105 protein-coding genes, 1 tRNA gene, 2 pseudogenes and 2 riboswitches (1 of these 110 running past the window's edge) are annotated in these 112796 nt (G+C 63.2%); of the genes and pseudogenes, 64 read left to right on the top strand and 44 right to left on the bottom strand.

What is annotated here, in order from left to right; genetic code table 11:
- From cobG to C8D77_RS22390, 5 genes are all read right to left on the bottom strand, one after another.
- A protein-coding gene (gene cobG, locus C8D77_RS22410) for a precorrin-3B synthase (protein WP_109667995.1) crosses the window boundary here: on the bottom strand, positions 1-504 show its beginning. 864 nt of this gene lie to the left of the window's left edge; 504 of the gene's 1368 nt are visible here — the first part of the coding sequence; the start codon lies at positions 502-504; its stop codon lies off the left edge, out of view.
- The gene (cobN, locus tag C8D77_RS22405; protein ID WP_109667993.1) at positions 501-3989 is read right to left on the bottom strand and encodes a cobaltochelatase subunit CobN; all 3489 of its coding nucleotides are present in this window, start codon (positions 3987-3989) and stop codon (positions 501-503) included. Before cobN ends, cobG begins: the two co-directional genes overlap by 4 nt.
- 18 nt (positions 3990-4007) lie before the next feature.
- The gene (cobW, locus tag C8D77_RS22400; protein WP_109667991.1) at positions 4008-5060 is read right to left on the bottom strand and encodes a cobalamin biosynthesis protein CobW; all 1053 of its coding nucleotides are present in this window, start codon (positions 5058-5060) and stop codon (positions 4008-4010) included.
- 2 nt (positions 5061-5062) lie between these two features.
- Positions 5063-5491 (bottom strand): DUF1636 family protein, encoded by a 429-nt coding sequence (locus tag C8D77_RS22395; protein ID WP_109667989.1) that lies wholly within the window; start codon positions 5489-5491, stop codon positions 5063-5065.
- Between the two features lie 39 nt (positions 5492-5530).
- A riboswitch (cobalamin riboswitch) is annotated at positions 5531-5734 on the bottom strand.
- A 30-nt stretch (positions 5735-5764) separates the two neighbouring features.
- Positions 5765-6964: a winged helix-turn-helix domain-containing protein gene (locus C8D77_RS22390; RefSeq protein ID WP_109667987.1), complete on the bottom strand. Its 1200-nt coding sequence runs from the start codon at positions 6962-6964 to the stop codon at positions 5765-5767.
- A 331-nt stretch (positions 6965-7295) separates the two neighbouring features.
- On the opposite strand from C8D77_RS22390, the gene C8D77_RS22385 reads away from it, so the two are divergent.
- From C8D77_RS22385 to C8D77_RS22305, 17 genes are all read left to right on the top strand, one after another.
- Entirely contained in the window at positions 7296-7661 is a 366-nt protein-coding gene (locus C8D77_RS22385) for an NADH-quinone oxidoreductase subunit A (protein WP_010910112.1), read from the top strand.
- Entirely contained in the window at positions 7652-8233 is a 582-nt protein-coding gene (locus C8D77_RS22380; protein WP_013531090.1) for a NuoB/complex I 20 kDa subunit family protein, read from the top strand. The genes C8D77_RS22385 and C8D77_RS22380 overlap by 10 nt, the downstream gene beginning before the upstream one ends.
- A 4-nt stretch (positions 8234-8237) precedes the next feature.
- Positions 8238-8843 (top strand): NADH-quinone oxidoreductase subunit C, encoded by a 606-nt coding sequence (locus C8D77_RS22375; protein ID WP_109667985.1) that lies wholly within the window; start codon positions 8238-8240, stop codon positions 8841-8843.
- Between the two features lie 9 nt (positions 8844-8852).
- Positions 8853-10043, top strand: a complete 1191-nt coding sequence (locus C8D77_RS22370; protein ID WP_109667984.1) for an NADH-quinone oxidoreductase subunit D — start codon at positions 8853-8855, stop codon at positions 10041-10043.
- Positions 10044-11324, top strand: coding sequence for an NADH-quinone oxidoreductase subunit E (locus tag C8D77_RS22365; protein ID WP_109667982.1), 1281 nt, complete (start codon positions 10044-10046; stop codon positions 11322-11324).
- A 10-nt stretch (positions 11325-11334) separates the two neighbouring features.
- The gene (gene nuoF / locus C8D77_RS22360; RefSeq protein ID WP_109667979.1) at positions 11335-12639 is read left to right on the top strand and encodes an NADH-quinone oxidoreductase subunit NuoF; all 1305 of its coding nucleotides are present in this window, start codon (positions 11335-11337) and stop codon (positions 12637-12639) included.
- A gap of 126 nt (positions 12640-12765) precedes the next feature.
- Positions 12766-13461, top strand: coding sequence for an NADH-quinone oxidoreductase subunit E (locus C8D77_RS22355; RefSeq protein WP_109667977.1), 696 nt, complete (start codon positions 12766-12768; stop codon positions 13459-13461).
- A 73-nt stretch (positions 13462-13534) separates the two neighbouring features.
- A complete protein-coding gene (gene nuoG / locus C8D77_RS22350; RefSeq protein WP_109667975.1) occupies positions 13535-15616 on the top strand; it encodes an NADH-quinone oxidoreductase subunit NuoG in 2082 nt (693 codons plus the stop codon).
- A gap of 2 nt (positions 15617-15618) precedes the next feature.
- Positions 15619-16662, top strand: a complete 1044-nt coding sequence (gene nuoH / locus C8D77_RS22345) for an NADH-quinone oxidoreductase subunit NuoH (RefSeq protein ID WP_109667973.1) — start codon at positions 15619-15621, stop codon at positions 16660-16662.
- Entirely contained in the window at positions 16662-17153 is a 492-nt protein-coding gene (nuoI, locus tag C8D77_RS22340; RefSeq protein WP_023812382.1) for an NADH-quinone oxidoreductase subunit NuoI, read from the top strand. Before nuoH ends, nuoI begins: the two co-directional genes overlap by 1 nt.
- A gap of 124 nt (positions 17154-17277) precedes the next feature.
- Complete coding sequence (locus C8D77_RS22335; RefSeq protein WP_109667971.1) at positions 17278-17898, top strand: NADH-quinone oxidoreductase subunit J; 621 nt, start codon at positions 17278-17280, stop codon at positions 17896-17898.
- Between the two features lies 1 nt (position 17899).
- Positions 17900-18208, top strand: a complete 309-nt coding sequence (gene nuoK, locus C8D77_RS22330) for an NADH-quinone oxidoreductase subunit NuoK (RefSeq protein ID WP_019858930.1) — start codon at positions 17900-17902, stop codon at positions 18206-18208.
- A gap of 10 nt (positions 18209-18218) precedes the next feature.
- Complete coding sequence (gene nuoL, locus C8D77_RS22325) at positions 18219-20192, top strand: NADH-quinone oxidoreductase subunit L (RefSeq protein ID WP_109667968.1); 1974 nt, start codon at positions 18219-18221, stop codon at positions 20190-20192.
- A complete protein-coding gene (locus C8D77_RS22320; RefSeq protein WP_109667966.1) occupies positions 20192-21697 on the top strand; it encodes an NADH-quinone oxidoreductase subunit M in 1506 nt (501 codons plus the stop codon). Before nuoL ends, C8D77_RS22320 begins: the two co-directional genes overlap by 1 nt.
- 19 nt (positions 21698-21716) lie before the next feature.
- The gene (gene nuoN, locus C8D77_RS22315) at positions 21717-23153 is read left to right on the top strand and encodes an NADH-quinone oxidoreductase subunit NuoN (RefSeq protein WP_109667963.1); all 1437 of its coding nucleotides are present in this window, start codon (positions 21717-21719) and stop codon (positions 23151-23153) included.
- A gap of 5 nt (positions 23154-23158) precedes the next feature.
- A complete protein-coding gene (locus C8D77_RS22310) occupies positions 23159-23980 on the top strand; it encodes a biotin--[acetyl-CoA-carboxylase] ligase (RefSeq protein ID WP_109667961.1) in 822 nt (273 codons plus the stop codon).
- Between the two features lie 118 nt (positions 23981-24098).
- The gene (locus C8D77_RS22305; protein ID WP_109667959.1) at positions 24099-25769 is read left to right on the top strand and encodes a ribonuclease J; all 1671 of its coding nucleotides are present in this window, start codon (positions 24099-24101) and stop codon (positions 25767-25769) included.
- Between the two features lie 9 nt (positions 25770-25778).
- Here the strand turns inward: C8D77_RS22305 and C8D77_RS22300 are convergent, their stop codons facing one another.
- On the bottom strand, positions 25779-26105 hold the full coding sequence (locus C8D77_RS22300) for an MBL fold metallo-hydrolase (RefSeq protein ID WP_245951853.1): 327 nt from the start codon (positions 26103-26105) through the stop codon (positions 25779-25781).
- Between C8D77_RS22300 and C8D77_RS22295 the strand changes: the two are divergent.
- The 10 genes and pseudogenes from C8D77_RS22295 to C8D77_RS22250 all read left to right on the top strand — a co-directional run.
- Positions 26044-26309 (top strand): annotated as a pseudogene (locus tag C8D77_RS22295) (transposase domain-containing protein); the annotation flags it as partial. The gene C8D77_RS22300 and the pseudogene C8D77_RS22295 sit on opposite strands and share 62 nt — an antisense overlap.
- 52 nt (positions 26310-26361) lie before the next feature.
- Positions 26362-26679, top strand: coding sequence for a MafI2 family immunity protein (locus C8D77_RS22290; protein ID WP_109667957.1), 318 nt, complete (start codon positions 26362-26364; stop codon positions 26677-26679).
- Between the two features lie 96 nt (positions 26680-26775).
- Positions 26776-27225 (top strand): hypothetical protein, encoded by a 450-nt coding sequence (locus C8D77_RS22285; protein ID WP_146211797.1) that lies wholly within the window; start codon positions 26776-26778, stop codon positions 27223-27225.
- A 161-nt stretch (positions 27226-27386) separates the two neighbouring features.
- Positions 27387-27920 carry a hypothetical protein gene (locus C8D77_RS37290; protein WP_146211796.1) on the top strand — a complete coding sequence of 178 codons (534 nt, stop codon included), beginning with the start codon at positions 27387-27389 and terminating at the stop codon, positions 27918-27920.
- Between the two features lie 276 nt (positions 27921-28196).
- A complete protein-coding gene (gene mce, locus C8D77_RS22275; protein ID WP_109667952.1) occupies positions 28197-28601 on the top strand; it encodes a methylmalonyl-CoA epimerase in 405 nt (134 codons plus the stop codon).
- Positions 28598-28882 (top strand): DUF1467 family protein, encoded by a 285-nt coding sequence (locus C8D77_RS22270; protein ID WP_109667950.1) that lies wholly within the window; start codon positions 28598-28600, stop codon positions 28880-28882. Before mce ends, C8D77_RS22270 begins: the two co-directional genes overlap by 4 nt.
- Before the next feature lie 550 nt (positions 28883-29432).
- Positions 29433-30761: a proline--tRNA ligase gene (proS, locus tag C8D77_RS22265; protein ID WP_109667948.1), complete on the top strand. Its 1329-nt coding sequence runs from the start codon at positions 29433-29435 to the stop codon at positions 30759-30761.
- Positions 30758-32044, top strand: a complete 1287-nt coding sequence (locus C8D77_RS22260; RefSeq protein ID WP_109667946.1) for a lipoprotein-releasing ABC transporter permease subunit — start codon at positions 30758-30760, stop codon at positions 32042-32044. The genes proS and C8D77_RS22260 overlap by 4 nt, the downstream gene beginning before the upstream one ends.
- On the top strand, positions 32044-32733 hold the full coding sequence (locus tag C8D77_RS22255; protein ID WP_109667944.1) for an ABC transporter ATP-binding protein: 690 nt from the start codon (positions 32044-32046) through the stop codon (positions 32731-32733). The genes C8D77_RS22260 and C8D77_RS22255 overlap by 1 nt, the downstream gene beginning before the upstream one ends.
- Positions 32734-33143: 410 nt before the next feature.
- A complete protein-coding gene (locus C8D77_RS22250) occupies positions 33144-34394 on the top strand; it encodes a site-2 protease family protein (protein ID WP_109667942.1) in 1251 nt (416 codons plus the stop codon).
- Between the two features lie 190 nt (positions 34395-34584).
- On the opposite strand, the gene lipB is transcribed toward C8D77_RS22250, so the two are convergent.
- A complete protein-coding gene (gene lipB / locus C8D77_RS22245) occupies positions 34585-35328 on the bottom strand; it encodes a lipoyl(octanoyl) transferase LipB (RefSeq protein ID WP_109667940.1) in 744 nt (247 codons plus the stop codon).
- Between the two features lie 236 nt (positions 35329-35564).
- Between lipB and C8D77_RS22240 the strand changes: the two genes are divergently transcribed.
- Positions 35565-35649: transfer RNA gene (locus C8D77_RS22240), tRNA-Leu, on the top strand.
- 155 nt (positions 35650-35804) lie between these two features.
- Here C8D77_RS22240 and C8D77_RS22235 read toward each other — a convergent pair.
- From C8D77_RS22235 to C8D77_RS22205, 7 genes are all read right to left on the bottom strand, one after another.
- Positions 35805-38489: a phosphoenolpyruvate carboxylase gene (locus C8D77_RS22235; protein WP_109667938.1), complete on the bottom strand. Its 2685-nt coding sequence runs from the start codon at positions 38487-38489 to the stop codon at positions 35805-35807.
- A 66-nt stretch (positions 38490-38555) separates the two neighbouring features.
- Positions 38556-39524, bottom strand: coding sequence for a 2-hydroxyacid dehydrogenase (locus tag C8D77_RS22230; protein WP_109667936.1), 969 nt, complete (start codon positions 39522-39524; stop codon positions 38556-38558).
- A 90-nt stretch (positions 39525-39614) separates the two neighbouring features.
- Positions 39615-40514, bottom strand: coding sequence for a succinate--CoA ligase subunit alpha (sucD, locus tag C8D77_RS22225; RefSeq protein ID WP_109667934.1), 900 nt, complete (start codon positions 40512-40514; stop codon positions 39615-39617).
- Positions 40515-40528: 14 nt separating this feature from the next.
- Complete coding sequence (locus tag C8D77_RS22220) at positions 40529-41713, bottom strand: malate--CoA ligase subunit beta (RefSeq protein WP_109667931.1); 1185 nt, start codon at positions 41711-41713, stop codon at positions 40529-40531.
- Between the two features lie 19 nt (positions 41714-41732).
- Complete coding sequence (locus C8D77_RS22215) at positions 41733-42689, bottom strand: HpcH/HpaI aldolase/citrate lyase family protein (protein WP_109667929.1); 957 nt, start codon at positions 42687-42689, stop codon at positions 41733-41735.
- Positions 42690-42703: 14 nt separating this feature from the next.
- Positions 42704-43894 (bottom strand): aminotransferase class V-fold PLP-dependent enzyme, encoded by a 1191-nt coding sequence (locus tag C8D77_RS22210; RefSeq protein WP_109667927.1) that lies wholly within the window; start codon positions 43892-43894, stop codon positions 42704-42706.
- Positions 43895-44054: 160 nt separating this feature from the next.
- Complete coding sequence (locus tag C8D77_RS22205) at positions 44055-44729, bottom strand: LuxR C-terminal-related transcriptional regulator (protein ID WP_245951852.1); 675 nt, start codon at positions 44727-44729, stop codon at positions 44055-44057.
- Between the two features lie 395 nt (positions 44730-45124).
- On the opposite strand from C8D77_RS22205, the gene mgtE reads away from it, so the two are divergent.
- Together mgtE and C8D77_RS22195 are read left to right on the top strand one after the other, a co-directional pair.
- Positions 45125-46543, top strand: a complete 1419-nt coding sequence (gene mgtE / locus C8D77_RS22200; protein WP_109667923.1) for a magnesium transporter — start codon at positions 45125-45127, stop codon at positions 46541-46543.
- A gap of 152 nt (positions 46544-46695) precedes the next feature.
- Positions 46696-47082 carry a MerR family transcriptional regulator gene (locus C8D77_RS22195; RefSeq protein WP_056596491.1) on the top strand — a complete coding sequence of 129 codons (387 nt, stop codon included), beginning with the start codon at positions 46696-46698 and terminating at the stop codon, positions 47080-47082.
- 6 nt (positions 47083-47088) lie between these two features.
- Here the strand turns inward: C8D77_RS22195 and C8D77_RS22190 are convergent, their stop codons facing one another.
- A complete protein-coding gene (locus C8D77_RS22190; RefSeq protein WP_109667921.1) occupies positions 47089-47565 on the bottom strand; it encodes a methyltransferase family protein in 477 nt (158 codons plus the stop codon).
- A complete protein-coding gene (locus C8D77_RS22185) occupies positions 47562-48560 on the bottom strand; it encodes a heparan-alpha-glucosaminide N-acetyltransferase (protein ID WP_109667919.1) in 999 nt (332 codons plus the stop codon). Before C8D77_RS22185 ends, C8D77_RS22190 begins: the two co-directional genes overlap by 4 nt.
- Positions 48561-48781: 221 nt before the next feature.
- Here C8D77_RS22185 and C8D77_RS22180 point away from each other — a divergent pair, with 221 nt between their 5' ends.
- Positions 48782-49981 carry an MFS transporter gene (locus C8D77_RS22180; RefSeq protein WP_109667917.1) on the top strand — a complete coding sequence of 400 codons (1200 nt, stop codon included), beginning with the start codon at positions 48782-48784 and terminating at the stop codon, positions 49979-49981.
- 7 nt (positions 49982-49988) lie between these two features.
- Here C8D77_RS22180 and C8D77_RS22175 read toward each other — a convergent pair whose 3' ends face one another.
- Complete coding sequence (locus C8D77_RS22175; protein ID WP_109667914.1) at positions 49989-51164, bottom strand: aromatic ring-hydroxylating oxygenase subunit alpha; 1176 nt, start codon at positions 51162-51164, stop codon at positions 49989-49991.
- Between the two features lie 139 nt (positions 51165-51303).
- Positions 51304-51500: riboswitch (cobalamin riboswitch) on the top strand.
- 36 nt (positions 51501-51536) lie between these two features.
- Here C8D77_RS22175 and C8D77_RS22170 point away from each other — a divergent pair.
- From C8D77_RS22170 to cobO, 4 genes are read left to right on the top strand one after another with little or no spacing between them, the layout of a single operon-like run.
- A complete protein-coding gene (locus C8D77_RS22170; protein WP_109667912.1) occupies positions 51537-51716 on the top strand; it encodes a CbtB domain-containing protein in 180 nt (59 codons plus the stop codon).
- A 15-nt stretch (positions 51717-51731) separates the two neighbouring features.
- The gene (locus C8D77_RS22165; protein WP_109667910.1) at positions 51732-52547 is read left to right on the top strand and encodes a CbtA family protein; all 816 of its coding nucleotides are present in this window, start codon (positions 51732-51734) and stop codon (positions 52545-52547) included.
- A complete protein-coding gene (gene cobU, locus C8D77_RS22160) occupies positions 52540-53055 on the top strand; it encodes a bifunctional adenosylcobinamide kinase/adenosylcobinamide-phosphate guanylyltransferase (RefSeq protein WP_109667908.1) in 516 nt (171 codons plus the stop codon). Before C8D77_RS22165 ends, cobU begins: the two co-directional genes overlap by 8 nt.
- Before the next feature lies 1 nt (position 53056).
- Positions 53057-53671: a cob(I)yrinic acid a,c-diamide adenosyltransferase gene (gene cobO / locus C8D77_RS22155; protein WP_109667906.1), complete on the top strand. Its 615-nt coding sequence runs from the start codon at positions 53057-53059 to the stop codon at positions 53669-53671.
- Positions 53672-53705: 34 nt separating this feature from the next.
- Here cobO and cbiB read toward each other — a convergent pair whose 3' ends face one another.
- Positions 53706-54674, bottom strand: coding sequence for an adenosylcobinamide-phosphate synthase CbiB (cbiB, locus tag C8D77_RS22150; protein ID WP_109667904.1), 969 nt, complete (start codon positions 54672-54674; stop codon positions 53706-53708).
- On the opposite strand from cbiB, the gene cobD reads away from it, so the two are divergent.
- The gene (cobD, locus tag C8D77_RS22145; RefSeq protein WP_109667902.1) at positions 54673-55722 is read left to right on the top strand and encodes a threonine-phosphate decarboxylase CobD; all 1050 of its coding nucleotides are present in this window, start codon (positions 54673-54675) and stop codon (positions 55720-55722) included. The two genes, cbiB and cobD, sit on opposite strands and share 2 nt — an antisense overlap.
- Positions 55719-56228: a tyrosine phosphatase family protein gene (locus tag C8D77_RS22140; protein WP_109667900.1), complete on the top strand. Its 510-nt coding sequence runs from the start codon at positions 55719-55721 to the stop codon at positions 56226-56228. Before cobD ends, C8D77_RS22140 begins: the two co-directional genes overlap by 4 nt.
- Here C8D77_RS22140 and C8D77_RS22135 read toward each other — a convergent pair whose 3' ends face one another.
- Positions 56229-57032, bottom strand: a complete 804-nt coding sequence (locus C8D77_RS22135) for a creatininase family protein (RefSeq protein ID WP_109667897.1) — start codon at positions 57030-57032, stop codon at positions 56229-56231. It abuts the gene before it with no gap.
- Between the two features lie 54 nt (positions 57033-57086).
- On the bottom strand, positions 57087-57470 hold the full coding sequence (locus C8D77_RS22130) for a RidA family protein (RefSeq protein ID WP_109667895.1): 384 nt from the start codon (positions 57468-57470) through the stop codon (positions 57087-57089).
- A 265-nt stretch (positions 57471-57735) separates the two neighbouring features.
- Between C8D77_RS22130 and C8D77_RS22125 the strand changes: the two genes are divergently transcribed.
- Genes C8D77_RS22125 through C8D77_RS22095 form a run of 7 tightly spaced genes read left to right on the top strand, consistent with a single transcriptional unit; the run spans position 57736 to position 64292 of the window.
- Entirely contained in the window at positions 57736-58740 is a 1005-nt protein-coding gene (locus C8D77_RS22125) for an ABC transporter substrate-binding protein (protein ID WP_109667892.1), read from the top strand.
- A 12-nt stretch (positions 58741-58752) separates the two neighbouring features.
- A complete protein-coding gene (locus tag C8D77_RS22120; protein ID WP_109667890.1) occupies positions 58753-59577 on the top strand; it encodes an ABC transporter ATP-binding protein in 825 nt (274 codons plus the stop codon).
- Positions 59564-60415, top strand: a complete 852-nt coding sequence (locus C8D77_RS22115) for an ABC transporter permease (protein ID WP_109667888.1) — start codon at positions 59564-59566, stop codon at positions 60413-60415. Before C8D77_RS22120 ends, C8D77_RS22115 begins: the two co-directional genes overlap by 14 nt.
- A gap of 4 nt (positions 60416-60419) precedes the next feature.
- A complete protein-coding gene (locus tag C8D77_RS22110) occupies positions 60420-61721 on the top strand; it encodes a cytosine deaminase (RefSeq protein ID WP_109667886.1) in 1302 nt (433 codons plus the stop codon).
- Entirely contained in the window at positions 61721-63124 is a 1404-nt protein-coding gene (locus C8D77_RS22105) for an FAD-binding oxidoreductase (protein WP_109667884.1), read from the top strand. The genes C8D77_RS22110 and C8D77_RS22105 overlap by 1 nt, the downstream gene beginning before the upstream one ends.
- Positions 63124-63705: an NAD(P)H-dependent oxidoreductase gene (locus tag C8D77_RS22100; RefSeq protein WP_170136797.1), complete on the top strand. Its 582-nt coding sequence runs from the start codon at positions 63124-63126 to the stop codon at positions 63703-63705. Before C8D77_RS22105 ends, C8D77_RS22100 begins: the two co-directional genes overlap by 1 nt.
- Entirely contained in the window at positions 63705-64292 is a 588-nt protein-coding gene (locus C8D77_RS22095) for an NAD(P)H-dependent oxidoreductase (RefSeq protein WP_109667880.1), read from the top strand. The genes C8D77_RS22100 and C8D77_RS22095 overlap by 1 nt, the downstream gene beginning before the upstream one ends.
- 148 nt (positions 64293-64440) lie before the next feature.
- Here the strand turns inward: C8D77_RS22095 and C8D77_RS22090 are convergent, their stop codons facing one another.
- From C8D77_RS22090 to C8D77_RS22070, 5 genes are read right to left on the bottom strand one after another with little or no spacing between them, the layout of a single operon-like run.
- Entirely contained in the window at positions 64441-66906 is a 2466-nt protein-coding gene (locus tag C8D77_RS22090; protein WP_170136796.1) for a GcvT family protein, read from the bottom strand.
- On the bottom strand, positions 66903-68084 hold the full coding sequence (locus C8D77_RS22085) for a pyridoxal phosphate-dependent aminotransferase (protein WP_109667878.1): 1182 nt from the start codon (positions 68082-68084) through the stop codon (positions 66903-66905). Before C8D77_RS22085 ends, C8D77_RS22090 begins: the two co-directional genes overlap by 4 nt.
- Positions 68077-68982, bottom strand: coding sequence for a homocysteine S-methyltransferase family protein (locus C8D77_RS22080; protein WP_109667875.1), 906 nt, complete (start codon positions 68980-68982; stop codon positions 68077-68079). Before C8D77_RS22080 ends, C8D77_RS22085 begins: the two co-directional genes overlap by 8 nt.
- Positions 68979-71432 carry a GcvT family protein gene (locus tag C8D77_RS22075; RefSeq protein WP_109668447.1) on the bottom strand — a complete coding sequence of 818 codons (2454 nt, stop codon included), beginning with the start codon at positions 71430-71432 and terminating at the stop codon, positions 68979-68981. The genes C8D77_RS22080 and C8D77_RS22075 overlap by 4 nt, the downstream gene beginning before the upstream one ends.
- A gap of 20 nt (positions 71433-71452) precedes the next feature.
- On the bottom strand, positions 71453-71995 hold the full coding sequence (locus C8D77_RS22070; RefSeq protein WP_164757615.1) for a helix-turn-helix domain-containing protein: 543 nt from the start codon (positions 71993-71995) through the stop codon (positions 71453-71455).
- Positions 71996-72220: 225 nt separating this feature from the next.
- Between C8D77_RS22070 and C8D77_RS22065 the strand changes: the two genes are divergently transcribed.
- Positions 72221-72925 carry a nitroreductase gene (locus C8D77_RS22065; RefSeq protein ID WP_170136795.1) on the top strand — a complete coding sequence of 235 codons (705 nt, stop codon included), beginning with the start codon at positions 72221-72223 and terminating at the stop codon, positions 72923-72925.
- A gap of 39 nt (positions 72926-72964) precedes the next feature.
- Here C8D77_RS22065 and C8D77_RS22060 read toward each other — a convergent pair whose 3' ends face one another.
- The 5 genes from C8D77_RS22060 to C8D77_RS22040 form a co-directional block, all read right to left on the bottom strand.
- Complete coding sequence (locus C8D77_RS22060; RefSeq protein WP_109667868.1) at positions 72965-74407, bottom strand: MFS transporter; 1443 nt, start codon at positions 74405-74407, stop codon at positions 72965-72967.
- A 173-nt stretch (positions 74408-74580) separates the two neighbouring features.
- Complete coding sequence (locus C8D77_RS22055) at positions 74581-75168, bottom strand: sarcosine oxidase subunit gamma (protein WP_109667865.1); 588 nt, start codon at positions 75166-75168, stop codon at positions 74581-74583.
- Complete coding sequence (locus C8D77_RS22050; RefSeq protein WP_109667863.1) at positions 75161-78154, bottom strand: sarcosine oxidase subunit alpha; 2994 nt, start codon at positions 78152-78154, stop codon at positions 75161-75163. The genes C8D77_RS22055 and C8D77_RS22050 overlap by 8 nt, the downstream gene beginning before the upstream one ends.
- Positions 78151-78462 (bottom strand): sarcosine oxidase subunit delta, encoded by a 312-nt coding sequence (locus C8D77_RS22045; RefSeq protein WP_109667861.1) that lies wholly within the window; start codon positions 78460-78462, stop codon positions 78151-78153. The genes C8D77_RS22050 and C8D77_RS22045 overlap by 4 nt, the downstream gene beginning before the upstream one ends.
- A 69-nt stretch (positions 78463-78531) precedes the next feature.
- Positions 78532-79791 (bottom strand): sarcosine oxidase subunit beta, encoded by a 1260-nt coding sequence (locus C8D77_RS22040; RefSeq protein WP_109667858.1) that lies wholly within the window; start codon positions 79789-79791, stop codon positions 78532-78534.
- Between the two features lie 245 nt (positions 79792-80036).
- Here C8D77_RS22040 and C8D77_RS22035 point away from each other — a divergent pair, with 245 nt between their 5' ends.
- From C8D77_RS22035 to C8D77_RS21960, 15 genes are all read left to right on the top strand, one after another.
- Positions 80037-82523, top strand: coding sequence for a mechanosensitive ion channel family protein (locus C8D77_RS22035; RefSeq protein ID WP_109667856.1), 2487 nt, complete (start codon positions 80037-80039; stop codon positions 82521-82523).
- Positions 82524-82680: 157 nt separating this feature from the next.
- Positions 82681-82944 carry a hypothetical protein gene (locus C8D77_RS22030; protein ID WP_170136794.1) on the top strand — a complete coding sequence of 88 codons (264 nt, stop codon included), beginning with the start codon at positions 82681-82683 and terminating at the stop codon, positions 82942-82944.
- 227 nt (positions 82945-83171) lie between these two features.
- Positions 83172-84605, top strand: coding sequence for a UbiA family prenyltransferase (locus tag C8D77_RS22025; RefSeq protein WP_109667850.1), 1434 nt, complete (start codon positions 83172-83174; stop codon positions 84603-84605).
- A gap of 2 nt (positions 84606-84607) precedes the next feature.
- Complete coding sequence (locus C8D77_RS22020) at positions 84608-85960, top strand: FAD-binding oxidoreductase (protein WP_109667847.1); 1353 nt, start codon at positions 84608-84610, stop codon at positions 85958-85960.
- Positions 85961-86084: 124 nt separating this feature from the next.
- Positions 86085-86519 (top strand): EamA family transporter, encoded by a 435-nt coding sequence (locus C8D77_RS22015; RefSeq protein WP_109667844.1) that lies wholly within the window; start codon positions 86085-86087, stop codon positions 86517-86519.
- Positions 86516-87523, top strand: a complete 1008-nt coding sequence (locus tag C8D77_RS22010) for an NAD-dependent epimerase/dehydratase family protein (RefSeq protein ID WP_109667841.1) — start codon at positions 86516-86518, stop codon at positions 87521-87523. The genes C8D77_RS22015 and C8D77_RS22010 overlap by 4 nt, the downstream gene beginning before the upstream one ends.
- Before the next feature lie 104 nt (positions 87524-87627).
- Positions 87628-89058 carry an aspartate aminotransferase family protein gene (locus C8D77_RS22005; RefSeq protein ID WP_245951860.1) on the top strand — a complete coding sequence of 477 codons (1431 nt, stop codon included), beginning with the start codon at positions 87628-87630 and terminating at the stop codon, positions 89056-89058.
- Positions 89059-89079: 21 nt separating this feature from the next.
- Complete coding sequence (locus C8D77_RS22000) at positions 89080-90312, top strand: glycosyltransferase 87 family protein (protein ID WP_109667837.1); 1233 nt, start codon at positions 89080-89082, stop codon at positions 90310-90312.
- On the top strand, positions 90309-91067 hold the full coding sequence (locus C8D77_RS21995; protein ID WP_109667835.1) for an FkbM family methyltransferase: 759 nt from the start codon (positions 90309-90311) through the stop codon (positions 91065-91067). Before C8D77_RS22000 ends, C8D77_RS21995 begins: the two co-directional genes overlap by 4 nt.
- 155 nt (positions 91068-91222) lie before the next feature.
- The gene (locus C8D77_RS21990) at positions 91223-93784 is read left to right on the top strand and encodes a GcvT family protein (protein ID WP_109667832.1); all 2562 of its coding nucleotides are present in this window, start codon (positions 91223-91225) and stop codon (positions 93782-93784) included.
- A 92-nt stretch (positions 93785-93876) separates the two neighbouring features.
- A complete protein-coding gene (locus C8D77_RS21985; protein ID WP_170136793.1) occupies positions 93877-94725 on the top strand; it encodes a DUF1194 domain-containing protein in 849 nt (282 codons plus the stop codon).
- Between the two features lie 182 nt (positions 94726-94907).
- On the top strand, positions 94908-95252 hold the full coding sequence (locus C8D77_RS21975; protein ID WP_056596364.1) for a peptidase inhibitor family I36 protein: 345 nt from the start codon (positions 94908-94910) through the stop codon (positions 95250-95252).
- 165 nt (positions 95253-95417) lie between these two features.
- Positions 95418-96368, top strand: a complete 951-nt coding sequence (locus tag C8D77_RS21970) for an ABC transporter substrate-binding protein (protein WP_109667828.1) — start codon at positions 95418-95420, stop codon at positions 96366-96368.
- A 91-nt stretch (positions 96369-96459) separates the two neighbouring features.
- Complete coding sequence (locus tag C8D77_RS21965; protein ID WP_109667826.1) at positions 96460-97233, top strand: ABC transporter permease; 774 nt, start codon at positions 96460-96462, stop codon at positions 97231-97233.
- Positions 97230-98015: an ABC transporter ATP-binding protein gene (locus C8D77_RS21960; RefSeq protein WP_109668442.1), complete on the top strand. Its 786-nt coding sequence runs from the start codon at positions 97230-97232 to the stop codon at positions 98013-98015. Before C8D77_RS21965 ends, C8D77_RS21960 begins: the two co-directional genes overlap by 4 nt.
- Positions 98016-98033: 18 nt before the next feature.
- On the opposite strand, the gene C8D77_RS21955 is transcribed toward C8D77_RS21960, so the two are convergent.
- The 3 genes from C8D77_RS21955 to C8D77_RS21940 all read right to left on the bottom strand — a co-directional run bounded on the left by C8D77_RS21955 (position 98034) and on the right by C8D77_RS21940 (position 99975).
- Entirely contained in the window at positions 98034-98972 is a 939-nt protein-coding gene (locus tag C8D77_RS21955; RefSeq protein WP_425453750.1) for a GlxA family transcriptional regulator, read from the bottom strand.
- A 345-nt stretch (positions 98973-99317) separates the two neighbouring features.
- Positions 99318-99452, bottom strand: coding sequence for a hypothetical protein (locus tag C8D77_RS38830; protein ID WP_013531161.1), 135 nt, complete (start codon positions 99450-99452; stop codon positions 99318-99320).
- A gap of 337 nt (positions 99453-99789) precedes the next feature.
- Entirely contained in the window at positions 99790-99975 is a 186-nt protein-coding gene (locus C8D77_RS21940) for a hypothetical protein (protein WP_109667819.1), read from the bottom strand.
- Positions 99976-100196: 221 nt separating this feature from the next.
- Here C8D77_RS21940 and C8D77_RS21935 point away from each other — a divergent pair, with 221 nt between their 5' ends.
- Positions 100197-101096 (top strand): LysR substrate-binding domain-containing protein, encoded by a 900-nt coding sequence (locus C8D77_RS21935; protein WP_013531163.1) that lies wholly within the window; start codon positions 100197-100199, stop codon positions 101094-101096.
- A 34-nt stretch (positions 101097-101130) separates the two neighbouring features.
- Here the strand turns inward: C8D77_RS21935 and C8D77_RS21930 are convergent, their stop codons facing one another.
- Complete coding sequence (locus C8D77_RS21930) at positions 101131-102084, bottom strand: alpha/beta hydrolase (protein WP_109667817.1); 954 nt, start codon at positions 102082-102084, stop codon at positions 101131-101133.
- 232 nt (positions 102085-102316) lie between these two features.
- The gene (locus tag C8D77_RS21925) at positions 102317-102502 is read right to left on the bottom strand and encodes a hypothetical protein (protein WP_109667815.1); all 186 of its coding nucleotides are present in this window, start codon (positions 102500-102502) and stop codon (positions 102317-102319) included.
- A gap of 290 nt (positions 102503-102792) precedes the next feature.
- Here C8D77_RS21925 and C8D77_RS21920 point away from each other — a divergent pair, with 290 nt between their 5' ends.
- Positions 102793-103824 (top strand): acyltransferase family protein, encoded by a 1032-nt coding sequence (locus C8D77_RS21920; protein ID WP_245951851.1) that lies wholly within the window; start codon positions 102793-102795, stop codon positions 103822-103824.
- Positions 103825-103860: 36 nt separating this feature from the next.
- Here C8D77_RS21920 and C8D77_RS21915 read toward each other — a convergent pair whose 3' ends face one another.
- The 7 genes from C8D77_RS21915 to C8D77_RS21885 all read right to left on the bottom strand — a co-directional run bounded on the left by C8D77_RS21915 (position 103861) and on the right by C8D77_RS21885 (position 110680).
- Positions 103861-106011: an ASKHA domain-containing protein gene (locus tag C8D77_RS21915; protein WP_109667813.1), complete on the bottom strand. Its 2151-nt coding sequence runs from the start codon at positions 106009-106011 to the stop codon at positions 103861-103863.
- A complete protein-coding gene (locus C8D77_RS21910; protein ID WP_057142966.1) occupies positions 105962-106936 on the bottom strand; it encodes a methyltetrahydrofolate cobalamin methyltransferase in 975 nt (324 codons plus the stop codon). The genes C8D77_RS21915 and C8D77_RS21910 overlap by 50 nt, the downstream gene beginning before the upstream one ends.
- Positions 106937-107017: 81 nt before the next feature.
- Complete coding sequence (locus C8D77_RS21905; RefSeq protein ID WP_109667811.1) at positions 107018-108109, bottom strand: methylenetetrahydrofolate reductase; 1092 nt, start codon at positions 108107-108109, stop codon at positions 107018-107020.
- Positions 108106-108729, bottom strand: a complete 624-nt coding sequence (locus tag C8D77_RS21900; RefSeq protein ID WP_109667809.1) for a methylenetetrahydrofolate reductase C-terminal domain-containing protein — start codon at positions 108727-108729, stop codon at positions 108106-108108. Before C8D77_RS21900 ends, C8D77_RS21905 begins: the two co-directional genes overlap by 4 nt.
- Complete coding sequence (locus C8D77_RS21895; protein WP_109667807.1) at positions 108722-109024, bottom strand: virulence factor; 303 nt, start codon at positions 109022-109024, stop codon at positions 108722-108724. Before C8D77_RS21895 ends, C8D77_RS21900 begins: the two co-directional genes overlap by 8 nt.
- Before the next feature lie 203 nt (positions 109025-109227).
- Entirely contained in the window at positions 109228-110010 is a 783-nt protein-coding gene (locus C8D77_RS21890) for a formyl transferase (RefSeq protein WP_109667805.1), read from the bottom strand.
- A gap of 94 nt (positions 110011-110104) precedes the next feature.
- Positions 110105-110680, bottom strand: coding sequence for a DUF4893 domain-containing protein (locus tag C8D77_RS21885; protein WP_109667803.1), 576 nt, complete (start codon positions 110678-110680; stop codon positions 110105-110107).
- Positions 110681-110794: 114 nt separating this feature from the next.
- Here C8D77_RS21885 and C8D77_RS21880 point away from each other — a divergent pair, with 114 nt between their 5' ends.
- Positions 110795-111718 (top strand): NAD-dependent epimerase/dehydratase family protein, encoded by a 924-nt coding sequence (locus tag C8D77_RS21880; protein ID WP_109667800.1) that lies wholly within the window; start codon positions 110795-110797, stop codon positions 111716-111718.
- On the opposite strand, the gene C8D77_RS21875 is transcribed toward C8D77_RS21880, so the two are convergent.
- Positions 111715-112347, bottom strand: coding sequence for a DUF1638 domain-containing protein (locus C8D77_RS21875; protein ID WP_109667798.1), 633 nt, complete (start codon positions 112345-112347; stop codon positions 111715-111717). The two genes, C8D77_RS21880 and C8D77_RS21875, sit on opposite strands and share 4 nt — an antisense overlap.
- A 64-nt stretch (positions 112348-112411) precedes the next feature.
- Here C8D77_RS21875 and C8D77_RS21870 point away from each other — a divergent pair, with 64 nt between their 5' ends.
- On the top strand, positions 112412-112549 hold the full coding sequence (locus C8D77_RS21870; protein ID WP_109668437.1) for an entericidin A/B family lipoprotein: 138 nt from the start codon (positions 112412-112414) through the stop codon (positions 112547-112549).
- Between the two features lie 85 nt (positions 112550-112634).
- Here C8D77_RS21870 and C8D77_RS21865 read toward each other — a convergent pair.
- Positions 112635-112796, bottom strand: a pseudogene (locus tag C8D77_RS21865) (cobalamin-binding protein); the annotation flags it as partial.

The following is a 112796-nucleotide window of genomic DNA, read 5'->3' as shown; positions in this document are numbered from 1 at the left end:
GGTGTGCGTTGCAGCAAGCCGCACATCGGCAGTCACTGCATCCAGTCCAAGTTGCCCGCCGCCGTCCACAACGATCGAAACCTTCGGTCCTAGGCGCTGCACAAGCCCAGCCTCTTCGAGCGCCGCCCTGATCTGTTCAGCCAGTGGCCGGGGATCGGCGATCTCTTGCGGATCGATGCCGGCCAGCGGCCCGGTCTCGACCGGCACGCCTGTGCGCACCGCGATATCAAGCGCATCGACCTCCGTCGCCAACAGAGGCGCGCTTTGAGGGGTCAACCCGCGTATCTGCAGGCTGCCGCGCGCTGTCACTTCCATGATGCCATTGCCATGCCGCAAAGCGGATTCGGCTATCCCGATCAAAAGCTTCGGCGACAATCCTCCAGAAGATGGGCCTCCAGAAGATGGGCCTCCCGCGACCGGGTTGAGCCGCACCAGCAGGCCGTCGCCGGTCTGCATCGGCGCCGACAGGGCCGGACAGGCGCCACGACGCGAGAAGGCGTTCATGCCGCCACCCCAAGCGCTTCCGCCTCGGCAATCAGGGCTGTGAGATCGTCGTCGATGGAATTGCGCAGGGGATGCCAGAGACCACGCCGGCGCGCCGACAGGAAGCGCTCGGCGATGACTTTGGCAGCGGCAGGGTTCTCGCGCAGGATGAAAGCGCGGACCATGGGATCGCCGAGATAGGCATCATGCACCGCCTCGATCAGCGTTCCCGATATTGCATGGGTGGTTTCGGCAAAGCCGACCAGCCGGTCAACGGTTTCGGCGAATTCGGAGGCACCGCGCGGGCCGTGGCGCATCTGGCCTGATATGAAGCGTGGATTGACGGCGCGGGCACGCACGACGCGCGATACGGCCTCGCCGACCGAGCGCGGCTTCGGCTTTTGCGGGTCCGTGGTGTCGAGCACGATGACGTCGGCATTCCTGCCGAGCGTTGCCAAAGCGGCCGAAAAGCCGCCGATGAAAGCGACGTCGGCGGAGCCTTCGAGGATGTCGCGGCCGGGGTCGTCGCCGGTGTGGACGAGAAGATCGGCCTCGGCGATGCGGCCCTCGAAGGCGCCGGGCGCGGAGATGCCTTCGCCCTCGGCGCCGCCATAGGCATGCGATGTGGCGTCGAGATAGGCGCGGCCGATCTCTTCGCGCGCGCCCCAGTTGCCCGAGGACAAAAGATCCTCGACGCCGGCGCCATAGGTGCCGGGCGAGGTACCGAAGATACGCGGGCTGATCTTGCCGTCAGCGCGGGTTTTGGCCGCGAGGGGGTTTTCAGAATCCTCCTCGTCGCGGGCGGCAACCGCGTTGGCGGCGGCATCGATCAGCGCGATCTGGGTAGGGAACATGTCGCGGAACAGGCCTGAAATGCGCCAGGTGACGTCGACGCGCGGCCGGCCGAGTGCGGCGGGAGGCAGCACTTCGATGCCGGTGATGCGGCCGGTCGCCGAATCCCATTGCGGGCGGCAGCCCATCAGCGCCAGGCCTTGCGCGATCTCCTCGCCGCCGGTGCGCAGCGAGGCCGAGCCCCAGAGATCGATGACCAGCGAGCGCGGCCAGTCGCCATGCGACTGCATGTAGCCGCGCAGGACTTCCTCTGCCGCTGCCTTGCCCAGATCATAGGCGGTCGGCGTCGGCATGGTGCGCGGGTCCGAGGTGAACAGATTGCGGCCGGTGGGCAAGACGTCGGAACGGCCGCGCGCGGGCGCGCCGGCCGGACCGGCCTTGACGTGGCGGCCATCGAGCGCGGCGAGCAGCGCCGCCTTCTCGGACGCCGCACTTTGGCGGCGCATGGCGTCGGGCTCGTCCTCCGGAGCGCGGCCATAGATATGCAGCCCGTCCTTGATGGCGAAGTCCTTGAGGTCACAGAGCCAGGCGTCGATGCGGCGCAGCGCTTCATCGGGCGCGTCGGTCCTGGCAACGCCAGCCTCGGAGGCGAGGCCGGTCTTTTGCGCGGTGTCGACGATCAGCTTGGCCAGGCGGTCGCGGCGGCGACGGTCGAGCCCGTCGGCCTGGGCATATTCGTCGACCAGCCGCTCGAGCTTGTGCTGATCCTCATCCAATCCGGCGCCGGTCAGGGGCGGCGGCAAATGACCGAGGGTAACGGCGGCAATGCGGCGCTTGGCCTGCGCTGCCTCGCCTGGGTTGGAGACGATGAAGGGATAGATGACGGGCAGGGGACCGGTGACGATCTCGGGAAAGCAGTTTTCCGAGAGCGCGACGGTTTTGCCGGGCAGCCATTCCAGCGTGCCATGCGCGCCGACATGGACAAGCGCGTGGACGCCGAGCGATTTGCGCAGCCATAGGCCGAAGGCCATCAGCGCATGACGTGGGGGAAGCGTTGGGTCGTGGTAGTCGGCGCGGCGGTCGGCGGAGCGGCCACGGTCTGGGGCGAGTGCTACGGTGACGTTGCCGAAGGTCGTGGCGCGGAAGGGGAAGTGGGCGGCGGTCGGTCGCGAAGGTTGGCGCGAGGCGCACAGACCCGTCTCATCTTCCGCTTTGCCCCAAGCAGCTTCGACCGCAGCGATTGCCGCAGTCGGCAACTCTGTCGAGAAGGCAATGTAGTTATCCAAGGTCAATCCAGTATCGCTGGCTTCCAGCAAATCCAGCAACCCACGCGGCGTCTCCGGAATCCCTTCAACGCCATAGCCCTGTTCCCTCAGGTCGTGCAGCATGGCCAGCACGCTGGACGGCACGTCGAGGCCGACCGCATAGCCGGTGCGGCCAGGAGCGCTCGGATAATCCGGAATCAGGATGGCCAGCTTGCGCTCGGCGCGGGGCGTCTCCTGCAGACGGATGAAGGCCGCGACACGGTCCGCGACCTGCGCCACGCGATCCGGCTCCGGCCGGTTGGCGAAGGCGCGGTGGCCAAGCGCTGGATCGGTCTCACTCTCGCCCTTGAAGGAAATGGCGCCGGCGAGGATGCGGCCGTCGAGCTCGGGCAGCACGACATGCATGGCGAGGTCGGCGGGCGCCAGGCCGCGCTGGTTGTTCTCCCAGATGTCGCGGCGGGTTGTGGCGACGATGACCTGGAAGACGGGCACGCCGGCGCGGTCGAACAAGGTTTCGACGCCGGGTTCGGCGCCGGACGCGAAAGCGGTCGCGGTGATGATGGCGGCGGGTTTGAGCGCGGCGAGTGCGGTTTCCACGAACGCCAGCGATGCCGGGTCCTTGAGGCTGGAGACGAAGATGGGGACCGGGGCGATGCCGCGCTGGCTGAGCGCTTCAAAGAGGGCGTCGATGGGCGCGACATCGGCGGCCAGCAGCATCGAGCGGTAGAACAGGATCGGCACGACCTTTCCCTCCCCCTCGAGGGGAGGGTGGCACGCAGGGCCGGGTGGGGTCGGTAGGACCGGGCGCGGTGTTTCTTTAGCTCGGCGTGCTTCGGAGAGGACCCCACCCCCGGCCTGCGGCCGGACCCTCCCCTCGAGGGGGAGGGGGACGACGCCGCGGTTGGGTTCGTAGTAGCCAACTTTTGGGACCGCGACCGGCTCGACAGTTTCTGCCTGCGCCCCCGCCAGCCGCGCCAACCGATGCACCAGCGCGCTCATATTCGCCGGGCCGCCCTCGCGGAAATAGTCGAGTAGGCCGTCCAACTCCTCGCGCGGCAGCGTCGAGGCTTCAATCAGCCTTAGGTCTTCGTCGCGGCATTCGCCGGGCAGCAGCGCCAGTTTTATGCCGCGCTCGCGGGCGGTCGAGGCAAGCTGATCGCAGCCGTAGCGCCACCAGTCGTAGCCGCCGAGGATGCGCACGAGGATGATTTTGGCGTGACGGGCGACGCTGTCGACCCAGAGGTCGACGGACATGGGGTGGCGCAGGTCACGAAGCGCCGCCAGCCGCATCGAGGGCAGGCGGTGAGCATCGGCTTTCCAGGCCGCCGCCAGTCCGGCAAGATCGCTGTCGGTGAAGGACAGGGCCACGACATCCGCCGGCGTCTGCCGCAGATCGACCGGCTCGGCGAGGTCGTCGAGCGAGGCGGATGTTGTGCTTAGGATGTGCATCGCAACCCGTGTCCGAAATCAGCCGGCGAGTATACGCTCGATCGCCGGGCGGTTCAGCCCCTTCAGGCCGATGACGACGAGGCGCGAACGGCGGTCGTCCGTGGCGGTCCAGGCGCGGTCATAGTAGTGGTTGACGCGCGGTCCGACCGCCTGCAGCAAGAGCCGCATCGGCTTGCCGCCGACCTCGACGAAGCCTTTCACGCGCAGCACATTTTCTTCTTCGGCGATGGTGGCGACGCGTTTTGCCAACTCATCGGGATTGGCGATCGAGGCAATGTCGACGATGAAGGTGTCAAAGTCGTCATGCTCATGGTCGAAGGCGCCGTCATGATGGGACTTGCGGTTCTCGATGTCGTCCTCGACGGCCAGACCGAGCCCGAGCAGCACGGAGGGATCGACCTTGCCATGCGACGTCGGCACGATCTTCACCGCGCGGGCGGAGTGTTCGTTGATGATGGCGTTGGCGCGGGCGGTGCCGGCGGCGTCCATCAGGTCGCTTTTCGACAGGATGATCAGGTCGGCGCAGGCGATCTGGTCCTCGAACACCTCTTCGACCGGATCGTCGTGATCGAGCGTTTCGTCCTCAGCGCGCTGCGCCTGCAGGGCGTCCATGTCGTTGGCGACGCGGCCTTCGGCCAATGCCGGCCCGTCGACCACGGCGATGACGCCATCGACGGTGACCCGGCTTTTCACGCTCGGCCACTGGAAAGCCTGGACCAGCGGCTTGGGCAGCGCCAGGCCCGAGGTCTCGATCAGGATGTGGTCGACCCTCGGCGTCAGCGCGAGGATCTGGTCGAGCGCCGGGACGAAATCGTCGGCCACGGTGCAGCAGATGCAGCCATTGGCCAGTTCGACGATGTTTTCCTCCGGGCAGGTGTCGATGCCGCAGCCCTTCAGGATCTCGCCATCGATGCCGATGTCGCCGAATTCGTTGACGATGATGGCAATACGCTTGCCGCCGGCGTTTTCCAGGAGATGGCGGACCAGCGTCGTCTTGCCGGCGCCGAGGAAGCCGGTGACGACGGTGCAGGGAACACGGGAGAGGTTCGCAGACGAATCTGGAGCGGTCATGGTCAGTCCTTCAGCAGGTCGAGGGGAGGGATGCGGGCAACGAGGCCACGCTTCAGGCTATCGGGACGGCCGCGCCACGGAATCAGGCCGTCCTTCGAGGTGGCGAAGAGTTTGGCTCCGGTGACCAGGTCGGCGCCGCTGGTCGCGGTCAGGTCGCCGAAGACGTAGCTCCAGCAACCGTCGCGCAGGATGGCGGCACTCAGGCGCCGCTTGCAATTGCCAAGGCATTCGACGCTGCGGATGCGGATGTTGTCGCCAGATGCGGCGCGGCGAGTGTCGTCCGCCAGCGATTCGCCGGCGCGGGGATGAGCGTCGGAGCCGGTTTCATCGCGGCAGGAGGCGCAGACGATGACGGTAACGCCGGCCAAGGCATCATCATGGCTGGACGAAACATCCGCTGTGCCAGCCGAAAAACTGCTGTCGTGGTCCAAAAATCGGGCTCCTTGCCCGGAAACCCGCCGGGCGATCGGATTCTACAGTCGCAGACGGCAGGTCTCCTGGCTCGCGGGTCATCGCCTTGGGTAGCCGCCTTCCCGGGAATTCCCAGTGGCTTTCGGCCTTGGCTCTTCGCTTACAGTTGCGGGGACAGCCGCGGATTTGGGATTTTGCCCCGCACCGCATTCCCTCTTAGCCCTTGCCGTTGCGGGCAAGGGACCATCTGGAACCGGATTTAGGCTTTTGCGGGCGGCGGTGTCAACGCGAGCTTACGACACGGCGATGTCGGCCAGCGCCGGGCCCAAATCGCCGGCGGGCGTCACTTCGATGCGCTCGAGGCCCAGCCAAACCTGCATCTGCTTCAATTCCTCGAAGAGCTGAGCAGCGGTTTCAGGCGGCGCGCCGGGCTCGGCATAGGCTGCATGGACCCGCAGCACGCTTGCTGGGCGATCGGCCTTGAGATCGACACGCGCCACGATCCTGTCGCCGAGCAGGAACGGCAGGACATAATAGCCGTATTGCCGCTTGTCGGCCGGCGTGTAGATCTCGATGCGGTAGTGGAAGTCGAACAGCCGCTCCGTGCGCGAACGCTCGAAGACGACGGGATCGAACGGCGCCAGCAGGGCGCGGGCCTCGATCTTTCGGGGCAGACGGGCGTCTTTCTGAAGATAGGCTGGCTTGTCCCAACCTTCGACACGCACCGGCAGCAGCTCGCCTGTTTCGACCAGTTCCTCCAGCCGGCCCTTCATGTCGGCCGGCGACAGGCGGAAGTAGTCGCGCAGGTCGCCTGACGTCGCTATGCCATGGGCGCGGGCGGAAATGCGCAGCAATTCGCGGTGCGCATCCTTGGCCGCCGGCACCGGTAGGTCGAGGATCGCCTGCGGCAGCACGCGTTCGGGCAGATCATAGAACCGCTCGAAACCGCGGCGGTGCGCCGTGGTGATGCGGCCGGCCCAGAACAGCCATTCGAAGGCATGCTTGGCATGGCTCCAGCCCCACCAGCCGCCCGAGCCTTTCTGGCCTTCGAGCGCGGAAGCGGCAATCGGGCCGCGATCGGCGACCTGGCGGTAGATCTCTTCGATATAGGCGGCGTGCTCGCGGCCCCATTTGGCAAGCCCCAGATACATTTCATCGCCGCGCTCGGCGCGCTGCATGCGCCAGCGCATCAGCGGATATGTCTCGACCGGCAGGAAGGAGGCCTCGTGCGCCCAGTATTCGAACACCGTGCGCTTGCGCGTCACGGCCGCGTTGTCGAGCAGCGAGAGCGGGTAGGGGCCAAGGCGTGAATAGAGCGGCATATAATGAGCGCGCACCACCGCGCTGACGGAATCGATCTGCAACAGGCCGGTGCGGGAGAGCGTGCGGGCAAGATGCCGGCGGTCGGGGGTACCGGCCGGACGGGGATCGAGGAACCCCTGGGCGGCAAGCGCGATGCGCCGGGCCATGGGGAGCGAGATCTTTTCCTTCATGCAGGCATCACTTTGAAGTGTTTTGGCCGAGGGTCGGATGGGTGATTCCAGCCCATGCTAGCAGGGTTTTGGCGGCAACCATGTCAGGAGAGAAAAGTGGAGTAAAAAACGAAGGAAATCAAACAGGAGCGGATCGGACCAGTTTCCCCGGATATGCCGTCCAGGTCAGTGTTTTGAACAAGGTTTGACTTGCTTCGCTGGAAGTGCTGCGCTAACCCTCGCCGCGTTGCAGCATAGGCCCTTAAAACGGTTCAGCGGTTAAACTGTCACGCTTCCGCATTAGGGTCCGGTGCTGTAATCAACGTGGATTGGCGCCAACGGAAAGCCGAGCATGAACGCACTTCTAAGCTCATACCTGCCCATCGTCCTGTTCATAGGCGTGGCGCTGGTTGTCGGCCTGGCGCTGCTGGCCGCGCCCTTCCTGGTGGCTTACCGCAATCCCGATCCTGAAAAGCTTTCCGCCTACGAGTGCGGTTTCAACTCGTTCGACGACGCCCGCATGAAATTCGACATCCGCTTCTACCTGGTGTCGATCCTGTTCATCATCTTCGACTTGGAAGTGGCCTTCCTGTTTCCGTGGGCGGTGTCGTTCTCGAAGATCGGCATGCTCGGCTTCTGGTCGATGATGGTGTTTCTGGCGGTGCTGACCATCGGCTTTGCCTATGAATGGAAAAAAGGAGCGCTGGAATGGGATTGAACGACAGTTCAGGCACCCTCGTCGCGCCGAAGCCCAAAGGTATCATCGATCCCAACACCGGCAGGCCGGTGGGGGAGGACGATCCGTTCTTCCTCGAGATCAACAATGAGCTGGCCGACAAGGGCTTTCTCGTCACCTCGACCGAGGCGCTTATCACCTGGGCGCGCAGCGGCTCGCTGATGTTCATGACTTTCGGCCTCGCCTGCTGCGCGGTCGAGATGATCCACACTTCGATGCCGCGCTATGACTCGGAGCGCTTCGGTGTCGCGCCGCGCGCGTCTCCGCGCCAGTCGGACATCATGATCGTCGCCGGCACGCTGACCAACAAGATGGCGCCGGCGCTGCGCAAGGTCTACGACCAGATGCCGGAGCCGCGCTACGTCATCTCGATGGGTTCCTGCGCCAATGGCGGCGGCTACTATCACTATTCCTATTCGGTGGTGCGCGGCTGCGACCGCATCGTGCCGGTCGACATCTATGTGCCCGGCTGTCCGCCGAGCGCCGAAGCGCTGCTTTACGGCATTCTTCTCCTGCAGAAGAAGATCCGCCGCACCGGCACGATCGAACGGTAAATCCATGACCGCATCCCTGAGCGAACTGTCGACCTATCTCGGCGAGAAGCTGATCGGCCGCGTGAACGAAGCTGATATCGCCTATGGCGAGCTTACCGTTCATGTCGAGCCGCGCGACCTGGTCGAGGTGATGACCTTCCTGCGCGACGATGCGCGCTGCCAATTCATCTCGATCATCGACGTCTGCGGTGCCGACTATCCGTCGCGGGCCAAGCGTTTCGACGTCGTCTATCACCTCCTGTCGCCGAAGCAGAACGTGCGCATTCGCGTCAAGGTGCAGGCCGACGAGGAAACCATGGTGCCGTCGATCACCGGTGTGTTCCCAGGCGCCGACTGGTTCGAGCGTGAGACCTACGATCTCTATGGCGTGCTGTTCTCGGGCCATCCCGATCTTCGCCGCCTGCTGACCGACTACGGTTTCGAAGGCCATCCTCTGCGCAAGGATTTCCCGCTGACCGGCTTTGTCGAGGTGCGTTACGACGACGAAGCCAAGCGCGTCATCTATGAGCCGGTCGAGCTGAAGCAGGAATTCCGCAATTTCGATTTTCTCTCGCCATGGGAAGGGACGGACTACGTCCTGCCCGGCGACGAAAAAGCCAAGACGAATTGAGGCGCCAGAATGGCTGAAACCTCCGTCCGCAACTTCAACATCAATTTCGGCCCGCAACACCCTGCAGCGCACGGCGTTTTGCGCCTCGTTCTGGAGCTGGACGGCGAAGTCGTCGATCGCGTCGATCCGCATATCGGGCTCTTGCATCGCGGCACCGAAAAGCTGATCGAAGCCAAAACCTATTTGCAGGCGATCCCTTACCTCGACCGGCTCGACTATTGCGCGCCGATGAATCAGGAGCACGCTTTCGCGCTCGCCGCCGAGCGCCTGCTGGGCATCGAAGTGCCGAAGCGCGGCCAGCTGATCCGCGTGCTTTACTGCGAAATCGGCCGCATCATGTCGCACATCCTCAATGTGACGACGCAGGCGATGGATGTCGGCGCGCTGACGCCGCCGCTGTGGGGCTTCGTCGAGCGCGAAAAGCTGATGGTGTTCTATGAGCGCGCCTCCGGTTCGCGCATGCATGCCGCCTATTTCCGCCCCGGTGGTGTCCATCAGGACCTGCCGCAGAAGCTTGTCGAGGATATCGGCAAGTGGATCGACCCGTTCCTGAAGTCGATCGACGACCTCGATCAGTTGCTGACCGGCAACCGCATCTTCAAGCAACGCAATGTCGACATCGGCACCGTTTCGCTGGCCGATGCCTGGGCCTGGGGTTTTTCGGGCGTCATGGTGCGTGGCTCGGGCGCTGCCTGGGACCTGCGCAAGTCGCAACCCTATGAATGCTATTCGGAAATGGATTTCGACATTCCGATCGGCAAGAACGGCGATTGCTTCGACCGTTACCTCGTGCGCATGGAAGAGATGCGCCAGTCGGCGAAGATCATGCGCCAGTGCGTCGACCTTCTGCTCGGCAAGGAAAGCACCGGCCCGGTGTCGAACCTCGACGGCAAGGTGGTGCCGCCGAAGCGCCAGGCGATGAAGCGCTCGATGGAAGCGCTGATCCATCACTTCAAGCTCTACACCGAGGGTTATCGCGTGCCGGCCGGCGAGGTCTATGCGGCGGTCGAAGCGCCGAAAGGCGAGTTCGGCGTCTATCTGGTCTCCGACGGCTCCAACAAGCCCTATCGCTGCAAGCTGCGCGCGCCCGGCTTCGCGCATCTGCAAGCGATGGATTTCCTCTGCCGCGGCCACATGCTGGCCGACGTCACCGCCGTTCTCGGCTCCCTCGACATCGTGTTTGGTGAGGTCGATCGCTAAATGTCAGTCCGCCGTCTCGCAGAAGCAAGCGCCCAGCCAGCATCCTTCGCCTTCAACCGGGCGAATGCCGCGGCTGCGAAGCAATGGATCAAGAAGTACCCGAAGGGCCGTGAGCAGTCGGCCATCATTCCGCTTCTGATGATCGCGCAGGAGCAGGAAGGCTGGGTGACGAAGGCGGCGATCGAGACGATCTCCGACATGCTCGGCATGCCCCGCATCCGCGGCCTAGAGGTCGCGACCTTCTATACGCAGTACCAGTTGAACCCGGTCGGCACGCGTGCGCATATCCAGGTCTGCGGCACCACGCCCTGCATGCTGCGCGGCTCGGAAGCGCTGATGGATGTGTGCCGGTCAAAGATCCATCACGACCAGTTCCACACCAACGACAAGGGCACGCTGTCGTGGGAAGAGGTCGAATGCCTTGGCGCTTGCGTCAACGCGCCGATGGTCATGATCTTTAAAGATACTTTCGAAGACCTCACCCCGGAACGGCTGGCCGAAATCATCGATCTCTACGGAGCCGGCAAGGGTGCTGAGGTCAAGCCCGGACCGCAGGACGGTCGCACCGGCTCGGAGCCGGCCTCCGGCCTCACGAGCCTGAAGAGCGAAAAGGCGATCCTCAAGTCGACCCGCGACAGGGAAGCCAGGGAGGCGGCCAAGGCCGCCAAAGCGGCGCCCGACGCGATCATCGCTGCGCCCGTTCCGGCACCGGCCGCTGCCCCTGTCGCACCGTCCAATGCCAGCAAGCCGAAGACCGATGCTCCCGAAACCAGCCCGGCCCTGAAGACACCGTCAAAGGCCAAGGTTGCGCCGGCTGCGGAAAAGGCGGCGAGCGTTTCGGCGCCGTTGCATTCGGCCGCCAATGCCAACAAGGCGGCGCCTGAGGTCGAGCAGGTTTCCAAGCAGCGCAATGGTCCGAAGACCAAGGCCGAGCCGGCAGCCGCTTTCAAGGCGCCGGAGACCAAGGCGCCAGCCGCGAAAGCTGCCAAGCCGTCGCTGGAAGACAAGAACCGTCCGGCCGGCATCGACAAACCGGCGCTGGTCGACGACCTCAAGCTGATCTCCGGCGTCGGGCCGAAGATCGAGGGCGTCCTGCATTCGCTCGGCATCTACACTTTCGCGCAGGTTGCGTCGTGGAAGAAGGCCGAGCGCGAGTGGGTGGACGGCTATCTCTCATTCCATGGCCGCATCGATCGCGACGATTGGGTCAAGCAGGCCAAGGCGCTCGCCAAGGGTGGCGTCGCCGAATACATCCGCGTCTTCGGCAAGAAGCCGGTCTGAGGGACGAAAAATGCTTCAGGACAAAGACCGCATCTTCACCAACATCTACGGCCTCTTCGACAAGTCGCTGGCCGGCGCGATGGCGCGTGGTGCCTGGGACAACACGCCCGGCATCGTTGCCAAGGGGCGTGAGTGGATCGTCAATGAGATGAAGGCGTCGGGCCTGCGCGGCCGTGGTGGCGCCGGCTTCCCGACGGGGCTCAAATGGTCGTTCATGCCCAAGCAGAGCGACGGCCGGCCGAGCTATCTCGTCATCAATGCCGACGAATCCGAGCCCGGCACCTGCAAGGACCGCGACATCCTGCGCAATGACCCGCACACTTTGGTCGAGGGTGCGCTGCTTGCCGGTTTCGCTATGGGCGCGATTGCCGCCTACATCTATGTGCGCGGCGAGTTCGTCCGTGAGCGCGAGGCGCTGCAGCGCGCCATCGACGAGGCCTATGAGGCCAAGCTGATCGGCAAGAACAATACGTCGGGCTATGATTTCGACATCTACATGCACCACGGCGCCGGCGCCTATATCTGCGGCGAGGAGACAGCACTCCTCGAAAGCCTCGAAGGCAAGAAGGGCCAGCCCAGGCTGAAGCCGCCATTCCCGGCCAATGTCGGCCTCTATGGCTGCCCGACCACCGTCAACAACGTCGAATCGATCGCGGTTGCGCCGACCATCCTGCGCCGCGGTGCAGCCTGGTTCTCGTCCTTCGGCCGGCCCAACAATGTCGGCACCAAGCTGTTTTGCATCTCCGGCCACGTCAACAATCCGTGCACGGTCGAAGAGGCGATGTCGATCCCGTTCCGCGAGCTGATCGAGACGCATTGCGGCGGCATTCGCGGCGGCTGGGACAATCTATTGGCGGTCATTCCGGGCGGCGCTTCGGTGCCGCTTGTGCCGGCCGAGCAGATCATCGACGCACCGATGGATTTCGACGCGCTGCGCGACCTCAAATCCGGCCTTGGCACGGCGGCTGTCATCGTCATGGACAAGTCGACCGATATCGTGAAGGCGATCGCGCGGCTTTCCTATTTCTACAAACATGAGAGCTGCGGCCAGTGCACGCCGTGCCGCGAAGGCACCGGCTGGATGTGGCGGGTGATGGAGCGGCTGGTGCGCGGCGAGGCGCAGAAGCGCGAGATCGACATGTTGCTCGACGTCACCAAACAGGTCGAAGGCCACACGATCTGCGCGCTGGGCGACGCGGCGGCTTGGCCGATCCAGGGCCTGATGCGGCATTTCCGCGGCGAGGTGGAGCGGCGCATCGACGAGTTTTCGCGCAATGCGCACCGAGCCGAGCCGGTGATGGTGGCGGCGGAATAGAAGAATTTCTGAATGCGGGCGAAAACCCGAAGCGAAATACGGGCAAGTGCCCGATTTGAAATACGGGCAAGGGCCCGATTTGAGACAACCGGGGCGGGCGAACGAAAAAACGACCAGGAGAACTCTATGGCGCCGTATTCGACACCCAACCCGCTGATGCCCAATTTGGACCAGATCGAGAAGATGAACCAGGACTTGACCAGGATGATGCCGAAGGAGATGGCCAGCGCCGTCAACCTTCTCGTGCATCCTGTGGCGGGTGCGGCGGCGATGTCGGCGCTTGGCCTTGGGCTCGCCAACCACGCTTTCGGCGTCTGGCTGGGCGCGCTTTCGGGAGCGGCCGAAGCTTCGCAACGGCTGTTGCAGCCGATCGTCGATGATTTCGAGGCGCGCGTCGCGCAGTTCGACGACCCGAATTCTTCCTCCACCAAGGCGCGGGCGACGGCGAAAACCATGATTGCCGAGGCGCAGTCCTTCGCCCAGGAAGTCACCGATATTGCCGCCAAGGAAGCCGCTACTGCCGTGCCGGCCGCAAATGCCGTTCCGGCAACGGGCGACTCCGGCCATGTGCTGATGCCCGAGGATTTCAGGCAGCCAGAGGCTATGGAAAAGCCCGCCGAGCCGGCGGATCTCAAGGCTATATCGGGCATCGGGCCCAAGCTTGAAAAAGTTCTCAACGGCTTGGGCATCTGGACGTATGGCCAGATCGCGGCATGGACGCCGCAAGAGGTTGCCTGGGTCGAGGATTATCTGTCGCTCACCGGCCGCATAAGTCGCGACGATTGGACAGCCCAAGCGGCGGCGCTCGCCGTCAAGAAGTGAATGAAATGCCGGGTCCGGTTTCGACCGTGCCCGGAACAAGAGATTGCGGGAACTCCGCAGGGGTTTGAGGCGAATGGCAAAGCTCAAGGTCGACGGGAAAGAGATCACTGTACCCGACCACTACACGCTGCTGCAGGCGGCGGAAGACGCTGGCGCGGAAGTGCCGCGCTTCTGCTTCCATGAGCGGCTGTCGATCGCCGGCAATTGCCGCATGTGCCTGATCGAGGTGAAGGGGGGGCCGCCCAAGCCGCAGGCTTCCTGCGCCATGAACGTGCGCGACCTGCGTCCGGGGCCGAATGGCGAGGCGCCGGAAATCTTCACCAACACGCCGATGGTCAAGAAGGCCAGGGAAGGCGTGATGGAGTTCCTGCTGATCAACCATCCGCTGGATTGCCCTATCTGCGACCAGGGCGGCGAATGCGACCTGCAGGACCAGGCGATGGCCTTCGGTGTCGATTCCTCGCGCTATCATGAGAACAAGCGCGCGGTCGAAGACAAATATATCGGACCGCTGGTCAAGACGGTGATGAACCGCTGCATCCATTGCACGCGCTGCGTCCGCTTCACCACGGAAGTCGCCGGCATTTCCGAGCTTGGCCTGATCGGCCGTGGCGAGGATGCCGAGATCACCACCTATCTCGAACAGGCGATGACCTCGGAGCTGCAGGGCAATGTCATCGACCTTTGCCCGGTCGGCGCGCTGACCTCAAAACCCTTCGCCTTCCAGGCGCGGCCGTGGGAGCTGACCAAGACCGAATCCATCGACGTGATGGATGCGGTCGGCTCGGCGATCCGCGTCGACAGCCGAGGGCGCGAAGTGATGCGCATCCTGCCGCGCGTCAACGAAGCGGTGAACGAGGAGTGGATTTCCGACAAGACCCGCTTCATCTGGGACGGCCTGCGCACGCAGCGCCTCGACCGCCCCTATGTGCGCAAGGACGGCAAGCTGGTTCCCGCCAGCTGGGCCGAAGCCTTTGCCGCGATCAAGGACGCGGTTTCGAAGGCGGCACCCGAAAAGATCGGCGCCATTGCCGGTGACCTGGCCGCCGTTGAAGAAATCTATGCGCTCAAGCTGCTGATGGCCTCGCTCGGCTCGAAGAATACCGACTGCCGCCAGGATGGCGCCGCACTCGATCCGGCGCTCGGCCGGGCGAGCTACATCTTCAATCCGACCATCGAAGGCATCGAGCAGGCCGACGCGGTGCTGATCATCGGCGCCAACCCGCGCTATGAAGCCTCGGTGCTCAACGCCCGCATCCGCAAGCGCTGGCGGATCGGCAATCTGCCGGTCGGCGTGATCGGCGATGTCGGTGACACGCGCTATGACTATGAACAGCTGGGCGCCGGACCGGATTCGCTGAAGGATCTGGCCGACGGCAATGGCACGTTCTTCCAAGTGCTGAAGAAGGCGACGCATCCGCTGATCATCGTCGGCCAGGGCGCGCTGGCGCGCGCCGATGGCGCAGCCGTGCTCGGCCAGGCGGCCAAGCTCGCCGCCGCTGTCAACGCTGCTCGCGCGGACTGGAACGGCTTTGCCGTGCTGCACAATGCGGCCGGACGTGTCGGCGGTCTCGATCTCGGCTTCGTGCCGGGCGAGGGTGGCAAGAGCGTTGCCGGCATGCTGGGCGAAATGGAGCTGCTGTTCCTGCTCGGCGCCGACGAGATCGACATGGCCAAGACCGGCGGCGCCTTCGTCGTCTATATCGGCACGCATGGCGACCAGGGCGCGCACCGCGCCAACGTCATCCTGCCGGCGGCTGCCTACACCGAAAAATCGGCCACCTATGTCAACACGGAAGGCCGTGTGCAGCAGACCAACCGCGCCGGCTTCGCGCCGGGCGATGCGCGCGAGGACTGGGCGATCCTGCGGGCCCTGTCGGATGTGCTGGGCAAGAAACTGCCGTTCGATTCGCTGCCGCAGCTGCGCGCCAAGCTTTACGGCGAATACCCGCATCTGGCCCGCATCGATCAGGTCGCTGCCGGCAATGCCGAGGACATCGCCAAGGTGGCGAAGCTCGGCGGACGGCTGAACAAGGGAACGTTCACCTCGCCCGTCACGGATTTCTACCTGACCAACCCGATCGCGCGGGCATCGGCCGTGATGGCGGAATGCTCGGCACTGGCCAAGAGCGGCTTCAAGCAGGCGGCGGAATAAGCATGGACACTTTCTTCTCCTTCTACGTGCTGCCGGCGCTGCTGATCCTCTTGAAGTCAGTCGTGCTGATCGTCGTTCTGCTGATCTTCGTCGCTTACATCCTCTACGCCGACCGCAAGATCTGGGCGGCGGTGCAGCTGCGCCGTGGTCCGAACGTCGTTGGCCCCTGGGGCACGTTGCAGGCTTTCGCCGATCTGCTGAAATTCGTCTTCAAGGAACCGATCATTCCGTCGGGCGCCAACAAGGGCGTCTTCCTGCTGGCGCCGCTGGTGTCGGCGGTGCTGGCGATCTCGGCCTGGGCGGTCATTCCGGTCGATCAGGGCTGGGCGATCGCCAACGTCAATGTCGGCATCCTCTATGTCTTCGCCATCTCCTCGCTCGAGGTCTATGGCGTGATCATGGGCGGCTGGGCGTCCAACTCGAAATATCCGTTCCTCGGCGCGCTGCGTTCGGCGGCTCAGATGGTGTCCTACGAAGTCTCGATCGGCTTCGTCATCGTCACCGTTCTGCTCACCGCCGGTTCGCTCAACCTGTCCGACATCGTGCTGTCGCAGCATGACGGAATTGGTACGCGGCTTGGCTTGCCCAATACGTTCCTCGACTGGAACTGGCTGGCACTGTTTCCGATGTTCATCATCTTCTTCATCTCGGCCCTGGCCGAGACGAACCGGCCGCCCTTCGATCTGGTGGAAGCCGAATCGGAACTGGTCGCCGGCCACATGGTCGAATACTCGTCGACGCCGTTCCTGCTGTTCTTCCTCGGCGAGTATGTCGCCATCGTGCTGATGTGCGCGCTGGCCACCATCCTGTTCCTCGGCGGCTGGCTGCCGCCCTTCGACTTCGCGCCGTTCACCTGGGTGCCGGGCGTCATCTGGTTCGTGCTGAAAGTCTGCTTCGTCTTCTTCGGCATCTCCATGGTGAAGGCCTTCGTGCCGCGCTACCGTTACGACCAGCTGATGCGGCTCGGCTGGAAGGTGTTCCTGCCGATCTCGCTGTTCATGGTGGTCGCCACCGCCGCCTTCCTCAAGATCACGGGGTTTGCGTGATGTCCGCTCTTTCCCAAGCCGCAAAATCGCTGCTGCTGCAGGATTTCGTCAGCGCCTTCTTCCTGTCGATGCGCCAGTTCTTCGCGCCGAAGGAGACGATCAACTATCCGCACGAGAAGGGGCCGACCAGCCCGCGCTTCCGGGGCGAGCACGCTTTGCGCCGCTATCCCAATGGCGAGGAACGCTGCATCGCCTGCAAATTGTGCGAGGCGATCTGCCCGGCGCAGGCCATCACCATCGAGGCCGGCCCGCGCCGCAATGACGGCACGCGCCGTACTGTGCGTTACGACATCGACATGGTGAAGTGCATCTATTGCGGCTTCTGCCAGGAGGCCTGCCCGGTCGACGCCATCGTCGAGGGGCCGAATTTCGAATTCGCGACGGAGACGCGCGAGGAACTCTACTACGACAAGGACAAGCTGTTGGCGAATGGCGACCGGTGGGAGCGCGAACTGGCGCGCAACATCTCGCTGGACTCGCCGTACCGCTGATATTTGACGCATGGACGGGGCGAGGGGCCTCGTCTAAGGAAACACGCAACTTGCCGACCGGAGGCGGTCGCAAAAATCGAACAGGACGAACGTCCTGTTTCGGACAGGAACCCGGGGGAACCCCATGTTGAGTGGACTAGAGGCGGCCTTTTTCTACCTCTTCGCCTTTGTCGCGGTGGCGTCGGCGTTCATGGTCATTTCGTCGCGCAACCCCGTGCATTCGGTGCTGTTCCTGATCCTGACCTTCTTCAACGCCGCCGGCCTGTTCATGCTGACCGGGGCCGAGTTCCTGGCGATGATCCTGCTCGTCGTCTATGTCGGCGCGGTGATGGTGCTTTTCCTGTTCGTCGTCATGATGCTCGACGTCGATTTCGCCGAGATGAAGGAAGGCGCCCTGCAATATGCACCGATCGGCGCGCTGGTCGGGCTGATCCTGGCGGCGGAGCTGATCGTCGTGCTCGGCGGCTACACATTTGCGCCGCAACTCGCCTCGACGGTTTCGAAACCCATCCCGGATCTCGCCACGCGGACAAATACGGCCGCACTCGGCGACATCCTCTATACGGACTACCTCTACTACTTCCAGATTTCGGGCCTCGTGCTGCTGGTCGCCATGATCGGCGCCATCGTGCTGACGCTGCGCCATAAACCAGGTGTCAAGCGGCAGTCGATCGCGGCCCAGGTCGGCCGCACATCGGCGACCGGCATGGAAATTCGCAAGGTCAAGACAGGCGAGGGGCTCTGAGATGGTTGTCGGCATCGCGCATTATCTGACCGTATCGGCGATCCTGTTCACGCTCGGCGTGTTCGGCATCTTCCTCAACCGCAAGAACGTCATCGTCATCCTGATGTCGGTCGAGCTGATCCTGCTGGCGGTCAACATCAACTTCGTCGCCTTTTCGGCAGCACTCGGCGATCTGGTCGGCCAGGTGTTCGCGCTGTTCGTGCTGACGGTCGCGGCGGCGGAAGCCGCCATCGGACTTGCCATTCTCGTCGTCTTCTTCCGCAACCGCGGCTCGATCGCGGTCGAAGACGTGAACATGATGAAGGGTTGACGGAACCACCATGTATCAGGCCATCGTCTTCCTTCCCCTGCTCGGCTTCCTGATCGTCGGCCTGTTCGGCACGTCGCTCGGCGCCAAGGCGTCCGAATACATCACCTCCGGTTTCCTGGTGATCGCGGCGGTGTTGTCGTGGGTCGCTTTCTTCACCGTCGGCTTCGGCCATGGCGAGGTGTTCACCGTGCCGGTGATGCGCTGGATCCAGTCAGGCGGACTGGAAGCATCCTGGGCGCTGCGGATCGACACGCTGACGGTGGTGATGCTGGTGGTGGTCAACACCGTGTCGGCGCTGGTTCACATCTATTCGATCGGCTACATGCACCACGATCCGAACCGGCCGCGCTTCTTCGCCTATTTGTCGCTGTTCACCTTCGCCATGCTGATGCTGGTGACGGCCGACAATCTGGTGCAGATGTTCTTCGGCTGGGAAGGGGTCGGTCTCGCCTCCTACCTGCTGATCGGTTTCTGGTACAAGAAGCCGTCGGCCAATGCCGCGGCAATAAAGGCCTTCGTCGTCAACCGCGTCGGCGACTTCGGCTTCGCGCTCGGCATCTTCGGCCTGTTCGTGCTGTTCGGCTCGGTCAATCTCGGCACCATCTTCGCCAATGCGGCGACGTTCATTCCGGCCGAAGGCGCGCCACAGGGCGCCGCGGTCCTGACCTTCCTTGGGCATGCGCTGGACAAGCAGTCGGCCATGACGATCGTCTGCCTTCTGCTGTTCATGGGCGCCATGGGCAAGTCGGCGCAGGTGCCGCTGCACACCTGGCTGCCGGACGCCATGGAAGGCCCGACGCCGGTTTCCGCACTGATCCATGCCGCCACCATGGTAACGGCCGGTGTGTTCATGCTGGCGCGGCTGTCGCCGCTGTTCGAGCTGTCGCATTCGGCGCTGACGGTCGTGACCTTCATCGGCGCCTTCACCGCATTCTTCGCGGCCACGGTCGGTCTCGTGCAGAACGACATCAAGCGCGTCATCGCCTATTCGACCTGCTCGCAGCTCGGCTACATGTTCGTGGCGCTCGGCGTCGGCGCCTATGGCGCGGCGATCTTCCACCTGTTCACGCATGCCTTCTTCAAGGCCCTGCTGTTCCTCGGCTCTGGCTCGGTCATCCATGCCGTCTCCGACGAGCAGGACATGCGCAAGATGGGCGGACTGCGCAAGCTGATCCCGACCACCTACTGGATGATGGTCATCGGCACGCTGGCGTTGACCGGCGTCGGCATCCCGGTGACGGTCATCGGCACCGCCGGCTTCTTCTCCAAGGACGCCATCATCGAAAGCGCCTTTGCCGGCCACAATTCAGTTGCCGGCTTCGCCTTCATATTGCTCGTCATCGCCGCCTGCTTCACCTCCTTCTACTCCTGGCGGCTGATTTTCATGACTTTCCACGGCAAGCCGCGGGCGAGCCATGAGGTGATGCACCATGTCCATGAATCGCCGCCGGTGATGCTGGTGCCGCTGTTCATCCTGGCCGCCGGCGCACTGTTTGCCGGCATCATCTTCCACGGCGCTTTCATCGGCGAGGGCTATGCCGAGTTCTGGAAGGCGTCGCTGTTCACGCTGCCGGAAAACCACATCCTGCACGAGATCCACGAACTGCCGCTGTGGGTCGAGCTGTCGCCCTTCATCGCCATGCTGATCGGCTTCGCGCTGGCCTGGAAATTCTACATCCGCTCGCCGGAAATGCCGGTCAATCTGGCAGCACACCATCGCGGACTCTACGCCTTCCTGCTCAACAAGTGGTATTTCGACGAGCTCTACGATTTCCTGTTCGTGCGGCCTGCCAAGCGCCTCGGCCATTTCCTGTGGAAGACCGGCGACGGCACCATCATCGACGGGCTTGGCCCTGATGGCATTTCGGCGCGCGTCGTCGATGTCACCAACCGCGTCGTCAAGCTGCAGACCGGCTACCTCTACCATTATGCCTTCGCCATGCTGATCGGCGTTGCCGCACTCGTCACCTGGATGATGCTCTGATGACCGCCTGGCCAATCCTCTCGCTGGTCACCTTCCTGCCGTTGGTTGGTGTGCTGCTTATCTTGTTCATCAACGATGACAGCGAAAACGCACGCCGCAACATCCGCGCCATCGCGCTGTTGACGACGACGTTCACGTTCATCATCTCGGTGTTCATCTGGACCGGCTTCGACAATTCGCAGGCCGGCTTCCAGTTCGTCGAGAAGGTGGCCTGGCTCGACTCCGGCATCTCCTACCATATGGGCGTCGACGGCATCTCCATGCTGTTCGTCATCCTGACGACCTTCCTGATGCCGCTCTGCATCCTGGCGTCGTGGGAATCGATCGAGAAGCGCGTCAAGGCCTACATGATCGCCTTCCTGCTGCTCGAAACGTTGATGATCGGCGTGTTCTGCGCACTCGATATCGTGCTGTTCTACGTCTTCTTCGAAGCCGGCCTGATCCCGATGTTCATCATCATCGGCGTCTGGGGCGGCAAGCGGCGCGTCTACGCCTCGTTCAAGTTCTTCCTCTACACGCTGGCCGGCTCGGTGCTGATGCTGCTCGCCATCATGGCGATGTTCTACCAGTCCGGCACGACCGACATCCCGACGCTTCTGACGCACAACTTCCCGGCCAACATGCAGACCTGGCTATGGCTTGCCTTCTTCGCGTCCTTCGCGGTGAAGATGCCGATGTGGCCGGTGCACACCTGGTTGCCCGACGCGCACGTTGAAGCGCCGACGGCAGGTTCGGTGATCCTGGCCGCCATCCTGCTAAAGATGGGCGGGTACGGCTTCCTGCGTTTCTCCTTGCCGATGTTCCCGCTGGCGTCCGAAATGTTCGCGCCGCTGATCTTCGCGCTCTCGGTCATCGCCATCATCTACACCTCGCTGGTGGCGCTGATGCAGGAGGACATGAAGAAGCTGATCGCCTATTCGTCGGTGGCCCATATGGGCTTCGTCACCATGGGCATCTTCGCCATGAACCAGGAAGGCGTGCAGGGCGCGATCTTCCAGATGCTCAGCCACGGCCTCGTCTCCGGCGCGCTGTTCCTGTGCGTCGGCGTCATCTACGACCGCATGCACACACGCGAAATCGCGGCCTATGGCGGCTTGGTCAACAACATGCCGAAATACGCCACCGTGTTCATGATCTTCACCATGGCCAATGTCGGCCTGCCCGGCACCAGCGGTTTCGTCGGCGAGTTCCTGACCATGCTCGGCGTGTTCCGGGTCAACACCTGGGTGGCGTTCTTCGCCGCCACCGGCGTCATCCTGTCGGCTGCCTACGCGCTCTGGCTCTATCGCCGGGTGATCTTCGGCGCGCTGACCAAGGACAGCCTGAAGGGCCTGCTCGACCTGTCGCCGCGCGAGAAGCTGATCATCTACCCGCTGGTCGTGCTGGTCATCTTCTTCGGCGTCTATCCCGCACCCGTCTTCGACGCGACGGCCGAATCGGTCAAGTCGCTCGTCACCAATGTCACTGCATCCATCGGCGCCGCGCAGACCGCGGCGGCGAATTAACCCAAGGGTTTTGCGAACCATGACGCCGGACCTTCTCTCCAGCCTGTCGCTCTCGACGCCAGAGCTGATCCTTGCCGTCGGCGCGCTGGCGCTGCTGATGGTCGGCGCCTATTCGCGCGCCAACACCGCCAACACGGTGACCGGCCTTGCCGTCGCCGTGCTGGTCGTCGCGGGCGCCTGGCTGATCTTCCAAACCGGGCAGGGCAGCGCCTATGGCAACGCCTTCATCCAGGATTCCTTTGCCCGCTTCATGAAGGTGCTGGCGCTGGTCGGCTCGGCGGTGACGCTGGCGATGTCGATGCGCTTCGCCAAGGCGGAGCATTTCGACAAGTTCGAATATCCCGTATTGGTGCTGCTCAGCACGCTCGGCATGATGCTGATGATCTCGGCCAACAGCATGATCGGGCTCTATCTCGGCCTCGAACTGCAGTCGCTGGCGATCTACGTGCTGTGCGCGATTAATCGCGACAATCTGCGTTCGACCGAGGCTGGCCTCAAATATTTCGTTCTCGGTGCGTTGTCGTCGGGCATGCTGCTCTATGGCATCAGCCTGGTCTACGGCTACACTGGCAACACCGGCTTCCAGGAGATCGCTACGGCGCTCGGCAGCGGCGAGCGCCAGCTTGGCCTCGTCTTCGGTCTCGTCTTCGTGTTGGCCGGCCTTGCCTTCAAGATCTCGGCGGTGCCGTTCCACATGTGGACGCCCGACGTCTACGAGGGCGCGCCGACGCCAGTGACGGCCTTCCTGGCGGCGGCACCCAAGATGGCGGCGATGGCGCTGATGGTGCGTGTCACCATGGGCGCGTTCAAGCCGATCGCCTCCGACTGGCAGCAGATCATCGTCTTCATCTCGATCGCCTCGATGGCGCTGGGCGCCTTCGCGGCCATCGGCCAGACCAACATCAAGCGACTGATGGCCTATTCCTCGATCGGCCATATGGGCTACGCGCTGGTCGGCCTTGCCGCCAACAGCCAGGCCGGCGTGCGCGGCGTTGCCATCTACATGCTGATCTATCTGGTGATGACGCTCGGCACCTTCGCCTTCATCCTCGCCATGCGGCGCAAGGACGGCAATGTCGAGCAGATCAGCGATCTGGCCGGCCTGTCGTCGACCAATCCAATCATGGCGACGATCCTGACCATCCTGATGTTCTCGCTGGCAGGCATCCCGCCGCTCGCCGGCTTCTGGGGGAAATGGTACGTCTTCCTCGCCGCCATCAACGCCAATCTCTACGCGCTGGCGATCATCGGCGTGCTGGCCTCGGTGGTGGGCGCCTATTATTACCTGCGCATCATCAAGATCATGTGGTTCGACGAACCGGTCGGTGGCTTTGTGCCGATGGCGACGGAATTGCGTGTCGTGCTCGGCGTCTCCGGCGCCTTCGTGCTGTTTTATGTGCTGATCGGCGGACCGATCGGCACCTATGCCGAAGCCGCCGCCAAGACGTTTTTCTAGACGGCATGGCGTTTCGGCTGGCTCCAACCTCGGCGTCGGAAGGGTTCCGGCTCGAGGCGCATGACAGCGTCGGCTCCACCAATGCGCTGGCGCTGGATCACGCCAGGGCAGGTGACCCGGGCAAATTGTGGGTCGTTTCCAAGAAGCAGGAAAGCGGGCGTGGCCGGCGCGGCCGTGTCTGGGCGACGCCCGAGGGCAACCTCGCGGCGACGCTGCTCGTCATCACCAAGGCAGAGCTTCGCCTTGCCGCAACGCTGGGCTTCGTCGCCGGGCTGGCGCTGGCCGATGCGCTCGACGCCGTGGTGCCAAAGGGCCGGATCGCCATCGGCCTCGACGGCGCCAGTGAAGGCAAAAACCGTTTCGAGTTGAAATGGCCGAATGACGTGCTTGCGTCGGGCGCCAAGCTGGCCGGTATCCTGCTGGAATCGGCGATCCTGGAAGGCGGCCGTTTCGCGGTGGCGGTCGGCATCGGCGTCAATGTGGTGGCATACCCTGAGGATTTGCCTTATCCCGCAACATCCTTGCGCGCGCTGGGTGCGGCATGCGATGCGGAGACACTGTTCCTGGCGCTGTCGGATGCCTGGAGGGAGAATGCCCGGTTGTGGGATGAGGGGCGCGGACTTGCCGCCGTCAGGCGGCGGTGGTTGGCTCGCGCGGCGGGGCTCGGCGGCGAGGTTGCTGTCAGGATTGACGGTAATGTGGTGCGTGGGGTGTTTGAAACCATTGACGAGGACTGCCGTTTCGTGATCCGCGACGATGAAGGTTCGGTTCTGACGATCGCCGCCGGCGACGTGCATTTCGGCGCGGTCGCTTCGGCCAGGGCCTAGAGCCGTTCGTGAACGGCTCTAAGTGTTTGTTTTTGCGCAATTCCTGTGGGAAAACCGTTAGACGCTTTTCCTGGAATTGCTTTATGGACTTGGCCTGAGGGCCAGGAAGGGAAAAATCATGGCGAAAGCGGAAAACGCCGAACTCGTCTTCGTGCCGCTCGGCGGCGTCGGCGAGATCGGCATGAACTTCGCTCTTTACGGCTACGGCCCGCCCAGTGCGCGCGAATGGATCGTCATCGATGTCGGTGTGACCTTCCCCGATGCCAGCCTGCCCGGCGTCGACCTGGTGCTGCCCGACACGCGCTTCATCGAGGAGAACCTCGCCAATCTGCGCGGCATCATCATCACCCATGCGCATGAAGACCACTACGGCGCGCTGCTCGACACCTGGCCGAAGCTGAAGGCGCCGGTCTGGATGACGCCGTTCAGCGCCGGCTTGCTCGAAGCCAAGCGACAAGGCGAGCAAGGTGCGCCGAAAATACCGGTCACGATCTACAAAGCGGGGGAGAAATTCACCGTCGGCCCCTTTGAGATCGAAGCCATTCCGGTGGCGCACTCGATCCCCGAGCCGATGTCGCTGGCGATCACCTCGCCGGCCGGCACCGTCATCCACACCGGTGATTGGAAGATCGACCCGGAGCCGACGATCGGGCCGAAGACCGACGAGGCGCGTTTCCGCGCCTATGGTGACAAGGGCGTCCTGGCGCTGATCTGCGATTCGACCAATGCGCTGCGCGAAGGCGAGTCGCCTTCGGAAGTGGCCGTGGGCGAGGGCCTCAAGGGCGTCATCCAGGCTGCCAAGGGTCGCGTCGCCGTCACCACGTTTTCCTCCAATGTCGGACGCATCGTCTCCATCGCCAGGGCGGCACGCGATGCCGGTCGCCAGTGCCTGGTGCTCGGCCGCTCGCTGAAGCGGGTCATCGATGTGGCTGGCGAACTCGGCTACATGGACGGTCTGCCCGAGTTCATCGCCGAGGAGGATTTTGGCTTCATCCCGCGCGAAAACCTGGTCATCATCTGCACCGGCAGCCAGGGCGAACCGCTTGCCGCACTGGCCAAGCTGTCGCGCGAAGAGATGAAGTCGGTGTCGCTGACAGCCGGCGACACGGTGGTGTTTTCCTCGCGCACGATTCCGGGCAACGAGAAGGCGATCCTCGAGATCAAGAACCGCCTCATCGATCTCGGCGTCAAGATCATCGAGGACGGCGACGCGCTGGTGCATGTTTCCGGCCATCCGCGGCGCAGCGAATTGCGCAAGATGTATGAATGGGTGCGCCCGCAGATCGGCGTTCCCGTGCATGGCGAGGCGGCGCATCTGGTGGCGCAGGGATCGCTGATGTCGACATCGGGCATTGGCCAGGTGGCGCAGGTGCGCGACGGCGACATGCTGCGGCTCGCTCCCGGCCCTGCCACCATCATCGACCAGGTGCCGTTCGGCCGCGTCTACAAGGATGGCAGACTGATCGGCACCGATCAGGCGATGGGCATCCGCGACCGGCGCAAACTGTCCTTTGCCGGCCATGTCGCGGTCAATGTCGTGCTCGACGACAAATATGAACTTGCCGGAGACCCCGATCTGGTCGCCATCGGCGTCGCCGAGGCCGATGGCCGTGGCGAGACGCTGGAAGATTTGATGATCGATGCGGCAATCGGCGCGGTGGACTCGATCCCCCGCCAGCGCCGAAAAGACCTCGACATGGTGCAAGAGGCTGTACGGCGCGCCGTACGCGGCGCCGCCAACGAAGCCTGGGGCAAGAAACCGCTGGTGACGGTGTTCGTTACCCGGTGAGGATGGCAGCTAGACGTTGAGCTGATAGCTGACCGGAAGCCAGCGAAAAGAACCATTGGCCGATTCGATGTAACCCAGGCCTGGAAATGGCATGCGGTGGTCGGCGACCAGCAGGCGCTGCTCCGCGGCCATCTTCAGCAGCCGCTTGCGCGTCGCGACGGCCTGTTGCCTGTCATAATCGAAATCGGCATGCCAATCCGGCTGCTGGATGGACACGACATAGTGCAGGAAGGCGTCCGACCAGATCAGCAGTTGTTGCCCATCGCTTTCGACGAGAAATGCCATCGACAGCAACGCTGTCGAGCGCTCAATCCGTCCGATCGCGCTCAACCACAAGAACGCGCTCGGCTCGGACGGCGATGCCGAACACTGGGCGGTCATTGCGTCGCTGATCGAAACCTGCAAACTCAATGCGTCGAGCCGCCCGGCTATCTCGCCGACGTACTCACCAGGATCGTCAACGGCTATCCGAACAGCCAAATCGATGACCTCCTGGCTTGGGCCTACATCTGGGCGCCCGAGCTAAACGCCGTGGCCTGAGAACATCGCTTACATAAAATGTGGGCGAACATTAATTGAAAGCGACACGCTCATGAATGACATTCGCGCAACACTGCTACTTTCCGTGCAGCGCGCTCTTCTCGGTGCCGTCCCGCACAACCTTCGGGCCGTCACCTGCGGCTGGGAAGGAACGGAGATCAAGCTTCGCTTTGTGTTCGACGGCGAGATCGCCGAGGAGACCTATGACGATGCCCGGATTGCCGGAACCGAAGTGGTCGCCGACTTTCCAGCGCCGTGGACCATCAGCGAGGATATCGTTCGCCTGGACCACCCCGATAGCATCCGCCCAGGCGCACTTGCGCTGTGGGCATACCGCCGCAAAGAGGGGCTTGCAGAGACAGGAAACTGAGACACGACCCAGACGCACAATTCGCTTGCATTTGCCTCAGTTTGGTCGTCGTCGTAGACGACAAGTCGTCTCGGGCAAGACTAAATGGGGGGAATCGTGAAAACTGGAACCTGGAGGCCGTTGGCGGCCTTTGTCGTGTGCGCGGCACTGTCACAGCCGGCCTACGCACAATCCGTGGGCGCGGTGAATGCCCACATCGATAGTCTCCTGAAAGTAGACCACACGGGGTTTCTCGCCGCGTTTAAATTCCTGCAGCTCAACATCGCCGACGGGACAAAGATGGGCCAGGAATACGAATATCCGGTGACCATCACCGTTGACGGCAAAGAACGCATATTCGCCACGTACGAGGATCTTCTTCCGGTCTACGACCAGATCATCACCCCGGCGGTGATCAAGGTCGTGAAACAGCAGAAATACAAAGATCTGAAGGTTAGCAGCAAAGGCATCATGTTCGACAAAGGACAGCTGTGGGTGAACGCGTTCTGCGTGGACGGAGAGGCTTGTACCGGGACGTCTTGGGAAATCAGCGTCATCAACCACTGAAGCGTTCCGACTCCAGCGAGATGTCGATGATGCCAAGTGATTGAAACGAACAGCCTGTGGGCAATGTCGGCTTATCTGGCTGTCGGCATTGTCGGCGCCGTAATGGCCTATCTGGTTTCATCGGTTTTTCGCAGAAGCCCCATCACAGGAGGAAATCTTATATGACTAGACCGTTCCAGCTTCTCAGAGTAGTTGCGCTGGCCGCCGTCGGCGGGGCCTTGGTGCAACTTGGTTCAGATGCTGGCGAGGCGGCCGCCGCAACGCCTGCTGCCAAGTCCTACGGCTATGACGTGAAAATCAGTTTCAGCCCAGAGGCCATCGAGAGAATGAAAAGCCTGCATCGGCAGGTCACCCTTGCCAATCAGTTTTACGGCGACGCCAGCCCGGAAGCCATCGCGCGCCTAAAGCTCAAGCCTTATGCTCAACTGGAAATGGGCGCGGAAACCATTCCTGTCGATGTCGTCGACCAAACGGTCCACGTAACGGGCGCCCCAGTGATTGCGAAGAAGCTGGCAGACATTGTCGACCAGAAGCCGAGCGTCCTGGTCCAGATATTTTCCGGATCAAATACGCCGGGTGCCAATGATAATCAGCTGCATTGCGATCTGTTTCAGGACCAGATCACCCTAGCCCAGAGTCAGGCAGTGGATCTTCATTGTGAAGCCATACCTCAGGACCTGGTCGGCAAAGAATAGGTGCGAGCGGGTGAACAATTAATCTCGCGCCATCGACGGCATCGAGCAAGGCGGCAGCTTTGAATGACCCGAGATCGAAAGGAAAAATGCGGGCGCGGGCAGGGCGGATATCGGACATCGCCGTTTGTGCTTTGCGGCTGGCGATCGGAACAGCCTCGATCGTGATTTGGAAGAATGATCATCGAACTGCGACAGTGCGCGCCTCGTGCATGGCTATTGATATCAGTCGATTTGACGTATGACGCAGTCACTGGACAGAGGAGTGATCGCTCGCACATGCTCGGACGGCTGAACCATGTCGCGCTCGCGGTGCCGGACCTGACCGCGGCCGTCGCTGCTTACCGCAATACGCTCGGCGCCGAGGTGACGGAGCCGCAGGCGCTGCCGGAGCATGGCGTCAGGGTGGTGTTCGTCAATGTCGGCAACACCAAGATCGAATTGCTGGAGCCGCTTGGCGAGGGCTCGCCGATCGCAGCGTTCCTCGCGAAGAACCCGTCCGGCGGCATGCATCATCTCTGCTACGAGGTCGACGATATCCTGGCCGCGCGTGACCAGCTCAAGGCTGCCGGCGCCCGCGTGCTGGGCGACGGCAACCCGAAGATCGGCGCCCATGGCAAGCCGGTGCTGTTCCTGCATCCGAAGGATTTCTTCGGCACGCTGATCGAACTGGAGCAATCATGAGCTGGGTTTCGTTCACCGCCCTGTTTTTCGCGACCTGGTGGGTGGTGTTGTTTGCCGTGCTGCCGTTCAGCGTGAAGACGCAGGACGACGATCATGATGTGACGCTGGGCACGGTTCCGAGTGCACCGCGCGGCCCCCACATGCTGCGCGCCGTGATCCGCACCACCGTCGCCACCGCGATCCTGATGGCCATTTTCTATGGCCTGACGCATGGCCTGGGATACAGCCTCAACGACATCCCCCACATCGTGCCGGATTTCGGTCAGACGCCAGCCAAATAGACTGTCCGGCCCAAATAGACTGTCCGGCAAAAGACGTTTTCATCCATCGGAACGATGGGCGGTTTCGGACGGCAATGCCGTGCCGTTTTGTGGCTGGGGAGTGCTGACGCGAGGTAAGGCGGTTTGGCAACGCGTTGCGCTAAGCGGATGATTGCACAAAAAAAATGCAAGGCACAAGGCCTTGCAATTTAAACGCGTCCGATCTGTTTCCGGTTTCCGGCGGCAGCGAGTAACCGCGCCTAGATCGCATCCTCCCAAGACTTTGACCGCGTAGGAGAGCAGATTTTTTTCTACCCTCTCGGTTATCGGGGCACATTAGCCTAACGCGAATGAAAATGTCACGAAGAATTTTGCCTCGAAACAGGCATTCTCGTGCTGCACTGCACAATAGTATGGCAGGCTTTGCTTTCGAAACGTCCAGTAAGACGCGTGCGGCACTGCGCCGCCGGGTTTGGGTTCCCATTCGGCCATGAAATGGCTATGAAGCCGGGTCAAGCAAGCCAATGTCGCGCCGATTCTGACGCGGCCATCCTCACTCACGGACCAGTCCATGCGTTTGTCGCGCTATTTCCTGCCTATCCTCAAAGAAAATCCGCGCGAGGCTGAAATCGTCTCGCACCGGCTGATGCTGCGCGCCGGCATGATCCGCCAGCAGGGGCAGGGCAGTTTCTCGTGGCTGCCGCTCGGCAAGCGGGTACTGGACAAGGTCTGCCGCATCATCCGCGAGGAGCAGAATCGCGCCGGCGCGCTGGAAATCCTGATGCCGACCATCCAGTCGGCCGATCTGTGGCGCGAAAGCGGCCGCTATGACGACTACGGCAAGGAGATGCTGCGCATCAAGGACCGGCAAGACCGCGACATGCTCTACGGCCCGACCAATGAGGAAGTGGTCACCGAGATCGTCCGCGCCTATGTGAAGTCCTACAAGGACCTGCCGCTCAATCTCTACCACATCCAGTGGAAGTTCCGCGACGAAGTGCGGCCGCGCTTCGGCGTCATGCGGTCGCGCGAATTCCTGATGAAGGACGCCTATTCCTTCGACCTCGACTTCGAGGGCGCAAAGGCGGCCTACAACAGGATGTTCGTGTCCTATCTCCGGACCTTCACGCGCATGGGGCTGCAGGCTATACCGATGCGGGCCGACACCGGGCCGATCGGCGGCGATCTCAGCCATGAATTCATCATCCTCGCCGACACCGGCGAGAGCCAGGTCTTCTGTCATCGCGACTATCTTTCGCTCGATGTGCCCGGCGCCAATACCGACTTTGCCAACGACGCCGAGATCGCCGACATCGTCAAGACGTGGACGACGCCCTACGCCGCCACCGACGAGATGCATGACGAGGCGGCGTGGGAAAAGATCGGCGAGAGTGACAAGGTCTCGGCGCGCGGCATCGAGGTCGGCCACATCTTCCATTTCGGCGATAAGTATTCCAAGCCCATGGGCGCCAAGGTGACCGGGCCCGACGGCAAGGATCATTTCGTCTCCGGCGGCTCCTACGGCATCGGTCCGTCGCGCCTGGTCGCGGCGATCATCGAAGCCAGCCATGACGACAACGGCATCATCTGGCCCGAAGCTGTGGCGCCGTTCGACATCGGGCTGATCAACATGAAGGCGGGCGACGCCGAGTGCGACCGCGTCTGCGACGAGCTGCATGCCGCTTTCGTCGCCGCCGGCAAGGACGTGCTCTACGACGACACCGACCAGCGGCCCGGCGGCAAGTTCGCCACCGCCGATCTGATTGGCCTGCCATGGCAGGTGATCGTCGGACCGCGCGGCGTGGCCGCCGGCGAGATCGAGATCAAGAATCGCAAGACCGGCGAGCGCGAGACGCTGCCGATCGCGGACGCGAAGAAGCGCTTCGGTGTCGCTGCATGAGCGAGGCGGTGGCGGCAAGATCGGCGGGCGCCGGACCCTTTTCCATCTTCGAGCGCATGGTCGCGTGGCGCTATCTGCGCTCGCGGCGCAAGGAGACGGTGATCTCGGTGATCGCCTCGATCTCCTTCCTCGGCATTATGCTGGGCGTCGCCACGCTGATCGTGGTGATGGCGGTGATGAACGGCTTTAGGGCGGAGCTGTTGACGCGCATCCTCGGCGTCAATGGCCATCTGATCGTGCAGCCGCTCGATTCGCCGCTTGAGGACTATGCGCAGGTCGCCGGCCGCATCAACGGTGTATCAGGCGTCAAATACGCCATCCCGCTGATCGACGGCCAGGTGCTGGCGCAAGGCAATGTCGGCGGTGGAACCGGAGCGCTGGTGCGCGGCATCCGAGGCGAGGATCTCAGCAAGATCGCCATCGTGGCCAGCAACATCAAGCAGGGCTCGATCGCCGATTTCGACACCGGCGAGGGCGTTGCCATCGGCAAGCGCATGGCTGAGAATCTCGGCCTGACGCTTGGTGACACCATCACCTTGATCTCGCCGGACGGCGACGTGACCCCGATTGGCACGACGCCGCGCATGAAGGGCTACAAGATCGCGGCGATCTTCGAAGTCGGCATGTCCGAATATGACACCTCCATCGTCTACATGCCGTTCTCCGAAGCGCAGCTTTATTTCAACATGGACGGCCGGGCGCAGACGATCGAGATCTATGTCGACAATCCCGATGATGTCGATGCGCTGAAACCGAAGGTGGAGGCGGCGGCGCAGCGGCCGATCGACATGGTCGATTGGCGCCAGCGCAACGAGACCTTTTTCTCCGCCCTGCAGGTCGAGCGCAATGTCATGTTCATGATCCTGACGCTGATCGTGCTGGTGGCGGCGCTGAACATCATCTCCGGCCTGATCATGCTGGTGAAGGACAAGGGGCACGACATCGCCATCCTGCGCACCATGGGGGCGTCGCGCGGCGCCATCCTGCGCATCTTCCTGATGACGGGTGCGGCGATCGGCGTGACCGGCACGCTCGCCGGCGTGCTGCTCGGCGTGCTGATCTGCACCAACATCGAATCCATCCGCCAGTTCTTCTCGTGGATGACCGGCAAGGTGCTGTTCAACCCGGAACTCTATTTCCTCAGCCAGCTGCCGGCGAAGATGGATCCGCGCGAGACGACCTATGTCATCCTGATGGCGCTCGGCCTATCCTTCCTGGCAACGGTGTTTCCGGCATGGCGGGCCGCGCGTCTCGATCCGGTCGAAGCCTTGAGGTACGAGTAATGGCCGAGGTCATTATCGAGCTGAAGAGCGTCGAGCGGCACTATGTCCAGGGGCCGCGCAAGCTCACCATTCTCAACGGTGCGGACTTCTCGCTGAAGCGCGGTGAGATGGTGGCGCTGGTGGCGCCGTCCGGCACCGGCAAGTCGACGCTTCTGCACACTGCCGGCCTGCTGGAGCGTCCCGACGCCGGCGACGTCATCCTGGCCGGCCGTGCCTGCGGGCGGCTCTCCGACGACGAGCGCACGGCGATTCGCCGCAACGATGTCGGCTTCGTCTACCAGTTCCATCATTTGCTGCCGGAGTTCTCGGCGCTGGAAAACATCATGATGCCGCAGCTCATCAAAGGGCTGAGCCGCAAGGACGCGACCGAGCGCGCGGCACAACTGCTCGACTATATGCAGATCGGCAAGCGCGCATCGCACCGGCCGTCCGAACTCTCCGGCGGCGAGCAGCAGCGCGTCGCCATTGCGCGGGCGGTCGCCAATGCGCCGCTGGTGCTGCTGGCGGATGAGCCGACCGGCAATCTCGACCCGGTCACCGCCTCTTATGTGTTCGAGGCGCTGGCGGCGCTGGTCAAGCAATCGGGCCTTGCGGCCCTGATCGCCACCCACAATCACGAGCTGGCATCACGCATGGACCGGCGGGTGACGCTGGCCGACGGTAAAGTGGTGCCTCTCGGTTCGGGCTGACCTCGGTCTCGACAAACCTTGGCGGGCGGCTCACCGTCAGTCCGCCACTGATGCCTGTATCTGGCCCATCGGTAGCTGCCGCTCGGTCCTCAACCTTTTCTTAACCCTGCCGATTTGATCGCCCGAAAATTCCTGATGTAGCCGGATTGTGGTCGTTGACTTTGAAACAAAATTAGAACAAACTGCGAACATATCAACAACAGGAGAGAGTTATGACCGATCTGGTTCAGGATGTCATCTCACTGGTTTGCATGAGCACCTTTCTCGTTTCCATGGCGATCTGGATCGGAGCCATGTGATTTGACGGCATTCGCCGCCGTGATCCTGAGTGGGTTATGACCCGCTCTGCCGTTAAGCTTTTCTTGCCGCCGCAACGTTAGGGTGCCCTGAAAGACAGGGAGCAACGTCGCGTGTCGCCCATCGTCACGGCCATTCTCGTGGCCAGCAATCTCGGGCTGATCTTTCTCTTGATGACCGTGCCGCTTGGTCTGCGCACGGTCCGGCTCAGCCGCGTGATAGCAGCGGACCGGCAGCGCCTCTGGCAGGCGCTGTGGCCGCTCGGCAGCGATGCCGGCTGGTCCGGTGAGATACTCTCGGCCGAAGCGCCGGACGGTGAGGGCGTGGCTCGAATCATGCTGTCCTGGGAAGGCCGCGACGGCAAGCCGATCGAGCGCAAGTCGCGGTTTGAAGACGTGGTCGAGGGCAGCCACTTCTCGATGCGGGTCATCGAGGACACCGCGCTCGACGCCTCGTTCTGGAAGGATTTTCGCGAAACCACCGAACTCGTTTCCGAGGGCAATGGTACGCGGGTGACGCTCAGCCAGACCGATCGCTATCGCGGCGTTGCCTTCCTGGTGTTCCGCTATTTCGCCATGCGCCGCGAACTCTCCAAGCTGCAGCGCTGGGCGCGGACCGGGCAGTATCGCAAGGGCGGCTGGTTCGAGCATCCGCTGAGCCAGGTCGGCTTCGCCGCGCTGTCGGCACTGATCCTGTGGCCGTTCTTCGGGCTTCATTTCGGCGGGCTGGCGCTGGCCGCGATCCTCACATCGGTGGTCGCCCTGCACGAGCTCGGCCACATGGCGGCATTTCGGCTGATGGGCCACAACAGGGCGCGGATGATCTTCATCCCGCTGCTCGGCGGCATCGCCATTGGTGGCCGGCCCTATGACAGCCGTTTCGAGGTCGCCTTCGTGGCCTTGATGGGCGCCGGCTTCTCCGCCTTCCTGGTGCCGATCGCAATCGCCGCAAGTAGCTTTGCCAGCGCGGAAGGGCATCGGCTGGCGGCAATGCTGCTGGCGGCTCTGGCTGGTTTTGCCGCCCTGTTCAACATCGCCAATCTGGTGCCGGTGTGGAAATTCGACGGCGGCCAGGTGCTGCGTCAGATCTGCCCCGGGCCGATCGCGCTGGCGCTGGCCTCGTTCTTCCTGCTCTCGGCTTTCCTGGCTGTGGGGTGGCAGGCCGGTTTTTCCGCCAATTTTCTGCTCGGGACGGGCGCGGTGTTTTCGATCCTCAGCCTGCTGACGATGAGCAGCGGGGTAAAGCCGCGTCACGAGTTGAAGCCGATTCGCACCGTCGACCGCTTGGCCATGGCGGCAGCGCTGCTGGCGGTGTTCGCCGTCCATGGCTACGGCGTTCTGTGGGCCTCCGCCCAGCTCATCTAAGGTGTGTTGATATTCAGGTGATGCCGGCCTGCAAATGGCTGATACCTGCGCTTCCCCGTTCTACCGCGTCGCGGTAGAACTGAGCTCACGTACGAAAAGTACGCTCCGCTCCGGTTCTCGCTATGAGCCATTTTCGACTCGGCCTGACCTGAATCGCAACACACCTTGAGCCGTGCCGGATCAGGAAGTCTCAACCGGCCTTGCGCGGGGCTTCGACAGGCAGAGCCGTGGCGGGACCGAAGACATTCTCGAAGGCGGATTTCAGGGCCAGATCAAGGTCGGCCATTGTCAGGGGAAGGCCGAGGTCGACGAGGCTGGTGACGCCGTGGTCCTGCACGCCGCAGGGCACGATGCCGCTGAAATGGTCGAGATCCGGCTCGACATTGATGGCGATGCCATGAAAGCTGACCCAGCGCCGCAGCCGGATGCCGATTGCCGCGATCTTGTCTTCGGCCGGCGAGCCGTCGGGCAAGGCAGGCCGATCCGGCCGCACCACCCAGACGCCGACCCGGTCCTCGCGGCGTTCGCCCTGCACGTTGAAGGCGGCCAGCGTGCCGATGATCCACTGTTCGAGCGCCGCAACGAAGGCGCGGACATCCTCGCGCCGCCGCTTGAGATCGAGCATCACATAGGCGACCCGCTGGCCCGGCCCATGATAGGTGTATTCGCCGCCGCGGCCGGCTGCGAAGACCGGGAAGCGGCTGGCGTCGATCAGATCCTCGCTGCGGGCGCTGGTGCCGGCGGTGTAGAGCGGCGGATGTTCGACCAGCCAGACTATTTCACCGGCAGCGCCGCTTCGGATCGCCTCGGCGCGCGCCTCCATGAAGGCGATCGCATCGGGATAGGCGGTGAGGCCAGGCTCGATCAGCCATTCGACCGGTGCAGAACCGGGGAGCGGCAGGAACGACGTGGCGATCTGGCTGCGTTCTGGCATGACGGTGTCGCTTTTTGCTTATGCCTGTCGTGGCCCCAAAACCGCCTTGCACTTTTGGGCGACATGCATTTGCCATCCATATGGCAATAGCAGGCCGAAACGTCCAGTTCCGGCACCACATTCGAGCCCTGTGGAGCATTATGCCAATCGCCTGACATTATTGCTTGCCGTGCACTTGTTTCGCCGGAAACGATTTGCTACACGCCGCGAGCCGGTCGGTTCCGGCTCTACCACGTGCGGTCGTGGCGGAATTGGTAGACGCGCAGCGTTGAGGTCGCTGTGGGGCAACCCGTGGAAGTTCGAGTCTTCTCGACCGCACCAAAATTCTCTTGACAGATTGCTTCTGGCGAGCCGGGGCGGCAAGCGACGCCAACATGGCCCATGCGGCGGCCCTTTGGCGCCGAAAGCCCGGCGATGTGGGCGACTGGCCTTGGACGATGACTCGAGATCACGCAGGTCGCTCGGCAAAACCGGGTCTATCCCGTCCACCCAAGGCCAGCCGAGATACAATTGATCGATACAAGCAGAGCGTCGGTCGCCCGCTTTTGATCCGCCGTGCCGGTATTTGCGCGAACTTCACGCAGCAGATCGACCTGCAGCCGGTGAATGTCATCCATCTGCCGCCGCAGATTGTCGAAACGCCGCTTGAACATCGGAAAGCGCGCGGAAAGATCGCCTCCCGTGAGGTCACCGATCAGGTGTCGCGTCAGCTCGTATTCGGCGGCGATGCGAGCGTAGATTCGTTCGGCCGCATCGCTGTCGGACACCAGGCCTGCGTAGAGCCGCGCGATGTCCATGTCGGACTGGTAGAGCGTCTTCTCGGCCTCGTCGATGATCAGGCGGAAGAAGCGCGAGTGCTCGAACATGCGGGCCAGAAGTTCGCGTCCGACCTCGCCGCGCACCGTGACGAACGAGCTGAGCGCGCTGCCGATGCCATACCAGCCGGTCAACAGGTGACGGTTCTGGCTCCAGGCGAACACCCATGGGATGGCGCGCAGGTCGGCAATGCCGCTAGCGCCGAAACGGCGATCCGGCCGTGAGCCCATTTTCAGCAGCGCCAGTTCCGCGACCGGGCTCGCCTGATTGAAATAATCGAGGAAGCCGGGCTCAGCCATCAACCTTGCATAGGACGCCTGCGACATGCCTGCCAGCGCTTCCAGCGCTTCGTCGAACTCCGGCGTTTCCTTGGGCTCGACATCACCGGGCGATCCGACACTATGGGCCAGCACGCCGGCGGCGAGAACCTCGAGCTGGTTGAGGCCGGTGCCGCGATTGGCGAATTTCGACGAGACGACCTCGCCCTGTTCCGTCACCCGCATGGCTCCGGCGACTGTACCCGCCGGCTGCGCCGCGATCGCCCGGCCGGTCGGCGCGCCGCCACGGCTGACGGAGCCGCCGCGGCCGTGAAAGAAACTGATCCTGACCTTGTGCTTGCGCCCGACGGCAGCGACGCGCTTTTGCGCTTTTGCCAGTTCCCAGTTGGAAGCCAGGAAACCACCGTCTTTGTTGGAATCCGAATAACCAAGCATGATTTCCTGGCGCGCGCGGAAGTCTCGCACCGTTCGCCTCACCAGCGAAATGCCGAGCAATTCGTTCAGGATGCCGGGGGCGGCCTGCAGGTCGGTGATGGTCTCGAACAATGGCACGATCCGCAGCTTGATTGTGCCGCCGCCAACGGGCGCGGTTGAAAGTCCGCAATATTGCGCCAGCAGATAGACGGCGAGCAGATCGTCAGCCGAGCGGGTCATGCTGAGAATGAAGGAGCCGACAGCGTCGGCATCCGAGCTGGAGATGTGCTTGGCGATGACGGAGAATGTCGAAAGCAGTTCACCTGCTTCAGGCGAGAGCCGGCCTGCGTCGATCTCCAGCTGCTCGCCCTGGCTGAGGCTTAAGCGAATGCGCGCCGACCATTGCGGCGTGCCGGCTGCGACCGGATCGGCGGGATTTGTCAGCGCGAACAACTCGCCCAGCACCCGGTTGACGACCGTGGAGTTCTGCCGGATGTCGAGCGAGACCGTTCGGAAGCCGAAGCTCCCGACTTGCCAAAGGAGAGGCTGGACGAACCGCTTTGCCACTGCGCGCCCGCCAATCGCTTCGAGAACGCAAGTCAGCCCGTTCAGATCGGCACGAAACGCCTCCGCCGTGAGGTACGCCGTCGTAGCGCCATCTCGCGTGGCCACCAGCCGGGCAAGCAAGGCCGAAGCGAATTGGCGAAGCGGTTCGTCGGGATTGCGGGCGGCGATCTCTTGCGCCTGTCCGCTTCTATCAAGCGCCGTTTGCAGCGCCGGCTTGAAGCTGGCCGGCAGGTCGATGACATTCGAGCTGGCGCTGAGCACCGTTGCCAGCCGCTGCACCTGCCTCAGATACCAGCCTATGGCGGTATTGCGGTATTCGACCATGGCATGGGCTGTGACCGCGGCCGTCACATTTGGATTGCCATCGCGGTCGCCGCCGATCCACGAGGCATAGCGCATGAAGGAGGGAATTCTGATCGGCTTTCCCGGATAGTGACGCTCGAAGGCGCCTTGAAGCTTGTCATAGAGCTGTGGCGTTGCCTCGAAGATGACCTCGCGAAAGAAATGCAGGCCCCAGGCGATTTCGCGTTCGACAGTCGGGCGTTCCAGTCGCAGTTCGCCCGTCATCCACAGAAGCTCGATCTCGCTTTCCAGATCGGCGACCAACAGGGAGCGTTCGCGCGGCGCCCAGCGGGGCTGGTCGAGCTCGGTCAGCTTGCGATAGATACGGCGGTGGATCTCCAGCACCGTGACGCGTTTGGCCTCCGTCGGGTGCGCAGTCATGGTCGGGCCGACGCAAAGCTCATCGAGCGTTGCCTGGACTTCCTCCGCTGAGTGGCCGTTCGCTGCCATCTGCGCGATCACACTGGCGAAGGACCCGGGCACTTCGTCGACACCGGCGCCTTGCTCGAGCTCGCGGCGCACCCGCATGGCAAGCAATTCGTCTGCTATCGCCAGCAATTGGAACCATACGCCGCTCGCCTGAAGCGCTGGGATGCGCTGCTCCGCGGCGAGGGAGACCAGCGACCTGCGCCCGCTCAGAACGGCGGCGATCTCGGGCTCACGCGCGCTTGCGACCTGAAGCAGCAGGCGCAACAAAAGGCTGCGCTCGTCCTCCCGAAACTTGATACGTCTGCTTTGTTCCAAAGCCGCTTCCTCGTCCGCATCGATTGCAATTGCAGCAGCGCCCTGAAGCGAGACCGGCGCCTGCTGTCAGGCGACCCGATCGGGGACCGGGCGACCTTCGAAGAAGGCGGTCAGGTTCTCCACCACCTTCATGCCCATCGCCACCCGCGTCTCCTCGGTCGCACTGCCGAGATGCGGCAACAGCACGACGTTCTCCAACTGCTTCAGCGCCTCCGGAACGGCCGGCTCGTCGGCAAAGACGTCGAGACCCGCCCCCGCGATCTCGCGTCTTTCCAGTGCACCGATCAGAGCATCCTGGTCGACGACGTCGCCGCGTGCCGTGTTGATCAGGAATGCGCCGCGTTTCATCAACCGCAGGCTGCGAGCATCGATGAGATGGCGGTTTTCCGCGCCGCCCGGACAGTGCAGCGACACGAAATCGGATGCCGCGAGCGCATCTTCCAAGGTTGGCATCTGCACCGCGCCCATGGCGCGCGTCTCGTCATCGTCGATCGGTGACCGATTGAAGAAGACGATCTTCATTCCGAAGCCGAAATGCGCGCGCCTGGCCGTTGCCTTGCCGATGCGCCCCATGCCGACAATACCCAGGGTCTTGCCCGACACCTTCGCGCCGGCCATGTGCGTCGGCGACCAGCCACGCCACTCTCCGGCCCGCAGCTGCCGCTCGCCCTCACCGGTCCGGCGCGCGACGGCCAAGATCAGGCTGAGGGCTAGATCGGCGGTGCAATCGGTCAGTACGCCCGGGGTGTTGGTCACCACGATGTCGCGGTCGCGGGCCGCCGCGACATCGATATGGCTGAAGCCGACGCCGAAATTGGCGATGATCCTGGTGCGGGCTGCGCTTTCGGGAAAGACCACACCAGGCAAGCGGTCGCTGACGGTCGCCAGGATGGCGTCAAAATCCGCGAAGGCGGAAGTCATCGCGGCAGCGCTCAGCGGCGTGTCGTCTGTGTTGAGCGTGGTGTCGAAGCGCTCGGCGAGGAGCGCTTCAACGGCGGCCGGCCATCTGCGGGTGACAATCAATCGCGGTTTCATCGAATTTCCCTGCCGATCGACGGGGTGCGATGTTTCCACCACCCCGAACAGACTTCAAACTGCGCAATGTGGGCTTCGCCCGGTCGGCCGTCACGCCGCCTTCTTGGTCCGCGCCAGCGTATCGGCCACGACCTCGCCGAATGAGGCCGGCGTCGGCACGATGACGACACCGGCCTCCTTGAGGATTTCGACTTTTTCCTGCGCCGATTCGCCGAAGGCGGAGATGATGGCGCCGGCATGGCCCATGCGCCTGCCTTTTGGCGCGGAAAGCCCGGCGATATAGGCAATCAGCGGCTTGCGCATGTTGTCGCGCGCCCAGATCGCGGCTTCCGCTTCCTGCGGTCCGCCGATCTCGCCGATCATCACCACAGCGTCGGTGTCTTCGTCACGCTCGAAGAGTTGCAGGATATCCTTGAAAGACGAGCCGTTGATCGGATCGCCGCCGATGCCGACGCTGGTCGACACGCCGATGCCCAGCGCCTTCATCTGCGAGGCGGCCTCGTAGCCGAGCGTGCCGGAGCGGCCGACGATGCCGACGCGCCCGGGGAGGTAGATGCTGCCGGGCATGATGCCCATAAGCGCCTGTCCGGGCGTGATGACCCCGGCGCAATTCGGGCCGACCAGCCGCATGCGGTCCTCGAAGCGGTAGCGGCGCATGTAGCGCTTGACCTGCATCATGTCCTGCGACGGGATGCCGTCGGTGATGCAGACGCAGAGCTTGATGCCGGCATCCGCCGCTTCCATGATCGAATCGGCGGCGAAGGGCGGCGGCACGAAGACGATGCTCGCCTCGGCGCGGGTCTCACGCACAGCGCCCTTGACGGTGTTGAACACCGGCAGGCCGAGATGCTTTTGGCCGCCCTTGCCGGGGGTGACGCCGCCAACCAGCTTGGTGCCGTATCGCTTCATGTCCTCGGCATGGAAGCTGCCGATCTTGCCGGTGAAGCCCTGGACGATGACGCGTGTGTTGCGGTTGAGCAGGATTGCCATTTTTTCGACCTCCCTCAGGCTGCTTTTTTCTTGGTGGCCGCGCGCCAGGCAGCGACGGCCTTTTCGGCGGCTTCCGCCAGTGTGTCGGCGACGATAATTTTCTCGCCGGAATCGGCCAGGATGCGGCGTCCTTCTTCGACCTTGGTGCCGGAGAGCCGGACCACCAGCGGTACGTCGACGCCGACTTCGCGGATCGCCTTGATGACGCCCTCGGCGACCCAGTCGCAGCGGTTGATGCCGGCGAAGATGTTGACCAGGATGGTCTCGACATTCTTGTCGCCGAGCACGGCGCGGAAGGATTTCGCCACCCGCTCGGGCGAGGCGCCGCCGCCGATGTCGAGGAAGTTGGCCGGTTCGCCGCCGGCGATCTTGATCATGTCCATCGTCGCCATGGCGAGGCCAGCGCCGTTGATGATGCAGCCAATATTGCCGTCGAGGCCGACATAGGAGAGGCCACGGTCGCTGGCGAAAGTCTCGCGCGGGTCTTCCTGGCTCTTGTCGCGCAGTTCGGAGATTTCCGGGCGACGGAACAGCGCGTTCTCGTCGAACGACATCTTGGCGTCGAGCGCGACGAGATTGCCGTCGCGGGTCACCACCAGTGGATTGATCTCCAGCATCGAAGCGTCATAGTCGCGGAACACCTGGTAGCAGCCGAGGATGGTCTCGGTCGCCTTGCCGATCAGGTTGCTTTCAAGTCCGAGGCCGAAAGCGATCTCGCGCGCCTGGAAGCCCTGCATGCCGACACCGGGATCGACCACGGCGCGGATGATGGAATCAGGTTTTCTTTCAGAGATCTCCTCGATCTCCATGCCGCCGGCGGCGGAGGCCACGATCATGACGCGCTCTTCCTTGCGGTCGAGCACAAAGCCGAGATAGAGTTCCTGCGCGATGTCGACGGCCTCCTCGAGATAGAGCCGCGAGATCAGCTTGCTGCGCGGACCGGTCTGGTTGGTCACCAGCTTGCGTCCGAGCATGGCTTCGGCCGCGTTGGCGATCTCCTCGTCGTTGGCGCAGAGCTTGATGCCGCCGGCCTTGCCGCGCGCGCCGGAATGAACCTGCGCCTTTAGCACCCATTTGCTGCCGCCGATCTCGCGCGCCCGGTAGGTCGCCTGTTCGGGGCTGTAGGCCAGTCCACCGCGCGGCACATGCACGCCGTGACGGGCAAGCAGTTCCTTGGCCTGGTATTCGTGAATGTCCATTTTGTCCTCCCGGTAATTGTCAGTGCGTCGCAGTCTGGCCGGCGCGCTCGATCGCCTCGTTGACCACCAGCACATTGCGCGCCATGCGTTCCGAAGCGGCGTCGATCATCTTGCCGTCGAGCGCTGCCGCGCCCTTGCCCTGCGCCTCGGCCTCCTTCAGCACTTCGAGGATGCGCCTGGCGCGGGTCACCTCCTTTTCCGGCGGCGAGAAGACGTCGTTAGCGAGCGCAATCTGCGAGGGATGGATCGCCCATTTGCCTTCGATGCCCAATGCCGCAGCGCGCCTTGCGCCAGCGATGTAGCCCTCAGGGTCGGAGAAATCGCCGAACGGGCCGTCGATGGCACGCAGGCCGTAGGCCCTGCAGGCAACCGTCATCCGCGATAGAGCGAAATGCCACTGGTCGCCGGGATAGTCGGGGTTGAGGCCGCCGATGTTGACGGTGCGCGCCTTGCAACTCGCGGCATAGTCGGCGACGCCGAAATGCATCGCCTCCAGGCGGCCTGATGTAGCGGCGATCGCTTCGACATTTGCCATGCCGAGCGCCGTCTCGATGAGGGCTTCGAGGCCGACGCGGGTCTTGTAGCCCTTGGCCATCTCGATCTGATTGACCATGGCCTCGACCATGTAGAGGTCGGCCGGAACGCCGACCTTCGGCACCAGGATGGTGTCCAGCCGGTCGCCGGCCTGTTCCATCACGTCGACCACGTCGCGGTACATGTAGTGCGTGTCGAGGCCGTTGATGCGCACCGAAACGGTCTTGCCCTTGGCGCGCCAGTCGATGTCGTTAAGCGCCTGGATGATGTTCTTGCGGGCGCGTTCCTTGTCCGGCGGCGCCACCGCGTCCTCGATGTCGAGGAAGACGAAGTCGGCGGCGCTGTTGGCCGCCTTGTCGATCATCTCGGGACTGGAGCCGGGGACAGCGAGTTCGCTGCGCTGCAGCCTCAGTTTCTTCAGATGGTTGATGGTGTGGCTCATGGCGTGCTCCCGGATCAGGCGGCTTCGGCGATGGCGGACTGCGGCGAGCGGCGGAAATGCGCGATCGCGGCACCGACACCGGAACCCGGCGCCAGCTTGACGCCGCAGTCGAGCAGCGCCAGTTCGGCGGCGGACAGTGACGCCAGCACCATCACCTCGTTCAGCCAGCCGAGATGGCCGATGCGGAAGACCTTGCCCATCACCTTGTTGAGGCCGCCGCCGAGCGACGTCTGGTAGGTGCCGTAGGCTCGCTTGACGACGTCGCCGCTGTCGATGCCTTCCGGCACCAGGATGGCGCTGACGGTGTCGGAGTGCCATTTCGGCGCCTTCGCGCAGAGCTTCAGGCCCCAGGCGTCGACCGCCTTGCGCACGCCTTCGGCGAGGCGATGGTGGCGGACGAAGATGTTGTCGAGCCCTTCTTCGGCGATCAGATCGAGCGAGGCGCGCAGGCCGCGCAGCAGTTGCGTCGCCGGCGTATAGGGGAAATACCCGGCGTCGTTGGCGCGGATCATGTCCTCGAACGAGAAGAAGCAGCGTCTGTGGGAGGCGACCCTGGAAGCGACGAGCGCCTTCTTGCTGACGGAGAGGAAGCCGAGGCCGGCCGGCAGCATGAAACCTTTCTGCGAGCCGCTGACGGCGCAGTCGACACCCCATTCTTCCTGGCGGAAGTCGATCGAGCCGATCGACGACACGCCGTCGACAAAGAGAAGGGCAGGGTGGTTCGCCGCGTCGAGCACGGCCCGGCAGCCGGCGACATCGCTGGTGACGCCGGTCGCGGTCTCGTTCTGCGTGCAGAAGACTGCCTTGATGCGGTGTGCCTTGTCCGCCTTCAGCCTTTCCGCGTAGAGGTCGAGCGGCACACCGGTTCCCCACTCGCAGTCGATAACGTCGACCTCAAAGCCAAGGCGCTCGGCCATGTCGACCCATAGATGCGAGAACTGGCCGAAGCGCGACATCAGCACGCGATCGCCGGGGCTAAGCACATTGGTCATGGCTGCCTCCCAAGCGCCGGTGCCCGACGACGGGTAGATGAAGACGCGGCCGGTTTCGTTCTTGAAAACCTTCTTGATGTCCTCGAACAGCGGCAGGGTGAGTTCAGGGAACGAGGCGGCGCGCATGTCCTCCATCGGCAGGTTCATCGCTTGCCGGACCTGCTCCGGAATGTTGGTGGGTCCTGGAATAAAAAGGTGGGTGAACCCAGCCATGCGCGAACTCCTCCGATGTTAGAGATTTATGGAGGGGAGTGTCGTCTCGGCGGCGAGGAGCAACAACACCTTGGCGGGTAAGTTCTCGCCGCGCGCGGGTGGGGCGAGCCTACCCACTTGGCCTACCCATTGGGCCTACCCATTGGCCTACCCGGTCGTCCTACCCGACAGGCAGCCTGGGAGTGCGGCGCTTCTCGCTCGAATAGAGGGCGACTGCCATCGCCCGGTTGCGGACGTCAAGCTTGTCGTAGAGATTCTTGAGGTGGTATTTCACCGTATTCTCGGAAATTCCCGTGCGCGTCGCGATCTGAAGGTTGGTCCAGCCGTCGGACAGCACCGCCAGCAGCTCGCGCTCGCGCACCGTCAGCTGCGCCAAAGGCGTGTCGTTGACCTTGTTGATGTCGATGTAGGGGATGCAGATGCGGCCATACGCGACCGCCAGGATCGTCTCGAAGATAATATGCGGATCGTCGAACTGGAAGCAGTAGCCCTGAGCCCCGAGCCGCACGCACTGCTTCAGGATGCCGATGTCATGGTCGTTGGAAAACACCGTGATGCGCATATCGAGCTTACGGCTCTGGACCTCGGCCAGAACATCCGCGCCGTCCATGTCGGCGAGCCTCCAGCCGATGACGGCGACATCGAATTTGGTGTTCACCGCCAGTTCCAGGAGTTGCTTGCCGCTCTGCACGGCGCCCAGCAATTCGAAACGTCCGTCGCATTCCAGCATTTCGCGCAGCGCCGATATGACAAGCGGGTTGCGCTCGGCGACAACGACGCGAACGCGTTGCTGTCCTGATGTGACCTCGTTCGTTGTCGCCGACCTTGCGCTCAAGGGCTTCCGTTCTGGACCGGTTGCGGACATGGGCGGATCCGGCTGATATCCGGACCCTGTGCCACGACAATCGCCGCAACCGCACAAGGGTGCTCTTTCCCCAGCGACATGCGCTGTCGCGTCACCTTAACCGGTATCCGGTTGGTTTTGGCAGGATCGGCATTCCAGGTTGGGCATCGGCAATACCGTCTCCCCGTGAAGGGAACCAGGCAGGAGAGTGGGCATTTCGTTTGATATTCCGTGCGTTAGAGCGACAAATTCCCAAATCGATTCACGCTGCCGCGCTATCTCTGGAATGAGCGTCGGATTTTCCCCAAAACCGGTTTCCACTTTGGGGGCCGATGCTCTAGACCTGAGACGCACCTTTTCCGGGATTGCGATGGCGGGAGGCGCTGGTGGAAGGCGAGCACGAACGGACGACCGGCGCCAGGGCCGCCGAGGAGCATCACGCCGACATCTATGGCGAGGACGGCGCCGTCCTTTCGTCCTTCCTTGCGCGGATTGGCGCGGCGATCGCCGACCGCGATACGCTGACCCTAAAGCATGAAGTCGACGACCTGCATCAGTCGGAACTCGGCGACCTGCTCGAGGCGCTGCATCCCGAACAGCGCCGTGCGCTGGTCGAACTCTTGGGCGCGGATTTCGACTTTTCCTCGCTGACCGAGGTCGACGAGGCGATCCGTATGGAGATCGTCGACAATCTGCCCAATGCGCAGATCGCCCAGGCGGTGCAGGAGCTCGATTCCGACGACGCCGTCTACATTCTCGAAGACCTCGAGAAGGAAGACCAGGACGAGATCCTGTCGCAGCTGCCGTTCACCGAGCGGATCAGGCTGCGCCGCTCGCTCGACTATCCCGAAGAGACGGCCGGCCGGCGCATGCAGACCGAGTTCGTCGCGGTGCCGCCATTCTGGACGATCGGCCAGACCATCGATTACATGCGCGAGGACAAGAACCTGCCTGAGCGCTTCAGCCAGATCTTCGTCATCGATCCGACCTTCAAACTGCTCGGCGCCATCGACCTCGACCAGATCCTGCGCACCAGGCGCGCGGTCAAGGTCGAGGAGGTCATGCATGAGACACGGCACGCCATTCCCGCCACCATGGATCAGGAAGAGGCGGCGCGGGAATTCGAACAGTATGACCTATTGTCGGCCGCCGTCGTCGACGAGAACGAGCGGCTGGTCGGCGTGCTGACCATCGATGACGTGGTCGACGTCATCCAGCAGGAGGCCGAGGAAGATCTGATGCGCATGGGCGGCGTCGGCGATGAAGAACTGTCCGACAGTGTTCTCTCCACATCGCGCTCGCGCGTTCCATGGCTGTTGATCAATCTGTTGACGGCATTTCTGGCCGCATCGGTGATCAGTCTGTTCGACCGCACGATCGAACATATCGTGGCGCTGGCAGTGTTGATGCCGATCGTCGCCGGCATGGGCGGCAATGCCGGCTCGCAGACCATGACGGTCACGGTGCGGGCGCTGGCGACAAAGGATCTCGACATCTACAATGCCGGCCGCATCATCCGCCGCGAGATGGGTGTCGGCTTCATCAATGGCATCGTGTTCGCCATCCTGATCGGCATCGTTGCCGCGGCCTGGTTCCGCGACCCCAATCTGGGCGGCATCATTGCGGCGGCGATGATCATCAACATGTTCGCGGCCGCCCTGGCCGGCATCCTGATCCCGCTGCTGCTCGACCGTTTCAAGGTCGATCCGGCGGTCGCTTCGGCGGTTTTCGTCACCACGGTCACCGATGTCGTCGGCTTCTTTGCCTTTCTCGGCATTGCCACATGGTGGTTCGGTGTGCCCTGAAGGCACCTGTCGTGTCTCAATTGACTTTTACGTAAATGCCATGCGAGGCTTGCGCGGGGCGCCATATCGATTCCGGCATGGCATGGGTTTTGGTTCGGGACGGAAGGGCGCCGCATGGCGATCGTTTGGGATTCCGGCGTGCGGGAGTGGCAATGCGAGAATATTATTCGATCACCGAGTTGACTCGCGAGTTCGACGTATCGACGCGGACGCTGCGCTTCTACGAGGACGAGGGGCTGGTGCAGCCAGTGCGGCGTGGCCGCACGCGGCTGTTTCGCCCGTCCGACCGCCACCTCATCCGCCAGATCATGCGCGGCAAAAGGCTCGGTTTCTCGATCAACGAGATCCGCGAAATCATCCAGATGTACAAGGCGCCGCCCGGCGAGGTCGGTCAACTCAAGCTGATGATCAAGCGCATCGAGGAAAAGCGCGAGGATCTCAGACAGAAGCGCCGCGACCTCGAAGAGACACTTGCCGAACTCGATCAGGCAGAGGAATCTTGTGTGGAGCGGCTGGTTGAGCTTGGCGTGAATACGTAGCGCTCGTCAAATCCAGCGCCGTACGCGTTTCGCGTAATCGCGGTATTTCTTGCCGAACTTCGCGGCCAACACCTTTTCCTCGCCTTCGATCGCGGCCTTCTGCGTGGCATAGGCGGCGATGAACGCGAGCGGCAGGAACCACACGATGCCTGAGACAAAGGCGACGCCGATCAAAAGCAGCGTGTTGGCCAGATACATCGGATTGCGGGTGACGCCGAAGGGACCTGTGGTGACGAGGTGATCGGGCACCGCGTTGGGGTTGAGCGTGGTCTTGGCCCGGATCATGGTGCGGATCGCGGTGAACCAGAGTGCGGCGACGGCAAACAGCGCCACCCAACCGGCGGCGAAAAGGATATCGCCCAGGATGTCGCCGATCCAAGGCAGGGGATAGAGCAGGCCAAGCGCGATGCTGATGGCGATGGCGGCGGTATAGATCAGCGGCGGCCACGGTATGATCCCCGGCTTCGGCTGGTTCTCGGTCATTGGACCCCTTCCTCCATCAACTTGCTATCGGTTTTGGCTGTGCACATGCCGGCAAGATCGGACAAATGTGCCTTCCATTCCGCAGTCTGGTCGTTGTTGTAGAGCCGATCAAGCGTGGCCTCGCCCTCGAGCGTATCGAGCATGCAGACACAGTAGCTTGAACAGAACTCCGTGTCGCGCGACTGTTCGCAAGACAGTTGGCAGGTTTTGAGGAAGTTCACCTGCGGGGTTTCGACCTGTGCCGGCATGATCTGCGAGAACAGCCACACGCAGCCGATCAGCAGCGGCTGGTGAATCAGGTAGAAGGCCAGGCTGTGGCGGCCGATGAAGACGAGCGGGTTGGCCCAGCGGCCGGGCTTGAGGTTCGCCAGCCCCGTCAGGACACCCGCGCCCGTGGCAAGCTTGGCGACGCCGATGCCGAGAAGCACAGCGCCGAACCATGGCAACAGGGGCACGTAGTCGTTGGAACGTGGATTGTTCGCCGACAGGCCGACCCACCACAGCCACGGGTGATCGAAGGCCTCCAAGCGCAGATAGACAGGCGCCGCGATGACGAGCGCGGCAACGACCAGCGTCAACAAAGCCGGCAGCCGCAGGAAGGCGAGGCCAAGCAGGCTCGCCAGCGCTATCTCGTGCAATATGCCGAAGAAGATGAAGCCGTCCGGCGTGGCGATGCGGGTGACGACCGAAATCGCGATCGCGGCTCCGGCGACCATGGCGAATCGCTTCCAGAAGCCGTTCCAGCGGATTTGTCGGCCATGGGCGAGGTACAGGCTGACGCCAACCAGGAACAGGAAGGTCGAGGCGATGCAGCGCGCGTAGATCTTCCACCAGCCGAAGGCGGTCAGGCCGGGATCGGTGTAGCCGAAGAATTCCAGATCCCAAGTGAAATGGTAGCTCGCCATGGCGATCAGCGCGATGCCGCGCACGATGTCGATGGCGACGATGCGTTTTGGTCGATCCTGAACGGGTGCGGTCGGCGTTTGGATGCTCATGGTCTCGCGTTCTGATTCAGCCCCGCAAGACGACTATCACGGTTGCACCGGACAACAGAAGACCGTGAGCTTTGCCGCGGACGCCGGACCAGGCGCCGCATTAGGCCAGTGGCGGGAAGCCTTTGGCCGACTTCGCTTTTACCGGATACGCGTCGGTTTCCTCTTATTGGCGCGGGGATGGCCGCGCCAGATTTGGCCCTGTGATTCTGCTTGGGGAAGCAATGTCCACCCATGTGCGCCATCCGATCTGGCTACCGGCCCTCAAGGCCGCGGACGCGCGCACCTTCGCCTCGCTCTACGCGGTCGAATCCTTTGCTCGCGCCACCGTGTCGAGCGTCATCCCGATCCAGGCCTATGAGATCCTGCACAACGAGCAGATCGTCTCGATCCTCTACACAGTGGTAGCGATGCTCGGCCTGTCGGTGACGCTGTTCATGCCGATGCTGATCCGCCGCTTTGCCCGCCGCTGGGTCTACACGGCCGGCGCCTGCCTGCTCGCCATCGGTTCGCTGTTCTTTGTCACCGACACGCTTGCCGGGCAACTGGCCGGCATGCTGTGCCGCGTGATGGGCGCCAGCGCGCTATCGATCACGCTCAACCTCTACATCATGGACCACATCCGCAAGACCGACTTCATGCAGGCCGAATCGCTGCGCATGGCATGGTCGATGTTGGCCTGGACCGGCGGGCCGACGCTCGGCATCTTCCTCTACACGCGCTTCGGTATCTATGCCGCGCATGGTGCGGTCGCGGTGTTCGCGATGGCGTTGCTGGCGCTGTTCTGGACCTATAGGCTCGGCGACAACCCGTCGATCCGCCCGGGCAAGACGCGACCGGCCAATCCGCTCGCCAATATCGGCCGCTTCATCGCCCAGCCCAGGCTGCGGCTGGCGTGGCTGATCGCTTTCGGCCGCTCCTGTTTCTGGACGACGTTCTTCGTCTATGGGCCGCTGTTCATGGTGATCACCGGCGAGGGCAAGCTGGCCGGCGGCCTGCTGGTTTCGGCCGGCAACGCGCTTTTGTTCATGGCCATCTTCTGGGGCAAGGCGGGAAAGCGCTTTGGCGGCCGCAGGACCATGACATTTGCTTATTTCGCCATGTCTGCCACGCTGCTGGCAGCGGGCTTCGTCGGCGAAACCGCGCCGCTGCTCACCGGCGCCTTCCTGCTCTGCGGTGCCTTCTTCACCATCGCGCTCGACGCCCTCGGCTCGACTGCCTTCATGCGCTCGGTGCGCTCCTATGAAAGATCGCAGATGGCGGCGGTCTATCGCACTTATCTCGACTTTTCCGAGCTGACGCCGCCGCTGGTCTATTCCGTGGTGCTGGCCTTCTTCGGCCTGGGCTCGGTGTTCGTCACGCTCGGCCTGCTGGCGGCGGTTTGCGGCTTTGTGACGTGGCGCTATCTGCCGAAATCGCTTTAGTCGCCGGCTAGGCACTTGCCTCGCGTGCCGCATGCCGCTCGCGCACCCAGTTGTGGAAACGGTGCAGGTCGTATTCCTCGGGCATCAGCACGCCGGCTTGGTGGCGCAGCGAGCGCAGGCCTCTCTGGTTGACCTCGCAGATCGTCGCATCCTCCTCCAGCACCTGCGTGCCGAAGGCGACGATGTTGTCGATGTCGGTCGTGGCGAGCGCTTCGGGCGAAAACAGCCATTCCGCGACAAGCTCGGTCTGCTCGGGGCCGAGCGGCACAAGCCGGACGGTTCTGACATAATCGACATGGCCGACGATGAACATCGACGGCAGGCAGGTGGCATAGGTCTGGCCGGCGGCGCGCTCCGCTGGTGTCAGGCTCGAGAAGACCGGCCCATGCGCCTGGCCGTCGCGCGACCATGTTTCGGCTCCTGCACGCAGTCCGCCGGAAAATTCCGGTGCATCATTGTCGGCGTGGCGAGCCCATTCGGGATCGTCGTGCCGGCCCATCAGGCCACGCCCATAGATCGGCACCAGCCGCGACAGGTCCTTGTGGACGCCCGGGCAATGCAGGCACTCGTTGAAGTTTTCCCAAAAAATCTTCCAGTTGCAGTTCATCACCTTGCGCAGCACGTGGCCGCTCACCAGCGTCTCCAGTGGCCAATTGCAGAGATCGCCGGAGGCCGGATCGAAGAATGCCTGCGCTGAGCCGGCGGCGTCCTCCTGCAGGTTGACGAAAACGAAGCCGCGCCACACCGAGAGTGCGACCCGATAAAGCGGGTAGTCGGCCTTGTCGAAGCCTTCCGGCAGCGATTTCGACGGCACGCGCACGAGGTCGCCACGCAGGGAATAGGACCAGGCGTGGTAGGGGCAGGTGATCAGTCGCGCCTTCAGCTGGCCCTCGCTTTCCTGGCAAAGCTGCGAGCCGCGATGGCGGCAGGTGTTGTGAAAGGCGCGCAGCTCGCCGGTCTCGTCCCGCAACACGACGATGTCCTGCGTGCCGATGCGGAATCTGCGGAAAGCCAGTGGTTGCGCAAGGTCGGCCTCGCGGCAGACGAGCAGCCAGCTTCGATACCAGATGGCGTCGAGATCTTTTTGATAGCTGCCTGCATCCCAATAGGCTGATGACGGCAGCGTCGGTTCGGCCCGGGTCAGGCCATTGTAGGGATCGCGCTCGCTGGCAATGGGCTGCATGGCTGGCTTCCTCTAGAGATGCCAGCCGACACCCGGCCAGGAAAATTGTCAATTGCGGCACCGGCAGCTCTCGGCTGGTACGACGCATTCGCGATGGTTGCCGGCGGAATTTGGTTTGCCGGGGGCGAGGATTCTGCCTATAGTCACCAATGTCGTCGGTTCCATTTTGGAGCCAAGAGGGAATGCGGTGCGGGCGAGTTTCGCCCAATGCCGTGGCTGCCCCCGCAACTGTGTGCGGTAGTCCTCTCCATATGCCACTGAAGATTTTTTCTTCGGGAAGGTGGGGAAGGGCGCTGATCCGCGAGCCAGGAGACCTGCCGGCGACAGGAAACTGACTTCGATGCCCTCGGGTGGAGGGCGAAAGGACAAGATATGACTACCGCTTCCGTCTCCCTCGGCGCCTCCGTCTCCTCGCAGTCGCGCTTCATGCAGCTCGCTCTTGCTGCGTTTCTCGGCATTTTCGTGATGGGCTTTGTCGGCTTCTCGCATATCGATGCGGTCCACAATGCGGCTCACGACTATCGCCATTCGATGGCGTTTCCCTGCCACTGACGAGGATCTGACATCATGAACCTGTTTCGCAACGTCGTGTTCATCGCGGCGATCGCAGGGCTCGTGGCCGGCGTCGTTCTCGCCTGCATGCAGGCCTATGCCACCGTGCCGCTGATCCTGAAGGCGGAAGTCTACGAACAGGCCGGCGGCGGCCGCAGCCATGACCATGCCGCCGCGCCAGCGGCACCTGCCGATGCCGCCAGCGGCAACGCGATGAACTCGGCCGCGCCGGCAACAAACTCCATGAGCGCTGCCACGCCGGCACCGGCGGAAGCGGCGGCTCCGGCGGAATACGAAGGCTGGGCGCCGGCAGACGGTTTCGAGCGTTTTGCCTTCAGCGTGCTTGCCAATATCGTCACCGGCATCGGCTTCGCCTTGATCCTGGTCGCGGTTTCGGAATTCGCCGGCGGCATCGGCAATTGGCGCCAGGGCGTGTTCTGGGGCCTGGCCGGCTTTGCCGTGTTTACGCTGGCGCCTGGCCTCGGCCTGCCGCCGGAACTGCCGGCCATGCCGGCTGCCGACCTCACCCAGCGCCAGATCTGGTGGTGGGCTACGGTGGCGGCGACCGCGGCCGGGCTCGGCCTGATCGCCTTCCGCAAGTCGCTGCCGCTGGCGATCCTTGCCGTGGCCTTGATCGTCGCGCCGCATATTGTCGGCGCGCCGCAGCCCGGCAGCTACGAGACGGCGATTCCGGAAGGCTTGCATCACCAGTTCGTGGTGGCGGTGACGGTGACCAATCTGGTGTTCTGGCTGATGCTCGGCGCGGTCGTCGGCGTGGTGCGCGGCCGCTTCACCGGCACGGCGACCAGCCTGCGCGACAGCTTTGCCTGACAGCAAGGCCCTGACCTTCCTCATCGGCGGTGCGCGCTCCGGCAAGAGCGCGCACGCCGAGACCTTGGCGACGGGTTTGCTGCCGCCATGGACCTATATCGCCACGGCGCAAGCCTATGACGACGAGATGCATGAGCGCATCGCGTTGCACCGGTCGCGGCGCGACGAAGGCTGGACGACCATCGACGCACCGCTCGATCTCGCCGGCGCGCTCGGGGCCTTGCCTGACAACCAGCCTGTGCTTGTCGACTGCCTGACGCTGTGGCTGACCAATCATATGCTGGCCGATCACGATATCGAGCTTGAATGCCGTCGGCTGGCGGATGTGCTGTCGCGGCCGCGCGGGTCGTGGTTCGTGGTGTCCAATGAAGTCGGCCAGGGTATCGTGCCGGATAATGCACTGGCACGCCGTTTCCGCGACGCCGCCGGACGGCTCAACCAGCAGGTCGCTGCTGTCGCCGATACGGTGCTGCTGATGGTGGCGGGGCTGCCGCTCAAGGTGAAATGATATGACCGACATCGACGATAAGGACGAAGAACGCCACCGCGCCAAGATGGCCAAGCGCAAGGCGGTGCAGGATGCCGAAGTGGCGAGCAAGACGGTCGAGAAGGGATTGCTCATCGTCAACACCGGCCCGGGCAAAGGCAAGACGACAGCCGCCTTCGGTCTCGCGCTGCGGATGCTCGGCTACGGCAAGCGCGTCGGCGTCGTCCAGTTCATCAAGGGCAAATGGCATACCGGCGAGAAAGACGCCTTCGCCGCCTTCGGCGATCGCGTCGTCTGGCACGCGATGGGCGAGGGGTTCACCTGGGAAACGCAGGATCTGAAGCGCGACATCGCCGCGGCCGAAGCCGCGTGGGCCAAGGTGCTTGAGCTGATGGCCGATCCGTCGATCAGCCTTCTGGTGCTCGATGAACTCAACATTGCGCTGCGCTACGACTATCTCGATCTCGACAAGGTGGTTGCAGCGCTGAAAGCGCGGCGCGAGGGCCTGCACGTGGTCGTCACCGGCCGCAACGCCAAGCCGGCGCTGGTCGAGGCCGCCGACCTCGTCACCGAAATGGGCGTGACCAAGCACCATTTTTCCGCAGGCGTGAAGGCCCAGCAAGGTATCGAGTTCTAAGAGCTTTTACCCCCCACAAAAAGGGAGGGTGAGATCAGGCCACCATGAAAATAACCGCGACCAGCCCAAACAACGCGATCAGCAGATAGTCGGCGACGCGATAGAGTTTCAGCGCCTGCCTGATGTCGGTGCTGTCGGCTTCGCGCCGGCCGCCTTCGCCCATGAAGACGTCGTCGACCAGGACGCCGCCATAGAAGCGCGGCCCGGCGAGCGCCAGGCCGAGCGCACCGGCCATCGCCGCTTCGGGCCAGCCGGCATTGGGCGAGCGGTGTTTTTTCGCGTCGCGCCACACCGCATGCCAGGCATTGCGCGGATCGGCGCCCCTGACCAGGAAAGCCGCCAGCACGATCAGCAGCGCCGTCACCCGCGACGCCGGCAGGTTGATCCAATCGTCGAAGCGCGCCGCCGCCCAGCCGAAGGCCTCGTGGCGCGGGGTGCGGTGGCCGATCATCGAATCGGCGGTGTTGGCGGCCTTGTAGGCAGCGCCGCCGCCCAGGCCGCCGACGCCGGTCCAGAAGGCGGGGGCAACGATGCCGTCGGAAAAATTCTCGGCCAGGCTCTCGATCGCCGCGCGGCAGACACCGGCCCTGTCCAGTGTTTCGGGATCGCGGCCGACGATTCGCGAGACGGCCACGCGGCCCAAAGCCAAGCCGCCGGTGTCGAGCGCGTCGGCTACCGCCTCGACATGCTCATAAAGGCTCTTCTGCGACAGAAGCGACGTTGCCAGGAGGGCCGTAATGATCAGGCCCATGGGAACGAACCAAAACAGAATCTGCACGCCGAGGCCGATCACCGCCGGCACCAGCACGATGACCAGCAGCGCCTGGACACCACGCTTGCGACGCAGCGCGTCGGGATCAGTGGCGTGGTTGAGCCTGCGGTCGAGAAAGGATATCAGCCTGCCGAACCACGTCACCGGATGGCCGATGGCGCGAAACAGCCAGTCGGGGTAACCGAGGGCGAATTCGACGGCCAATGACAGGAAAGCGATCAGGACTGACATGAAGCTTCTTGATGGGGCGGTTGTGGACCATGGTGGAAGTCTTGGCCGGGCGAGGGCGCTTTTCCCCAACGCCCTACTGCCTTTCGTCGACCTCTCGACCGGTATCAATCCGCACTCCTATCCGCTTTTCGACCTGCCCGCCACCTCGCTGTCGCGCTTGCCGGAAGCCGGCCGTGGGCGCGAGTTGGCCAAGATAGCGGCCAGCACCTATGGCGCGCCGTCGCCAGCCAATGTCGCGGCGGCTCCGGGCACGCAGATACTGTTGCCGCGCGTCGCATCGCTGATCGCGCCCGGCAAGGCGCTGGTGCTGGGTCCGACCTATGCCGAACATGCCCGCGCTGCGGCTATCGCCGGGCACGAGGTGACCGAGGTCAGCGATTTCGCTGATCTGGCCGACGCCGACCTTGCCATCATCGTCAATCCGAACAATCCGGATGGGCGCATCGTCGAGCGCGACCGATTGCTGGCGCTGGCCGCCGGACTGCGCGCCAGGGGTGGACTACTGGTCGTCGACGAGGCGTTCATGGATGTCGGCCCACGCGAGTACAGCCTCGCGGGCGATGTCGACCAGGGCGGCATCGTCGTGCTGCGCTCGTTCGGCAAGTTCTTCGGCCTGGCCGGCTTGCGGCTCGGGTTTGCACTTTCCGATGCAACGACGGTCGACCGGCTGGAAACGCAGTTCGGACCATGGGCCGTCGCCGGCCTCGCATTGGAATACGGCATCCGCGCGCTTGCCGACATCGGCTGGCAGGACGCGATGCGGGCATCCCTTATGGATGCATCGGCGCGGCTCGATGCGCTGTTCGGCCGCTTCGGCGTTCCCGTCGCGGGCGGCACCACATTGTTCCGCTATCTCCGCTTGGCCGATGCCGCCGGCCTGTTTGTAGCCCTTGGTGAGCACGGCATCCTGCTTCGTCATTTTGCCGACCGGCCGCATGTCCTGCGCGCCGGCCTGCCGGGAAGTCAGGAGGAATGGCAGCGGCTCGAATCCGCTCTTGCCGAATGGGCGGCGCGGCGCGAGGATCAATCGAAGGGTTCAAAACAATGATCCATGTCTGCTCGCTGGCAAAGATCGAGGAAACGGTGGCCAGGACCGGCGCCGACCGCATGCTGTCGCTGCTCGCCGCTGGCACGGAAGTGGTGCGGCCGGCCTCGATCTCGAGGGAAAACCACTTACATCTGGTCATGCATGACATAGCGGTGGCGCAGGACGGCATGACCATGCCGGGCGAGGATCATGTCCGCAACCTGCTCGATTTTGCGCGCCGCTGGGACCGGGCAAGGCCGATGGTCGTGCACTGCTATGCCGGGATCAGTCGCTCGACCGCCTCGGCCTATATCATCGCGGCAGCGCTGGCGCCGAAGCGCGACGAGGCCGAGCTGGCCCGGACGCTACGGGCGCTGTCGCCCTCGGCGACACCCAATCCGCGGCTGATCGCGGTGGCCGATGTCTTGCTAGACCGCAACGGCCGCATGATCCAGGCGATCGAGGCAATCGGACGCGGCGCCGACGCCTTCGAAGGAACGCCGTTCGCGCTTAGGATAGACGGTTAGCTACTTCAGCCAGTCGGCGAGCTTCGCCTTGCGCACATCCCGCAGCAGGCTGATGAAACCATCGGCCTGATGTTCCGATGTCAGCCGGCCTTTCTCCGCCGTCGCGATGCTGGCGTCGCCGACCACGCCGTTCGGGTTGAGGTCGCTGGCGATCCAGGCGAAGGCGTGGGTGCCGGTGTGGCGCAGCAGCGAGAATTCCTTCTCGGCCTTGGCGACATTGGAGACGAAATTGTCGGCCTTGCCCATATCGACAAGGTCCGGCCGGAAATGCAGCATCAGCGAGGTCTCGACATCGCCGCCATGGATGCCGTGGCGGTCCTCAAGCTCGGTGTACATGCCAGCCGGGCGGCCGAAGCGCTGCCAGCTGGTCTTCACCGCCAACATCTTTTCACGCACGCGCAGTTCGCGCGTGACGATGCCCATGATCTCTTCGTTGCCGCCATGCGAATTGACAACGATCAGCTTGCGCACGCCGGCGCGCGCGATCGACAGGCCGAGTTCGGTCCAGGCTTCGATCAACGTGGTTGCCGGCAAAGTGAGGGTGCCCGGCGCGTGCAGGTGCTCGTTCGACTTGCCCACCGCCTGCACTGGCAGGATGCGGATGTCGAGATCATCGGGCAGGCGCGAAATGACCGTGTCGAGCATGCCATTCATGATCGAGGTGTCGGTCGAGACAGGCAGATGCGGCCCGTGCTGCTCGATCGCCGCCACCGGCAACACGGCGATCGTCGCCTCGGGGTCGATCGAGGCGTATTCGGTGGTCCGGTAGTCGCCCCACCACACACGTTTCTTCGCAACAGTCATGTCATGCCTCTTCAATGGACGGGCAGACCTAGCGCGACAGAACTTGTCTGTCGATCACCCGGCCGCGATGGCCTCAACTTCGACCTTGAATTCGGGTCGGGCAAATCCCGAGACGATCATCAGAGTCGAGGCCGGCGCGGGGCTGGAAAACAGCCGGTCGCGAACGTCCATATACGGCCGCAGATGCGCGCGGTCGGTGACATAGGCATTGATGCGGACGATGTCCTGCAGACCCAGGCCGGCTTCGCCGAGAATCGCGGCGATGTTTTGAAAGCAGAGTTCGGCCTGTGCGCCGGCGTCTTCCGGTATCTGGTCGTCCGCGGTGATGGCGACCTGACCCGAGCACAGCACCAGTCGCTTGCCGAGCGGCACCTCGACGCCGTGGCTGTAGCGGGCAAAGGGCGGCTTGATCGACTTCGGGGTGAGGAATTTGAACATGGCATTCTCCTGGATAGCGCCAGCCTAAGGCCTGACCCATTGCACCTTCAAGATGGCGGTGCATGTTGCCCGAGCGATTGTGGACAGGCGTTCAAAAAATAGGCACGATGCCTTCCGTACAGCATGACCCGTCCGCCCTTGGCGGTGCAATGTCGTTCCAGCGGGCGGTCCCGGCGCAAGGCGCCGGTGGCATGTGTCTTGCTTCTTGAATCTTTGGTGTCGAGCCTGGCGCGTGGCGCGCCGGAGCAAACAAAGGGTGGTGTCGATGTACGGAAGACAGAAGATCTCGGTGGCGGTTGTGGCCTTGCTTGCAGCCAGCACGCTGGGTGCGGCTGCGAATGAAAAAGTCACCTTCGGCACCAACTGGTTGGCCGAGCCGGAACATGGCGGATATTATCAGTCCGTGGCGGACGGCACCTACGCCGCCTGCGGCCTCGACGTCACCATCATGCAGGGCGGTCCGCAGGTTAGCGGCCGGCCGATGCTGCTGGCCGGCAAGATCGATTTCTACATGGGCGGCAATCTGCTGTCGGCTTTCGATGCCGTCCAGCAAGGCATTCCCATGCGCGTGGTGGCGGCGGACTTCCAGAAGGACCCGCAGGTCATCATGTCCCACCCCGGCGAGGGGCTCGACAAATGGGAAGACCTGAAGAACGCCGACCAGTACATATTGGGCGACGAGGGCGTGCAGACCTTCTTCCAGTGGATGGTCATCGAACTCGGCTTCGACGCCTCAAAGCGCGCGCCCTACACCTACAACACCGCTCCCTTCCTCGCCAACAAGAAGTCGATCCAGCAGGGCTACGTCACCTCCGAGCCGTTCGCGGTCAAGAAGGAAGGCGGCTTCGTGCCGAACCAGTTCCTGCTTGCCGACTATGGCTGGGACACCTACTCGACGACGATCGAGGTGATGCAGGAAACGATCGACAAGAAGCCGGAGGTGGTCCAGTGCTTCGTCGATGGTTCGGCCAAGGGCTGGTACAAATATCTCTACGGCGACAACAAGGCCGCCAACGACCTGATCAAGAAAGACAATCCCGACATGAGCGACGAGCAGATCGCGTTCTCGATCGAGCAGATGAAGAAGTTCGGCCTTGCCGATTCCGGCGACACTGAGAAGCTCGGCATCGGCGCCATGACCGACGAGCGGATCAAAAGTTTCTACGACAAGATGGTCAAGGCCAAGGTCACGCCTGACGGCATCGACATCAAAAAGGCCTACACACTGACCTTCGTCAACAAGGGCGTCGGGCTCGACCTGAAGAAATAGGCCGGTCCCGGCATGATAAGGGAAAAGGTGGCGCAAGCGCCGGCCTCGGACGTGGCATCGACATTGCTGGCGCTGAGGGGCGTCGGCAAGGTCTTCTCCAACGGCGTGACTGCGCTGAGCGATGTCAATCTGACGATCCGGGAAGGTGATTTCCTCAGCCTGCTCGGGCCGTCGGGTTGCGGCAAGTCGACGGCGCTGCGGCTGATCGCCGGCCTGTCGACGCCGACCTCCGGCGTGCTCGATTGGCGCGGCGGCGGGACGCTTGACCGCTCGAACATCGGCTTCGTTTTCCAGGAGCCGACGCTGCTGCCCTGGGCCAGCGTCTTCGACAATGTCTGGCTGCCGCTTCGGCTGAAAGGCATTTCCCGCGCCAAGGCCGCGCCGGCGGTGACGGAAATGCTGGCGCGGGTGCATCTGACCGGCTTCGAAGACGCGGTGCCGCGCGAACTGTCCGGCGGCATGAAGATGCGCGTCTCGATCGCGCGGGCCATGGTGACCAAACCGCGCGTGCTGTTGATGGACGAGCCGTTCGCGGCACTCGACGAGATCACCCGCTTCAAGCTCAACAACGATCTGCTAGAACTGTGGCAGGACGAACGTTTCACCGTCGTCTTCGTCACCCACAGCGTCTTCGAAAGCGTGTTCCTCTCCAACCGTGTCGTCGTCATGGCGGCGCGGCCGGGCAGGGTGTTCGACGAACTCGCCATCGAGGCCTCCTATCCGCGCGACGAGGCGTTTCGCACCTCGCCCGACTATGCGGCACTCTGCCGTCAGGCCTCCGATGTGTTGGTCAACGCCATCAATTCAACAGCAGGCGCTCATCATGACGGCCATTGACGAGCGCGTGCTCGAACTCGACCCCGAGGAAGCGCGCCGCGTGCGCCAGGAGCGGTTCGAACGGATCGGCCGCTGGGTGCTGCCGCTGGCGATCATGATCCTGGCGATATGGCTGTGGGATCGCATATGCGTCTGGAACGCGATCCCGCAATACATCCTGCCGCGTCCCGGCGTGGTGCTGTGGACACTCTACAACGATGCCGGCCTGCTGTTCTCTTCGCTGCTCGTCACCTTGCGCATCACCTTCCTCAGCCTGGCTCTGGCGGTCATTGGCGGGGTCGGGCTGGCGGTGCTGTTTGCGCAATCGAAATGGGTCGAGATGTCGTTCTTCCCATTCGCCATCGTGCTGCAGGTGACGCCGATCGTAGCGATCTTTCCGCTGATCAACATCTATGTAAACGACCAGACGACCAAGCTCCTGCTCTGCGCCTGGATCGTCGCCTTCTTTCCGATCCTGTCCAACACCACGCTTGGCCTCAACTCCGTCGACCGCAATCTGCGCGACATGTTCAAGCTCAATGGCGCGACGCGCTGGCAGCAATTGCGCTATCTCAGGTTGCCGGCGGCGATGCCCTATTTCCTCGGCGGGTTGAAGATCGCCGGCGGCCTGTCGCTGATCGGTGCCGTGGTGGCCGAGTTCGTCGCCGGCACCACCGGCCAGTCGTCTGGCCTCGCCTCGCGCATCATCGAGGCTGGCTACCGGCTCAACGCGCCGCGGCTGTTCGCTGCGCTGTTCCTGATCTCGCTTACCGGCATTTTGATTTTCCTCGTGCTGTCGCTGATTTCGCATCTCATTTTGCGGCGCTGGCACGAAAGCGCACTGAAGCAGGAGCGCTAGGTCCTTGATTCCGAACACAGGCTCATACCAGCTCGCCAACGTCAGGCTTCACGCGTCCCTGAGCCCAGGCCTTGGCGCTGCTTTCGATCGCGATGGCTTTGCGCTTGCCGACATCACTGTCACCGAGGGCAAGATCGCAGCCATCGCCGCACATCGTCGTGCAGCGACGCCCCTGGACGCTGTCGACCTTGGCGGCCGCATTGTGCTGCCGTGTTTCGTCGACTGCCACACGCATATCGACAAGGGTCATATCTGGCCGCGAAAACCCAATCCCGACGGCACCTTCATGGGCGCGCTGAATGCCGCCGGTGCCGATCGTGCGGCACGCTGGAGCGCCGAAGACGTTGCCCGGCGCATGGATTTTTCGCTGCGCTGCGCCTACGCGCATGGCACCAGGGCGCTGCGCACCCACCTCGACAGCGTCGCGCCGCAGGAGGAAATCTCTTGGCCGGTGTTCGAGGCGATGCGCGAGGCATGGCGCGGCCGCATCGAGTTGCAGGGCGCCTGCCTGCTCGGCATCGAGGGCGTTCGCGACAGGAAATGGTTCGACAGGCTGGCAAAAAGAGTTGCCGCGGCCAAGGGCGTGCTCGGTGTCGTCACCTATATGGTGCCGGATCTCGAAGAGCTGCTCGACCACGTCTTCGCGCAAGCCATCAAGCATGGCCTCGATCTCGATTTCCATGCCGACGAGACCGATGACATCGCCGCGATCTCGCTGAAGAAGATCGCCGAGGCCGCACTCTGGAACGGTTTCGACGGAAAGATCCTCGTCGGCCATTGCTGTTCGCTGTCGCGCCAGCCTGACCTCGACGTGCTCGATACGCTGGACAAGGTGGCGAAAGCCGGGTTGGCCGTCGTCTCGCTGCCGATGTGCAATCTCTATCTGCAGGACCGGCGCGGCGACGGCACCACGCCGCGCTGGCGCGGCGTGACGCTGCTGCACGAGATGAAGGCGAGGGGCATTCCGGTTGCCGTCGCATCCGACAACACGCGTGATCCCTTCTATGCCTATGGCGATCTCGACATGCTGGAGGTCTACCGCATGGCGACGCGCATCCTGCATTTCGATCATCCGGTCGCTGACTGGCCGCAAGCCGTCACCGCGACGCCCGCCAAAGTGATGCGGCTCGACGGCTTCGGCACGCTGGCCAGCGGCGGGGATGCCGATTTCATCGTGTTCAAAGGTCGAAGCTGGACGGAATTGCTGTCGCGGCCCGAATCGGATCGCATCGTCGTGCGCAGCGGACGCGCAATCGACCGGCAATTGCCCGACTATGCCGAACTCGACGAACTGATGGTGGAATGATGGACGTTTCGGCGCTCAAACGCGATCTCGAAGGCCTGAAGATCGACGACAATCCGGCCATCGTCCAGCAGAAGAGCCGCGACTTCTACTGGTACAGCCCGGTGCTGAAGCAGCAGCTCGACCATGTCACCGGCGATCTGATCGTGACGCCGAAGACCGAGGCCGAACTGATCCGCGTGCTTGCCGCCTGCCATCGGCATGGTGTGCCGGTGACGCCGCGCGGCAGCGGCACCGGCAATTATGGCCAGGCGATGCCGCTCTCCGGCGGTGTGGTGCTCAACCTTGCCGAGATGAACGAGATCAAGTCGATCGCGCCAGGTCGCGTGGTGACGGGACCAGGCGCGATCCTGGCCGACATCGACAAGGCGACGCGGGCGCATTCCGGGCAGGAGCTGCGGCTGTCGCCGTCCACCTACAACACGGCCTCGATCGGCGGCTTCATCGCCGGCGGTTCGGGCGGCGTCGGCTCGATCAATTTCGGCGGCCTGCGCGATTTCGGCAATGTGCTTCGCCTGCGCGTGGTGACCATGGAAGCCGAGCCGAAAGCGCTCGAGCTCACCGGCGAGAATCTGCACAAGGTCACCCACGCCTACGGCACCAACGGCATCATATCGGAAGTCGAGATGCCGCTGACTGCAGCCTATGACTGGGTCGACGTCATTGTTGGCTTCGACGCTTTCATGGATGCCGCCCGCTATGGCAATGCGCTGGCCTGCCAGGACGGCATCCTCACCAAGCTGATCACGCCGATAGCGGCACCCGTGCCGCAGCTCTATTTCAAGCGGCACCAGAAATTCCTCCGGGAAGGGCAAAGCATCTGCGTCGTCATGGTGGCGCAGCATGGGCTCGATGCCTTCCTGGCCTTCACCCGCCGCGTCAGCGGCGAGGTGATCTACAATGCGGCCACGGCGACGCCGGACGAGAAAAAGGGCCTGCCGCCGGCCTATGAGCTGGCCTGGAATCACACGACGCTCCGGGCGCTGCGCGTCGATCCTTCGATTACCTATCTGCAGTCGCTCTATCCCTTTCCCAACCAGTTGGCGCTGGTCGAGAAGATGGATGCGATGTTTCCCGGCGAGGTTTTCTCGCATCTCGAATTCGTACGCCTGGACGGCAACGTCACCTGCTTTGGCCTGCCGCTGGTCAAGTTCACCACCGAAGCGCGGCTCGACGAGATCGTGCGGTTGCATGAGGAGAATGGCTGCCCGATCTTCAACCCACACCGCTACACGCTGGAAGAGGGCGGCATGAAGCAGACGGACGCGGTGCAGCTTGCCTTCAAGCGCGAGACTGACCCGCTGGGCCTGCTTAACCCCGGCAAGATGATCGCCTGGGAAAACCCGGACTACGACTATCGCTCTGGCCGGACTTTTTTGTTCAAGGGGCTGCAGAAAGCAGGCTGATGAACATCCTCGTGCTCTACGCCCATCCGGTCGAGACCAGCTTCAACGCCGGCCTGCACCGGATGATCGTCGAGCGGCTGGTGGCGGCGGGCCATACGGTCGACGACTGCGATCTCTATGCCGAGGATTTCGATCCGCGGCTGACGCGCCGGGAGAGGCTGGATTATCACAACCAGCGCGGCCCGGCCGACGCTGTGGCGCCCTATGTCGAGCGGCTGCTGCGGGCCGATGCGCTGGTGCTGTCCTATCCGGTCTGGAATTATGGTTTTCCAGCCATCCTGAAAGGCTTTTTCGATCGCGTCTTCCTGCCCGGCGTGTCGTTCAAGCTGGTCGACGGCAAGGTGCAGCCGTCGCTGCACAACATAAGCAAGGTTGCAGCGGTGACCACTTATGGCGGCAGCCGGTTCCGCGCCATGCTGATGGGCGATCCGCCGCGCAGGCTGATCAAGCGGATGCTGCGCGCCACCGTAAAACCCGGCGCGCCGGTGAGCTATCTCGCGCATTACGCGATGAACCTGTCTACCGACCGCACGCGCAAGGCTTTCATGGCCAAGGTCGCGGCACGCATGGAGGCGTTCTGATGCGCGCGCTGGTGGTCTACTGCCATCCGGTGCCGGAAAGCTTCTGTGCGGCAATTCGCGACGCTGCCGTCGACGTGCTGACACGAAGAGGCTGGGAGGTGCGGCTGCTCGACCTCTATGCCGAGAGATTCGACCCGGTGATGGGCTGCGACGAGCGGCGCTCCTACAACGACCAGGCGCCGCAGGATCCGGCGCTGAAGCCGCATTTCGAACTGCTTGAGTGGGCCGAAGCGATCCTGTTCGTCTATCCGACCTGGTGGTACGGGCTGCCGGCGATGCTGAAAGGCTGGCTCGACCGGGTGTGGGCGACGGACGTCGCCTTCAAGCTGCCGGCGGGCAAGGGGCGGATCAAGTCGCTGATGACGCATGTAACCAAGGTCGGTGTCATCACCACCTGCGGCGCGCCGACCTGGTGGAGCGTGGTCGTCGGCCAGCCGGGACGCAAGACCCTGCTGCGCGGCATGCGGGCGCTGTGCGCGACACGTTGCCGGACTTTTTTCCTGGCGCACTATCTGATGGATTCCTCGACGCCGGCGACGCGGGCTGCATTTCTGGCGAAGGTGCGAGGGAAGTTGGAGCGGTTTTAGGGAATTAGCGTCCTTCTCCCCGTTTCACGGGGAGAAGGTGCCGGCAGGCAGATGAGGGGCGGCGCCTCACTTGCAGAACTTAGCGCCGCCCCTCATCCGGCCCTTCGGGCCACCTTCTCCCCGTAAACGGGGGCGAAGGAAGAGGGCGCTACATCTTCACCCGCTCGGCCTTCGGATCATACATTGGCTTCAGCGACGCTTCCGCCGCAAAGCGCTCGCCGGCGATCTCGATCTCGTAGGATGAGCCCAGCACATCCGCCTCGCTCTCGCCCTGGCACGGCATGTATCCCAGCCCGACGGCGCCGCCGAGGTGATGGCCGTAATTGCCAGACGTGATCGGACCGACGATCTTGCCGTCGCGCAGGATCGCCTCGTTGTGGAAGAGCAGGGGTTGCGGGTCTTTCAGCCGGAACTGGACCAGCCGGCGTGACAGCCCGGCTTCCTTCTTGCGCAACACCGCATCGCGGCCGATGAAGTCGCCCTTGGCAGTCTTCACAGCGAAGCCAAGGCCGGCTTCCAGCACATTGTCCTCGTCGGTGATGTCGTGGCCGAAATGCCGAAACGCCTTTTCGATGCGGCAGGAATCCAGCGTGTGCAGGCCGCAGAGTTTCAGGCCGACATCGGCGCCTGCCTCTTCGATCGCTTCGAAGACATGAGCGGCCTGGTCGGTCGAGACATAGAGCTCCCAGCCAAGTTCGCCGACATAGGTGACGCGGTGGGCGCGGGCCAGGCCCATGCCGATCTCGATCTCCTGGAACGTGCCGAACGGGTTGGTTTCGTTGGAGAAATCGTTGGGGCTGACCTTCTGGATCAGCTTTCGCGCATCCGGCCCCATCAGGCAGAGCACACTTTCGGCCGCCGTCACATCGGTGATGACGACAAATTCGTCGGTGATGTGTCTGCGCAGCCAGGCCAGGTCGCGCTGCAGCGTGGCGCCGGGGACGACGAGAAAGAACGCTGTCTCCGAAAGGCGCGAGACCGTCAGGTCGCTCTCGATGCCGCCGCGCTGGTTGAGCATCTGGGTGTAGACGATCTTGCCCGGGGCCACGTCCATGTCGTTGGCGCACAGTCTTTGCAGGAAGGCACAGGCGTCGCGGCCCTCGACCCGGATCTTGCCGAACGAGGTCATGTCGAACAGGCCGACGCTGTTCCTGACCGCGAGGTGTTCTTCGCGCTGGTTGTCGAACCAGTTCTGGCGCTTCCAGGAATAGCGGTATTCGCGCTCCTGGCCTTCACGGGCAAACCAGTTGGCGCGCTCCCAGCCGGCGACTTCGCCGAAGACGGCGCCGCGCGCCTTCAGATGCTCGTGCAGCGGCGAACGCCTGATATTCCTCGAGGTCGCCATCTGACGATAGGGGAAATGGTCGGCATAGAGCAGGCCGAGCGTTTCGGAGACGCGCTCCCGGAGGTAGCGGCGGTTCTTCTGGAACGGCTGGGCGCGGCGAATGTCGACTTCCCACAGATCGAAGGGGGCTTCGCCGTCATTGATCCACTGCGCCAGCGCCATGCCGGCGCCGCCGGAGGAGACGATGCCGATCGAATTGTAGCCGGTCGCCATCCAGTAGCCGGACAGCTCCGGCGCCTCGCCGAGATAGTAGCGGTCGTCGGGGGTAAAACTCTCGGGACCGTTGAAGAAGGTGTGGATGCCGGCGGTCGCCAGCATCGGCATGCGGTTGACGCCCATTTCGAGGATCGGCTCGAAATGGTCCATATCCTCCGGCAGTTGGTCGAAGCAGAAATCCTCGCGGATGCCGTCCATGCCCCAGGGCTTTGCCACCGGTTCGAAGGCGCCCAGCATCATCTTGCCGGCGTCCTCCTTGTAGTAGGCGCACTCGTCAGGCACGCGCAGCACGGGCAGACGGGTGAGACCGGGGATCGGCTCGGTGACGAGATAAAAATGCTCGCAGGCGTGCAGCGGGATGGTGACGCCGTTCTGTGCTCCCAGTTCGCGCGCCCACATGCCGGCGCAGTTGACGACGATGTCGGCTTCGATGGTGCCTTGGTCTTCACCCTGTGCCCAGGACACCCCGGTGACGCGGCCAGCCCTGGTGTGGACCTTGGTGACCTTCACATTCTCGACGATGGTGGCGCCGCGCTGGCGCGCGCCCTTGGCCAGCGCCATCGCGATATTGGCAGGGTCGCACTGGCCGTCGAGCGGCAGATGCACGGCGCCGACGACGTCCGAGACATTCAGATGCGGGTACATCTGCTTGACTTCATTGGGAGAAATCTCGCGGACATCGACATCGAAGGCGCGGGCGAGCGACGCCTGCCTGTAAATCTCGTGCTTGCGTTCTTCGGTCAGCGCCACGGTGATCGAGCCGACCTGGCGCATGCCGGTGCCGACTTCGGTCTCGGCTTCCAGCTTGACGTAGAGGTCAGCCGAATATTTCGCCAGCCGGGTCATGTTCTGCGAACCGCGCAACTGGCCGATCAGGCCGGCGGCATGCCATGTCGTGCCCGACGTCAGCTGCTTGCGTTCCAGGAGCACGATATCGGTCCAGCCAAGCTTGGCCAGGTGGTAGGCGACGGAGCAGCCGGAAACGCCACCACCGATAATGACGGCCCTCGCTTTGGTAGGGATGGCTTTTGTCGGGATAGCTTTGGCGGTCATGCGGCCTCGCGACGATAGCTGGAAGCGAAACGGCGCAGCCGGAGCGCTGCTTCCTGCAGCATGGGTTCGGGCTGGCAGAGGCTGATGCGGATATGGCCGGCGGCTGCCTCGCCGAAGCTGGAGCCCGGCATCACGCCGACATTCTCCTTGTCGAGGAAAGCGAAGGCGAATTTCTCGTCGTCGGGTTCAACGGCGGATATGTCGAGCATGACATACATGCCGCCTTCGGAACCGCGCACGGTGACATCGTTCATGCCGCGCACGGCATCGAGGAAGACGGTGCGGCGCGCGGCGTAGCGCTCGGCGATGTCCTTCACGCCATAGCGGTTTTCAAGCGCCTCGGCGCAGGCGATCGAGATGAAGGCCGGCAGCCCGTAAGTGGTCACCAGATTGAGATTGGTGAGCAGCGTGATCATCGCTTCAGGGCCTGTCAGCCAGCCCATGCGCCAACCGGTCATGCCGTGGCTCTTGGACATCGAATTGATGACCAGCGTTCGTTCGGCCATGCCGGACAGTGAGCGCGGCGAGACATGCTCGCCGCCGCCCAGCGTCCAATAGACTTCGTCCGACAGCAGCCAGAGGTCATGCTCCCGGCAAATCTCGGCAAGTTGCTCCAGCCGCTCTCGCGAATAGACCGCACCGGTGGGGTTGTTCGGTGTGTTGATGAGAATGGCGCGCGTGTTGGGCCGGAGTGCTGCGCGGATCATCTCGGCATGCGGTTGGAAGCCGTCCTCGGCGGGTGTCTCGACCACGGTGAAACTGGCGCCTGCGGCGCTGAACGTGTTGGGATAGGTTGCGTAATAAGGCGCTACGACGATGGCGTGGTCGCCCTGGTCGAGCACGGCCTGCACGGCTGCGTAGAGTGCGGCCTGGCCGCCCGGCGTGGCGATGACCTGATCCGGCGTCGTCTCGACGCCGGTGCAGGCGCTCGAGGCTGCCGCCATGGCCTTGCGCAGGCGCGGCAGGCCGGAAAGCGGCGTGTAGTGGTGGTTGCTGCCGCGAACCGCGGTCACGCACGCTTCGATCGTTTCCGAAGGTGTGTCGAAGTCGTGATCGCCGACCGACAGCATGATGATGTCTTCGCCGGCCGCTTTGCGGGCCCAGGCGGCCGAATGGACTTCCCAGCCGTCCTTGCCCGAAGGCACGATGCCGGAAATGCGCGACGATGGTCTAGGCATGTATTTCTCCCGAAATTTCGTAGCCGGCCTGTTCGAGCCGGTCGCGCAGAGCGGCGATGTGCGCCGGTCCGACTTCACAGCAGCCGCCGACAATGTCGGCGCCGGCCTCGACCCAGCCGATCGCCTGGTCGGCATAGGCGTCCGGACCAAGGTCGTGACGGGCGTGCAGCACATCGACAGTGCCGCCATGCTTGAGCGCTTCGGTGGAGGTGAAGCCATTGGCATAGGCGCCGACAGGGCCGCCGAGGTCGATCAGTTCAGGCAAGGCCGCGGCGATCGCTTCGGGTCGGCAGCAGTTGAGCAGCCGCGCCGCAACAGTCAAGCCGTCGAGCGCGCCTGCCGCGGTGGCTATTGCCTCGCCGCTGCGCAGCCGCGGCTTGCCGTGGTCGGCGAGTGTCCACGACACCCATACCGGCTTGCCGCTTTCCGATGCCGCGGTGACGGCCGCGCGCGCCTCCTCGATGGACGCCATGGTTTCGCACAGGAACAGGTCGACGCCATCCGCCTGCTCGGCAACGATGCGGCGGTAGATGTCGAGCGTATCCTGATATGAAATGGTCAGCGCCGGCGCGTAGCTGCCGAACAGCGGCGACAGGCAGCCGGCGATGGTTGCCTCACCGGCCTGCTCGCAAGCTTGCCTGGCCAATTCGATGCCGCGCTTCTGCAACGGCTTGAATAGGTCTTCCGCGCCCTCACGCGCCAGGCGTTCGGGTGTTGCCGAATAGGTGTTGATGGTAATGACACGGGCGCCGGCACGGATGAATTCCGCGTGCAGGTCGCGCACCAGATCCGGTTCGTCGATCAGCACTCTGGCCGACCATAGCGGCGTCGGCTCGGATTGGCTGCGGCGGACCAGTTCCTGGCCCATGCCGCCATCGGTGAGGATGACCTTCTTCATGCGCGCAGCCTGTCGTTCTTCGGATCCCACAGTGGCTCATCTTTCTGCACGATCGCCTGAAAACGCTCGCCGAAGATCTCGACCTCGATTGCGGTGCCGGGTTCGGCCAGATCGGCGCGCAGCATGCCGAGCGCGATCGATTTGTCGATGCGATGCCCCCAGCCGCCCGACGTCGTCTCACCGACGATCTTGCCGTCGTGCCACAGCGTCGACACCGAAGGCGCGTCGCAATCGCCGGGGTCCTCGACGACCAGGGTGACGAAACGCTTCGTCACCCCTTGCTGCTTCTCGTTCTGGAGTGCTGCCTTGCCGCGGAAGTTGGGTTTATCCCATTTGACGAAGCGCTCGAGCCCGCCCTGCAGGATCGAATAGTCGGTCGACAGATCGCCCTTCCAGGTGCGGTAGCCTTTTTCGAGCCGCAGCGAATCCAGCGCGTACATGCCGAACGGCTTCAGCCCGTGCTGTTGACCTGCCGCGCAGACGGCGTCGAAGATGGCGGCGGTGTCGTCCACCCTTGTGTGGATTTCCCAGCCGAGTTCGCCGGCGAAGGAGACGCGCACCAGTTTGGCCCAGCGACCGGCGATCTTCGTCTCCTGATGCGTCAGCCATGGCAGAGTGAGGTCGGCTTCGCAGACATCGGCGAGGATTTTCCGCGAGTTCGGCCCGGCCAGGATCTGGGTCGAGAATTCCTCGGTCCGGTCGATCAGCCTGAACGGTGCGTCCTTGGGCATGCGCGATTTCAGCCATTCGAAATCATGCCATTGGGCGACCGCCGCGGTGATCAGCGTCATCAGGTTGTCGTCGTGGCGGACGACGGACATTTCGGTGACGATGCGGCCCTTGTCGTCGGCGAAATAGACGAGGCCGATGCGGCCGGGCTTCGGCACCAGCCCGGTGACCTGCAGACTCAGCCATTCGGCGGCGCCCGGACCTTCCAGGTTGAAGCGGGAGAAGCCCGGCAGGTCCAAGATGCCGGCGGCGTCGCGCACGGCAAGGCACTCCTCGCGTACGCGATGGTGCCATGGCCCGTCGCGGCGGAAGGTCAGCGTCGCCTCCTCGGAGATGTCGTCGCCGTCTTGCGCGTACCAGGTGGCGCGCTCCCAGCCATTGTAAGCGTCGAAGCGGCCGCCGAGCGCCTTGATGCGATCGTGGATCGGCGACAGCTTGCGGTCGCGGCCTTCAGGCCAGGCATGGCGCGGAAACTGGATGGCGTATTCGTTGCCGTAGATCTCCATGCCCTTCGCGACGCAATAGTCCGGCGCCGAGGCAAAGGACGTGAAGCGGCGCGGGTCGCACGACCACATGTCCCATTCGGTCTGGCCCTCAGTCACCCATTCGGCCAGCACTTTGCCGGCGCCGCCGCCCTGGGCGATGCCGAAGGTGAAGACGCAGGCCTCGAAGGCATTGGGAACGCCGGGCATCGGGCCGATCAGCGGATTGCCGTCCGGTGTGTAGGGGATCGGCCCGTTGATGACCTTGGACAGGCCGGCTGTGCCCAGGATCGGCACGCGGGCGACAGCGTCGGCCAGATAATGTTCCAGCCGGTCGAGATCGTCGGGGAAGAGCTGGAAGGAAAAATCCTCCGGCATCGGGTCGTTGTGGGTGGCCCAATGCGCGCGGCAATTGCGCTCATAGGGGCCGAGATTCATGCCGTTCTTTTCCTGGCGCAGATAGTAGGAGGTGTCGACGTCGCGCAGCAGCGGCAGCTTTTTGCCCTGTTCTTTCGACCATGCCGCCAGTTCGGGAATCTCCTCGAACAGGATGTACTGGTGGCTCATCACCATCATCGGCACGTCGCGGCCGAACATCCGGCCGACTTCGGCGGCGCGGTAGCCGGCGGCATTGACGACGATCTCGCAGCGGATCTCGCCTTGTGCCGTCTCGACCACCCATTCGTCGTTCTCGCGGTGCACGCCTGATACCGGGCAGAAGCGGATGATTTTCGCGCCCATGTCACGGGCACCCTTGGCGAGCGCCTGGGTGAGCTGCGCCGGATCGATGTCGCCGTCGCTCGGGTCGTAGAGTGCGCCCTTCAAATCATGCGTGTCGATGAAGGGATAGCGGCGCTTGATCTCGTCGACGCCGACAATGTCGATGTCCATGCCCTGGTAGCGGCCCATGCCCTTGGCGCGCTGGAATTCCTGCATGCGCTCTTTCGTATGAGCAAGGCGCAGCGAGCCGGTGACGTGATAGTTCATGGGATAGTCGACCGCGTCGGCCAGCCCGCGATAAAGCTCGGTCGAATAGCGCTGCATGTTCATCAGCGACCAGGACGAGGAGAAGGTCGGCACATTGCCGGCGGCATGCCAGGTCGAGCCGGAGGTCAGCTCGTTCTTTTCGAGCAGCACGCAGTCGGTCCAGCCCGCCTTGGCGAGATGATAGAGCGAGGACGTGCCGACGGCGCCGCCTCCGATGATCACCACGCGCGCCGTGCTCGGCAAACCCGCCATGTTCTTCTCCAAACTTAAACTCAATAGACAGGTGGTGAAACCACCCAGATGATAACCGCGGGCTCCGCACCCGGATTGCGCCAGCGGTAGGGCTTGCCTTCGAAGCGAAAGGAGTCGCCTTCGCCAAGCCGATGCCAGACGCCTGCTATCTCGATGTCGAACAGTCCGGACGCGACATATCCGGCTTCCTCGGTCGGCCGCTGCGCCTCGGCCTTCAGCTCCGCGCCCGGCGCGAAGACCGAACGCACCATCTCGAAACTACCGCCGAGATCGGGCGACAGAAGCTCCTCCACCAGGCCGGATTCGCTTGTGCCAAGCGTGCGGCGCCGGCCGGCGCGCACAACCACGCCGCGCTCGCTTTCGACAGGCACGTCATGGCTGAAGAACAGGCTGATCGGCACGCCGAACAGTTCAGCAAAGGCTCTGAGATCGCTGAGCGACGGCGTCGACAGGCCACGCTCGACCTGGCTGACCCAGCCGACTGAACGGCCAAGCTTCAGGCCGATCTCGGCGAGCGTCAGCCCGCGCGCCCTGCGCAAGGCCCTGATGTCGCCGGCCAGCACGCGTTCGTCAGTTCCCTGTAATGTTCTTGCTGTAGGCGAAGGCAAAACGCTCACTTCATGAAAAAATCCGGTCAAATTTCATGAGAAATCAAGCTCGTGAAAAAATCAAGTGGATTTTCACGGATGCACAAGATTTGCTTGCGCGATTTTGGCGGTTCATGCAAAGGCTCGGGCAGGAACGGCGAGTGGGGACGTCCGGTCGAGACGAGGGTTAAGGGACGGCCCATGCTGAAAAACAACACCCGAAATGCGGGCGATGCCGAGATTGTCGACGAGGCAATCCTGTCGCGCCGTTCGGTGCGCGCATTTCTGCCCGACATGGTCGACGACGACACGATCCGCGCCATTCTGGCGGTTGCGGCGCGTGCTCCGTCCGGCACCAACATGCAGCCATGGAAGGTCTACGTCATCAAGGGCGAGACCAAGCAGCGGATATCGGACGCCATTCTCAATTCCGGCATTCGCGCCGAAAAAGCCGATTGGGACGAGTACCGCTACTATCCCACGCAGTTCTTCGAGCCGTATCTGACCCGCCGCCGCGCCAACGGTTTCGGCCTCTATGGCGCGCTTGGCATCGGCCGCCGCGAGGTCGACAAGATGCGCGCCCAGCACGACCGCAACTTCGTCTTCTTCGATGCGCCGGTCGGCATGATCTTCACCATCGACCGCCGGCTCAACCAGGGCTCATGGATCGACTACGGCATGTTCCTGCAGAACATCATGGTCGCGGCGCGGGGCAGGGGTCTGCACACCTGTCCGCAAGCGGCCTTCGCCCCCTATCACCGGCAGATCAGGCCGGTGCTCAACATTCCGGACGAAGAGATCGTCGTCTGCGGTATGGCGCTTGGCCATGAAGACACGTCAAAACCTGAAAACACCTTCCGCACCGACCGCGTGCCGCTGGAAGAGTGGGTGACGTTCAGCGAATAGCGGCTGCCCTGGCCAGTCGACCGACATGGGCGGCATGCGCTATTCCGTGTTCATCTGGGCGCCGTGGCCGCTGACATGGGCGCCGTCCTGCGGCGTCAGCTTGAGGTAGGCAAGCAGCGCGCAGAGCGTGATGACGCCCTCGATCACGAACAGGATGCGGAAGTCGTCGGCGATGGCTGGACCACCTCCGGCCAGAAACGACAGTGCCGCGGCAGCCAGGCCGACGCTGATCGCCACTGCCAACTGCCACAAAATGTAATAGAGCGCGCTGAAGCGTGCGAGCTGTTCGGGCGCGATGTCGGAATAGGCGAGGTTGCCGGTCGAGGCCCATTGCGCGGAGCGGAAGACGCCGAAGACGAAGATGTAGGCGAGCACGATCCAGACCGGCGTGGTCGTCTGCATCAAGGCGAAACCGGCGACCATAAGGGCGACGATCGGCGTGTTGTAAACCAGCACGCGGCGGAAGCCGAAGCGGTTGAGGACGCGCGGCATGAAGAAGCGCATCGCCACCGAGCCGACCGCGGCGACGAAGGTCAGCGATCCCGCCTGCACCGCGCTCATGCCGAAGCCGAGCTGGAACATCAGCGGCAGCAGGAAGACGACGGAGCTGAGACCGATCGTGTCCAGCCCGCCGCCGGTGAGGAACGAAATGCGGAAGGTGCGGATGCGCAAGAGCTTGAGATCGAGCAGCGGATTGCGCACGCGCAGGCAGTAGAACGAGGCGACGGTCAGGATGACGAGCGCCAGCGCCAGTTCGCCGGCAATGATGCCGCCGGCAGCGTCCTTGGCGGCAAGCGAATCCATGCCGAAGACGAGCAGCACCATGCCGCTGCCAACCAGCAGGAAGCCTGGAAAGTCGAACGGCGTGCGCACCGGCTTGGTCATCGTCGGAAACAGCGAGGCGGCAAGAATTGCCGCCGCCAGCGCGAACGGCACATTGATGAAGAAGATCCAGCGCCAGGAAATGTAGGTGGTCAGCGCGCCGCCGACGAGCGGACCGACCAACGGGCCGGACTGGCCGGCCAGCGAGATATACATGTTGATCTTGAGTGTGCGGCTGCGCGGAAAGGTCGACAGGATAACGACCTGGCCGAGCGTGCCCATCAAGGCGCCGCCGAAGCCTTGCAGCGCACGCGCGCCGACCAGCATCCAGATATCGTTCGACAGTCCGCATAGCGCCGACGAGGCGGCGAACACCAGCAAGGCAAAGCAGTAGACGTTGCGCAGGCCAAAGCGGTCGGCGGCCCAACCGCCAAGCGGCATCGAGATGATCAGGCTGGCGACATAGACGGTGATAAGCAGGCCGAGCTGGCTGGGCGGACGGCCGAGGCTTTCGCTGATACCCGGCAGCGCCGTCACCACGACATTCTGGTCGAGGCTGGTCATGAAGACACCGCAGGCGACCGTCAGCGGCAGCAGGAGCAGGGCTCTGGCCGGCACATCGGCGCGATCCGTGGCGCCGGCGGATAGTTCAGCGGTCATGGAGATGTTCGAACCAAACGAATGTGCCGACTGTGAGACGGGATTTCATCCCTTGGGCCGGTTGGGCGGCCACGTTTTTCCACCATGGGCGCCTGCGGCGCGATTCTCTAGCGGCAGAACCGGCTGGCGTTGATGCCAGAAGCAGAAGCGATGCGGCCGTCGGGCCGCGCCGCCTACTGCACCTCGTAGCCGACTTCCTCGCTGGCATGGCAGAGCGCCTTCCAGAACGAGCGTGCGAACGAGCGGAAGACATAGATGTCGAACTGGTCGGCGCTGGTGCGCTGGATCTGGGCGAAGACATCGTGATGGGTGGTCGAGCGGCCGGCGCCAACCGGAAAGGCCGGCAGCGAAAAGTCGATGGCGAAGAATTTCGCCAGCACCCATTCGGCCTTCGGCCCGGCAATACGAACGGCGGTGCGACCATGCGACAGGTCGGTCACCGTACCAATTGCCGGGGTCACCACTTTGGCAAAGGCCGCGGCCAGCCCTTCGGCCTCGTCGGCAACAGTGAACTTTCCCGGCGCGAAGCCGAACACCGACTTCACGCCGTCGCTCAGGCCACCGCCGGCGCCATCGGGCAGAGCAAGCCCGGTGACGGTGCGGATGGCTGCAATCAGCCTCTTCTCCTCGCCCGGCCAAGCGGCGAGCTGCACGATCGAGCCTGGCCTTGTCTCGGTCAGGATGATCTCGACGCCATGCTCGAAATTGCCGTGCGAGCCGACGTGAAATTCCGGTTCGAGTGGTGATTGGCGCTCAACCATGCATGCGGCTCCCGTCCGGGTCGAAGAAGTGGTTGGAGACGATCTCGACCGGTCCGAACCGGTTGCGCAAGGGATCGGAGACATGGGCGCGCGTGCCCTGCCGTGCCTTGCCGCCCTTGACCAGCGCCAGCGCGATATGCTTGCCGAGCGCCGGCGAATAGCAGCAGGCGGTGATGTGGCCGATCGAGCCGTGCGGATTGGCTTCGTCAACCTCTTCGACGATGTGAGCGCCGCCGTTGAGTGGCCGGTTGTCTAGGGCAATCAGGCCGACCAGTTCCAGGCGGTCCGACGCGATCAGGCCTTCGCGATCCATCATCGCCGAGCCGATGAACGGCTTCTTCTTCGACAGCATCCAGTCGAGATGCAAATCGCGCGCCGTGGTGCGGCCATCGATCTCGGCGCCGGTGACATGGCCCTTCTCAATGCGCATCGTGCCCAGCGCCTCGAGCCCGTAGGTGACCAGCCCGAACGGCTTGCCGGCTTCAACAAGCGCTTCCCAGACATGGGTGCCGTGGCCGGCGCCGGAATAGATTTCGAACGCCATTTCACCGGAGAAGGACAGCCGGCAGATCATTACCGGCGCGCCTGCTATCTCGCCACGCACGATGCCCATGAAGGGCAGGGTCGCGTTGTCGACCGCCGTGCCGGTGACACATGTGGCGAGGATCTGCCTGGCCTTCGGCCCGCCGATCGCGGCACCCGCCCATTCGTCGGTCACCGAGGTGACTTGCACTTTCAGCTCCGGCCAGATGACGTCGAGGAAATATTCCAGATGCTGCATCACCTTGCCGGCGTTGGCCGTGGTGGTGGTCATCAGGAAATCCTGCTCGCCGAGCCGCCATGTGGTGCCGTCGTCGAAGGCTAGGCCGTCCTCGCGCAGCATCAGACCGTAGCGTGCCTTGCCGACGGCCAGCGTCGAAAACATGTTGGTGTAGACGCGGTCGAGGAATAGGGCGGCGTCAGGCCCTTGTACGGCAATCTTGCCCAGTGTCGAGACATCGACGATGCCGGCGCTTTCGCGCGTCGCCTTGGCTTCGCGCACATAGGCCTGCTCGACCGTCTCGCCGGCATGGCCATAGATCATCGGGCGGTACCAGAGGCCGGCGGAATACATCGTCGCGCCATTGGCGAGATGCCAGTCATGCATCGGCGTCAGCCGCTCGGGCTTCAGGTCGCCGAAGCGTTCCGCAGCCAGCGAGCCGATCGACACGGGCGCAAAGGGTGGCCGGAAGCGCGTCGTGCCGACCTCGGGGATCGGCTTGCCCAGCGCTTCGGCCATGATGGCAAGGCCAGGGACGTTGGAGCTCTTGCCCTGGTCGGTCGCCATGCCGAGCGTGGTGTAGCGCTTCAGATGCTCGACCGAGACGAAGCCTTCGCGATGCGCTAGCCGGACGTCCTCGGCTGTCACGTCGTGCTGGAAATCGACAAAGCTCTTGCCCTTGGCCCTGATCTCGAACACCGGGGCGGGATCGGGATCGCCGGGCACGGCTTCTACCACCGGCAATACAGAAGGCGTGCTCTGTCCACCGGCCGCAGCCAGACCGGCGGCGCGTCCTTCGGCGAGCGCTTCGAGCGTCGAAAAACTGCCGGTGAAGGCGCCGGCGCCGATCCATTGCTGCGTTGGTTTCGGCGGCAGGAAGGCCTGCCGCGCGGCATTCCATTCCGCCTTGGCGCCGGCCTGGCTGGCCAGATGGATGGTCGGCGACCAGCCGCCCGACATCAGCAGGCAATCGGCATGGATGCTGCGTGCATCGCCGATGAGCGCGCCATTGGTCATGTCGAAGCGTTGCAGCTTGAGGCCGGACAGCGCCTTGCCGCCTTCGGTGGCGACGACGGCATGGCCGGCGAAGATCTCAGCCTCGGCTTCCGCGGCCAGCCTGCGCATCTCCGGCGAAAGTTCCGGCCTGACATCGGCGATGGCGACGACCGCGGCACCAGCTTTCTTCAAGGCGACGGCCGCCCGATAGGCGCTGTCATTGTTGGTGAACAGCGCGATCCGCTCGCCCGGCAGCACGCCGAACTCGTTGGCATAGCGCTCGGCGGCATGCGCCAGCATCACGCCTGGCCGGTCATTGCCGGGGAAGACGAGCGGCCGCTCAAAAGCACCCGTGGCCAGGACCACGGATTTGGCGCGGGTCGCCCAGTAGCGATGGCGCGGCTCGCCTTTGCCCGGCTGCTCCTTATGGTCGCTGACCCGTTCGAGCGCGGCAAGCGTGTTGTTGTCATAGTAGCCCCACACCGTGGTGCGCGGCAAAAGCCGGACATTGTCGCGGCCTGCGAGCTGGGCGACGATGCGGCGCGCCCAATCGGCGGCCGGCGCGCCATCGATCGTTTCATCCGACCAGTTGGCCGAGCCGCCGAAACGCGGCTCGAGATCGGCCAGCATGACGCGCGCGCCCTGATCGGCGGCGGCCTTGGCGGCCATCAGCCCGGCCGGCCCGGAGCCGACCACCAGCACGTCGCAAAAGGCGTTCATGCGTTCGTAGCGGGCCGGGTCCTTCGCCGATCCGGCGCTGCCGAGACCGGCGGCGCGGCGGATGAAATGCTCGCAGAACATCCAGAAGCGCGTGCCTTTGAGCGGACCGAACACAGGTCCCATGAAGGTCTTGTAGTAGAACCCGGCCGACAGGATCTTGCCGCCAAGCTGGTTGACGGCATTGATGTCCCAGGCAAGCGATGGAAAGCGGTTCTGGCTGATGGCGACCAGCCCGTCATGGATCTCGACCATGGTCGCCGGAATGTTGGGTTCGCGAACCTCGCCCTTCAGCACCGTCACCAGGGCGTTGGGCTCCTCGACGCCGGCTGTCAGCAGGCCGCGCGGGCGGTGGTATTTGAACGAACGTCCGTAAAGCGTGACGCCCTTGGCCAGCAGCGCCGATGCCAGCGTATCGCCGGCATGGCCGGTGTAGGGCGCCCCGTCGAAGGTGAAGCGGATGGTTTTCAGCCGGTCGATGCGGCCGCCAGTGTCGGTGCGGCGCGGGCTCATGACTTGTCCTCCGCCTTGCGACGCGCGGCCGAGCCATGATCGCCGCGCCCATGATCACCGCGCATGAAGGCAACGCTGGAAATCTCGTGCGTCAGCGTGTTGCGCACGACCCGCAGATGCGTGCGGCAACCGCCGGAATGCTGCCAGATCTCGTTGTGATCGCCGGCCGGGTTAAGCCGGTCGTAGACATAAGCGTTCCACGCCTCGAAATTCTGCGAGGCGGGGTCGGGACGCTCACGGTTGCCGTCACCTTGATAGGTGAACTCGATGACGTCGCGCGGGCCGCAATAGGGGCAAGTGATCAACATTGGATTCTATTCTTCTTGTTTGACCATGATCTTATCGGAAAACCGGCATCCACTTTTCCGGATCAAGGTCTAATGCAGCCTGGGGTTTGCACCCTGGCCCTTGTCGTCGATCACCAGGCCGCGGTGGAAGCGGTCGAGCGTGAAGGGGGCGTTGAGGTCGTGCGGTTGGTCCTTGGCGATGGTCCAGGCAAAGCACCAGCCGGAAGCCGGCGTCGCCTTGAAGCCGCCATAGCACCAGCCGCAGTTGAGATACATGCCGGGCAGGGGACCGGTGGTGATGATCGGCGAGCCGTCCATCGACATATCGCAAACACCGCCCCAGGAGCGCAGCATGCGCACGCGGGCAAGGCCCGGAAACAGCGCCAGCATCTCGCTCATCACCTCGTCCACAACAGGCAAATTGCCGCGCTGGGCGTAGCTATTGTAGCCGTCGATGTCGCCGCCATAGATGAGACCGCCCTTGTCTGACTGCGACATGTAGAAATGGCCCATGCCGAAGGTCACGACCGTGTCGATGAAGGGTTTCAGCGATTCGGTGACGAAGGCTTGCAGCACATGGCTCTCGATCGGCATCGTCTCGATGCCGGCCAGCTGCATGACGCGTCCGGTGCTGCCGGCGACCGCAACCGCCACCTTCTTGGCGCGGATGTCGCCACGCGAGGTGGACACGCCGGTGATGCGGTCGCCGTCGCGCAGGAAGCCGGTGACCTCGCAATTCTCGATGATGTCGACGCCGCGGCGATCGGCGCCGCGCGCATAGCCCCAGGCCACCGCATCGTGACGGGCGGTGCCGGCGCGCCGTTGCATCAGGCCGCCGACCACGGGGAAGCGTGCATCATCGGAGATATCGAGCGCCGGGATCAGGCGTTTGATCTCAGCCTTCGTCATCAGTTCGGCGTCGACGCCGAGATGGCGCATGGCGTTGCCGCGCCTGGCGTAGTCGTCGAACTGGGCCGGGGTGTGCGCCAGGTTCAGGCAGCCGCGTTGCGAGAACATGACGTTGTAGTTGAGCTCGTGCGACAGGTTCTCCCACAGTTTCATCGAATGTTCGTAGAAGCGGGTGTTGGCCGGCAGCAGATAGTTCGAGCGCACGGCCGTGGTGTTGCGGCCGACATTGCCGGAGCCGAGCCAGCCCTTTTCCACAACCGCGACATTGGTGATGCCATGTTCCTTGGCGAGATAGTAGGCGGTGGCCAGACCGTGGCCGCCGCCGCCGATAATGATGACATCATAGGACGCCTTCGGATCCGGCTTGCGCCAGGCCGGTTTCCAGTCCTTGTTTCCCTTGAGCGCGTTCGCGAGCAGCGAAAAGGCCGAGTACTCTGCCATTGATGTCATCCGGTTCGGGCGATGCGGCAGACTATAGAGCAGGCCGCATCCGCAAAGCCAATATTGCGCCATTGCCTTTCGACTGGCCGACGCATTGCTCAGGGATCAACAGGGACAATGATCGGATGAGCCGCCGATCAGGCCGGGGTGAGTGATCGATGCGACGGCTTGCCCCATGATATGGCCGTCTTTATCAAGGACAGGCTTTCAAATTGCCTTTGCCGTCCATGAGTCGCCAACAAGTCATGCTTTTCCGATTGCTTCGTCTCATTTTGATCCTCACGCTTGTCGTATCGGCGCCGCCGTCGTTCGATGCGGTGGCACAAGGGCTTGGCCAGGCGCCTGCCGGACTGGTCGCCGACCAGCAGAAGATCCTGCAGAGCCTGACGACCAAGACCGACAATTTCGAGAAGCAGATCCAGCAGGACGCCGAGGACGACGGCAGCCTCGTCGATATCCGCTTGCAGTTGGAGGAACTGTCACACCAATCGCTGAACAGCGCGCTGGCCTTCCGCACACGCCTTGGCGAGATCAACAGCCGGCTCGAGCAGCTTGGCGCTGCGCCCGCCGCCGGCCAGCCGCCGGAGCCTGACATCGTCAGCGGCGAACGCCAGGCTCTGGTGTCGGAAAAGGCGGAAATCAACTCGGTCATCGCCGTGGCGCAAACGCTCTCTATCCGCATCAGCGGGCTGATCGACAAGATCGGCAACATGCGCAGCGAGCTGTTCCGTAACCTTTTGACCAAGCGCTACGTGCTGTCCGATGCACTGAGCCCGCAGGTGTTCTCCGACGCCAGGGATGAATTCGGCAATTTCTACAAGGCGGTGTCGTCCTGGCTGAGCTTCGCCTTCAAGTTCAAGTTCCAGGCTATCCTGGCGGCAACCTTCGTGGCGCTCGGGCTGGCACTGGTGCTGCTGGTCGGCGGCAGGCGCCTGTTCGGGCGCGTGTTCGAAGCCGACCCCACCAATGAAGACCCGTCCTATCTCAGCCGCCTGTCGGTGGCCTTCTGGTCGACATTACTGCCGACGCTGGCGGTCGGCGCCTTTCTCGGCTCGACCATCTTCTTTTTCAATTATTACAATGTCTTGCGGGGCGACATTGGTCTGTTCCTCAATGCGCTGGCGGCCGTCATCGGCGTTGTGTTCTGCGTTAACCGGCTGACCAATGCAGCACTGTCGCCGCGACTGCCGAACTGGCGCCTTATACCGGTCGAAACGGGGCCGGCGCGCTGGCTGGTGCGGTTGACGACCGCCATGGCGGTGGTCATCGGCTTCAACTATTTCCTGTCGATCGTTAACGACAAGATGGGCTCGCCGCTTTCGCTGACCATCGCCCGCAGTTTCGGCGCCACCATCATCGTCGGCGTCATCCTGATCCTGATGGCGATGCTGAGGCCTTTCAAAGCGCGTGACGGAAGCTGGCGGCCGTGGCCGGCGTGGCTGCGATATACATCACTTGCGCTTGGTCTGTTCACCATAGTCGCCGCACTGCTCGGCTATATCGGTCTTGGCCTGTTTGTCTCTTCGCAGGTCGTCGTCACGGGCACCGTCTTGATCACCGCCTATATCGGCTTCCTGTCGGCGCGGGCGATCGGCGAGGAGGGCGCTTTCGCCAACACCTCCGTCGGGCGCTGGCTGTCGGCCAATTCTAGCTACGAGGATACCGCGCTCGACCAGCTCGGCCTTGTCGTCAGCGTCGCTATCAATGTGATGATCGTGCTGGTGTTCCTGCCGTTGATCCTGCTGATGTGGGGCTTCCAGCCTGGCGACATCGAGGCCTGGGCCTACAAGCTCGCAACCGGGATCAATATCGGCTCGGTGACGATTTCGGTCACCGGCATCCTTTCGGGCATCGTCGTCTTCGTCATCGGCTATTTCCTGACGCGCTGGTTCCAGGGCTGGCTCGACGGTTCGGTGATGGCGCGCGGCAAGGTCGATACCGGGGTGCGCAATTCGATCCGGCTGGCGGTCGGCTATGCCGGCGTCGCGCTTGCGGCCCTCGTCGGCATCTCGGCGGCGGGCATCGACCTGTCCAGTCTTGCTCTGGTCGCCGGCGCTCTTTCCCTCGGTATCGGTTTTGGCCTGCAGAATGTGGTTTCCAATTTCGTCTCCGGCCTGATCCTTTTGGCCGAGCGGCCGTTCAAGGTCGGCGACTGGATCGTCGCCGGCGATGTCAGCGGAACGGTCAAGAAGATCAGCGTGCGCGCCACCGAGATCGAGACCTTCCAGCGGCAGTCGGTGATTCTGCCCAATTCGAACCTGATCAATAACGCCGTCGGCAACTGGACGCACCGCAACAAGCTCGGTCGCGTCGACATCAAGGTCGGCGTCGCCTATGGCAGCGACGTCAAGCAGGTTCATGCCATCCTGCTGGAGATCGCACGCAGCCACCCGCTGGTGCTGAAGAACCCCGAACCCTTCGTGCTGTTTTCCAATTTCGGCACAGCAGCGCTCGAATTCGAGATCCGCGTGTTCCTGGCCGACGTGATGAACGGCAACATCGCGCAAAACGACATCCGTTTTGCCGTGCTCGAAAGATTCAGCGGCGAGCACATCGAAATTCCCTCGACGCCGCGCGCCGTCGTCGAGATCCACAAGCCCAAGGCCTGGCCGACCGACGACGACAAGATCGAGGCCGACTTCGCCGAACAGGAACAGGTGAAGGCAGAAGCCGAGGCGGAGAAGAGGCGACTGGCCAAGTCCCGCAAGACCAAGAAGCCCGATCCGGACTAGGCCCAGGATCTGTGGGCCGCAATCCCGCCGAAAGCCGATTGCGGCATGAATGCGGCATTCAGTTGCGGTTCAGCTTCCATCTCATATAAGCTCCCATGCAAAGGCGAAAATGCCTTGCGAAATGCAACAGAGGCGGTGGGAACACCGATATTGCACCATGTGGAAGTCTCTCGTCGCTGCCGTCGCCCTGGTCGCCGCCATCGGCTCGGTCCATGCCGCGAGCGCGGTCAACAAGGACGCCGAGACCCGCACGCTGGTCGTGACGGAGGGCGGCAGCAAGACCGACCTCGCGCTGGCCGGAGGCGAAACGGTTGAGTTCTGCCAGAATGGCTGTTTCGTCACCTTGCCGAACGGCGACCTCGAAGCCCTGACCGGTTCGGAAACGGTCGAAATCTCGGGCGGCGTCGCCCGCATCAAGTAATTCCGACGGCATGACAGGAAAGGCCGGGCAATTTGCTCGGCCTTTTATCGTTTCCGGTAGCGATTGTTTAACAATGACGCCGGAAATACCACCACAGCAGCCGTCTACAACCGGGCGTTTTAACGTTCGCTACGCCATCCCCCGCTATACCAGCATCAAGACGCCGAAAAGCGGCGCGCAACGGGATTCCGGTTTCCCGGATCATACGCTGGCAGGGCAGGACGGACATGGATGCGCGGTCGGACAGGAACGCAATACCGCTTGCGGTCGATCTCGATGGCACACTGATCGCGACCGACCTGTTGTGGGAAGGGCTATTCATCCTTCTCAAGAAGAACCCGCTCTATATCTTCCTCGTGCCGTTCTGGGCCGCCGGCGGGCCGGCGCGGCTGAAGCAGGCGATCGCGCAGCGCATCGACATCGATCCGGCATCGCTGCCCTATCGCGAGGTGTTGCTTTGCCGCCTCCGGACCGAGCATGCCGAGGGTCGCAAGATCGTGCTGGCGACCGGCACGCCGCGCAAGTTCGCAGACGCAATCGCTAGCCATCTCGGCATATTCGACCGGGTGCTGGCCACCGATGGTCTCGCCAATCTCACCTCGGGCAGGAAGCGTGCCTCGCTGATCGCGGCCTATGGCGATGGCGGCTTCGACTACGCCGGCAACAGTCGCCATGATCTCCAGGTCTTCGACGCCGCGCGCAACGCGATTGTCGTCGCACCCGACCGTCATGCCGCGCGCTGGCAAGCAGCACATGGCGCCGAGACGATGCCGGCGCCGAAGCCGAATTTGCGGACCATCGTCAAGATGCTGCGCGTGCATCAGTGGCTGAAGAACTCGCTGATCGCCGTGCCGATGGTGCTCTCGCACGAATACTTCAATTGGGACATGATCTGGGAATGCCTGCTGGCATTCGTCTCGTTCAGCGCGGTGGCCTCGGCCATCTACATCCTCAACGATTTCTTCGACCTTGCGCTCGACCGCAAGCACCTCACCAAGCGCAACAGGCCGTTCGCCAGCGGTGCGCTGTCGATCCCGTTCGGGCTTGGCGCGATCGCGGTGCTTTTGGCGATCGGCATCGGCACGGGGCTGTTTCTGCCGCCCGAATTCCTGGCTGTGCTCGGCGGCTACATGGTCGTCACCACGGCCTATTCGCTGTCGTTCAAGCGCATGCTGCTGGTCGACGTGCTGACGCTCGCCGGTCTCTATACCATCCGCGTCCTGGCCGGTGCGGCGGCGACCGGCGTCGATGTCTCGTTCTGGCTGCTTGCCTTCTCGATCTTCTTCTTCCTGTCGCTGGCGCTGGTGAAGCGCTTTGTCGAACTGCGCACCACCGTCATTCCGCCTGGGGAGCGCATTGCCGGGCGCGGCTATCGCACCGAAGACCAGGAGATCGTCGCCCAGGCCGGCATGGCCTCGGCCTTCTCCTCGGCGCTGGTTCTGGCGCTCTACATGGATAGTGTCGCGGTGCGCCAGCTTTATCCGCATCCGTGGCTGATCTGGCCGCTGGCGCCGATCGTGCTTTATCTCACCATGCGCGTCTGGATCCTGGCACGTCGCAACGAGATGCATGACGATCCGGTCGTGTTCATCATCCGCGACTGGCGCAGCCAGATCGTGGTGCTGATCGGCGCGGTGATGCTGGTCATCGGGGGCTGGTAGGCATGGCCACGGAGCGGTTCCCGAGCTTTGGTCTTGCCACACCGCCGGCGCCACGCGCCATCGGTGCCGATGAGGCGATCGCGCTGCTGAAGGGCGGTCAGGCGAAGCCGGAGTCTTTGCTTGCCTATGGCAACGGTCGCTCCTACGGGGATTCCTGCCAGAACCAGGCGGGTGCGGTCGTCGATATGCGATCGCTGAACCGGATCCGCGCCTTCAACGCCGAAACCGGTGTTCTCGAAGCGGATGCCGGCTTGCTGTTGTCCGACATCATCGCCCACGCTGCCCCCTACGGCTTCTTTCCGGCGGTTGTGCCAGGCACCCAATTCGTCACGCTCGGCGGCGCCATCGCCAATGACGTGCATGGCAAGAACCATCACCGGCGCGGCACATTCGGCTGCCATGTCGAGAGCTTCACGCTGCTCAGGTCCGACGGCAAGACCCTTCGCTGCTCGGCATCGGGCAATGCGCGGCTGTTTGCAGCGACGATCGGCGGCATGGGGCTGACGGGCCTCATCCTGTCGGCCTCGATCCGGCTGATGCGGGTTCCTTCCCTCGACATCGTCGAGAAGGCGACGCCGTTTCGCGACCTCGGCGAATTTTTCGACCTGGCCGAGGCTGCCGATCAGGCCAATGAATACGCCGTTGCCTGGATCGACCAGCTTGCCGGCGGTCGCAACAGCGGTCGCGGGCTGCTGCTGTCAGGCAATCACGCCGAACACGGCTCGCATGCCGCCTCGCGCGCCGGCGGCAATCTCTCGGTGCCGGTCCAGCCGCCGTTCAATGTGCTCAACCGGCCGTTCCTGACTGCCTTCAACGCCGCCTACAGGTGGAAGAAGGGCAGGGCAACAGTGGCGCGCCAGACCGGATATCAGGGCTTCTTCTTTCCGCTTGACGGCGTGCGCGACTGGAACCGGCTTTACGGGCCGAAAGGGCTTTTCCAGCACCAGAGCGTGGTGCCGGAAGCGGCGGCGCGCGAGGCCGTGCCGGCGCTGCTGGCGGCTGCAAGGCAAGCCGGGCAGGGCTCGTTCCTCACCGTGCTGAAACGCTTCGGCTCCATCCGCTCGCCGGCGCTGCTCTCGTTCCCGCGCCCCGGCTACACGCTGACGCTGGATTTCCCCAACAGGGGTGCAGCGACGCTCGCCTTGTTGCGAGATCTCGATCGGATCACGGTCGAGGCTGGTGGCGCGGTCAACCCCTACAAGGACGCCCGCATGGGCGCCGACATCTTCGCTTCGTCCTTTCCCGAATGGCCACGGTTGGAGGCCCTGCGCGATCCCGCCTTCATGTCTGATTTCTGGGTGCGGACGGCAAGGAATCTGGACACGCGGCGAGGTGCGGTCGAGGCGGCGGAATAGATAAAACTCGAGTAATTATTGGTTACCGGATCGTTAAATCGACGGTTCACTCAAAACATTCTTGTGGCTTCACGAAATGTTTGCGGGTTTGTAATAGGAAGCGTGAAGGGGTGGCTTAGAACACATGAAATACATCGTCTTCATTCTCTTTACGGTCATGACCAATGCTGCTGCACAGCTGATGCTGAAGCAAGGCATGATGTCGCTCGGGCCGATCTCGTTCGAGGGCGTCAATCCGCTCGTCAAGCTGTTGCAGATCGTCTTCAGCCCTTGGGTGTTCCTGGGCCTCTGCACCTTTGTCATCTCGATGGCCTCGCATCTCTATGTGCTGTCCAAGGTCGAGCTTTCCTTCGCCTATCCGTTCCTCAGCCTCGCCTATGTCGCCGTCGCCATCTTCGCCTATTTCGTCTTCCGCGAGGATCTCAATGGCTGGCGCATCGCCGGCATCGCCTTCATCTGCGTCGGCACGGTGCTGATCGCGCAGAGCGGGCGAGAGCGTGAGGACCAGGCGGCTTCCATCACGCCCGACAAGATCCAAGCAAACGAGATCGTTCGATGAGACATGTGATTTTCGGCGGCGACGGTTTCGTCGGCCGCCACCTTGCCCCGAAGCTTGTGGCCGATGGTGAAGAGGTTGTCGTCGCTGACATCGTCAAGAGCGACCTGCCGCATTACCGTAGCGTCCGCTTTATCCAATGCGACGTCACCGATCCGGCGTCGGTCGCTTCGGTTGGGCTCAAGGCCGACGACATGATCTACAATCTGTCGGCCAAGATGCTGTCGCCGATCCAGGTGCGCGCCAAGCGGCACGATTTCTTCTTTCCGGTGAATTTCCATGGCACCGAGCACATCATGCAGGCCATGGACAGAGCCGGCGCAGCCAAGCTCGTCCACTACACGACCGATATGATCTACGGCCACACGGTCACCCAGCCGATGACCGAAGAACATCCGGTCGCGCCGCTTGGCGAATATGGCTGGTCGAAGCAGAAGACCGAGGAGCTGGCGGCGGAATGGCGCAAACGCGGCATGTCGATCTCGCTGTTTCGCCCGCGTTTGATCATCGGCCCCGGCCGGCTCGGCATCCTGGAAAAGCTGTTCAAGCTGATCGACTGGAGTTTGCCGGTGCCGATGATCGGTTCGGGCAGGAACCCCTATCAGTTCATTTCTGTTTTCGATTGTGCGGAAGCTGCCCGCGCGGCTTGGAAAGCCGGTGTGCCCAATGAGGCCTATAATTTGGGTTCGCTCAACCCGCCGCCGGTGAAGAAGCTGCTCGGCGACCTGATCAGGCACGCCGGCTCGAAATCGATCCTGATCCCGACACCGGGCTGGGCGGTCAAGCGCACGCTCGACCTGCTCGACCTCATGAACATGCCGATCATGGATCCGGAGCAATATCTGATTGCCGACGAGGAGTGCGTGCTCGACGTGTCCAAGGCCGGGCGTCAGCTCGGCTGGGTGCCGCAATATCGCGACGAGGACATGCTGATCGCCGCCTATAGCGAGTACCGCGCCAAGAAGGCCGGTCACGCAGTCGCCACCACACATGTGCCCGCCGAATAGCGGCTCGCAAAACAGCGTTCGTTGCGCACGATCCTGGTCGTGCGTGCAGACAGGAGATTGAAATGACCGTCATGGCCAAGCCCGAACAGACCAATGTGCGCACCATGGTCAGCGCGCCGTCGCTGTCGCCCGCCACCATCGCCAAGCCCGACCTGATCAGCGTCGAGCAGGCCAAGGCGATGGATGTCGCCCGCATGACCGACCTGTTCAAGGCGCATCTCAACCCCGGCCAGCTGCATTTCATGAAGCTGCTTGGCTTCCACAAGATCAAGATCGAGCGCGCCGAAGGCATGTTCTACATCGACCAGAACGGCCGCAGGATCCTCGATTTCTTCGGTGGCTTCGGTTCGCTGGCCTTCGGCCACAACCATCCGCGCATCCTGGAAGCACGCAAGAAATTCCAGGAAGAGAAGCGCCAGGAAATCGCCATCGCCTTCATGTCGCAATATGCGGCAGCTCTGGCGCACAACATCGCCAAATGCTCGCCCGGCGATCTCGACATGGTGTTTTTGGGCTCGTCCGGCTCGGAAGCCATGGAAGCGGCGGTGAAGCTCGCCGAGCGCGCCGCCGGCCCGAAGCGGCCGAAGATCGTCTATGCCGAGAATTCCTTCCACGGCAAGACCAAGGGCGTGCTGGGCATCACCGACGGCCAGCTCTACCGCGCCGACTTCAAGATGGCGGAAAACACTGTCCGCATCCCGTTTGCCGACATCGAAGCCGTCGAGCGCCTGTTCCGCTCCGATCCGGAGGTCGGCGTCATCGTGCTCGAAACCATCCAGGGCGGCGGCGGCATCATCCAGGCGCCGGCGGAATATTGGCAGAAGTTGCGCGCGCTGTGCGACCAGTACGGCGTGCTGTGGGTCGCCGACGAAGTGCAGTGCGGCTATGGCCGTTCGGGCCGCTTCTATGCCTTCGAACATTACGGCGTCATTCCGGATGTGACCGCGCTGGCCAAGTCGCTCGGCGCCGGCAAGGCGGCGGTCGGCGCGATGATTGCGCGGCGCGAGGTCTACATGAAGGCCTATGGCACGCCGAAGACGGCGATGATCCATGCCATGGCGACCTTCGGCGGCATGGGCGAGGCCTGCGTCACCTCGATCGAGGGGCTCAACGTGCTCTATGATGAGGGGTTGATCGACAATGCCGCCGTCACTGGCGACTATCTGTTGCAGCGGCTGCAGGCGCTTAGGGAAAAATACCCGAAGATCATCAAGGATGTGCGCGGCAAGGGTTTCATGATCGGCCTGGAGTTCCACGACTTCTCGCAGACCTTGCCGATGGTGCTGCGGCCGATCGTCAGCGTGCTCGACGACAAGCTGAAGGGCTCGTTGTCTGGCTTCGTCGGCGCGCTCCTGCTGCGTGACTACGACGTGCTCGTCGCCTTCACCGAATACAACCGCAACGTCATCCGGCTCGAGCCGCCGCTGATCTGCCAGCGCGAGCATGTCGACCGCTTCGTCGATGCCTTCGACAGCCTGCTGTCGCGCGGCATCGTGTCGATCGTAAAGGACTTCGTCAAAAGCCAGGTCCGTTAGGCGAGTTCGCTGAGTGCAACGATGCTAACCAGGTCGCCCGCTCCCCAAAACCCACTCGACCGGCTCACCGGGGCCGGCCTGGCGTGGGGCGAGGGGACTTATGCGCGGCTGGCAGCACCGGCCGGCGCGGCGGCCTTCTCGCTCTACATTCTTTTTACTGCGTTCACCGCCTGGGTGATGCCAGATGCCAACTGGGACATGCTGCCCTATCTCGCCATAGCAGAGGAGGGCACCTATCCCGATGCCCAGGCACTGCACGACTATGCCTATAGCACCGTCAAAGCCGGCGTTTCAGCGGGCGACTACAAGGCGCTGACCGATGATGGCGGCGGCTTCCGCAGCCACATGACGGAGAATGCCGCCGACTTCCGTTCTCTGCTCGGGATGTACCGGATCAAGTTCCTTTATGCCGAGATTCTGTCGACGATGAGCGCGGTGATGTCGCCGGTCGAGGCGATGCGCCTGTTACAGGTGTTTTCCGTGCTGCTGTTCGGCGCGATCGCCCTGATGTGGCTGCGCTCCGAGGGGGCGCTGGCCTTGGCGCCTTTAGTCGGCGCGGTGCTGATCATGGCTGATTTCGGCGATGCGGCGCGTGCCTCGACGCCGGATCTGCTCACTTCAGCGCTGTTGCTTGGCGGGCTCTACGCCTATGTCCGCGGCCGCGAGGTGGCGACGGCGATCCTGCTCTTTCTCGCCTTCATGGTGCGGCCGGACAATATTGTTTTCCTTGCTGTGTTTGCTGTGCTGCTGGTCGCGTACCGGCAGAGGGCATGGGGTGCGTTGGCCGGTTTTGCCGCTTCCTTCGTTGCCTATTTCGCCATTTCGCACTGGGCCCATCATCCCGGCTGGTGGCCACATCTGTGGTTCTCCAGCATCGAACAGCACTACAATATGGACGGGTTCGAGCCGCCATTCTCGGTGGTCGCCTATCTCAGGGCCTTCGCCACCTCGCTGCTGCGCGCCGTCAGCCTGAACAGCTGGGTCGGTGTGTCGGTGCTGGCACTGGCCGGCTGGTTTGCCGCCGCCCGCGCCGGCTTCCGCCTCGATCGCCGTGCCGGCATCCTGTTTGCGGCACTGGTGCTCGGTGCGCTGGCGAAGTTCACCGTCTTCCCGATCCACGACACCCGCATCTATTTCCCCCATCTGATCCCGCCATTCCTGTTGCTGGCGACGCCGTTCATGGCGCTGTGGGCAGCCGTGGCTCGCGGCCAGAATCGCGCCGCCATGCAAATCATTCCCGGAGACAAGTCATGAGGTCGCTATCCAGCCTGGCGCGCATTGCCCTGTCGCTTGGTCTTCCGAAGGGAGTTCTCGATCGCGGCCCGTCGCTGCGCGGCACGAAGTTCCTGGCCAAGGCGGCGCTGAAGGCGCGCTTTGGTGGGGCAGGGCGACCGTTCCAGATGGTCAATGTCGGCGCCTGCGACGGCGCGCTGTTCGACGATGTGACGCCGTGGCTGCACCGCATAGCTGGCGCACGCGCCATGCTGGTCGAGCCGATCCCGTATAACCAAAAGAGACTGCGCGCCAATTATCCCGACACGGACCGCTTCGTCATCGAGCCGGTGGCGGTGACAAAGGCCAAGGGCACGATCACCGTCCATACCTTCGATGCCGCCGCGCTCGAGGCCGGCACGCTGCCGATCGAGTTCATCGGCTGCTCGTCGGTCACCGACACCAATCTGATGTCGGGCAAGAATGCCTGGGGCGAGGCCGACACCAATTTCAACAAGTTCGCACCACATCTCAGGGACATCGAGGTGCCATCCGAGACCCTGCAGACGCTGCTCGATCGCAACGGCATCACCCATATCGACGCCTTCCTCGTCGATTGCGAGGGCGCCGACTGGATCGTCTTCGAACAGCTCGACCTCAAGCGCTACCGCCCCGGCATGATCAAGGTCGAGGTCGGCGCGCTGCCCGCCCCGGAGATCGGCCAGGTCGTGGTCAAGCTGAAGACGGCGGGCTACCAGGTCGGCTTCCAGGCCGAGGACGTCTGGGCCTTCGCCTGAGCTGATCCAGCGAAAAGAGAGCCGCACAAGGCGCCCGGTGTGAACCATTCGGCCGTCTGGTCGCTCGGCTTTTTGCCAATGTCGCAAACAGGCTTCATCAGCGCCACCGCTCCGCCCTATAGTCCGCCCGCTTTATCACTTTGGAGTCGCGGGCAATGGCAGAGTTTCCGAAAAAGGCGAAGGTCGTCATCGTCGGCCTGGGCGGTATCGTCGGCGCATCGATCGCCCATCACCTGATCGAACGCGGCTGGGATGATATCGTCGGCATCGACAAATCCGGCATCCCGACCGATATCGGCTCGACGGCGCACGCCTCCGACTTCTGCTACACGACCAGCCACGATTTCCTGTCGTGCTGGACGACGCTGTACTCCATCGATTTCTACGAGAAGCTGGGCCACTACGCGCGCATCGGCGGTCTCGAGGTCGCGCGCGTCGGCGATGACAGCCGCATGGAGGAGATCAAGCGCAAGATCGCCTCGGCCAAGGCGTTTGGCACGCGCGCCCGGCTGATCGAACCGGCAGAGATCAAGGAAAAATTTCCGCTGATCGAAGAAACGATGGTGCAGGGCGGCCTGTGGGATCCCGATGCTGGTCTCGTCATTCCGCGCTCGCAGACCGTCGCCGGCAAGCTGGTCGACCAGGCGGAAGCCTCGGGCAAGCTCAAATCCTTCGCCAACACATCGGCCAGGTCGCTCGTCGTCAAGGACGGCCGTATCACCGGCGTGGTGACCGATCGCGGCACCATCGAGGCAGACTATGTCGTCGTCTGCGCCGGCATTTGGGGCCGGCTGATCGCGGAGATGGTCGGCGAAGACCTGCCGGTCATGCCGATCGACCATCCGCTGACCTTCTTTGGCCCCTACAATGAGTTCGCCGGCACCGGCAAGGAGATCGGCTGGCCGCTGCTGCGCGACCAGGGCAACTCGGCCTATATGCGCGACACAGGCGACCCCAAGACCGCCGAGGGCGGGCAGATCGAATGGGGTTATTATGAAGAGACCAATCCGCGCCTTTGCCATCCGCGCGACCTCTTGGAGAAGGACCAGGCGCGGCTTTCGCCTTCGCAGCGCGATCTCGACATGGAGCAGATCCTGGCGCCGCTCGAACGTGCCATGGAACTGACGCCGATCCTCGGCGAACTCGGCTATAATGAAAGCCATTCCTTCAACGGCTTGCTGCAGGTGACGGCCGACGGCGGCCCGTCGATGGGCGAAAGCCAGAAGGTGCGAGGCCTGTGGTATGCCGTCGCCATCTGGGTCAAGGATGGCCCGGGCATGGGCAAGCTCATCGCCGACTGGATGACCGACGGCCGCACCGCGATCGATCATCACGCCATCGACTATGCGCGCTTCTATCCGCACCAGACGAAGGAGCAGTTCATCTGGGACCGCTGCACCGAGACGGCGATGAAGGTCTACAATCCGGCGGTGCATCCGCGCGAACCCTTCTCCAAAGCCCGCAACATCCGGCGCTCGCCGTTCTGGGAGCGCGAGAAGGAACTCGGCGGCTATTTCATGGAGCTGGGCGGCTGGGAGCGTGCCCATGGCTACGCCGCCAACGAGCACCTCTTGGAGAAATACGGCAACCGGGTGCCCGCGCGTGAGAACGAGTGGGACAACCGCCATTTCTGGCGCGTCTCCAATGCCGAACATCTCGCCATGAGCGAGGATTGCGGCATCGTCAACCTGTCGCATTTCGCCATGTACGACATCGAAGGTCCCGACCATGTCGCGCTGCTGGAATGGCTGTGCGCGGCCAAGATCGGCGGCGACAACAACATCGGCAAGGGCATCTACACCCACTTCCTCGACGAGGAAGGCATGGTGCGCGCCGACTTTACCGTCATCCGCATGGCCGACCGCTGTCGTTTGATCGACGGGGCGGACGCCGGCCCACGCGACTTCCAGTACATGCGCCGCACGGCGCAGGACAAAGGTTTTGATGTCACCATCACCGACGTGACCGAGAAGTATGTCACCGTCGGCATCTGGGGGCCGAACGCCCGAGCGACCTTGCAGAAGGTGGTCGAGAATCCGGACGGTCTTTCGCTCGAGAACTTCCCGTTCGCGGCGATCAAGCCGGTCAGGATCGGCGGCAAGGACGTCACCGCTTTCCGCATCTCCTATGTCGGCGAGCAGGGCTGGGAGCTGCACATGCGCTACGAGGACGGCCTAGCCGTCTGGGATGCCTTGCGCTCGACCGGCGTCATGCCCTTCGGCGTCGAGACCTATGCCAACACGCGCCGCATGGAAAAGAGCCTGCGGCTGCAGAACGCCGACCTTTTGACCGAGTACAATCTGCTCGAAGCGGATCTCGCCCGTCCGAAGGTCAAAGAGAACGACTTTTGCGGCAAGGCCAGGCATGTCGAGTTCCGTGCCCGCGAGCACCAGCCGGCCATGCTGTGTACGCTGGTGATGACCGAAAACGTCGATTCAAAAGGCGTTGCCCGTTATCCCGTCGGTACCATGCCGGTGATGGACCCGAAGACCGGCGATACGCTGGTCGACGAACTCGGCCGCCGGTCCTTCACCACATCGATGGCGTACGGCCCGACCATCGGCAAGAACATCGGCCTTGCCTATCTGCCGTGGGCGTACGCGCAGGAAGGCCGCAAGCTCACCATCGAGTATTTTGGCGAAACCTATCCCGTCGAAGTGGCCGCTGTCGGCTACAAGCCGCTCTATGATCCGGAGAATTTGAAGCCGCGCAGCTGAGTGCTCGCAAGCGCAAAAGGCACGAAGCAAAAGCCTGGCATCGGCCGGGCTTTTCTCTTTTTAAACACGCTGTTTTCGCCTACCCTTGCGGCATGTCTGCTTTTGTGTGCGCAAGACATTTCCTTTCAGGCTGCGCCGCGTTCGCGCTGACGCTCTGGCTGGCGCCAGTGTCCCTCGCGGATGAGCCTGTCGATGTCGAGTTGGTGCTGGCCGTCGACGTTTCGCTGTCGATGTCGCCGGAGGAGCTCGAGATCCAGCGTCACGGCTACGCAGCCGCCTTGACGCACGACAATGTGCTGCAGGCCATTGCCGATGGCGCCCATGGCAAGATCGCCGTCACCTATGTCGAATGGGCCGGCACCACCTGGCAGCGTGTCATTGTGCCGTGGACGGTGATCGCCAGCCGCACCGATGCGGAGCGCGTGGTTGCGCAATTGTCCGCGCAGCCGCCCAACAGCGCGCGACGCACCTCGATCTCCGGCGCGCTCGAGTTCGGCAACGACCTGTTCGCCGAAAGCGGCTACCAGGGAACGAAGCGGGTCATCGACATTTCGGGCGACGGTCCCAACAACCAGGGCGCGCCGGTCAACCTCACCCGCGATGGGCTGATCAAGCAAGGCATCGTCATCAACGGTCTGCCGCTGATGACCCGAGGCGGTTTTTCCGGCGCCTACGACGTCAATAATCTCGATCGCTACTACAGCGACTGCGTCATTGGTGGTCCGGGAGCCTTCATGATCCCGGTCAACGATTGGACGCAGTTTCCCGAAGCCATCCGCCGCAAGCTGGTGCTGGAACTCGCCGGTCCGGCCTCGCCGCAATGGGCGGCGGAAGAAGCCGCGCATCCGCCAGTTGTATTGGCGCAGGACAGGCCCGCCACCGACTGCCTGGTCGGCGAGAAAATGTGGCGCAACCGCAGCTGGATGTTCGACAGCCGCTAAAGCGCGTCACGTTTGAACGGATTCAGGCGACGCGCTTTAGCTCTTTGTTTTTATGCATGTCGTTCTCCCAAAACCGGGGCCACTTTTGGGCGACATGCATTAGGCGGCCGAAGCATTGGCAAAAGGGCCGGACCGCGCTATCCAACCGGAGGGGGCCGCGGTCAAAACCGAGGAAACATCAGATGAAACGTCTAGCCATCTTGACTGCTGTCGCGTCCGTGCTTTTTGCCGACGTCGCCAGCGCCCAATACAATGACGAGCCCGCCTGCATGATGTTCGAGCACGCGAATTTTCGCGGGCGGTCCATCGGTATGGGGCCTGACGATTCCGTAAACTTTCGTGGCGGCCAGTTCTGGAACGACCGTGTGTCGTCGGTGATCGTGCGCCGCGGCTGCACGCTCGTTGCCTATGAGGACTCCCGGATGGGCGGCCGTTCCATCGAGATCAGGCGCAGGATCCGCGATTTTGGTGGCAGCGACTGGAACGACCGCATCTCTTCGGCGGAGTGCTATTGCAACGACTACTGAAGGCCATGTTGGGTTTCTGACAGCACGCACCCGTTTTCGGGACGGGCCGCCGATCGAGCTGCCTTCACCGGCCGTGCCGGCCGGGTGCCTCACCAAGCTGTTCATTGACAAGCTGACTGGCGTCTGTGAGACAATTTCCTCAGCGAAAACAAAAGGGGAACTGACATGACCAGGATCGCCGTTCTTGCTGCAACATTGACACTTGCCGCCGGCTTGTCCGCACCGGCGATGGCCGCCACTTCAGTCACCATCGGCATCAGCGGCTGGACCGGCTTCGCGCCGCTGACGCTTGCCAAGCAGGCGGGCATCTTCGAGAAGCACGGCCTCGACGTGACCTTGAAGAAGGTGCCGCAGGCGAGCCGGCCGCTCGCCATCGCCAGCGGCGACCTGCAATGCGCGGCCACCACGGTCGAGACCTGGCTGGTGTGGAACGCCAGTGGCGTCACCACCAAGCAGATCTTCCAGCTTGACAAATCCTATGGCGCCGACGGCATCGTCGCCCGCAACGACATCAAGACCGTCGCCGATCTCAAGGGCAAGAATGTCGCGTCCTCGGCACCGGGCACGTCGCCCTATTTCATGCTCGCCTGGGTGCTGAACAAGGCCGGCATGTCGACCAAGGACGTCACCGTCGTCAATCTGGAGCCGGACGCGGCGGCGCAGGCCTTCCTCGCCGGGCAGAATGATGCCGCCGTCACCTATGAGCCGTTCATCTCGGCGGTGCGCGACAAGTCCGACCAGGGCCATATCCTGGCGACGACGCTCGACTATCCGATGGTGCTCGACACGGTCGGCTGCACGCCCGAATTCCTCAAGGCCAATCCGGATGCCGCCAAGGCGCTGGCCGACAGCTATTTCGACGCGCTCGACCTGATCAAGAGCGATCCGCAGAAATCCTATGAGATCATGGGCGCCGACGTGAAGCAGTCTGCCAAGGAGTTCGAGGATTCGGCGAAGTACCTGAAATGGGCCGACAAGGCGGAGAACAAGCAGTTCTTCACCAAGGAATTCCAGGATTTTTCCAAGACCGCCGGCGAGCTGCTGCTGCAGATGGGACTGATCAAGGAAGCGCCCGACGTCACCACGCTGGCCGACACCAGCGCGGTGTCGAACTGACAGTCCGGCCTTTGACCATCATGCGGCGGCGCCTGGCGCCGCCGCCTTCTCCTGGACAAATGACGATTTGAAAGATGGGGACGATTTGACGATGCGCCCCTTGCAGCCAGTACCGCCGGGCATCCGGACCGTGCTCGGCATTTCCTTCTTCGTGCTGTTCGTCGCCTTCTGGGCGTGGATCACGCTTGGCGGCCACGTCAACCGCATCTTCCTCGCCGATCCGCTGTCGATGCTGCGGGACGGCTGGCGACTGCTGGTCGAGGACCGTTTCTGGCTCGACATATTGATCACCATCTGGCGGGTTTTCGGCGGGTTCCTGCTGGCGTCGGTTGTCGCGGTGCCGATCGGCATCGCGATGGGCGCCTGGAAGCCGGTGGAGGCGTTTCTGGAGCCATTCGTCTCCTTCGCCCGCTATCTTCCGGCCTCGGCCTTCATTCCGCTGCTCATCTTGTGGGCCGGTATCGGTGAGCTGGAGAAGCTGCTCGTCATCTTCGTCGGCTCGGTGTTCCAGATCATCCTGATCATCGCGGTCAAGGTCGGCAGTACAAGACGCGACCTGGTCGAGGCTGCCTATACGCTGGGCTCCACCAACAACGGCATCGTCAGACGGGTGATCATGCCGGCCAATGCGCCCGAGATCGCCGAGACGCTGCGTCTGGTGCTCGGCTGGGCCTGGACCTATGTCATCGTCGCCGAGCTGATCGGCTCGTCATCCGGCATCGGCTACATGATCATCAACAGCCAGTCGCGGCTGGCGACGGGACAGATCATCTTCGGCATCATCGTCATCGGGCTGATCGGGCTGTTGTCCGATTTCGCCTTCAAGGCCTTCAACCGCTGGCTCTTTCCGTGGAGCCTGGCGTGAGCAAGCTTCTCATCGAAGGCGTCTCGCGCACTTTCGCCGGCGTGCGCGGCGGAGAACCGGTCAAGGCCTTGATGCCAATCGACCTGGCAGTCGCCGCCAACGACTTTATCACCATCCTCGGACCATCGGGCTGCGGTAAGTCGACATTGCTCAGGATCGTCGCCGGCTTGGAAGCGCCGAGCGAAGGCCGCGTACTGCTCGACGGCAAGGCGGTGACCCGGCCGGGGCCGGACCGCGGCATGGTCTTCCAGTCCTACACGCTGTTTCCCTGGCTGACAGTCGCCGAAAACATCGCCTTCGGCCTGCGCGAACGCGGCATGCCCGAAGAGGAGCGGGACGGGATCGTTGCTTCCTATGTTGACCTTGTCGGGCTGAAGGGGTTCGAAAACCACTGGCCGAAGCAGCTCTCCGGCGGCATGCAGCAGCGTACGGCGATCGCACGGGCGCTGGCCAACGATCCCGAGATCCTTTTGCTGGACGAGCCATTCGGCGCGCTCGACAACCAGACCCGCGGTCTGATGCAGGAGCTTTTGCTCGGTATCTGGGAACGGCGCAAGAAGACGGTGCTGTTCGTCACTCACGACATCGAGGAAGCCATCTTCATGGCCTCGCGCGTGATCGTGATGACGGCGCGGCCCGGCCGCATCAAGTCGGATGTCGCCGTCGACCTGCCGCACCCGCGCCACTACACGCTGAAGACCAGCCCGGAATTCTCGGCGCTGAAGGCACGGCTGACCGAGGACATCCGCGTCGAAGCGATGCGCACGGCGCAGACGGCGTAAGCTTCCAGATCTATCGGATCAGGCCGCCAGCAGCTGCTTGCGGTCGACGCGCTCCTGCTGCGGCGAGCGGGCGTAGAGTTCGCGGTAGCATTTTGAGAAATGCGAGGCCGAGACGAAGCCGCAGGCGACCGCCACTTCGACCACCGGCATCGACGACTGGATCAGCAGGTGCCTGGCGCGGTCGAGCCGGATCTCCAGGTAATAGCGGGCAGGGGAGCGGCCCATCTCGGTGTGGAACAGTCGTTCGATCTGACGCCGCGACAGGTCGACATGGTCGGCGATCTCGATAAGCGACAGCGGCTCGGACAGGTTTGCCTCCATCAGTTCGATGATGGTCAGCACTTTCGAGTTCTGGACGCCGAGGCGAGCGCGCAGCGGCAGGCGCTGGCGGTCGGTCGGGCTGCGCACGCGGTCGGTCAGCACCTGCTCGCAGACACGGTTGACGAGGTTCTCGTCAAAGTCGTCGCCGATCAGCTTCAGCATCATGTCGAGCGCCGCGGTGCCGCCGGCGCAGGTGTAGATGTTCTGGTCGATCTCGAAGAGGTCGGCAAAGACATTGGCCTTCGGGAAAGCCTCGGAAAAGCCCGGCAGGTTCTCCCAGTGGATGGCGCAGCGCTTGTTGGACAACAGGCCGGCGGCGGCGAGGATATGCGCACCGGTGCACAGGCCGCCGACGGCAACGCCGCGATTGTATTCCTCGCGCAGCCAGGCGAAGGCGGACTTGTTCTGGTAGCGCTCGACATTGATGCCGCTGCAGACGATGGCCATGTTCGGCCGGTCGGGGCCTGCCATCTTCTTGCGTTCATCCTCGAGCGAGGTGTTGACCGCGCATTCGACCCCGTTCGAGGCACGCACCGGCTTGCCGTCGATGCTGGCAAGGCGCCAGCAATAGGCCTCGTAGCCAAGCATGCGATTGGCCGAGCGCAGCGGGTCGAGCGCGGTCGCAAAAGCGATCATGGTGAAATCGGGAACAAGGAAGAATACAAACGATCGCTTGATCGGATGCTTTACGGCGTTCAAGGGAACCTCACGCAGCCATGACGCGAACAGGATGTCGCGAATAGCATAGCGACATCAGGAAAAACCATGTCTGTCAATCGGCTACGCCGCTGCGACAAGATTATATTTGCGACATGGGTCGCAAATGGGCAATCGGCGTGCAGCGAACCCTGGAAGTGGCACCAACTGTTCAAGGGACAGGCAACATATGGCCTGCGGGCAGAACAAAAACGCCGCTCTGGCTGGAGCCAGGCGGCGTTGCAGTTTTAAAGCAGCGGCAGGGATGCGCTGCCTTGAAAATCTTCAGGCGACGAAGCCGAGGCGCGCCGCATTCATGGCGCCGGTCTGGCCGGGCATGGTGTTGGCAAGACGCTGACGCTCGAGAGCGGTGGTCAGGTTCATTTCGCGGCGGGCAAAGAGGCGTGCAAAAAGCTTCATAATCATCTCCATTTGTTGCTCAGACGGGTCGCCTTCGCTTGATGGAGTGGGGCAGCTCGTTTGCTGGCGCTGATATAGGCTTGTGTAAGCAGAAACTAAATCGCAAAAGCGAAGCGCTTGATATGAAATGCGACACCGAATGCGGAAAATTTGGGCAAGGTGCCCGAAATTTGCGATTATTTACAAGGCATTAATTGGAAACAGGAGCTGCTATGCGGCTTTCTCATATGCGTCATGCGCTGGCGGCATGGCTCCGAAAATCATTTGAATACAAATAAAACAGAGAAGGCCTGCCGGGCGATTGCGCGGCAGGCCTTCAGCACTTGGTACACACGATCTACTTTGCTCCAGCCCAGGATCCGACGCCACTGCGTGAATTGGTCTTGGTGTCGGAAGCCTCAGGCCAGCCGATATCCTTCTGCAGTTCGATCGGCAGGGAGCGGATGGCGCGTTCGGTCTGGTAGCGGGCGCGGGCCGCGCTAAATTCGGTCGCAATGCGACCAAGGGACGACAGGATAGACATTTTATTCTCCTTTGGCATCTGGCGGGTGCCAGACAGCGCGTTGGTTATGTCAGGTTTGTTTCAGCTTCATTTCGTGTCGATTGCAGGTTTGTGTCGTGGTCGTTTCGTGGCTGCTTGTGGCAGCAACCTGCTTCGATGGAGTTGACTATCCTCCCAATCTGATGTTCAATCAAACGAAATGGAATGATGCTTTGTATCAGAAAAATTGAAGGTCAGTTCCCATGAACGCCCCGCTCAATCATCCACTGCCACTGCTCGATCTCGACGTTTTGCGCACTTTCGTGGCGATTGCCGAGACCGGCAGCTTCACCACCGCCGCCAATGCCGTGTTCCGCACGCCATCGGCCGTCTCCATGCAGATCAAGAAGCTGGAGGACATTCTTGGCCGTTCGGTGTTCGCGCGCGACGCCCGCTCGGTGTCGCTGACCACGGACGGCGAGATGCTGCTCGGCTACGCCCGCCGGCTGCTGTCGATCAACCGCGAGGTGGTGTCGAAGTTCATCATTCCCGAGATTGTCGGTGTGGTGCGGCTTGGTTCGCCGGACGATTACGGCGAGCGCGTGCTGCCGCATGTGCTGAAGCGTTTTGCGCAGTCGCATCCGTCGATCGCCGTCGACGTCACCATCGACCAGAGCAGCAATTTGCGCCGGCGCATGGACGACCGGGCGCTCGACATCACGCTCTTGACCAATTCCTACAAGACCAGTGCGCTTGGCGCCGAGGTGCTGCTGACCGAGCCGATCGTCTGGGCCGGCGCCAAGGGCGGCTGCGCGCATCTGCGCGAGCCTTTGCCGGTATCGCTGTGGGAAGAGGGCTGCGCCTGGCGCGCCGGAGCGCTCGATGCGCTTGGCCGCGAAGGCCGCAATTATCGCATCGCCTATATGAGCGCGCACACGGCCGGCCAGCGCGCTGCGATCATGTCCGATCTCGCCGTGGCGCCGCTGCCGAAGTCGTTCCTCGGCAACGACATGGTCGAACTCTGCCCGAAGGACGGCATGCCCGACATCGGCACCTACAATCTGGCGATGGTGGTGGCGCCGGACGCCAGCGCGCCGGTCAAGGCGGTTGCCGACCATATCCGCGCGACCTTCGAAGTGTTTAGGGAAACCGGCAAGTTCTGATCCGCCAGTAGGGGCCGATCCAGAAGAGAAAGCGCTACTCCGCCGCTTCGGCGGAGGGCGCTTCGAACCTTGTCCTCATGTCTTGCCTGATCGGGGCCCTGTTCTCGCTGAGAAAAGCAACGATGTGCTGCCGGGCGCGGCGTGCTTCCGGCATGTCGATCAACGGCCAGACGTGGAACATGCCTTCCTCGTGGACGACATCGACCTCGACGCCGGCGGCACGCGCCTTCTCGGCGAAGATCAGATTGTCGGGGGTCAGAAGATCGCGCGAGCCGGTCAACAGCAGCGTTTTTGGCAGCACCGACAGATCGCCGTAGACCGGGCTGATGTGCCAGTCGCTGCGGTCGATGCCGGCGCTGTACATCCGGATCGCTTCCAGGCCGCCGGGAATGCCCAGCCACGGGTCGTTGCGTTCGGCCTCGAAGAGTTTTGGGTTCGAAAGCGACATATCGAGACCGGGTGAAATCAGCACATGGCGCGACGGCAGCGGCAAGGCCTCTTCCGCCGCCATCATGGTCAGCACGACGGCCATGTTGCCGCCGGCGGAATCGCCCATGAACACGATGTCTTCGGCCTCCGTCTCGTCGAGCATCTGCCGGTAGACATCGCCGACCATGCCGAACATGGCGTGGAAATCGTGTTCGGGGGCGATGGGATAGATCGGCACGGTGATGCCATAGCCCAGCCGATCCGCCATGTCGGCGATCAGATGCCAATGATAGGGCGTGATTTCAAAGACATAGGCGCCGCCGTGCAGATACAGAATCCGCTTCTGCTCGCCGGTCCTGGGGGCGATTTCGTAGACGGGGAAGCCATCGACCGTATGCATCTCGATGCCGAGACGCTGGTGCAGCGAGGCAGGGGGCTGGTGGTTCTCGGTCTTGCGCGCGGCCGCGATCCAGCGCTGCAGGTTCTCCGGGCTGGCAAACGCCTGCTTGCGGCTGTGCCGCAAGACGAAGGACACGACATGGCTTTTCAAACTTGGCATGCGAATACACGAACTTCGGCCAAAGCCGACTAAGAGAACCCCACTATCTTCGAAGATCGTGCCGCGGCCGAAAATGTCAAGTTTTACGCGATGTCTACACGGTGGTGTGATCCGCGCCGCAGTGGTCAGCGACGCGGCAAAAGTGCGGCACGCAGCCGGTTGCTGGCGGTCGCGGGGGACATGCGAGATCCCCGGCGCATGCCGAGCAATTTGCATTTGTCGGCGAAGGTCATCAGCGCGCGGCGCTCCAGATTGTGTTGATGAGTGCTGCCTTTTCGCTGGATCGCGGTGACACCGGCCAACCAATATCCTTCTGGATCTCCGGCGGCAGGCTGTTCAGCAGGCGCCGCGCCTTGCTGCGGTCATGGGCATTCCTGATGGCCGTGCCATAGCGGCCAAGGCTTTCGAGCATCGACATCTTTTGTCTCCCTTGGAGCGTTGCGGCGGCTGAAAGCGATCTTCTGCCTGCCGTTCGATGCCGGTTAAATGCGCTTGCCATGTATCTGGCCGATTTCACGAAAACAGCGTTTTGGTTTCCGGATCAGGCGATCCGGAAACATTTGCATGCAAACGAAATTGCAGGTGATTGACGCTCCGCGCGATCGCTTCTTGGCCTCGCCCGGTTGACAGCGGGTGGCGGACGTCTGCTATTGTGCACTGCAGCATTTTTGAGGGTGCTAGTAAGGAGGTGCTGGTAAGGAGTACGGCTTGAATGACATTCACAGTATTCAATACCTTCGAGGACTCGCCGCTTCCGCGGTAGTTTGCTTTCATATCAGCGAGCAGTTCAGCGGTCCGTTCGCGGTTGGCGCTGCAGGCGTCGACCTCTTTTTTGTCATCAGCGGTTTCATCATGTGGGTGACCACGGTCGATCACCCTGTCGATCCGCAGCGTTTCATGTGGCGACGGATTGTTCGTATCGTGCCGCTTTATTGGATCGTCACGGTGCTGACCGCGCTGGCAATTTTCGTCAAGCCGCAATTTCTCTTCGGACATATGCTGAGCCCGGCAAATTTTTTCGGCTCGCTGTTGTTTGTTCCGATCATGCAGGATGGGTCACTTCACCCCGTGGTGATCCAGGGCTGGACGCTGTGTTATGAAATGATGTTTTACGTCATTTTCGCCTTGGCGCTCTTGCTCGGCGAGAGGCAGCGTTTTGCCGCGCTGATCGGCGTGCTGACGGCAATGGTCGCATTGAACTTGCTGCTGCTCAGAGGCTATCCTTTTACCTCTCCCCTGATGCTTGAGTTCGCGGCCGGCATTGTCGTCGGGCGGCTGTGGATGGAGGATATCCGGCTCCAGCTTGTGCTAGCGCTGTCGCTGGTTGTCGGCGGATTTCTCCTGTTGATGACGGCCCAGATGCTTGACCCTGAAATGCCTCGTGTCCTGCGTTGGGGTGTTCCGGCGACCCTGATCGTTGCCGGAGCGGTTTTTGCCGAGCGTGCCAGACCGTTCAGCCCCATGGCCTTGTTTACATTTTTTGGCAGTGCATCGTATTCGATCTACATCTGGCATGTGCTGGTGGTTGTCGTGGTGACTGGCATCATGCTGCGGCTTGGGGTTCCGCCAAATTGGCAGCCGGCGCTGATTGCCTTTGTCAGCATTTCGCTTTCCGCGATGCTTTATCTGGCGATTGAAAAGCCGCTGACTGGCTATCTCAACCCGTCACGCGCCAAAAGCATACCGCCAGTCGGTCAGCGGTCCGGCTCGCGGCTGCCGTCGAATGAGACAAAGGACTAAGGCGCCTCGGCGGAATCCGTTGCAACGGGCCTTAATTTATTCCCGCCCGCGCCTCGCGGCGTGGCCTTCGCGCGATCGCCGGCGCGGGGTGGCGTCGCCGGCGACGCCATCCTCGCTGACCGTCTTGCGCGGCGGCAGTTTCACCGCCGCCGACAGTTTCGGGAACGGATCGACCTTGTTGGGCAGCGCCATGGCGTAGACGAAATGCTCCTGGAATTTCGGTTCCAGCGCCGTCTCGATCTTCTCGATCTTGCTGACCGTGTCCTCGATCTCGCGGCGATAGCCACGATTGAGCAGCGCCATGCGCGCACCGGCACCGGCGGCATTGCCGACCGCCGAAACCTTGTCGAGGTCGCAATCCGGGATCAGGCCCAGCACCATGGCGTATTTCGGGTCGATGAAGGAACCGAAGGCGCCAGCGAAATGGATGCGGTCGACATGCTCGGTGTTCTGCTTTTCCATCAATAGCTTGGTGCCGGCATAGAGTGCTGCCTTGGCGAGCTGGATGGCGCGCACGTCGGTCTGGGTGATGGTGATCTTCGGCCCATCTTCCTTCAATGCGGCGGAGCCTTCCTTCAGCACGTAGGAGAAGGTGCGGCCGTTGGCGGTGACGCGCGGCGAGCGGGCCGAAAGTCCGCCGTCGATGACGCCGTCTTCCGAGATGATGCCGGCGAGATACATCTCGGCCACCACTTCGATGATGCCGGAGCCGCAGATGCCGGTGACGCCGGTTGCCTGCACGCTCTCCAGGAAGCCCGGCTCGTCGGACCACAGCTCAGAGCCGATGACGCGGTATTTCGGCTCCAGCGTATCGGGATCGATGCGCACGCGCTCGATGGCGCCGGGTGCTGCGCGCTGGCCGCCGGAGATTTCGGCACCCTCGAAGGCGGGGCCGGTGGGCGAGGAGGCCGCAACCACCCGCTGGCGATTGCCGAGTACGATCTCGGCATTGGTGCCGACGTCGACGATCAGCATCATCTCGTCCTGGCGATGCGGGCCTTCCGACAGCGTCACCGCCGCCGCGTCGGCGCCGACATGGCCGGCAATGCAAGGCAGCATATAGAGCCTGGCGCCCTGGTTGAGCTTCAGGCCGATGTCGGAGGCCTTGATGTGCACCGCGCCCGAGACGGCCAGTGCGAAAGGGGCGCCGCCAAGCTCGGTCGGATCGATGCCGAGGAACAGATGGTGCATGATCGGATTGCCGACGAAGACGGAATCCAGGATGTCGTTGCGCTGGACATTGCCTTCGGCGCAGACTTTGTCGACGAGACCCGAGATGGCCTCGCGCACGGCCACCGTCATGCCTTCGCGGCCATCCGGATTCATCATCACATAGGAGACGCGGCTCATCAGATCCTCGCCGAAGCGGATCTGCGGGTTCGACGTGCCCGACGAGGCGGCGACGCGGCCCGACAGCAGCGACACCAGATGCATGGCGATGGTTGTCGAGCCGATATCGCAGGCCAGCCCATAGGCTTCGTTCTTGAGGCCGGGCCAAAGTGCTACGACGCGCGCGGTCTCGCTGTCGGCATCCTTGTAGATGGCGGCGGTCGCGGTCCAGTTGCCCTTGCGCAGGATGCCTTGCACCTGCGGCAGCAGATAGAAATCGAAATCGAGGCTTTTCAGACCCCAGTCGTGCATCAGCGCGATCTTCAGGCGGTCGAGATCGCCGAGCGGCTTGTGCATGTCGGGCTCTTCGATCTCGACATAGCACATGCGGATCGCTGAATCGCGGGCGATGACCCTGGTGTCGGCATCCTTGCGGATGGTCTGCGCGTTGATGACGGTGTCCTGCGGTACGTCGATGACGAGGTCGCCGAGGATCTGCGCCGAGCAGGAGAGGCGGCGCCGTTCGGGCAGGCCGCGGACGCGCTCATAGCGCTCTTCCTTGGCGCCCTTGGGCGTGATGTGGTCGTTGGAGGAAACGATCTTGTGCTTGGCGAAATTGCCTTCCTGCACCTCGATCTGGCAGCGCCCGCAGGTGGCGCGTCCGCCGCAGACGCTTTCGACATAGACGCCAAGCTGGCGCGCGGCATCGAGCACCGGGGTGCCGACAGGAAACCGCCCGCGCTTGCCCGACGGCATGAACAGCACGAGCGGGTCGGTGATGTTTGCAGGTGAATTCACGATTGCGCGCTTATCCTCGGCCCATCCGGGCTTCACGGCCGCCACGGCGGCGGCCGCCATTGCTGGCGCCGTCGCCCGGCGCGTTGACCTGCGTCGGGGCGGCGACCGCCTGGCCGCCTTCGGCCGGCTTGTAGTCCTTGTAGGTGCGAATCCAGTTGGTGCAGTTCTCGTCGGTGCCGTTCAGCACATTGGCGCCGCGCACGGCTTCCATTTCCTGCGGACGCACCGGGTTCATGATGGCTGATGTCATGCCGGCGCCGATCACCATCGGGATGAAGGCGGCGTTGATGCCGTGGCGATGCGGCAGGCCGAACGAGATGTTGGACAGGCCGCAGGTGGTGTTGACCTTGAGCTCCTCGCGCAGGCGGCGCAGCAGCGCGAACACCTGGCGGCCGGCGTCGCCCAGCGCGCCGATCGGCATCACCAGCGGGTCGACGACGACGTCATGCGCCGGAATGCCGAAATCGGCGCAGCGCTGCACGATCTTCTTGGCGACGGCGAAGCGCACGTCCGGGTCCATCGAAATGCCGGTCTCGTCGTTGGAGATGGCGACGACAGGCACGTTGTACTTCTTGACCAGCGGCAGGATGGCTTCGAGCTTTTCTTCCTCGCCGGTGACGGAGTTGACCAGCGGACGGCCCTTGGCGACCTTGAGAGCCGCTTCGATCGCGGCGGTGACCGAGCTGTCGATCGACAGCGGCAGGTCGACCAGACCCTGCACGATCTCCAGTGTCTGCACCAAAAGGCCGGGTTCGGTCTCGTTCGGGTTGACCGAGGTGACGCCGGCATTGACGTCGAGCATGGTGGCGCCACAGGCTGCCTGCTCGAGCGCGTCCCGGATCACGGTCTCGAAATTGCCGGCGATCATCTCGGCGGCCAGCTTCTTGCGGCCGGTCGGATTGATGCGTTCTCCGATCACGCAGAACGGCTGGTCGAAGCCGATGATGATTTCTCGTGTCGCCGAGGCGACGATGGTACGGGTCATGAAGTCTCTCCGCCGTGATATAAAGATTTCTTTATATCGTTGTCTGTTTTCATTCAAGCGAATGGGTGGCCGTCCGCGCCGTCAGTGCGCGGTCTTCACCATGTCCACCTGCGTTTCGGTAATATCGTCGTGCAGTATGTGCTCGAGCCTATCGGCGACCATCTGGTCGTCGCGGCGAATCTCGCGTTTCCATGGCTGGCGGCCCTTGAGCACGCCCGATTCATCGACGATCTCGGCGACATATTCCTCCTGCCGATAGGCCATCACGTGGACGCCGGAAACGCCTGATATTTCCTTCACCTCGTTGATGATGTCGATGCAGAGCTGCTTGCCTTCCTTCTTCTGGTCCTGCGCGCCTTCCAGCCGCTTGATGACCGAATCGGGAATATGGATGCCCGGCACGTTTGAGCGGATCCACTTGGCCGTCTTGGCCGAGGCGAGGGGGCCGACGCCAACCAGGATGAAGCATTTTTCGGTGTAGCCGAGGTCGCGCACCTTTTGCATGTAGGTGCGGAACATCGGCACGTCGAAGCAATACTGGCTCTGCACGAATTGCGCGCCGGAGGCGATCTTCTTGCCCAGCCGATGCGGACGAAAGTCGATCGGCGGCGCGAAAGGATTGATCGCAGCACCGAGGAACAGCTGCGGCGGCGTCGTCAGCTTGCGGCCGGACAGGAACTTGCCGTTGTCGCGCATGATACGGCAGGTTTCCAACAGCGACATGCAGTCGAGGTCGAACACCGGCTTGGCGCCGGGTTGGTCACCGGCCTGCACGCCGTCGCCCGTGAGGCACAGCATGTTGGCGACGCCCATCGCGGCCCCGCCCAGCACGTCGCCCTGGATGGCAATGCGGTTCTTGTCGCGGCAGGCGATCTGCATGATCGGCGCATAACCCATGCGGGTCAGCAGCGCGCAAATGCCGACCGACGACATGTGGCAGTTGGCGCCGGATGCGTCGACAGCGTTGATGGCGTCGACCCAGCCGTCGAAAATCTTGGCACGGTTGTAGACGTCCTCGGGATCGGCGCTGTCGGGCGGGTTGAGCTCCGTCGTCACCGCGAACTCGCCGCGGCGCAGGACGCGCTCCAGCCGGCCGCGCGAGGTGTGGCCGGGCAGGGGGTCGAGCGGCAGATCGATGCCGGCCGGGTTCTCGTCGCGCTGGCGGCCGATCATGCCGACGCCCCGGTGTTCGCCGCCCCATTCTTGGCGGCGGCTGCTTCGCGCGCGGCGGCCGCCTGTGCGGTCACCCGCAGCCAGGCCGAGGTTTCGCGCAGCGACTGATCGACCGGCTTCTGCACGGTCAGGATCCTGTCGCTGTGCACCATGTTCTGCGAGCCTTCCCAGGCCTTGACCCAGACGCAGGGCATATCGGGCTCGACCTCGCAATTGCCGTTGGCGCGGACGCCGCCGCAAGGGCCGTTGCGCAATTGCTTGGGGCAGTTCATCGGGCACGACATGCCGGTCGAGGACAATATGCACTGGCCGCACATGCGGCAGTCGAACATGAAGCCCTTGACGCGCTTCTCGACGAATTTGATCGGCCCTTCGACACGGCCGTAGCCGATGCCTTTCCACAAGGGATGGAGGAGAAGGAACATGTCGGCGAATTTGGCGTAGAACCATTCGAGCAGGCGCGAATGCCTGATCGACCACAGCCGGACCGCGAAGGAGCGCTGCACGCGTCGCTGCGGCGATACGTCGGCCGGCTTGTAGTCGGATTTCGGCGCTGCCTTCTTGACCAGAGTGGCCTGGGTAACCGCCGGCCCATCCTTGGTAGGAATGGTTTCAGACATCTTCTTTGCCGCCCGCCTTGACCAGAGCGACCAGCCGCTCGCGGTCGTATTTCGTGTCGAGGTCGTTGAATGCCTTCTCGACCTCGGCTTCGAGGTCGTCGCCGACCGGAATGGGATCGGCCTTGCGCCATTCGGCCAGATAATCGTCGGTGCCGCCGGCGCCGGTGCGCATGGCGCACATGTCGATCGCCTCGGTGAAGCGCAGCGGCAGTTCGCGCTTGGCGTTTTGCCGACCCCTCTTGACGATGACCTGGGCAGGGATGTCGCGCCAGTAGACGACGATCAGATCGGCCATGAATTCTCACTCCTCGATATCGGAGCATTGCCGGAAGCGCAGGTGGGCCGCTTGTTATGGGACGACGCGCGCGCATTCAAAAGCGACGCATTTGGATGTCGTAAAATGAAAGGTGGGTTTATTCGTCTGCAGCGTGTGCCAGCGGCGGGTTTGACGCGTCTGAATAGCCGGCGCGCGGCATGCGGTTCCAGGCGAAGAACGTGTTACCAGACGCCGGTTCTGAGGCCCGTCCAGAGATAGAACCAGATCGTCGGGTGATACCATTGTTGCGACGGCAGGCCCGGGTCGACGGTGGCGATTCTTCCCGCCAGCACGTCGCTGACCGCCTCGACGCAGATGTCGCGCGAGAACGCGGCCTGGCGCAGTGCATAGCCGGAGATGGTGTCGCCGCGTTTCGGCTGACCGCGCACCTGTTTCAGCACGGCGCCGGTATCGACGCCGGCATCGACCAGATGAACGGTGGTGCCGAAATTGTGCGGATCGCCTGATGTCAGCGCCCAGTAGCCGCCATTCATGCCGCGGTATTTCGGCGTGATGCCGGCGTGATAGTTGAGCACCGGGCAAGGCATCCTGGCCAGCATGCCCTTCGACAACAGCCTGCAGCCGTTAAGCAGGACAACGCCAGGCTGGATCTTCTCGATCGCCTCAAGGCACTCCGGCCCGTTGGCGGAAGCAACATGGATGATCTTCTGGTCCGGCCGCGGCTCGACATCGAGCTTCTCCTCGGCAATCAGCCGCGCGGCATGGCCGGCGAGGAGCCGCTTGCCAAGCCTGCTCAGCACCATGGTGCCGAGCTGACCGATGGCGGAGATCCAGCCCTGGCGGCGAGCACGGCCAAGCAGCAATTGCTTTTTGGATTCAGGCGTTTCGAGGACGACGCTGACAGGGCCGACGCGGTCGGCGATCGCATTAACGATCGCCCAGACATGCGGGCCGCCTCCGGTGACGATCACGATCGGACGCGTATTGGATTCTGATGCTGCCATGGATATTGCCCCCTCCAAGCAACCCGTTCTCGACAATGGGCGGGATGCTAGGGCGTCCGGGTTAATCCTTGGTGATCAGCTCTTCGACACACGGTCAGCGCTTGAATTCGATGATATCGAGCTTCGATTCGTAATAGGGCGCCGGGAATTCGATGCGCCATTCCTTGGCGCTGTTGCGGAAGGCATAGCCGACCTGGTCGGTTTGCGGCCCGCTGCCATAGGGCTTTGCCGGATCGCTGTTGACATAGAAGGAGCCGAGATAGATCGCGCGTTTCTCGCCGTCGTCGAAGAAACGGCCCTTGGTGCGCTGCGAGCCGCTGATCTTTTCCAGCCGCCAGCCGGAACCGTCGTCGGTCACCTTGCACTTGAACCAGCCATAGATGACGAGCGGCAAAGGTCCGCCCGCCTTGATGGTGCGGCACCGCCAGTTGCCGGTCAGGTCCTTGTCGGAGAAGGCTACCAACGGCTTTGCCAGCAAGGCACCGAGTTGCTTGACCTCGGCGGGATCGCCCGCTTTCGCCTCGGCGAGCGCTGCCTTGCGGGTCTCGCCATATTTGTCGAGCCGTGCCTTGTCGGCTGGGGTGATGAGTTTCTGCACCTCGCCATCGGCGAGGGCAGGGAGCGTGCAGCAGAGCATGCCGACAAGGGCGAACAGCGGGCGAAGTGTCATCGGAAGCCTCCCGGTTGATGTCTGGCGCAGCGCCGCTGGTGCATAACTTATCGGGTCGCTGGCGCCTGTCATCCGTGCTTAACAGCGTCACGGTCAAAAATCATGGTGTGACGAATGCGAATCTTGCTCACGGGATCGTCGGGTTGGCTGGGCAGCGCGCTGGCGCCGCGTCTGCGCGCGCTTGGGCACGACGTCGCCGGGCTCGATCCTGTGCCATCGGCGGAAACGCAGATGATCGGCTCGATCGCCGACCGTGACCTTGTCTTGCGCACCGTAGGCGACAATCGGATCGAGGCGATCATCCACAGCGGCGCGCTGCACAAGCCCAACATCGAGAACCGTGCCAACAGCGATTTCGTCGCCACCAATGTGCAAGGCACGCTGAACCTGCTCGACGCGGCGGTGGCGGCCGGCGTGCAGCGCTTCGTTTTCACCTCGACGACGTCGCTGATGATTTCGCAGGCGATACGCGACGGCTTCAGCGGTGGCGCTCGCAAGGCGGCCTGGCTGACGGAGGCGATGTCGCCAGAGCCGCGCAACATCTATGGCGTCACCAAGCTTTCGGCCGAGCATCTCTGCCGCCTCTATCATATCCAGCATGGACTGCCGGTGGTGGTGCTGCGCACGGCCCGCTTCTTCCCCGAAGCCGACGACATGGCGCATGCGATCGAACAGTCGGATGCCAACACCAAGGCGAATGAATTGCTATTCCGGCGCCTGAAGGTGGAGGACGCGGCGGAGGCTCACATCCTTGCCCTCGAAAAGGCGCCACAGCTGGGTTTCGACATTTTCATCGTCTCGGCGCCGACGCCGTTCCACCCGGATGATTGCGCAGCCTTGATCGCTGATGCGCCGTCGGTCGTCGCGCGCTATTTTCCGGATTTTCCAGCACTTTATGCGCGAAAGGGCTGGACGATGTTTTCCTCCATCGACCGCGTCTATGACGCGTCGCGGGCAAGGGATAGGCTGGGTTTCGTCTGCAAGACGAGCTTTGCCGATGTGCTTGCAGCGCTGCGGACGGAAGAGGGGGCTGCTTAGCCCGCGACAGCAGCGGCTTGCGCCATTCCGGCCGTAAGGTCGCCATAACCGGTCGCGCGGCGTTCATAGACGAGACCGAGCATTTTGGCAGCCTTTTCGGCGACCTTGTCGAGTTCCGGATCGTTGGTCTGGGCAAGGTAGATCAGCTTTTCGTAGTTGCCGAAATAGTCCTTGATCAGCTCCGGGTGCTTGTCGAGTCCGAGCGGCTTCATGAAGAAGGCGTCGAACTGCCGGCACAGGAAATCGGTCATATAGAAGGACATCATGTCGTCGTCGGCGATTTTCGCGTAAGCGTCCATGCCTTGATAGAAGGCGAAACAGTGCGGGCCGGCCATGCGCTCGACGCCATGCTTCTCGCAGATACGGTCGAGCAGGCCGCCGGTGCCGCAATCGGCATAGCCGACGAAGATGTTTGTGTAGCCTTCGGCCTTGGCCTTTTCGATTGCCTTGTCCATGGCCGGGGCGATGCGGTCCGGGTAAAAATGAAATTCTGCCGGCAGGCAGGTCAGGTCGAGGTGATCCAGTCCGAGCTGTTCCTTGACGGCCAGAACTTCGCGCGCAATCATCCCGCAGGCGATAACGAGCAGCCTGTCGTCTTGATTCGGTTTCGTTTTTTGCGTCTTGGCCATGGAACCCGTCGAGCCGGCCTTCGTTGCTGTGGCGCTAATTTATCTATTGAGGGAGACACCGTCCATGAAACTGCTACGCATCACGCCGATTGCCATTCTTGCTTGTGTCCTTGCCCTTACGGCTTGCGCGAACACCGTTCGCGGCGTCGGCAAGGACGTCAAATCGACGGCCAGGGCGGTCAAGGACACTGTCGCCAACTGATTGGCATCCTCGTCCATCATCTGGGAACAAAAAAGCCGCGCTGCAAGGCGCGGCTTCTCTTGTCGATCCATCCTGATGCCTTGGGTCAGGCCGAAGCGCGCACATTGTGCTTGCGCTTCATGTAGTCCTTGGCGGTCTCGACCGCCACCGCGGCGTCGCGGCAATAGGCGTCGGCGCCGACGGCCTTGCCGAATTCCTCGTTCAGCGGCGCGCCGCCGACCAGCACGACATAGTCGTCGCGGATGCC

The organism is Mesorhizobium loti (assembly GCF_003148495.1).
GTDB classification, from domain to species: domain Bacteria; phylum Pseudomonadota; class Alphaproteobacteria; order Rhizobiales; family Rhizobiaceae; genus Mesorhizobium; species Mesorhizobium loti.
The sequence above is the reverse complement of the archived record's forward strand: the minus strand, read 5'-3'. Positions and strand labels throughout refer to the sequence as shown.

Excerpts from the sequence above, each read along its gene's own strand:
- C8D77_RS22370 (WP_109667984.1), top strand. The coding sequence starts at position 8,853 with ATGGCTGAAACCTCCGTCCGCAACTTCAACATCAATTTCGGCCCGCAA.
- C8D77_RS22290 (WP_109667957.1), top strand. The coding sequence starts at position 26,362 with ATGAATGACATTCGCGCAACACTGCTACTTTCCGTGCAGCGCGCTCTT.
- C8D77_RS22180 (WP_109667917.1), top strand. The coding sequence starts at position 48,782 with ATGTCCACCCATGTGCGCCATCCGATCTGGCTACCGGCCCTCAAGGCC.
- mce (WP_109667952.1), top strand. The coding sequence starts at position 28,197 with ATGCTCGGACGGCTGAACCATGTCGCGCTCGCGGTGCCGGACCTGACC.
- nuoN (WP_109667963.1), top strand. The coding sequence starts at position 21,717 with ATGACGCCGGACCTTCTCTCCAGCCTGTCGCTCTCGACGCCAGAGCTG.
- C8D77_RS22320 (WP_109667966.1), top strand. The coding sequence starts at position 20,192 with ATGACCGCCTGGCCAATCCTCTCGCTGGTCACCTTCCTGCCGTTGGTT.
- C8D77_RS21895 (WP_109667807.1), bottom strand. The coding sequence starts at position 109,024 with ATGGCCGATCTGATCGTCGTCTACTGGCGCGACATCCCTGCCCAGGTC.
- C8D77_RS21870 (WP_109668437.1), top strand. The coding sequence starts at position 112,412 with ATGAAACTGCTACGCATCACGCCGATTGCCATTCTTGCTTGTGTCCTT.
- C8D77_RS21970 (WP_109667828.1), top strand. The coding sequence starts at position 95,418 with ATGACCAGGATCGCCGTTCTTGCTGCAACATTGACACTTGCCGCCGGC.
- C8D77_RS21935 (WP_013531163.1), top strand. The coding sequence starts at position 100,197 with ATGAACGCCCCGCTCAATCATCCACTGCCACTGCTCGATCTCGACGTT.
- C8D77_RS22305 (WP_109667959.1), top strand. The coding sequence starts at position 24,099 with ATGGCGAAAGCGGAAAACGCCGAACTCGTCTTCGTGCCGCTCGGCGGC.
- C8D77_RS22090 (WP_170136796.1), bottom strand. The coding sequence starts at position 66,906 with ATGACCGCCAAAGCTATCCCGACAAAAGCCATCCCTACCAAAGCGAGG.
- C8D77_RS22185 (WP_109667919.1), bottom strand. The coding sequence starts at position 48,560 with ATGAGCATCCAAACGCCGACCGCACCCGTTCAGGATCGACCAAAACGC.
- C8D77_RS22170 (WP_109667912.1), top strand. The coding sequence starts at position 51,537 with ATGACTACCGCTTCCGTCTCCCTCGGCGCCTCCGTCTCCTCGCAGTCG.
- C8D77_RS22065 (WP_170136795.1), top strand. The coding sequence starts at position 72,221 with ATGCTGAAAAACAACACCCGAAATGCGGGCGATGCCGAGATTGTCGAC.
- C8D77_RS22100 (WP_170136797.1), top strand. The coding sequence starts at position 63,124 with ATGAACATCCTCGTGCTCTACGCCCATCCGGTCGAGACCAGCTTCAAC.
- C8D77_RS21925 (WP_109667815.1), bottom strand. The coding sequence starts at position 102,502 with ATGTCGATGCTCGAAAGCCTTGGCCGCTATGGCACGGCCATCAGGAAT.
- C8D77_RS21910 (WP_057142966.1), bottom strand. The coding sequence starts at position 106,936 with ATGACCCGTACCATCGTCGCCTCGGCGACACGAGAAATCATCATCGGC.
- cbiB (WP_109667904.1), bottom strand. The coding sequence starts at position 54,674 with ATGTCAGTCCTGATCGCTTTCCTGTCATTGGCCGTCGAATTCGCCCTC.
- C8D77_RS22355 (WP_109667977.1), top strand. The coding sequence starts at position 12,766 with ATGGCGCCGTATTCGACACCCAACCCGCTGATGCCCAATTTGGACCAG.
- C8D77_RS21940 (WP_109667819.1), bottom strand. The coding sequence starts at position 99,975 with ATGTCTATCCTGTCGTCCCTTGGTCGCATTGCGACCGAATTTAGCGCG.
- C8D77_RS22020 (WP_109667847.1), top strand. The coding sequence starts at position 84,608 with ATGGCCACGGAGCGGTTCCCGAGCTTTGGTCTTGCCACACCGCCGGCG.
- sucD (WP_109667934.1), bottom strand. The coding sequence starts at position 40,514 with ATGGCAATCCTGCTCAACCGCAACACACGCGTCATCGTCCAGGGCTTC.
- C8D77_RS22135 (WP_109667897.1), bottom strand. The coding sequence starts at position 57,032 with ATGACTGTTGCGAAGAAACGTGTGTGGTGGGGCGACTACCGGACCACC.
- C8D77_RS21885 (WP_109667803.1), bottom strand. The coding sequence starts at position 110,680 with ATGACACTTCGCCCGCTGTTCGCCCTTGTCGGCATGCTCTGCTGCACG.
- C8D77_RS22030 (WP_170136794.1), top strand. The coding sequence starts at position 82,681 with ATGTGGAAGTCTCTCGTCGCTGCCGTCGCCCTGGTCGCCGCCATCGGC.
- C8D77_RS22230 (WP_109667936.1), bottom strand. The coding sequence starts at position 39,524 with ATGAAACCGCGATTGATTGTCACCCGCAGATGGCCGGCCGCCGTTGAA.
- C8D77_RS22025 (WP_109667850.1), top strand. The coding sequence starts at position 83,172 with ATGGATGCGCGGTCGGACAGGAACGCAATACCGCTTGCGGTCGATCTC.
- C8D77_RS21995 (WP_109667835.1), top strand. The coding sequence starts at position 90,309 with ATGAGGTCGCTATCCAGCCTGGCGCGCATTGCCCTGTCGCTTGGTCTT.
- C8D77_RS22075 (WP_109668447.1), bottom strand. The coding sequence starts at position 71,432 with ATGGCGGGTTTGCCGAGCACGGCGCGCGTGGTGATCATCGGAGGCGGC.
- C8D77_RS22310 (WP_109667961.1), top strand. The coding sequence starts at position 23,159 with ATGGCGTTTCGGCTGGCTCCAACCTCGGCGTCGGAAGGGTTCCGGCTC.
- C8D77_RS21930 (WP_109667817.1), bottom strand. The coding sequence starts at position 102,084 with ATGCCAAGTTTGAAAAGCCATGTCGTGTCCTTCGTCTTGCGGCACAGC.
- C8D77_RS22055 (WP_109667865.1), bottom strand. The coding sequence starts at position 75,168 with ATGGTTGAGCGCCAATCACCACTCGAACCGGAATTTCACGTCGGCTCG.
- C8D77_RS21965 (WP_109667826.1), top strand. The coding sequence starts at position 96,460 with ATGCGCCCCTTGCAGCCAGTACCGCCGGGCATCCGGACCGTGCTCGGC.
- C8D77_RS22365 (WP_109667982.1), top strand. The coding sequence starts at position 10,044 with ATGTCAGTCCGCCGTCTCGCAGAAGCAAGCGCCCAGCCAGCATCCTTC.
- C8D77_RS22015 (WP_109667844.1), top strand. The coding sequence starts at position 86,085 with ATGAAATACATCGTCTTCATTCTCTTTACGGTCATGACCAATGCTGCT.
- C8D77_RS22375 (WP_109667985.1), top strand. The coding sequence starts at position 8,238 with ATGACCGCATCCCTGAGCGAACTGTCGACCTATCTCGGCGAGAAGCTG.
- proS (WP_109667948.1), top strand. The coding sequence starts at position 29,433 with ATGCGTTTGTCGCGCTATTTCCTGCCTATCCTCAAAGAAAATCCGCGC.
- nuoK (WP_019858930.1), top strand. The coding sequence starts at position 17,900 with ATGGTTGTCGGCATCGCGCATTATCTGACCGTATCGGCGATCCTGTTC.
- C8D77_RS22005 (WP_245951860.1), top strand. The coding sequence starts at position 87,628 with ATGGTCAGCGCGCCGTCGCTGTCGCCCGCCACCATCGCCAAGCCCGAC.
- C8D77_RS22000 (WP_109667837.1), top strand. The coding sequence starts at position 89,080 with ATGCTAACCAGGTCGCCCGCTCCCCAAAACCCACTCGACCGGCTCACC.
- C8D77_RS22080 (WP_109667875.1), bottom strand. The coding sequence starts at position 68,982 with ATGAAGAAGGTCATCCTCACCGATGGCGGCATGGGCCAGGAACTGGTC.
- C8D77_RS22060 (WP_109667868.1), bottom strand. The coding sequence starts at position 74,407 with ATGACCGCTGAACTATCCGCCGGCGCCACGGATCGCGCCGATGTGCCG.
- C8D77_RS22035 (WP_109667856.1), top strand. The coding sequence starts at position 80,037 with ATGCTTTTCCGATTGCTTCGTCTCATTTTGATCCTCACGCTTGTCGTA.
- C8D77_RS22125 (WP_109667892.1), top strand. The coding sequence starts at position 57,736 with ATGTACGGAAGACAGAAGATCTCGGTGGCGGTTGTGGCCTTGCTTGCA.
- C8D77_RS22040 (WP_109667858.1), bottom strand. The coding sequence starts at position 79,791 with ATGGCAGAGTACTCGGCCTTTTCGCTGCTCGCGAACGCGCTCAAGGGA.
- C8D77_RS22140 (WP_109667900.1), top strand. The coding sequence starts at position 55,719 with ATGATCCATGTCTGCTCGCTGGCAAAGATCGAGGAAACGGTGGCCAGG.
- C8D77_RS22390 (WP_109667987.1), bottom strand. The coding sequence starts at position 6,964 with ATGAAGGAAAAGATCTCGCTCCCCATGGCCCGGCGCATCGCGCTTGCC.
- C8D77_RS21975 (WP_056596364.1), top strand. The coding sequence starts at position 94,908 with ATGAAACGTCTAGCCATCTTGACTGCTGTCGCGTCCGTGCTTTTTGCC.
- C8D77_RS22335 (WP_109667971.1), top strand. The coding sequence starts at position 17,278 with ATGTTGAGTGGACTAGAGGCGGCCTTTTTCTACCTCTTCGCCTTTGTC.
- C8D77_RS22130 (WP_109667895.1), bottom strand. The coding sequence starts at position 57,470 with ATGTTCAAATTCCTCACCCCGAAGTCGATCAAGCCGCCCTTTGCCCGC.
- C8D77_RS22175 (WP_109667914.1), bottom strand. The coding sequence starts at position 51,164 with ATGCAGCCCATTGCCAGCGAGCGCGATCCCTACAATGGCCTGACCCGG.
- C8D77_RS22095 (WP_109667880.1), top strand. The coding sequence starts at position 63,705 with ATGCGCGCGCTGGTGGTCTACTGCCATCCGGTGCCGGAAAGCTTCTGT.
- C8D77_RS22115 (WP_109667888.1), top strand. The coding sequence starts at position 59,564 with ATGACGGCCATTGACGAGCGCGTGCTCGAACTCGACCCCGAGGAAGCG.
- C8D77_RS22045 (WP_109667861.1), bottom strand. The coding sequence starts at position 78,462 with ATGTTGATCACTTGCCCCTATTGCGGCCCGCGCGACGTCATCGAGTTC.
- C8D77_RS22085 (WP_109667878.1), bottom strand. The coding sequence starts at position 68,084 with ATGCCTAGACCATCGTCGCGCATTTCCGGCATCGTGCCTTCGGGCAAG.
- nuoG (WP_109667975.1), top strand. The coding sequence starts at position 13,535 with ATGGCAAAGCTCAAGGTCGACGGGAAAGAGATCACTGTACCCGACCAC.
- C8D77_RS21905 (WP_109667811.1), bottom strand. The coding sequence starts at position 108,109 with ATGATCGGCCGCCAGCGCGACGAGAACCCGGCCGGCATCGATCTGCCG.
- C8D77_RS22385 (WP_010910112.1), top strand. The coding sequence starts at position 7,296 with ATGAACGCACTTCTAAGCTCATACCTGCCCATCGTCCTGTTCATAGGC.
- C8D77_RS22380 (WP_013531090.1), top strand. The coding sequence starts at position 7,652 with ATGGGATTGAACGACAGTTCAGGCACCCTCGTCGCGCCGAAGCCCAAA.
- nuoI (WP_023812382.1), top strand. The coding sequence starts at position 16,662 with ATGTCCGCTCTTTCCCAAGCCGCAAAATCGCTGCTGCTGCAGGATTTC.
- nuoH (WP_109667973.1), top strand. The coding sequence starts at position 15,619 with ATGGACACTTTCTTCTCCTTCTACGTGCTGCCGGCGCTGCTGATCCTC.
- cobD (WP_109667902.1), top strand. The coding sequence starts at position 54,673 with ATGAAGCTTCTTGATGGGGCGGTTGTGGACCATGGTGGAAGTCTTGGC.
- C8D77_RS22165 (WP_109667910.1), top strand. The coding sequence starts at position 51,732 with ATGAACCTGTTTCGCAACGTCGTGTTCATCGCGGCGATCGCAGGGCTC.
- nuoL (WP_109667968.1), top strand. The coding sequence starts at position 18,219 with ATGTATCAGGCCATCGTCTTCCTTCCCCTGCTCGGCTTCCTGATCGTC.
- C8D77_RS22105 (WP_109667884.1), top strand. The coding sequence starts at position 61,721 with ATGGACGTTTCGGCGCTCAAACGCGATCTCGAAGGCCTGAAGATCGAC.
- C8D77_RS21875 (WP_109667798.1), bottom strand. The coding sequence starts at position 112,347 with ATGGCCAAGACGCAAAAAACGAAACCGAATCAAGACGACAGGCTGCTC.
- C8D77_RS38830 (WP_013531161.1), bottom strand. The coding sequence starts at position 99,452 with ATGAAGCTTTTTGCACGCCTCTTTGCCCGCCGCGAAATGAACCTGACC.
- C8D77_RS21985 (WP_170136793.1), top strand. The coding sequence starts at position 93,877 with ATGTCTGCTTTTGTGTGCGCAAGACATTTCCTTTCAGGCTGCGCCGCG.
- C8D77_RS21890 (WP_109667805.1), bottom strand. The coding sequence starts at position 110,010 with ATGGCAGCATCAGAATCCAATACGCGTCCGATCGTGATCGTCACCGGA.
- lipB (WP_109667940.1), bottom strand. The coding sequence starts at position 35,328 with ATGCCAGAACGCAGCCAGATCGCCACGTCGTTCCTGCCGCTCCCCGGT.
- C8D77_RS22195 (WP_056596491.1), top strand. The coding sequence starts at position 46,696 with ATGCGAGAATATTATTCGATCACCGAGTTGACTCGCGAGTTCGACGTA.
- C8D77_RS22220 (WP_109667931.1), bottom strand. The coding sequence starts at position 41,713 with ATGGACATTCACGAATACCAGGCCAAGGAACTGCTTGCCCGTCACGGC.
- C8D77_RS21900 (WP_109667809.1), bottom strand. The coding sequence starts at position 108,729 with ATGTCTGAAACCATTCCTACCAAGGATGGGCCGGCGGTTACCCAGGCC.
- C8D77_RS21915 (WP_109667813.1), bottom strand. The coding sequence starts at position 106,011 with ATGGCGGCCGCCGCCGTGGCGGCCGTGAAGCCCGGATGGGCCGAGGAT.
- C8D77_RS22215 (WP_109667929.1), bottom strand. The coding sequence starts at position 42,689 with ATGAGCCACACCATCAACCATCTGAAGAAACTGAGGCTGCAGCGCAGC.
- cobN (WP_109667993.1), bottom strand. The coding sequence starts at position 3,989 with ATGCACATCCTAAGCACAACATCCGCCTCGCTCGACGACCTCGCCGAG.
- cobW (WP_109667991.1), bottom strand. The coding sequence starts at position 5,060 with ATGACCGCTCCAGATTCGTCTGCGAACCTCTCCCGTGTTCCCTGCACC.
- C8D77_RS21880 (WP_109667800.1), top strand. The coding sequence starts at position 110,795 with ATGCGAATCTTGCTCACGGGATCGTCGGGTTGGCTGGGCAGCGCGCTG.
- C8D77_RS22255 (WP_109667944.1), top strand. The coding sequence starts at position 32,044 with ATGGCCGAGGTCATTATCGAGCTGAAGAGCGTCGAGCGGCACTATGTC.
- C8D77_RS22270 (WP_109667950.1), top strand. The coding sequence starts at position 28,598 with ATGAGCTGGGTTTCGTTCACCGCCCTGTTTTTCGCGACCTGGTGGGTG.
- C8D77_RS22190 (WP_109667921.1), bottom strand. The coding sequence starts at position 47,565 with ATGACCGAGAACCAGCCGAAGCCGGGGATCATACCGTGGCCGCCGCTG.
- C8D77_RS22010 (WP_109667841.1), top strand. The coding sequence starts at position 86,516 with ATGAGACATGTGATTTTCGGCGGCGACGGTTTCGTCGGCCGCCACCTT.
- C8D77_RS21990 (WP_109667832.1), top strand. The coding sequence starts at position 91,223 with ATGGCAGAGTTTCCGAAAAAGGCGAAGGTCGTCATCGTCGGCCTGGGC.
- C8D77_RS37290 (WP_146211796.1), top strand. The coding sequence starts at position 27,387 with ATGACTAGACCGTTCCAGCTTCTCAGAGTAGTTGCGCTGGCCGCCGTC.
- C8D77_RS21955 (WP_425453750.1), bottom strand. The coding sequence starts at position 98,972 with ATGATCGCTTTTGCGACCGCGCTCGACCCGCTGCGCTCGGCCAATCGC.
- cobO (WP_109667906.1), top strand. The coding sequence starts at position 53,057 with ATGACCGACATCGACGATAAGGACGAAGAACGCCACCGCGCCAAGATG.
- C8D77_RS22210 (WP_109667927.1), bottom strand. The coding sequence starts at position 43,894 with ATGGCTGGGTTCACCCACCTTTTTATTCCAGGACCCACCAACATTCCG.
- C8D77_RS22260 (WP_109667946.1), top strand. The coding sequence starts at position 30,758 with ATGAGCGAGGCGGTGGCGGCAAGATCGGCGGGCGCCGGACCCTTTTCC.
- C8D77_RS22050 (WP_109667863.1), bottom strand. The coding sequence starts at position 78,154 with ATGAGCCCGCGCCGCACCGACACTGGCGGCCGCATCGACCGGCTGAAA.
- C8D77_RS22120 (WP_109667890.1), top strand. The coding sequence starts at position 58,753 with ATGATAAGGGAAAAGGTGGCGCAAGCGCCGGCCTCGGACGTGGCATCG.
- nuoF (WP_109667979.1), top strand. The coding sequence starts at position 11,335 with ATGCTTCAGGACAAAGACCGCATCTTCACCAACATCTACGGCCTCTTC.